General features: G+C 46.5%; 96 protein-coding genes, 1 tRNA gene, 10 pseudogenes and 1 riboswitch (1 of these 108 running past the window's edge). Of the genes and pseudogenes, 48 read left to right on the plus strand and 59 right to left on the minus strand.

What is annotated here, in order from left to right; translation table 11 throughout:
* A partial coding sequence (locus tag D791_RS08580) for a choice-of-anchor K domain-containing protein (RefSeq protein WP_036510342.1) occupies nucleotides 1-3,471 on the plus strand: 3,471 nt, incomplete at its 5' end.
* Between the two features lie 111 nt (nucleotides 3,472-3,582).
* Here D791_RS08580 and D791_RS08585 read toward each other — a convergent pair.
* From D791_RS08585 to D791_RS08600, 4 genes are all read right to left on the minus strand, one after another.
* Nucleotides 3,583-5,304, minus strand: a complete 1,722-nt coding sequence (locus tag D791_RS08585) for a proline--tRNA ligase (protein WP_036510344.1) — start codon at nucleotides 5,302-5,304, stop codon at nucleotides 3,583-3,585.
* A gap of 85 nt (nucleotides 5,305-5,389) precedes the next feature.
* Nucleotides 5,390-5,866: a 2-thiouracil desulfurase family protein gene (locus D791_RS08590; protein ID WP_036510347.1), complete on the minus strand. Its 477-nt coding sequence runs from the start codon at nucleotides 5,864-5,866 to the stop codon at nucleotides 5,390-5,392.
* A 99-nt stretch (nucleotides 5,867-5,965) separates the two neighbouring features.
* Nucleotides 5,966-6,592, minus strand: a complete 627-nt coding sequence (locus D791_RS08595; protein WP_036510350.1) for a response regulator transcription factor — start codon at nucleotides 6,590-6,592, stop codon at nucleotides 5,966-5,968.
* Nucleotides 6,576-8,105 carry a sensor histidine kinase gene (locus tag D791_RS08600; protein WP_036510353.1) on the minus strand — a complete coding sequence of 510 codons (1,530 nt, stop codon included), beginning with the start codon at nucleotides 8,103-8,105 and terminating at the stop codon, nucleotides 6,576-6,578. Before D791_RS08600 ends, D791_RS08595 begins: the two co-directional genes overlap by 17 nt.
* Before the next feature lie 122 nt (nucleotides 8,106-8,227).
* Here D791_RS08600 and D791_RS08605 point away from each other — a divergent pair.
* Nucleotides 8,228-9,869: pseudogene (locus D791_RS08605) on the plus strand (acyl-CoA synthetase).
* A gap of 50 nt (nucleotides 9,870-9,919) precedes the next feature.
* On the opposite strand, the gene gdhA reads toward D791_RS08605, so the two are convergent.
* Nucleotides 9,920-11,272: an NADP-specific glutamate dehydrogenase gene (gene gdhA, locus D791_RS08610; protein ID WP_036510357.1), complete on the minus strand. Its 1,353-nt coding sequence runs from the start codon at nucleotides 11,270-11,272 to the stop codon at nucleotides 9,920-9,922.
* 554 nt (nucleotides 11,273-11,826) lie between these two features.
* Between gdhA and nrdA the strand changes: the two genes are divergently transcribed.
* The 3 genes from nrdA (at nucleotide 11,827) to yfaE (ending at nucleotide 15,609) form a co-directional block, all read left to right on the plus strand.
* Nucleotides 11,827-14,091, plus strand: coding sequence for a class 1a ribonucleoside-diphosphate reductase subunit alpha (gene nrdA / locus D791_RS08615; RefSeq protein WP_036510360.1), 2,265 nt, complete (start codon nucleotides 11,827-11,829; stop codon nucleotides 14,089-14,091).
* A 112-nt stretch (nucleotides 14,092-14,203) separates the two neighbouring features.
* Complete coding sequence (gene nrdB, locus D791_RS08620; RefSeq protein WP_036510363.1) at nucleotides 14,204-15,334, plus strand: class Ia ribonucleoside-diphosphate reductase subunit beta; 1,131 nt, start codon at nucleotides 14,204-14,206, stop codon at nucleotides 15,332-15,334.
* 8 nt (nucleotides 15,335-15,342) lie between these two features.
* On the plus strand, nucleotides 15,343-15,609 hold the full coding sequence (gene yfaE / locus D791_RS08625) for a class I ribonucleotide reductase maintenance protein YfaE (protein WP_036510366.1): 267 nt from the start codon (nucleotides 15,343-15,345) through the stop codon (nucleotides 15,607-15,609).
* Between the two features lie 234 nt (nucleotides 15,610-15,843).
* Here the strand turns inward: yfaE and nth are convergent, their stop codons facing one another.
* The 12 genes and pseudogenes from nth to cysD all read right to left on the minus strand — a co-directional run bounded on the left by nth (nucleotide 15,844) and on the right by cysD (nucleotide 28,908).
* Nucleotides 15,844-16,482 (minus strand): endonuclease III, encoded by a 639-nt coding sequence (nth, locus tag D791_RS08630; protein WP_036510369.1) that lies wholly within the window; start codon nucleotides 16,480-16,482, stop codon nucleotides 15,844-15,846.
* Entirely contained in the window at nucleotides 16,483-17,454 is a 972-nt protein-coding gene (locus D791_RS08635; RefSeq protein WP_036510371.1) for a sensor domain-containing diguanylate cyclase, read from the minus strand.
* Nucleotides 17,451-18,461 carry a response regulator gene (locus D791_RS08640; RefSeq protein WP_036510374.1) on the minus strand — a complete coding sequence of 337 codons (1,011 nt, stop codon included), beginning with the start codon at nucleotides 18,459-18,461 and terminating at the stop codon, nucleotides 17,451-17,453. The genes D791_RS08635 and D791_RS08640 overlap by 4 nt, the downstream gene beginning before the upstream one ends.
* A 96-nt stretch (nucleotides 18,462-18,557) precedes the next feature.
* Nucleotides 18,558-20,828 (minus strand): mechanosensitive ion channel domain-containing protein, encoded by a 2,271-nt coding sequence (locus tag D791_RS08645; RefSeq protein ID WP_081763801.1) that lies wholly within the window; start codon nucleotides 20,826-20,828, stop codon nucleotides 18,558-18,560.
* Nucleotides 20,829-20,842: 14 nt separating this feature from the next.
* Nucleotides 20,843-21,549, minus strand: a pseudogene (locus D791_RS08650) (electron transport complex subunit E).
* On the minus strand, nucleotides 21,539-22,192 hold the full coding sequence (rsxG, locus tag D791_RS08655; protein ID WP_036510377.1) for an electron transport complex subunit RsxG: 654 nt from the start codon (nucleotides 22,190-22,192) through the stop codon (nucleotides 21,539-21,541). Before rsxG ends, D791_RS08650 begins: the two are co-directional and overlap by 11 nt.
* Nucleotides 22,192-23,249 (minus strand): annotated as a pseudogene (gene rsxD, locus D791_RS08660) (electron transport complex subunit RsxD). The gene rsxG and the pseudogene rsxD overlap by 1 nt, the downstream one beginning before the upstream one ends.
* Complete coding sequence (gene rsxC / locus D791_RS08665) at nucleotides 23,249-24,952, minus strand: electron transport complex subunit RsxC (protein ID WP_051514360.1); 1,704 nt, start codon at nucleotides 24,950-24,952, stop codon at nucleotides 23,249-23,251. The pseudogene rsxD and the gene rsxC overlap by 1 nt, the downstream one beginning before the upstream one ends.
* Nucleotides 24,949-25,548, minus strand: coding sequence for an electron transport complex subunit RsxB (gene rsxB / locus D791_RS08670; protein WP_036510379.1), 600 nt, complete (start codon nucleotides 25,546-25,548; stop codon nucleotides 24,949-24,951). The genes rsxC and rsxB overlap by 4 nt, the downstream gene beginning before the upstream one ends.
* 12 nt (nucleotides 25,549-25,560) lie before the next feature.
* A complete protein-coding gene (gene rsxA / locus D791_RS08675; protein WP_036510382.1) occupies nucleotides 25,561-26,142 on the minus strand; it encodes an electron transport complex subunit RsxA in 582 nt (193 codons plus the stop codon).
* A gap of 168 nt (nucleotides 26,143-26,310) precedes the next feature.
* Nucleotides 26,311-27,978, minus strand: a complete 1,668-nt coding sequence (cysN, locus tag D791_RS08680) for a sulfate adenylyltransferase subunit CysN (protein WP_036510386.1) — start codon at nucleotides 27,976-27,978, stop codon at nucleotides 26,311-26,313.
* A gap of 12 nt (nucleotides 27,979-27,990) precedes the next feature.
* On the minus strand, nucleotides 27,991-28,908 hold the full coding sequence (cysD, locus tag D791_RS08685; protein WP_036510389.1) for a sulfate adenylyltransferase subunit CysD: 918 nt from the start codon (nucleotides 28,906-28,908) through the stop codon (nucleotides 27,991-27,993).
* A 475-nt stretch (nucleotides 28,909-29,383) separates the two neighbouring features.
* Between cysD and D791_RS08690 the strand changes: the two genes are divergently transcribed.
* The 8 genes from D791_RS08690 to D791_RS08725 all read left to right on the plus strand — a co-directional run bounded on the left by D791_RS08690 (nucleotide 29,384) and on the right by D791_RS08725 (nucleotide 36,630).
* Nucleotides 29,384-31,042, plus strand: a complete 1,659-nt coding sequence (locus D791_RS08690) for a nitrite/sulfite reductase (protein WP_036510392.1) — start codon at nucleotides 29,384-29,386, stop codon at nucleotides 31,040-31,042.
* On the plus strand, nucleotides 31,026-31,511 hold the full coding sequence (locus D791_RS08695; protein WP_036510395.1) for a DUF934 domain-containing protein: 486 nt from the start codon (nucleotides 31,026-31,028) through the stop codon (nucleotides 31,509-31,511). Before D791_RS08690 ends, D791_RS08695 begins: the two co-directional genes overlap by 17 nt.
* 13 nt (nucleotides 31,512-31,524) lie before the next feature.
* On the plus strand, nucleotides 31,525-32,256 hold the full coding sequence (locus tag D791_RS08700; protein ID WP_036510398.1) for a phosphoadenylyl-sulfate reductase: 732 nt from the start codon (nucleotides 31,525-31,527) through the stop codon (nucleotides 32,254-32,256).
* A gap of 55 nt (nucleotides 32,257-32,311) precedes the next feature.
* Complete coding sequence (gene cysG / locus D791_RS08705; RefSeq protein WP_036510401.1) at nucleotides 32,312-33,721, plus strand: siroheme synthase CysG; 1,410 nt, start codon at nucleotides 32,312-32,314, stop codon at nucleotides 33,719-33,721.
* Nucleotides 33,722-33,729: 8 nt separating this feature from the next.
* Nucleotides 33,730-33,999: a GIY-YIG nuclease family protein gene (locus tag D791_RS08710; RefSeq protein ID WP_036510402.1), complete on the plus strand. Its 270-nt coding sequence runs from the start codon at nucleotides 33,730-33,732 to the stop codon at nucleotides 33,997-33,999.
* 203 nt (nucleotides 34,000-34,202) lie between these two features.
* On the plus strand, nucleotides 34,203-34,904 hold the full coding sequence (locus D791_RS08715; protein WP_237748575.1) for an MlaA family lipoprotein: 702 nt from the start codon (nucleotides 34,203-34,205) through the stop codon (nucleotides 34,902-34,904).
* Between the two features lie 158 nt (nucleotides 34,905-35,062).
* A complete protein-coding gene (locus D791_RS08720; RefSeq protein WP_157682285.1) occupies nucleotides 35,063-36,142 on the plus strand; it encodes a PP2C family protein-serine/threonine phosphatase in 1,080 nt (359 codons plus the stop codon).
* Nucleotides 36,143-36,144: 2 nt separating this feature from the next.
* The gene (locus D791_RS08725; RefSeq protein WP_036510406.1) at nucleotides 36,145-36,630 is read left to right on the plus strand and encodes an STAS domain-containing protein; all 486 of its coding nucleotides are present in this window, start codon (nucleotides 36,145-36,147) and stop codon (nucleotides 36,628-36,630) included.
* A gap of 83 nt (nucleotides 36,631-36,713) precedes the next feature.
* Here D791_RS08725 and D791_RS21725 read toward each other — a convergent pair whose 3' ends face one another.
* The 8 genes and pseudogenes from D791_RS21725 to D791_RS08755 form a co-directional block, all read right to left on the minus strand.
* Complete coding sequence (locus D791_RS21725; RefSeq protein ID WP_337588616.1) at nucleotides 36,714-37,574, minus strand: carboxyltransferase domain-containing protein; 861 nt, start codon at nucleotides 37,572-37,574, stop codon at nucleotides 36,714-36,716.
* 40 nt (nucleotides 37,575-37,614) lie between these two features.
* A complete protein-coding gene (locus D791_RS22020; RefSeq protein WP_420329343.1) occupies nucleotides 37,615-37,881 on the minus strand; it encodes a carboxyltransferase domain-containing protein in 267 nt (88 codons plus the stop codon).
* Between the two features lie 237 nt (nucleotides 37,882-38,118).
* A pseudogene (locus D791_RS21735) lies at nucleotides 38,119-40,301 on the minus strand (5-oxoprolinase/urea amidolyase family protein); the annotation flags it as partial.
* Between the two features lie 90 nt (nucleotides 40,302-40,391).
* Nucleotides 40,392-41,036 carry an urea amidolyase associated protein UAAP2 gene (locus D791_RS08735; protein ID WP_036510408.1) on the minus strand — a complete coding sequence of 215 codons (645 nt, stop codon included), beginning with the start codon at nucleotides 41,034-41,036 and terminating at the stop codon, nucleotides 40,392-40,394.
* Nucleotides 41,037-41,047: 11 nt separating this feature from the next.
* Nucleotides 41,048-41,767 carry an urea amidolyase associated protein UAAP1 gene (locus D791_RS08740; protein ID WP_036510411.1) on the minus strand — a complete coding sequence of 240 codons (720 nt, stop codon included), beginning with the start codon at nucleotides 41,765-41,767 and terminating at the stop codon, nucleotides 41,048-41,050.
* The gene (locus D791_RS08745) at nucleotides 41,760-42,563 is read right to left on the minus strand and encodes an ABC transporter ATP-binding protein (RefSeq protein ID WP_036510414.1); all 804 of its coding nucleotides are present in this window, start codon (nucleotides 42,561-42,563) and stop codon (nucleotides 41,760-41,762) included. The genes D791_RS08740 and D791_RS08745 overlap by 8 nt, the downstream gene beginning before the upstream one ends.
* Complete coding sequence (locus D791_RS08750) at nucleotides 42,563-43,381, minus strand: ABC transporter permease (protein WP_036510417.1); 819 nt, start codon at nucleotides 43,379-43,381, stop codon at nucleotides 42,563-42,565. Before D791_RS08750 ends, D791_RS08745 begins: the two co-directional genes overlap by 1 nt.
* 60 nt (nucleotides 43,382-43,441) lie before the next feature.
* Nucleotides 43,442-44,308 carry a putative urea ABC transporter substrate-binding protein gene (locus tag D791_RS08755; protein WP_337588619.1) on the minus strand — a complete coding sequence of 289 codons (867 nt, stop codon included), beginning with the start codon at nucleotides 44,306-44,308 and terminating at the stop codon, nucleotides 43,442-43,444.
* Nucleotides 44,309-44,547: 239 nt separating this feature from the next.
* Nucleotides 44,548-44,649: riboswitch (guanidine-I (ykkC/yxkD leader) on the minus strand.
* A gap of 425 nt (nucleotides 44,650-45,074) precedes the next feature.
* Between D791_RS08755 and dusA the strand changes: the two genes are divergently transcribed.
* From dusA to D791_RS08795, 8 genes and pseudogenes are all read left to right on the plus strand, one after another.
* Nucleotides 45,075-46,106: a tRNA dihydrouridine(20/20a) synthase DusA gene (gene dusA / locus D791_RS08760; protein ID WP_081763792.1), complete on the plus strand. Its 1,032-nt coding sequence runs from the start codon at nucleotides 45,075-45,077 to the stop codon at nucleotides 46,104-46,106.
* Nucleotides 46,107-46,122: 16 nt separating this feature from the next.
* Nucleotides 46,123-47,072: pseudogene (gene tal / locus D791_RS08765) on the plus strand (transaldolase).
* A 151-nt stretch (nucleotides 47,073-47,223) separates the two neighbouring features.
* Nucleotides 47,224-48,174, plus strand: coding sequence for a magnesium/cobalt transporter CorA (corA, locus tag D791_RS08770; RefSeq protein WP_036510420.1), 951 nt, complete (start codon nucleotides 47,224-47,226; stop codon nucleotides 48,172-48,174).
* 255 nt (nucleotides 48,175-48,429) lie between these two features.
* Nucleotides 48,430-49,440 (plus strand): thiosulfate ABC transporter substrate-binding protein CysP, encoded by a 1,011-nt coding sequence (cysP, locus tag D791_RS08775; RefSeq protein WP_036510423.1) that lies wholly within the window; start codon nucleotides 48,430-48,432, stop codon nucleotides 49,438-49,440.
* Between the two features lie 24 nt (nucleotides 49,441-49,464).
* Nucleotides 49,465-50,321, plus strand: a pseudogene (gene cysT / locus D791_RS08780) (sulfate/thiosulfate ABC transporter permease CysT).
* Between the two features lie 2 nt (nucleotides 50,322-50,323).
* Nucleotides 50,324-51,181: a sulfate/thiosulfate ABC transporter permease CysW gene (gene cysW, locus D791_RS08785; RefSeq protein WP_036510426.1), complete on the plus strand. Its 858-nt coding sequence runs from the start codon at nucleotides 50,324-50,326 to the stop codon at nucleotides 51,179-51,181.
* Nucleotides 51,178-52,327: pseudogene (locus D791_RS08790) on the plus strand (sulfate/molybdate ABC transporter ATP-binding protein). The gene cysW and the pseudogene D791_RS08790 overlap by 4 nt, the downstream one beginning before the upstream one ends.
* Nucleotides 52,328-52,553: 226 nt before the next feature.
* Complete coding sequence (locus tag D791_RS08795; protein WP_036510429.1) at nucleotides 52,554-54,212, plus strand: methyl-accepting chemotaxis protein; 1,659 nt, start codon at nucleotides 52,554-52,556, stop codon at nucleotides 54,210-54,212.
* A gap of 28 nt (nucleotides 54,213-54,240) precedes the next feature.
* Here D791_RS08795 and D791_RS08800 read toward each other — a convergent pair whose 3' ends face one another.
* Nucleotides 54,241-55,182: a DNA/RNA non-specific endonuclease gene (locus tag D791_RS08800; protein WP_081763793.1), complete on the minus strand. Its 942-nt coding sequence runs from the start codon at nucleotides 55,180-55,182 to the stop codon at nucleotides 54,241-54,243.
* Nucleotides 55,183-55,337: 155 nt separating this feature from the next.
* On the opposite strand from D791_RS08800, the gene D791_RS18890 reads away from it, so the two are divergent.
* Nucleotides 55,338-57,587: a bifunctional diguanylate cyclase/phosphodiesterase gene (locus D791_RS18890; RefSeq protein WP_051514362.1), complete on the plus strand. Its 2,250-nt coding sequence runs from the start codon at nucleotides 55,338-55,340 to the stop codon at nucleotides 57,585-57,587.
* An 8-nt stretch (nucleotides 57,588-57,595) separates the two neighbouring features.
* Here the strand turns inward: D791_RS18890 and D791_RS08810 are convergent, their stop codons facing one another.
* On the minus strand, nucleotides 57,596-58,681 hold the full coding sequence (locus tag D791_RS08810; protein WP_081763794.1) for a GGDEF domain-containing protein: 1,086 nt from the start codon (nucleotides 58,679-58,681) through the stop codon (nucleotides 57,596-57,598).
* Between the two features lie 235 nt (nucleotides 58,682-58,916).
* On the opposite strand from D791_RS08810, the gene D791_RS08815 reads away from it, so the two are divergent.
* Nucleotides 58,917-59,468 carry a phosphoribosyl-AMP cyclohydrolase gene (locus D791_RS08815; RefSeq protein WP_081763795.1) on the plus strand — a complete coding sequence of 184 codons (552 nt, stop codon included), beginning with the start codon at nucleotides 58,917-58,919 and terminating at the stop codon, nucleotides 59,466-59,468.
* Nucleotides 59,469-59,534: 66 nt separating this feature from the next.
* On the opposite strand, the gene D791_RS08820 is transcribed toward D791_RS08815, so the two are convergent.
* From D791_RS08820 to D791_RS08845, 6 genes are all read right to left on the minus strand, one after another.
* The gene (locus tag D791_RS08820; RefSeq protein WP_036510432.1) at nucleotides 59,535-60,218 is read right to left on the minus strand and encodes a response regulator transcription factor; all 684 of its coding nucleotides are present in this window, start codon (nucleotides 60,216-60,218) and stop codon (nucleotides 59,535-59,537) included.
* Nucleotides 60,219-60,221: 3 nt separating this feature from the next.
* On the minus strand, nucleotides 60,222-61,829 hold the full coding sequence (locus D791_RS08825; protein WP_036510435.1) for a sensor histidine kinase: 1,608 nt from the start codon (nucleotides 61,827-61,829) through the stop codon (nucleotides 60,222-60,224).
* A 224-nt stretch (nucleotides 61,830-62,053) separates the two neighbouring features.
* Nucleotides 62,054-63,010 (minus strand): Bug family tripartite tricarboxylate transporter substrate binding protein, encoded by a 957-nt coding sequence (locus D791_RS08830; RefSeq protein WP_036510438.1) that lies wholly within the window; start codon nucleotides 63,008-63,010, stop codon nucleotides 62,054-62,056.
* A 46-nt stretch (nucleotides 63,011-63,056) separates the two neighbouring features.
* Nucleotides 63,057-64,457, minus strand: a complete 1,401-nt coding sequence (locus D791_RS08835; protein WP_237748576.1) for a tripartite tricarboxylate transporter permease — start codon at nucleotides 64,455-64,457, stop codon at nucleotides 63,057-63,059.
* Between the two features lie 113 nt (nucleotides 64,458-64,570).
* Nucleotides 64,571-65,020 carry a hypothetical protein gene (locus D791_RS08840; protein WP_036510442.1) on the minus strand — a complete coding sequence of 150 codons (450 nt, stop codon included), beginning with the start codon at nucleotides 65,018-65,020 and terminating at the stop codon, nucleotides 64,571-64,573.
* Between the two features lie 291 nt (nucleotides 65,021-65,311).
* Nucleotides 65,312-66,745, minus strand: a complete 1,434-nt coding sequence (locus D791_RS08845; RefSeq protein WP_036510445.1) for an alanine/glycine:cation symporter family protein — start codon at nucleotides 66,743-66,745, stop codon at nucleotides 65,312-65,314.
* A gap of 183 nt (nucleotides 66,746-66,928) precedes the next feature.
* On the opposite strand from D791_RS08845, the gene D791_RS08850 reads away from it, so the two are divergent.
* Entirely contained in the window at nucleotides 66,929-67,993 is a 1,065-nt protein-coding gene (locus tag D791_RS08850) for a GlxA family transcriptional regulator (RefSeq protein ID WP_051514363.1), read from the plus strand.
* Here D791_RS08850 and D791_RS08855 read toward each other — a convergent pair.
* From D791_RS08855 to D791_RS20865, 6 genes are all read right to left on the minus strand, one after another.
* On the minus strand, nucleotides 67,990-69,195 hold the full coding sequence (locus tag D791_RS08855) for an FAD-dependent oxidoreductase (RefSeq protein ID WP_036510448.1): 1,206 nt from the start codon (nucleotides 69,193-69,195) through the stop codon (nucleotides 67,990-67,992). The genes D791_RS08850 and D791_RS08855 overlap by 4 nt on opposite strands.
* A 1-nt stretch (nucleotide 69,196) precedes the next feature.
* Complete coding sequence (locus D791_RS08860) at nucleotides 69,197-69,664, minus strand: RidA family protein (RefSeq protein ID WP_036510451.1); 468 nt, start codon at nucleotides 69,662-69,664, stop codon at nucleotides 69,197-69,199.
* A 33-nt stretch (nucleotides 69,665-69,697) separates the two neighbouring features.
* Nucleotides 69,698-70,384, minus strand: a complete 687-nt coding sequence (locus tag D791_RS08865; RefSeq protein ID WP_157682287.1) for a gamma-glutamyl-gamma-aminobutyrate hydrolase family protein — start codon at nucleotides 70,382-70,384, stop codon at nucleotides 69,698-69,700.
* A 208-nt stretch (nucleotides 70,385-70,592) separates the two neighbouring features.
* Nucleotides 70,593-71,210, minus strand: a complete 618-nt coding sequence (locus D791_RS08870) for a redoxin domain-containing protein (protein ID WP_081763797.1) — start codon at nucleotides 71,208-71,210, stop codon at nucleotides 70,593-70,595.
* Nucleotides 71,173-71,688, minus strand: a complete 516-nt coding sequence (locus D791_RS20860) for a pirin family protein (protein WP_237748577.1) — start codon at nucleotides 71,686-71,688, stop codon at nucleotides 71,173-71,175. The genes D791_RS08870 and D791_RS20860 overlap by 38 nt, the downstream gene beginning before the upstream one ends.
* Nucleotides 71,673-72,092, minus strand: a complete 420-nt coding sequence (locus D791_RS20865; RefSeq protein ID WP_237748578.1) for a pirin family protein — start codon at nucleotides 72,090-72,092, stop codon at nucleotides 71,673-71,675. Before D791_RS20865 ends, D791_RS20860 begins: the two co-directional genes overlap by 16 nt.
* A 183-nt stretch (nucleotides 72,093-72,275) precedes the next feature.
* On the opposite strand from D791_RS20865, the gene D791_RS08880 reads away from it, so the two are divergent.
* The 3 genes from D791_RS08880 (at nucleotide 72,276) to D791_RS08885 (ending at nucleotide 76,402) form a co-directional block, all read left to right on the plus strand.
* The gene (locus D791_RS08880; protein WP_051514365.1) at nucleotides 72,276-74,783 is read left to right on the plus strand and encodes a diguanylate cyclase domain-containing protein; all 2,508 of its coding nucleotides are present in this window, start codon (nucleotides 72,276-72,278) and stop codon (nucleotides 74,781-74,783) included.
* The gene (locus D791_RS18895) at nucleotides 74,729-75,532 is read left to right on the plus strand and encodes a putative bifunctional diguanylate cyclase/phosphodiesterase (protein WP_081763798.1); all 804 of its coding nucleotides are present in this window, start codon (nucleotides 74,729-74,731) and stop codon (nucleotides 75,530-75,532) included. The genes D791_RS08880 and D791_RS18895 overlap by 55 nt, the downstream gene beginning before the upstream one ends.
* Before the next feature lie 69 nt (nucleotides 75,533-75,601).
* Nucleotides 75,602-76,402 carry an enoyl-CoA hydratase gene (locus tag D791_RS08885; protein ID WP_036510457.1) on the plus strand — a complete coding sequence of 267 codons (801 nt, stop codon included), beginning with the start codon at nucleotides 75,602-75,604 and terminating at the stop codon, nucleotides 76,400-76,402.
* A gap of 58 nt (nucleotides 76,403-76,460) precedes the next feature.
* On the opposite strand, the gene D791_RS08890 is transcribed toward D791_RS08885, so the two are convergent.
* From D791_RS08890 to D791_RS08915, 6 genes and pseudogenes are all read right to left on the minus strand, one after another.
* Nucleotides 76,461-77,645 carry an MFS transporter gene (locus D791_RS08890; protein ID WP_036510460.1) on the minus strand — a complete coding sequence of 395 codons (1,185 nt, stop codon included), beginning with the start codon at nucleotides 77,643-77,645 and terminating at the stop codon, nucleotides 76,461-76,463.
* Nucleotides 77,642-78,330: pseudogene (locus D791_RS22025) on the minus strand (aspartate/glutamate racemase family protein). Before D791_RS22025 ends, D791_RS08890 begins: the two are co-directional and overlap by 4 nt.
* Before the next feature lie 4 nt (nucleotides 78,331-78,334).
* On the minus strand, nucleotides 78,335-79,624 hold the full coding sequence (locus D791_RS08900; protein ID WP_036510466.1) for a TRAP transporter large permease: 1,290 nt from the start codon (nucleotides 79,622-79,624) through the stop codon (nucleotides 78,335-78,337).
* Nucleotides 79,624-80,145 (minus strand): TRAP transporter small permease, encoded by a 522-nt coding sequence (locus D791_RS08905; RefSeq protein ID WP_036510469.1) that lies wholly within the window; start codon nucleotides 80,143-80,145, stop codon nucleotides 79,624-79,626. The genes D791_RS08900 and D791_RS08905 overlap by 1 nt, the downstream gene beginning before the upstream one ends.
* Nucleotides 80,146-80,168: 23 nt before the next feature.
* Nucleotides 80,169-81,167: a TRAP transporter substrate-binding protein gene (locus tag D791_RS08910; RefSeq protein ID WP_036510472.1), complete on the minus strand. Its 999-nt coding sequence runs from the start codon at nucleotides 81,165-81,167 to the stop codon at nucleotides 80,169-80,171.
* Between the two features lie 146 nt (nucleotides 81,168-81,313).
* Nucleotides 81,314-82,177, minus strand: a complete 864-nt coding sequence (locus D791_RS08915) for a MurR/RpiR family transcriptional regulator (RefSeq protein ID WP_036510475.1) — start codon at nucleotides 82,175-82,177, stop codon at nucleotides 81,314-81,316.
* 398 nt (nucleotides 82,178-82,575) lie between these two features.
* Between D791_RS08915 and codB the strand changes: the two are divergent.
* The 3 genes and pseudogenes from codB to codA all read left to right on the plus strand — a co-directional run bounded on the left by codB (nucleotide 82,576) and on the right by codA (nucleotide 86,298).
* Nucleotides 82,576-83,831, plus strand: a pseudogene (gene codB / locus D791_RS08920) (cytosine permease).
* Nucleotides 83,828-85,036, plus strand: coding sequence for a PucR family transcriptional regulator (locus D791_RS08925; RefSeq protein ID WP_036510478.1), 1,209 nt, complete (start codon nucleotides 83,828-83,830; stop codon nucleotides 85,034-85,036). Before codB ends, D791_RS08925 begins: the two are co-directional and overlap by 4 nt.
* Before the next feature lie 11 nt (nucleotides 85,037-85,047).
* On the plus strand, nucleotides 85,048-86,298 hold the full coding sequence (gene codA, locus D791_RS08930; protein ID WP_036510481.1) for a cytosine deaminase: 1,251 nt from the start codon (nucleotides 85,048-85,050) through the stop codon (nucleotides 86,296-86,298).
* Nucleotides 86,299-86,353: 55 nt separating this feature from the next.
* On the opposite strand, the gene D791_RS08935 is transcribed toward codA, so the two are convergent.
* Entirely contained in the window at nucleotides 86,354-87,238 is an 885-nt protein-coding gene (locus tag D791_RS08935) for a LysR family transcriptional regulator (protein WP_036510484.1), read from the minus strand.
* Nucleotides 87,239-87,363: 125 nt separating this feature from the next.
* Here D791_RS08935 and D791_RS08940 point away from each other — a divergent pair, with 125 nt between their 5' ends.
* Nucleotides 87,364-88,002 carry an NAD(P)-dependent oxidoreductase gene (locus D791_RS08940; protein WP_036510487.1) on the plus strand — a complete coding sequence of 213 codons (639 nt, stop codon included), beginning with the start codon at nucleotides 87,364-87,366 and terminating at the stop codon, nucleotides 88,000-88,002.
* A 60-nt stretch (nucleotides 88,003-88,062) separates the two neighbouring features.
* Here D791_RS08940 and D791_RS08945 read toward each other — a convergent pair whose 3' ends face one another.
* On the minus strand, nucleotides 88,063-88,245 hold the full coding sequence (locus D791_RS08945; RefSeq protein ID WP_036510490.1) for a DUF6435 family protein: 183 nt from the start codon (nucleotides 88,243-88,245) through the stop codon (nucleotides 88,063-88,065).
* A 173-nt stretch (nucleotides 88,246-88,418) separates the two neighbouring features.
* Here D791_RS08945 and D791_RS08950 point away from each other — a divergent pair, with 173 nt between their 5' ends.
* Together D791_RS08950 and D791_RS22030 are read left to right on the plus strand one after the other, a co-directional pair.
* Nucleotides 88,419-88,652 (plus strand): hypothetical protein, encoded by a 234-nt coding sequence (locus tag D791_RS08950; RefSeq protein ID WP_036510493.1) that lies wholly within the window; start codon nucleotides 88,419-88,421, stop codon nucleotides 88,650-88,652.
* A gap of 113 nt (nucleotides 88,653-88,765) precedes the next feature.
* Complete coding sequence (locus D791_RS22030; RefSeq protein ID WP_420329344.1) at nucleotides 88,766-88,900, plus strand: type II toxin-antitoxin system RelE family toxin; 135 nt, start codon at nucleotides 88,766-88,768, stop codon at nucleotides 88,898-88,900.
* 201 nt (nucleotides 88,901-89,101) lie between these two features.
* Here D791_RS22030 and D791_RS08960 read toward each other — a convergent pair.
* Nucleotides 89,102-89,177: transfer RNA gene (locus tag D791_RS08960), tRNA-Ala, on the minus strand.
* A 113-nt stretch (nucleotides 89,178-89,290) separates the two neighbouring features.
* A complete protein-coding gene (gene gltX / locus D791_RS08965) occupies nucleotides 89,291-90,781 on the minus strand; it encodes a glutamate--tRNA ligase (protein ID WP_036510496.1) in 1,491 nt (496 codons plus the stop codon).
* 578 nt (nucleotides 90,782-91,359) lie between these two features.
* On the opposite strand from gltX, the gene D791_RS18900 reads away from it, so the two are divergent.
* The gene (locus tag D791_RS18900; protein WP_051514367.1) at nucleotides 91,360-91,887 is read left to right on the plus strand and encodes a hypothetical protein; all 528 of its coding nucleotides are present in this window, start codon (nucleotides 91,360-91,362) and stop codon (nucleotides 91,885-91,887) included.
* A gap of 47 nt (nucleotides 91,888-91,934) precedes the next feature.
* Here the strand turns inward: D791_RS18900 and D791_RS08975 are convergent, their stop codons facing one another.
* The 8 genes from D791_RS08975 to gloB all read right to left on the minus strand — a co-directional run bounded on the left by D791_RS08975 (nucleotide 91,935) and on the right by gloB (nucleotide 98,401).
* Entirely contained in the window at nucleotides 91,935-92,402 is a 468-nt protein-coding gene (locus tag D791_RS08975) for a hypothetical protein (RefSeq protein ID WP_036510500.1), read from the minus strand.
* Between the two features lie 14 nt (nucleotides 92,403-92,416).
* Nucleotides 92,417-93,448, minus strand: coding sequence for an ABC transporter permease (locus D791_RS08980; RefSeq protein ID WP_036510503.1), 1,032 nt, complete (start codon nucleotides 93,446-93,448; stop codon nucleotides 92,417-92,419).
* A gap of 3 nt (nucleotides 93,449-93,451) precedes the next feature.
* Complete coding sequence (locus D791_RS08985; protein ID WP_036510505.1) at nucleotides 93,452-94,534, minus strand: microcin C ABC transporter permease YejB; 1,083 nt, start codon at nucleotides 94,532-94,534, stop codon at nucleotides 93,452-93,454.
* Nucleotides 94,534-95,373, minus strand: a complete 840-nt coding sequence (locus D791_RS21400) for an ABC transporter substrate-binding protein (RefSeq protein ID WP_272944823.1) — start codon at nucleotides 95,371-95,373, stop codon at nucleotides 94,534-94,536. The genes D791_RS08985 and D791_RS21400 overlap by 1 nt, the downstream gene beginning before the upstream one ends.
* The gene (locus D791_RS21405; protein WP_272944824.1) at nucleotides 95,370-96,335 is read right to left on the minus strand and encodes an extracellular solute-binding protein; all 966 of its coding nucleotides are present in this window, start codon (nucleotides 96,333-96,335) and stop codon (nucleotides 95,370-95,372) included. The genes D791_RS21400 and D791_RS21405 overlap by 4 nt, the downstream gene beginning before the upstream one ends.
* Nucleotides 96,336-96,341: 6 nt before the next feature.
* Nucleotides 96,342-97,178, minus strand: coding sequence for a transglycosylase SLT domain-containing protein (locus D791_RS08995; RefSeq protein WP_051514368.1), 837 nt, complete (start codon nucleotides 97,176-97,178; stop codon nucleotides 96,342-96,344).
* A gap of 212 nt (nucleotides 97,179-97,390) precedes the next feature.
* Nucleotides 97,391-97,564, minus strand: coding sequence for a hypothetical protein (locus D791_RS20020; RefSeq protein ID WP_157682293.1), 174 nt, complete (start codon nucleotides 97,562-97,564; stop codon nucleotides 97,391-97,393).
* Nucleotides 97,565-97,624: 60 nt separating this feature from the next.
* Entirely contained in the window at nucleotides 97,625-98,401 is a 777-nt protein-coding gene (gloB, locus tag D791_RS09000; RefSeq protein ID WP_036510508.1) for a hydroxyacylglutathione hydrolase, read from the minus strand.
* A gap of 126 nt (nucleotides 98,402-98,527) precedes the next feature.
* Here gloB and D791_RS09005 point away from each other — a divergent pair, with 126 nt between their 5' ends.
* Genes D791_RS09005 through nudC form a run of 4 tightly spaced genes read left to right on the plus strand, consistent with a single transcriptional unit; the run spans nucleotide 98,528 to nucleotide 101,120 of the window.
* Nucleotides 98,528-99,304 (plus strand): class I SAM-dependent methyltransferase, encoded by a 777-nt coding sequence (locus D791_RS09005; RefSeq protein WP_036510511.1) that lies wholly within the window; start codon nucleotides 98,528-98,530, stop codon nucleotides 99,302-99,304.
* Between the two features lie 40 nt (nucleotides 99,305-99,344).
* Nucleotides 99,345-99,800, plus strand: coding sequence for a ribonuclease HI (gene rnhA, locus D791_RS09010; protein WP_036510514.1), 456 nt, complete (start codon nucleotides 99,345-99,347; stop codon nucleotides 99,798-99,800).
* An 11-nt stretch (nucleotides 99,801-99,811) separates the two neighbouring features.
* Nucleotides 99,812-100,537 (plus strand): DNA polymerase III subunit epsilon, encoded by a 726-nt coding sequence (gene dnaQ, locus D791_RS09015; RefSeq protein ID WP_036510517.1) that lies wholly within the window; start codon nucleotides 99,812-99,814, stop codon nucleotides 100,535-100,537.
* The gene (gene nudC, locus D791_RS09020; RefSeq protein ID WP_157682294.1) at nucleotides 100,530-101,120 is read left to right on the plus strand and encodes an NAD(+) diphosphatase; all 591 of its coding nucleotides are present in this window, start codon (nucleotides 100,530-100,532) and stop codon (nucleotides 101,118-101,120) included. The genes dnaQ and nudC overlap by 8 nt, the downstream gene beginning before the upstream one ends.
* Here the strand turns inward: nudC and D791_RS09025 are convergent.
* A complete protein-coding gene (locus D791_RS09025; protein WP_089503620.1) occupies nucleotides 101,110-101,433 on the minus strand; it encodes an SCP2 sterol-binding domain-containing protein in 324 nt (107 codons plus the stop codon). The two genes, nudC and D791_RS09025, sit on opposite strands and share 11 nt — an antisense overlap.
* Nucleotides 101,434-101,530: 97 nt before the next feature.
* Between D791_RS09025 and sohB the strand changes: the two genes are divergently transcribed.
* From sohB to D791_RS09060, 8 genes are all read left to right on the plus strand, one after another.
* The gene (gene sohB / locus D791_RS09030) at nucleotides 101,531-102,598 is read left to right on the plus strand and encodes a protease SohB (protein WP_202806842.1); all 1,068 of its coding nucleotides are present in this window, start codon (nucleotides 101,531-101,533) and stop codon (nucleotides 102,596-102,598) included.
* A gap of 94 nt (nucleotides 102,599-102,692) precedes the next feature.
* Nucleotides 102,693-103,349 carry a TetR/AcrR family transcriptional regulator gene (locus D791_RS09035; protein WP_036510519.1) on the plus strand — a complete coding sequence of 219 codons (657 nt, stop codon included), beginning with the start codon at nucleotides 102,693-102,695 and terminating at the stop codon, nucleotides 103,347-103,349.
* Nucleotides 103,349-103,831 carry a L,D-transpeptidase gene (locus D791_RS09040; protein ID WP_036510522.1) on the plus strand — a complete coding sequence of 161 codons (483 nt, stop codon included), beginning with the start codon at nucleotides 103,349-103,351 and terminating at the stop codon, nucleotides 103,829-103,831. Before D791_RS09035 ends, D791_RS09040 begins: the two co-directional genes overlap by 1 nt.
* Before the next feature lie 24 nt (nucleotides 103,832-103,855).
* A complete protein-coding gene (gene nagZ / locus D791_RS09045; protein WP_081763802.1) occupies nucleotides 103,856-104,842 on the plus strand; it encodes a beta-N-acetylhexosaminidase in 987 nt (328 codons plus the stop codon).
* Nucleotides 104,843-104,890: 48 nt separating this feature from the next.
* On the plus strand, nucleotides 104,891-105,208 hold the full coding sequence (locus tag D791_RS18905) for a hypothetical protein (RefSeq protein ID WP_051514370.1): 318 nt from the start codon (nucleotides 104,891-104,893) through the stop codon (nucleotides 105,206-105,208).
* Entirely contained in the window at nucleotides 105,190-106,626 is a 1,437-nt protein-coding gene (cydD, locus tag D791_RS09050; RefSeq protein WP_051514371.1) for a thiol reductant ABC exporter subunit CydD, read from the plus strand. The genes D791_RS18905 and cydD overlap by 19 nt, the downstream gene beginning before the upstream one ends.
* The gene (cydC, locus tag D791_RS09055) at nucleotides 106,623-108,269 is read left to right on the plus strand and encodes a thiol reductant ABC exporter subunit CydC (protein WP_051514372.1); all 1,647 of its coding nucleotides are present in this window, start codon (nucleotides 106,623-106,625) and stop codon (nucleotides 108,267-108,269) included. The genes cydD and cydC overlap by 4 nt, the downstream gene beginning before the upstream one ends.
* A 15-nt stretch (nucleotides 108,270-108,284) precedes the next feature.
* Nucleotides 108,285-109,100, plus strand: coding sequence for an amidohydrolase (locus D791_RS09060; protein ID WP_036510527.1), 816 nt, complete (start codon nucleotides 108,285-108,287; stop codon nucleotides 109,098-109,100).
* 81 nt (nucleotides 109,101-109,181) lie between these two features.
* Here D791_RS09060 and mfd read toward each other — a convergent pair whose 3' ends face one another.
* On the minus strand, nucleotides 109,182-112,622 hold the full coding sequence (mfd, locus tag D791_RS09065; RefSeq protein ID WP_081763803.1) for a transcription-repair coupling factor: 3,441 nt from the start codon (nucleotides 112,620-112,622) through the stop codon (nucleotides 109,182-109,184).
* Nucleotides 112,623-112,868: 246 nt separating this feature from the next.
* Between mfd and D791_RS09070 the strand changes: the two genes are divergently transcribed.
* Entirely contained in the window at nucleotides 112,869-114,305 is a 1,437-nt protein-coding gene (locus tag D791_RS09070) for a glyceraldehyde-3-phosphate dehydrogenase (RefSeq protein ID WP_036510533.1), read from the plus strand.
* Between the two features lie 358 nt (nucleotides 114,306-114,663).
* A pseudogene (locus D791_RS09075) lies at nucleotides 114,664-115,343 on the plus strand (Na(+)-translocating NADH-quinone reductase subunit A) (it continues 660 nt past the right edge of the window).

Below are 115,343 nucleotides of genomic sequence, written 5' to 3' on the forward strand. Positions count from 1 at the left end.
GACGGTCCATTGGAAGTAGTTGCAAGCGCAACGGACAACAACGGCAACCCAATCACAGGCACAGACAGCGCTGAGTTGGATGCGATTGCAGCTGAAATAACAGTTGATACCACTGTCAACAATGAAACAGGTCTGATGGATATTGAAGGTACAACAATAGATGTGCCTGAAAACAGCACTGTCGAAATCACGATTACAGACAGTGTAGGGAATACCGTTACAACCCAAGCGAGTGTCAATGAGGACGGAAGCTATTCAGTTGAAAATGTTGATATTCGTGAGTTAGTCGATGGTGATTTAACGATTGATGCCAAAGCCATTGATAATAATGGTCAGGATGTCTTTGCTCAAACGAACGATGAACTGTTGTTAGTGGTAGAGCTTGCGATTGAGACATCGGGTTCACTCGAAGTCTTTGAAAAGTTCTTGTCTAATGGCTCAGCAGCAAATGACGGTGAACCGAAAGACAGTGGCAGTATTAGAATTACCACATCTCAAGGCATCCAGTCAGTCACCATTGCAGGTGTTGTGATTACCCTGGAAGCGCTGGAAGCGAGCAATGCATCGCCGATTAGCATCACCACACCAGAAGGTAACTTGGTTGAGATCGTTGGCTTTATACAAGTCAACGATAACGCTTACCAAGTTGATTACACGTTTGAGTTGTTAAACCCAGCGTCACATCCTGAACAAGGAACAGATGAGTTGGCCAAAGAGCCAATCAGTTTGTCAGTCACGGATCAACGTGGAAATGTTGAAAGTTCTGAGGTAGAGGTATCAATTGTTGACGATATTCCTGCAGCGGAAGATGTAAAAGAAAACATCGGTGTAGCCCTGACTGAAGCTGGAATTTCTGGTTTCAAAGCAGGCTTCTTGCTCGAAGAAACTACCGCTGTTAATGGAAGTGTATCAGGTGAGGTCCTTGATGCAGATGCATACGCGGATCGCTTAACTTGGGGTACGCCTGCAAATGGTTCCCAAGGTTCGAACTATGTATTCGAGGATAATGAAGACTTCCGTACAGGTGACACGATTTTCACTGACCAATTGATTGAGTTGGGAACCTTTACCCACAACAACTTCCCAATTCTGTCGTCGGGCTCGATCCTGACAAGCACCGTATTGGAAGTTAAATTTACGTTGGTGATTGATGGTGTTGAACAAGAGATTTCGGGTCAAGTGTTCCTTGAGCACGATGAAACACCGAATACAAACTCGGATCCGCAAGCACCTGAAAATGATGACATCATCAAGATCACGAATATTGATTTTGTTCAAACTTATGAAATCAATGATCGCATCTACGAGTTCCGAATTAAGGGCTTCTTAGATCAAGACGGTAATATTGTTGATGAAATTAGAACAACCGAACAGGCGTCTAACTCATTTAAACTCTTTGCCGAATTGGCTTCAACGTCTGATCTCCCTGTGTTTGAGGGGCAGGTTGACTACTTCTGGGGTGCCGATGGCGCCGCTGATGAAGATCCCGTGATTTGGAAGGATATTGATGCTGCATCCGGTGTGATTGAAACGGATCTTGGTATTTTGACTATCAATCCAGATGGCAGCTACAGCTATGAAGTCAAGACGGAGGCTCGCAATAAGCTGCAGTTAGGTGAAGTCTTAGTTGATCGATTCACATACGTGCTGAAGGATGCAGATGGTGATTTGGTTGAGTCCTCATTGGAGATTCATCTAAATGGTGTTTCTAACTTCATCACAATGCAGGTTACAGCGCCAACGGTACAAGAGAAATTCTTGCCGGAAGGATCAGCGGCTGGTGAAGGGTCAACTTCAGCCAGTGGCCAAGTAGTGATCACATCTGCAAATGCAATTACGTCAATCTTGATTGATGGAGCTTTGTTGAATCAAGAGCAGCTAAATAACCTTGCAGATACACCTTTTGTGTTGACCACAGCGGCTGGAAACACGGTGACACTGACAGGCTTTGAAGAGGGGGCATCAGGTATCTACAAGTTAAACTACGAGTTTGATTTGACATCACCTGAAGCACATTCTGCACAAGGTGCAGACGAACTCTCTAAAGGGTTGTTCGACATTACCGTAACCAGTGCGAGTGGTGCTGAAGCGACGACTCAGCTTAAAGCCAATATCATTGATGATGTTCCAGTTGCAGCTGAAACTGAAGTATCACTTGACGTGAATCTCGTGGAGGCAAAAATAGGCTCCTTTGAAGCTGGTTTTGAGTCTTTCGGCGCAGCGACAGGTACAAATGTCGATCAAGATACTTTCGTTGATAAGCTTGAATGGGGTACACCAACGTCTGGTTCGCAACGCTCTGGTTATACCTTTGTCGATAATGAGGAGTTGCGTGTTGAGACTGATATTGCACTTGATCAGTTGATTACATTGGGTGTCTTCACACACAACAACTTCCCAATCTCGTCGGGTTCAAGCAACTTTACGGGTACGGATTTGATTGTTCGCTTTAATCTTGTTATCGAGGGAGAGCTGCAGGCAGTCGAAGCGAGAATCGTTTTGGATCATAATGAGACGTCAAATACGAACTCGACGCCAACACATCCGGATAATGATGATATTGTCACCATTACGAATGTGGATGCTACACAGACGTTTATCGTTAATGGTCGTGAATACCAGTTCCAAGTGAAAGGGTTTATTGATCAAAATGGAAATGTGGTTGAGCAAATTCGTACGACTGAGACTCGTTCTAACTCGTTTGAACTTGTTGGACAGCTCGTCTCAACCTATGCGCTGCCGTCGATTGAGGGTCAAGTTGACTACAACTTCGGTGCCGATGGTGCTGCCGTTGCAGATGCTGTGAAATGGTCTGGTATCAATGCCGCATCTGGCACAATTGATGGAGTGTACGGTAGCCTGACTATCCAAGAGGATGGTTCGTATACCTACATTGCTAAACCTGATGTGCTATCGACACTGAAGCCAAATGAGTTAGTTCAAGACTCCTTCACTTACGTCTTAACAGATGCGGATGGAGATCAGGTTCAGTCTGTACTTACCATTAACCTGAATGGTAAAACAGCGCAAGCCGGTGAAGTGTTCAGAGGGGATGAAGGCGACAACACGATTGTGGGTGGCAGCGGCAATGACCTGATTATCGGTGGTCAAGGCAATGACATTCTCTTTGGTGGGGAAGGCGATGATGTCTTCAAGTGGGAACTCAATGATCAAGGAAGTGTGGGTGCCCCAGCAGTTGATGTTGTTAAAGACTTCTCAATAGGCAACAATGTGTTGGATTTGAAAGATCTATTGTCTGGAGAGTCTGAGTCAACCATCAATGACTTTATCTTGGCAGAGCAGGACGGTAATTCTACGGTTCTATTCATCAAGACAGATGGAGGCTTATTAGGTAATCCAGAGAATGCCGATCAGAAGATTGTCTTGGAGGGAGTGCAAATGAACGGTGAAAGTTCGGCTGAATTCCTGAATGACTTGATTAGTAAAGGTATGCTAAATATCGATAACTAAGCTAGAGCAATCCGGCTACTCGATGGATCGAGTAGCCGATGTCTGATCATGAAGTTGGCATAAAAAAAGAGGCTCTAAATAAGCCTCTTTTTTTGCTAAAGCGATATTAACTTATGCGTTGCGAATATTGTTAACAAGCAACTCAAAAATATTGCTGAGATTGATATCCTGAGATTCCGCATCCTGTCGCGCTTTATACTCAACCATACCATTTGTTAAGCCGCGGTCAGAAATAACCACACGATAGGGAATACCTATTAACTCCATATCCGCAAACTTAACACCGGGTCTTTCTTTGCGATCATCTAACAGTACATCAATGCCTGCCGTCGTCAATTGCGCATAAAGTGCATCCGCTTGCTGACGAACATCTTCAGATTTGTCGTAGTTTAATGGCACGAGGGCAACGGAGAAGGGGGCCAGTGCAACAGGCCAAATGATGCCTTTGTCGTCGTGGTTTTGCTCGATGGCTGAAGCAACGACACGTGTGACGCCGATACCATAACAGCCCATCTCCATGATAACGGATTTGCCGTTTTCATCTAGGACGGTCGCATTCATGGCTGCAGAATAACTATTACCGAGCTGGAAAACATGACCTACTTCGATACCACGTTTGATTTCAAGCTGTCCTGTGCCACAAGGGCTTGGGTCACCGGGTACAACATTGCGTAGATCTGCGACTTCAGGTGTAGGCAAGTCTCTGTCCCAATTGATACCAAAGTAATGTTTATCTTCAATATTTGCACCAGCACCAAAATCAGACATACGCTCTACCGTGCGGTCAATGATGCACGGAATAGGGAGGTTGATGGGGCCTAAAGAGCCTGGGCCTGCACCGAGTAGTGCACGAATCTCATCTTCTGTTGCAAAGCATAAAGGTGCAGCAACGAGCGGATGTTTTTCCGCTTTTATTTCATTGAGTTCATGATCACCGCGAACCAATAGCGCTACAAACTCAGCATCGGTTTGATCGCTGGCTTTGACGATCAGTGTTTTCACCGTTTTCTCAATGGGGAGATTAAACTGCTCGACCAGTTGCGCAATGGTTTTTGCCTTAGGTGTATCGACTAAATGCATGTCTTGCGTGGCTTCTGCGCGAGGGTAGCTTGGAGCCAGAGCTTCGGCTTTTTCAATGTTGGCGGCATAGGTTCCTGTATCGGAAAAGGCAATATCGTCTTCGCCCGATTCGGCAAGAACATGGAATTCATGAGATGAGTTTCCGCCAATAGATCCGTTGTCGGCTAAGACAGGTCTGAAATCCAGCCCCATACGCGTAAAAATACGCGTGTAAGTATCGTACATGAGCTGATAGGTGTCTTGAAGCGACTCTCTGTTTGAGTGAAACGAGTACGCATCTTTCATGATGAATTCGCGTGAGCGCATTACACCGAAACGGGGCCTGATTTCATCACGGAATTTTGTTTGAATTTGATAGAAGTTGGCAGGAAGTTGCTTATAACTTTTAATTTCACGGCGGATCATGTCCGTGATCACTTCCTCATGCGTTGGCCCTACGCAAAAATCACGGTTGTGGCGATCATTGACGCGCAACAGTTCTGGGCCATATTTTTCCCAACGTCCTGACTCCTGCCAGAGTTCGGCTGGTTGAATTGCCGGCATTAGCACTTCATGAGCACCCGATGCATCCATTTCCTCACGAACAATACGCTCTGCTTTGCGTAATGTACGAAGACCCATAGGGAGCCAAGTGTAAAGTCCAGAGGCAAGTTTACGTATCATGCCAGCTCTAAGCATGAGTTGATGGCTGATCACCTCTGCATCTGCAGGTGTTTCTTTTAGCGTTGAGATTAAGTATTGACTGGCACGCATAAGGCTGATGTTCCGTAGTTGACGAAAATAGCCACCATTTTAGGTGGCTATGCCAAGTGTAACAAGTATTGAGAGGGGATATTTGCTAAGCGGCGAAGCTTGCCTCTTCGACAAATTTAATTAACTCATCAATTTGGTGTTCATTAAAGACAGGGATGCCATTGCGAATGAGTTCATTCGCTGCAACGCCGGGTGACCTTATCAGAGTGTTAGAAAAGTTTCCGTCGTAAATTTCGTTATTGCCACAAGAAGGACTTTTTGATTTCATGAGTGCGCAGCATACGTGGTGCTTCTTGGCAATATCCAGCGTTGCTTCAGCCCCTGCTAAAAACTCAGGTGTTACATCGTCACCTTTATCCGTTGTAATCAGAATTGGAAATCTGGATTGGGTTTCTGCAGGAGGTCTTGGCGTTGGGAGACCTCCAAGCGTTTCGGGGCAGGCCATAACAAGCCTGCCTTCAGTTTGCCAAAGCCGTAACGTTGGATGTTGAAGAGGGCAGGTTTGGCCATCATAGCGAACTTTAGCGCCCAAAAGGCAGGCGCTTACAAGAATTTTTAACATATCGTAAACACTTTGGATGATTTATCGTTATTTTAGAGCGTGTATTTTACGATTTTTTGACACCTTTGACTAATCGGTTGCTTGCTAAGTTGATCAAAGTCAAGAAAGTAGAGATCCGTATTGTTTCAGCAAAGTGCTCATGTTCACCAGTTCTGGGAGATTCTCTGCATGCATTTTGCTCATAACTCTGGCCCTATGCACTTCAACTGTTTTGGGGCTGATTTTGAGAATCTCAGCAATTTCACGATTGGCATTGCCCGCCGTAACTAAGGACATGACCTCTTTTTCACGTCCACTTAGTTGATCATAGTGCTGAAAAATCTTTTGTTCTTCTTTGTATGAAGCAAAACGTTGCTGTGCTTCCGTGAGCCCTTTTTCGACAAGGCTTAATAGTAATTTGTCATCAAAAGGCTTTTCAATAAAGTCTAAAGCACCTGCTTTAATTGCGTTTACTGCCATGGGGATATCGCCATGGCCGCTAATTAAAATAATGGGCAGTGGAATGTGCTTTTCAGCGAGTATCTGTTGTAAGGCTAAGCCATTGGTTCCCGGCATGCGAACATCAAGCAATAAGCAACCCATGCTGAGGTCGTATTCATGTAGAAAACGATCAGCTGAATCATAGTGTTTAACGATATATCCGGCTGACTCAAGCAGCCAGCACATGGAGTCACGGAAATCTTGATCATCGTCGACTAAAAAAACCGTTTTATTGTTTTGGCTCATGTCGGGCCCTCGTAGGAAGTTTAAATAAGAAGTGACTGCCGGCAACGCCGTTAGGTTCTAACCAGAGTTGGCCTCCATGGCTTTCGATTAAGCTGCGAGCAATCGAAAGTCCCATGCCAAGCCCACTTGTTTTGCTCGTGGTAAACGGATCGAATAAAGTGCTTTGAAGGCCTGGATCAATCCCTCCCGCATTGTCAGAAACTTTGACTATTATGAAGTTTTTTTCAGTGAATGTGCAGAGTATGACATAACGCAATGCAATGTTCTTATGAGAGTAAGCTTCAATGGCATTTCGTACTAAATTCATAATGACCTGCTCAATTTGTACGCGGTCACCTTCAACCTTAGGTGCGCTTGCATCCAACTCAAAAATAAACTCAATTTTTTGATCAGTTGCCTCTTGTTTCAAAAACTCTGCCACCTCGTGACAGCAGTCGTTGATCGAAAAAAGGGTCCGCTGATAGTCTGTTCTTTGCACGAAACGACGAATACGTTTAATAATTTCAGCGGCGCGATGGGCTTGGCGCGAAATAAGCTTAAGCGCATGTTTAGCATGCTCAAGCTGAGTGATTTGTTGTTCCTCAATTTGTCTGAGCGTCCCGTTACTGTAATTTAAAATAGTAGCGAGCGGTTGATTGACCTCATGTGCAAGCTCAGTGGCCATCTCACCGACGGATAGTAGTCGTGACAAATGAGCCATTTCTGTTTGCTGTCGTTTTGCTTGCTCTTCCGCTTTCCTTTCAAGGGTGACGTCACGCCCAATCAGGGTATAGTACTCAACTTGAGTGCGATTGTTTCTGTCACGATGAGCAATGATCTCCCGTAACTCAGCCATGCATTGGCTGTCTTTTGGTAAGTCCAGTATTAGGGTGCCGTTCCAGTTGCCTGTGTTTGCAGCGCTTTCCAGTGCCGTTATCACCTGTGACTTGAAATAGTTAGGCTCAAAAAATAGCGATAAAGCAGGAAGGTGGCCTGTGTCCGCGTTGATTGATAAGGTGCGTTGTGCCGATTCATTTACATACGTGAGTTCAAGGCCTTGCTGGCTGCAAAATAGGATGATATCTGATGAAGCCTCAACGACGCGTGCAAGGCGTCTTGTGGCCTGTAAGGCCAACTCTCGCTCTGTTACATCTCTGGAAACGCAGATGACCTCGACGGGTTGATTGTCGTCGTCTTTGATGGTTCGACTGGTTGTCTCAAACCATACGTAATGCCCATCCTTATGGCGATAGCGATATACATTGGTGTATAGGCCGTCGCGGTATCTGACACTGTCCGCACGGTTTTTCAGGTTGTCAGCATCCTCGGGATGAAATAAAGCGTAGCCTGATGTGCCTATGATTTCATCTGCAGTGAATCCTAATAAGGGCTCAATTGCTGGATTAACATCAATAAAAACCCAATCCGGGGTTGCACTGTGGCGAGAAATTAAATCAGTCGACTGCTCTGCGAGTAATCGATAGCGGTCTGCTTCTTTGAGGAGTTCGTTATAGGTGTCTTGATTGGGGGTCATGCGAGCGTATCCTTATTGTTTTAAGCGCATGTCTCTATTTATAAGACTAACAGACGTCTTGTCAAATAAGGGAAAGTACGTATGATGAGAAAAGGATGTCAGGGATACTACCGGAGAATAAAATGTCCAATTCAAATCATAATCCTTATGTGTTAGGGCTTGAGCAAAACCAAGCCAACTATACACCATTAAGCCCTTTGAGTTTTATTGCAAGAGCTGCAGACGTGTATCCAAATCGGCTTGCTGTTGTGCATCATACCATACGCCGAACTTGGTCTGAGACGTATCAACGTTGTTGTCAGCTTGCCAGTGCATTACAGAAGAGAGGAATCGGTAAGGGAGATACCGTAGCGGTAATGGCACCTAACCTGCCAGAACTCTTTGAGGCGCATTTCGGTGTGCCAATGGTAGGGGCCGTACTGAATGCGTTAAATGTTCGTTTGGATGCAGAGGCCATTGCATTTATATTGCAGCATGGTGAAGCAAAGGTCGTGATTACCGACCGTGAATTCTCAGAAGTCATACAGCGTGCTGTACGAATGATTGCTCATAAGCCAATCGTCATTGATATTGATGATCTTTCATATGAAGGTGGAGAGCTGATCGGTGAAATGGACTATGAGGCCTTTATTGCTGACGGTGATACGTCATTTAACTGGGCGCTTCCTGAAAGCGAATGGGATGCCATTACGTTAAATTACACATCGGGTACGACAGGTGATCCTAAGGGAGTTGTATACCATCACCGTGGTGCGTATTTGAATGCAATCAGTAATGTGGTTTCGTGGGATATGGGAAGTCATCCGGTTTATTTGTGGACCTTGCCCATGTTTCATTGTAACGGTTGGTGTTTTCCATGGGCACTAGCTGCGACGGCTGGCATTAGCGTGTGTTTGCGTCATGTGAGAGCTGATGCGATATACGGCGCAATTAAGTCTGAGAAGGTCAACCATTTCTGTGGTGCGCCAATTGTGCTGAATATGTTAAACAATGCGCCAGACGAGATGAAAGAGGGAATTGCGCATCAAGTGAAAGTGATGACCGCAGGTGCCGCACCGCCAGCTTCGGTTATTGAAGGAATGGAAGCGATGGGCTTTAAGGTGACCCATGTTTACGGTCTGACAGAAACCTATGGACAGTGTTGTTTGTGCATGGCATGACGAGTGGGATGAAAAATCTGCAACGGATAAGGCTCGCTTGAAATCAAGGCAGGGCGTGAGAGCGCCAATGCTTGAGGCATTGATGGTGGCGAATCCTGAGACGCTTGAGCCTGTTGCTAAGGATGGTAAAACCCTCGGCGAAATTTTCATGAAAGGCAATTTGGTTATGAAGGGTTATCTTAAAAATCCTTCAACGACAGATAAGTCATTTGAAGGGGGGTGGTTTCACTCGGGTGACTTGGCTGTCTGGCATGAGGATGGCTATATCGAGATTAAGGATCGCTCAAAAGATATTATTATTTCAGGCGGTGAAAATATTTCCTCGATTGAAGTGGAGGATGTGTTATATCGTCATCCAGCGATTATGGAAGCGGCCGTTGTTGCGATGAACGATGAAAAGTGGGGAGAGGTGCCCTGTGCCTTTGTTGCACTCAAGCCATCGGCTTCAGTCGTGCCTACGGAAGAGGATGTGATTCAGTTTTGCCGTGAAAATATGGCAAGGTTTAAAGCGCCCAAAAAGGTTATTTTTTGTGACTTGCCAAAAACATCTACTGGAAAAATCCAGAAGTTTGTTCTTAGAGATCAGGCAAACCAGAAGGCTTAACTTGTTTGAGAGGTGTTCCACGAGCCATTCAAGGGCTCGTGGAGTGGCGGTTACATCAGGCCTTGCTCAATCATGGCGTCAGCGACTTTTCTGAAGCCTGCGATGTTAGCACCGAGCACTAGATTGTGTGGGTGATCGAATTCACGCGCGGCTGAAACACTTCGTTCATAAATGCCGGCCATAATCCCTTTCAAACGCTGATCAACGTCTTCAAATGTCCATTGCGTCATGCTTGCATTTTGAGCCATTTCGAGCTGGCTGGTTGCAACGCCACCTGCATTGGCGGCCTTGCCTGGGCCATAGCAAATGCGCGCTTGGATAAAGCGATCAACGGCCTCAGCGGTTGATGGCATGTTTGCGCCTTCACTAATACAGGTGACGCCATTCTCTAATAAACACAGCGCATCGGCTTCTGTGAGTTCATTTTGTGTCGCGCTTGGGAAGGCAGCGTGAGCCTTGTAGCGCCAAACGGCATGCCCATCTTTAGGATAATGTGAGGATGGCGTGTATTCAGCGTCAGGGTGGAATTCAAGATAGTGCTCTAGGGAGACGCGGCGTTGTTCTTTGAGCTCTTTTAATGCAGCAAGGTCAATTCCATTTTTATCATAGATTGTGCCTTGCGAATCTGAGCATGTAACAGGAAGAGCGCCCAATTCATAAAGTTTTTCAATGGTGTAAATGGCAACATTGCCCGCGCCTGACACTAGGCAGACTTTGTCCTTTAAGTGATCACCTTTATCAGACAGCATGTTTTGCGCGAAATACACAGCCCCATAGCCTGTGGCTTCTTTGCGTGCCAATGAGCCACCCCATTTTAAACCTTTGCCAGTCAGAACACCTTCGTAGCTGCCTGTCAGACGTTTGTATTGTCCGTACAGGTAACCTATCTCACGCGCACCCACACCTATGTCGCCTGCAGGGACATCGACCGTTGCGCCAATATGGCGATAGAGTTCCGTCATGAAGGCTTGGCAGAATCGCATGATTTCATTGTCCGAGCGGCCTTTAGGGTTGAAGTCGGATCCACCTTTACCACCCCCAATAGGGAGGCCTGTCAGTGCATTTTTGAAAATTTGTTCGAAACCTAAAAACTTGATGATGCCAGCGTTAACACTTGGGTGAAAACGAAGACCGCCTTTATAAGGACCAAGAGCTGAATTAAATTGAATGCGGTAGCCTTTATTAACTTGAACGCGTCCGGCATCATCATGCCATACGACTCTAAACATGATTTGGCGCTCAGGCTCAACAATGCGCTCGATGATGCCTTCTTCTCGATAGTGCTTATCTTTATCGAGAAGTGGGCGAATTGAGTCTAAGACTTCTTCAGCGGCTTGATAGAACTCTGTTTGAGCTGGGCTGCTTCTTTGTAGGCGCTGGAGAGTGTCGTGTACGTAAGGCATGGTAAGAAAATCCTAAAGAGTTGATGCACTAAATTAGTACTAATGATATCGTTTGTGCACTAATTTGGTAAATGTCTATTGGTATGATTTTGATGAAAAGGTGCGCATAAACAGGATTTTTCTATATTTATTATTTGTTTGTGGTGTTTTTTATCGTTTTTGACTTGTTCCAATAGAGTGCGCTATTGGTTATTTTTTGTTTTATTTTAGTGCGAAATATCTGTTTTTGCTCCTTGTGGTGTTGTTGCTATTCAATCCTCGCGTTTTGTAGCGTGCAGCTATGCTCAGTTTATGATGAAAAAAAATCACCTAAGAATTCTGGCTATCGACGCGTTCTTCAAAGCCGCATAAACGCTGGTTTTCCGTTCTTTTTTACCCCGTCTCTACACCCTAATTGCTGCTAAATCAAGAGTTGAAAAAATCTTCAAAACAACTATATTTGGTGTCGTGTTTGTCCAAGCACACAATATATAGTGTTTTTAGTTTAAAAAATGACCAGGTGTTGTTCGCGTCTGGTGGTCTACAGTAATGATCAAAAACGGAAGAGTACGACGATGCAAAAAAATCTGATGGTGACTAAGCGAAACGGGCGGCAGGAACCTATAGATCTTGAAAAAATACACCGTGTGATCATCTGGGCCGCTGAAGGTCTACAAAATGTATCTGTCTCTCAAGTTGAGTTAAGTGCTCATATTCAGTTCTATGAGGGCATAAAAACCTCTGATATTCACGAAACCTTAATCAAGTCGGCAGCCGATTTGATCTCTGAAGAAGCGCCTGACTATCAGTACCTGGCTGCGCGTTTGGCAATCTTTCATTTGAGGAAGCGTGCATTTGGTTCATTTGATGCACCGGATCTTTACACTCATGTGCGCTCAATGGTTGAACTGAATCGTTATGATACTCATTTATTAGAAGACTATTCTCAGGCTGAGTTCGATGAGTTAAACGACTATTTAGACCATGGTCGTGATATGAACTTCAGTTATGCTGCGGTTAAGCAGCTTGAAGGTAAGTATCTTGTTCAGAATCGTGTGACGGGACAAATTTACGAGAGCCCACAGATATTGTATATGCTCGTGTCTGCGTGTTTGTTTGCCTCCTATCCTAAAGAGACACGTTTAGACTACGTTAAGCGTTTTTATGATGCGACGTCTTTATTTAAATTATCACTGCCAACACCGATTATGGCGGGGGTTCGTACACCTACGCGTCAATTCAGCTCATGTGTCTTGATTGAGGCGGACGACAGCCTTGATTCAATAAATGCGACGGCGTCGGCGATTGTTAAGTATGTATCACAACGTGCTGGTATTGGTATTAATGCGGGTAGAATTCGTGCGATAGGCAGTCCTATTCGTGAAGGTGAGGCCTTCCATACGGGTTGCATACCCTTCTATAAGCACTTTCAGACAGCGGTTAAATCCTGTTCGCAAGGCGGGGTTAGAGGGGGAGCAGCAACGCTGTTTTACCCTTTATGGCACTTAGAAGTCGAGTCTTTGTTAGTTCTTAAGAATAACAGAGGTGTTGAAGAGAACCGTGTTCGTCACTTAGATTACGGTGTACAGATCAATAAGCTGATGTACCAGCGTTTGATTAAAGGGGAGTTTATTACTCTTTTTAGTCCGCATGAAGTGCCAGGTTTATACGATGCTTTCTTTGCGGATCAAGATGAGTTTGAGCGCCTGTACGTTAAGTATGAGCAGGATCCGTCCATTCGTAAGCAGTCGATAAAGGCTGTGGAACTGTTTGGGATATTAGCCGCTGAGCGTGCATCGACAGGGCGTATCTATATACAGAACGTAGACCATTGCAATACTCACAGTCCGTTCGACCCTGCGGTTGCTCCAGTGCGTCAGTCGAATTTATGCCTTGAGATTGCATTGCCGACTAAACCATTGAATGACATTAATGATCCTAATGGTGAGATAGCACTGTGTACCTTGTCCGCGTTTAACCTAGGTGCACTTGAAAACTTGAATGAGCTTGAGAATTTATCCGATTTGATCGTGCGGGCACTGGATAATCTTCTTGATTATCAGGATTACCCCATTTTGGCCGCTAGAAACGCCACGATGAACCGCAGAACCCTAGGAGTAGGAGTTACGAATTTTGCCTACTACCTTGCTAAAAATGGTGTTCGCTATTCGGATGGTTCTGCTAACGGTTTGGTACATCGTACGTTTGAGGCCATTCAATATCACTTATTAAAAGCGTCAAATCAGTTGGCAAAAGAAAAAGGGCCCTGTCCGAAATTTAACGAGACAACCTATGCAAAAGGCCTTTTGCCGATAGATACGTATAAGCGCGATGTTGACAGTTATTGCGAAGAGCCGCTGCATTATTTCTGGGAAACACTGCGTGAAGATATACGTGAGTTTGGCTTACGCAACTCGACGTTGACCGCATTGATGCCTTGCGAGACCTCATCGCAAATTACGAACTCAACAAATGGAATTGAGCCTCCAAGAGGATTTGTATCCGTTAAGTCGAGTAAAGATGGCATCATGAAGCAAGTTGTGCCGGAGTTTGTTGAGCTGAAGTCTCAATATGAGTTGTTGTGGAATATTCCAAATAACGAAGGCTACTTGCAACTCGTGGGTATTATGCAAAAGTTTGTGGATCAGGCAATTTCAGCCAATACCAACTATGACCCGACCCGTTTTCCGGGCGACAAAGTTCCAATGAAGCAATTGCTTAAGGATTTGTTGACGGCGTATAAGTATGGTTTAAAAACACTCTATTATCATAATACTCGAGATGGTGCCTCTGATCAGCAGGATGATGCTGGGTGTGAAGGCGGTGCTTGCAAGCTTTAAACTCAAACGCTTAGCCAGGCTCTAAAGCTCAGCTATTTCCGTAACTGTGGTGTCTAACGACTCCGCAGTTTTGTACTTTATTGGTGACCACTTTTTCAAGGTTATTCACTTTATGTCTTATTCTACTTTTAATCCTAGCGACCATGATGCGACGATGGAACCGATGTTTTTCGGGCGGAGTGTCAATGTTGCTCGTTACGACAAGCAAAAGTATTCAATATTTGAAAAGTTGATTGAAAAGCAACTTTCGTTCTTTTGGCGTCCAGAAGAGATTGATCTTACAAAAGACCGCAAAGACTTTAATGATATGCCAGATCATGAGCGTCATATCTTTTTAAGCAATTTAAAATATCAGACGCTATTGGACTCTGTTCAAGGTCGTTCTCCCAATATCGCATTTTTACCCGTAGTTTCTTTGCCTGAGCTGGAAACTTGGTTTGAAACTTGGGCGTTTAGTGAAACGATACACAGTCGCTCTTACACCCATATCATCCGCAACATCATCACTGAGCCTTCGGTTGTGTTTGATCAGATTGTGACAAACCCAGAAATTGTCAAACGTGCAGAGTCTGTTACGCGTTTGTATGATGAGTTCATTGAGTTAGTCACTGTGTACAGTTTGTATGGTCCTGGTAAAAAGTTGATCGGTGACAGAGAGCTGGATGCGTCCATGTACAATTTAAAGCGAAAGCTTTATCTGACGTTGGTGTCAGTCAATGTATTAGAAGCGATACGGTTTTATGTCAGCTTTGCGTGTTCTTTCGCATTTGCTGAACGGGCTATTATGGAAGGCAATGCAAAAATTATTCGTTTGATTGCTCGAGATGAAGCGCTTCATCTGACCGGTACTCAGCAAATGTTGAATATCTTAGCGTCTGGACGTGATGATCCTGATTTCAAGGCAATAGCACAAGAGTGCAAGCCTGAGGTGTATGAGATCTTTAAGGAAGCTGCGCAGCAGGAAAAAGACTGGGCCGTCTATTTGTTCAGCCAAGGTTCTATGATTGGTTTGAATGCTAGAATTCTGGGCGATTATGTCGAGTACATTACAAATGTTCGGATGAAAGCGTTGAATCTCGATGAAATTTTTCCTGCCAGACAAAACCCATTACCATGGATGAATGCATGGTTGGTGAGTGACAATGTCCAAGTAGCGCCTCAAGAGTCTGAAATCAGTTCATATTTGGTTGGGCAGATTGATAATGATGTCGAAACTGAAGACTTTGATGGATTCGATCTTTAGGAGATAGAATGTCTGGGATTCCACGTATAAAAGTGAATAATTATCATACTTTTTATTATCAGTATGAGTATTCCTTACTCGATGCGTTAGAGGCTCAGTCTATTCCTGCACCTTACAATTGTCGCGGTGGCTACTGTGGTTGTTGCAGGGTGCGTTTGTTGGATGGAGAGGTTGAGCAAGTTCAAGATGCGTTAGTTGATGTGGCTGAGGGTGAGGTGCTTGCCTGTTGTTCTCGTCCGCGCACTCACATAGAGATTGAAATTCCAGATTCTTGATATCTATGCACAAGTCCCCAGCCGTTGTTGGGGCTGTAAATCCTTTTTTGTTTTTGGGTTTGCAAATGACTGTCAAGAAGTATATTCTTGATTTTTAAAAATGTTTTCGCTGCATGTTTTTTTATCAATTCGCTGCACGCTTAGAAGCACGTGGCTTCCAGTGATTCATCCAATATAAATTCACAGCTTTATCCACAGATTGTGTGGGTAAGTCATGAAGCCTAGGCCGTTAGACTAGGCTTCTTCTGTTTTGTCTTTATATTCACATAAATCTTCAATAATACAAGCACCACATTTGGGTTTGCGTGCTACACATACATAGCGTCCGTGGAGGATGAGCCAGTGATGGGCATCTAATAAAAATTCTGTTGGTATGAATCGTACAAGTTTATTTTCAACCTCAAGAACATTTTTGCCCGGAGCTATGCGAGTGCGATTGGATACGCGAAAAATATGCGTATCGACCGCCATAGTGGGTTGCCCAAACGCAGTATTTAACACAACATTCGCGGTTTTGCGTCCAACACCGGGAAGTGCTTCTAATGCTTCACGGGTGGAGGGTACGGAGCTGTTATGGTGTTCAATCAGCTGTTGGCATGTTTTAAGAATGTTTTCTGCTTTGCTGTTGTATAAGCCAATGGTGCGAATATAGCTTTTTAGCTTTTCAAGCCCAAGGGCCAAAATGGACTCTGGCGTATTGGCAACAGGAAATAATTTGCGGGTTGCTTTATTGACGCCGACGTCGGTCGCTTGCGCAGATAAAATAACTGCAATTAGCAATTCAAAGGGTGTTGAGTATTCCAGCTCTGTCGTTGGATGCGGGTTTTGCTCGCGAAGGCGAGAAAAAATCTGGTGGCGTTTGCTAGCGTTCATTTAATCGTAATCGGCAAGGGTGACTTGATTGCGCCCGCGTTCTTTGGATCGGTAGAGCGCTTGATCTGCATCGTTAAGCCATTGATTGTAGTCTGTGTAGCCCTTGTCAGATACAGAAATACCAAGGCTAACCGTGACATAGAGATCAAGGTTGTCGACTTGGATAACTGTGTTTTCGATAGCTTCTCTGAGTCGCTCGGCGAAAATCTTTGCGTTACCTATAGGTGTATTGATCAGCAGAATAGCAAACTCTTCTCCACCATAGCGTCCAGCAAGATCTGTTGTGCGAGTAAACATGGTAATGCATTTAGATATTTTCCGAATGACTTCGTCGCCAACAAGGTGGCCATGCGTGTCATTCACTTTCTTAAAGTAATCAATATCCAGCATGACAAGCGAGCTTTTTTGTTGTGTTCGACAAAAACGTTCAAATTCACTTTTAATGCAGCTTTCAAGATAGCCGCGATTGCTAAGCCCTGTCAGCTGGTCTGTGATGCTTAAGCGGGACAGCTCTTGATTGGCATTGAGTAAACTTAAGCGGTTTGTAGCGGCATCGGTTACGTCGTAGATGATGATTGCAACGTGATCGACTTCTCCCTGAGCATTTTTGAGCGGAAGCAGTGTTGCATTCTGGTACATATGTCGAGCACTGCCCGTAATGGGCCGATAACTCTTGAACTTAAACAGCCATGGCCTTTCTTCCCAAGTTGTGAATGCACTGTTGTCTAGCATGATGACTGTCTGAATTTTTCGGCGCAGCCAGTCCTCAGGCAGGTCAGTAAACTTGGAGAATAAATGCGCATTTAGCATATGTTCTGCGCTAATCCCCGAATGGTTCACCATAAATGTGTTCCAAAGCCTGACAGTGAATGCTTTATCTAAAACAACTATGCCAACATCAAGGTGCTGAATCAGATTTAACTGCCACTCCAAAGAATTGTCTTGATTGAAGGTCGGTAGGCTGTGGATCATGTAAGTTGCTCCATGCGTTCAGAGAGTGATGACAGCGAGTCCTCAGTGAATAATACCAAAAGATCACAACTAATATTGGTGTTTTCAATCGTATACTCAATTTCGATAGACAGCGTATTTTTCCACTCGGCTGGATTTTGTTGAAGATTAGGGGCGTGGCAATGCAACCCTAGTATCTGAGGTGTTCCTTGGCTGAACTCAACATTTATTAATTGACCAAAGTTGCGGATAAAGGCGCCGACAAGCACATTACTGATATCCATGATAAGTTCACGCTCTGCTGCTTCATTAATGTCACCATCATATTTGAGCAATTGAGCAATTTGTGAAATATTGGACTCTTTAAACATGAGCAGGGCTTCGCCTGCTATGCTTTTGCCGATAAAACCTTGGCATACTGTGGTGATTGGGTCATAGCCACTGCTGGCTTGCAGTGCCATATCAACTTCAGCAATGCTTATTAATTGAACTTTAGGTACAGGCAAGTGCACAAATACATTTAAAAGCTTTGCTAATAAGCCTGCCGCTCGACCCATGGCAACGTTTGCTGTTTCACGTGCAAGGTCAAACATATCCTTAGGGATATCTTCGGCGGATGCAGAAAATTGAGTTGAGGTGGAGGTTCGGGCTTGGAGTTCATCCAGCAGTCCGTAAGCTTTTAACGACTCGCAAAGGATGTGTTCGTTGATGGGCTTATTGATAAAACCGATTGCCCCAAGTGACATGACGCGAATTTGTGCATCCTCTTGGATGTCACCTGATACAACGATAACCAAGCAGGGTAGATCATCACGACGGACACGCTCAAGAACCTGATAGCCATCCATAATCGGCATGTTGAGATCGAGGAACATAATATGCCCTTTACCTGCACGAATGGCTTCGAGTGCCTGAAGTCCATGTTCAGCTTGAGTAATCTCAACGTTCCAATGAGAAAGGGCACGAGCCATTTGCTTTCTAGCTAAGCGAGAATCATCGCAAATGACAACGGGTATTGATTGTGCCACGTAAAAAGCTCCGATTAAGATATTTTATTCTTCTAGATAATGAGAGTAACCAAAATTTAAGCGTCATGCAATTTGATTACCCACATTCAAAATCAGCTAGTTATCCGGTTCTTCATAATCACCACGAGCGTCTGTATTGGTGCGTGCTCTGTCAGCATCAATATCGCTGTTCAGGGAGCGCTGCTGTGTTGAAGGCATTTTCACAATATTAATAGGTGCTGGCGGTGCTGATCCATCTTTGTTTTGGCCAAAATAAACAGTGAGGTGCGGGAAGGGGATTTCCACGCCTGCAGCATCAAAATGTCGCTTAACTAGACGATTATAGGCCCGGCCAACGCCCCATTGTGAACCTGGTAATGTTTTGATTCGAACTCGTATGTTAACCGCATTATCACCAAACTCGGTAATACCCTGCACTTCAAGCTCACCCATGATAACGGCTTGCATCTCGGGATCGGTCATTAGCTCATCAAAGGCTTCTCGTAAGCGGACAACGACTTCGTCAGTATCTTCACGATAGGCAACGCCATATTCGCCCACGTGGTAGCCAAAACCTCTCATGTAGTTCGATACGCTCGTGATGGATGAAAAGGGGATGAGGTGATATGTACCAAAACGGTCTCGTAAACCGAGTGAGCGAATGGTCAGGTTTTCGGCGGTGCCTGTGATCCCATCTGCAGTAACAACATCGCCCGTATTAATGGCGTTTTCTAACTGGATAAAGACGCCAGTGATGACATCCTTAACTAGGGTTTGGGCGCCAAAGCCTATGGCTAAACCAATGACACCAGCACCTGCTATTAATGGCCCAATATTAATGCCGAGTTCGGCTAGGGTTATCATAGCGGTTAGAACCGTTAAGCTGATCATGACGGCGTTGCGAAAGAGCGTAAGCAGTGTTTTTTCTCGCGCACTGGGTTCGCCTGAGCCTGTGTTAGGGTTTAATCGATGTTCAACCCAGCTGGCAAACGCAATCCAAAGTAATTTAGAAACAATTAGAATTAACGCAACGCTGAGCAGCATGCTAACAAAACGCGTACCGCCTGTTGAGGCTAGCCACAGGTTCAGGTTGAACAACCCCCAAGCATCTAAAACCAAGGCCATTACAATCAGCATAATGACTAAGCGAATGATTTTCAGCGATGTCGGTATAAAACCATTTAAACGTGCCTCAAGTGCCGGAAATCGTAATTTTGTTTCTTCGGGAATCCGAATTTGTCTGGAAATAATTTGGGTTAACAATGCGGATATAAATAATCCAGCACCGACGGCAATCAATGTTTGCAAGCTGGCTTGTAACATAATAGGAAGTGCATCGTCTGGTCGGATAACCGTTACCAGCAAGAGACCTGCGAAATACGCAATTGAAATCACATGCCAACTGCGTGCCAGCATATTGAGTAATACGGTTGTAAATGCGAAGTCGGCTTCTTCTGCGCGAGCTCTAATCTGCGTTGATACACGTGCTTTATTTTGCATGATGATGACAAAGGCATAAGAGAAGGCTACTAGCATAATCAGCAAGCTGACGAAGCGCCCTAAAACAGGAGTTAAGTGAAAGTTGATAACCGGAACCAGCAGAAGCATACCATAGCCGATAAATCCGCTTAAACGGGCGATCCAAGTGTTCCAGTAAGCAGAGGTTTCAGCGCACATAGGTAAAAGGCGTAAACCATCAAATCTTGATGAAAACACCATCCTAACAATGGCTTTAAAGGCTTCAATTAAAAGAAACGCATTTAAAAATAATGACTGGGTTGAGTCCATGCCCCCGAGTTCACCAACAAGTAAAAGCGCTACTCCGTAACCCGCAACCCAAGCCACGCCAACTGCAAATAGATCCGCGATTGCGGCAAAAATGACTGCAAACAAACGCATTAATAGAGGGGCAAAAGCATGGCTTTGCGTTGTCCAGCCATCGGCCATTCTAAAGAGAGGGGTTAGAAGGCGACGAAGAATAAAAAAGGTTAACAGGGTTGCTAAAATAACATAGCCTAGATTCAAGACGCTTAGTGTGATCGTACTCCAATCAACCGATGAGCCTTCATCCGTTAAGCTATTGAGGGCGCCTACGCCTGATATAATTTGGCTGATCAGCTCTTCGGCAATAAATTGTGTTTGATTGGCTATTTGGCGTGCTAGCGAAACGTTGTCACTTGATGTATCGATGGCCGCCGCGTCTTCGTGCGGTGAGGCCAGTGTGCGTAAGTCTTGAATAAGCTGCGCCCTAAGCGCATCGTTTTCAAGTAAAGCCGCTAAGGCTTCATACGATTGGCTTTCTTGCGTTTCAGCGTTTACGGATGAAAAAGTAGCCAGTATCAGTGCGAAGAATAAAAAGCAACGACGTAGCCAGATATTGATATACAAAACACCCTCCAAGATCAGCCTGTTATTCGCACTCGCTTAGAACCGGCTGAAGTAGTTTCGAGACTTTGCGCCGTAATTGCGCGATTTTTTATATGCAAATCAATTTTATTCTTCAAAGCGATTAGTAAGCCAAGCCCGACAAATGCACCTGGCGGCAAGGCTGCAAAGAGGAAGCCGCGATACTCTTCAATTAGAGTTATTTGCCAGTTTCGTGCTATGTCACCGAAGATGAGATGCATGTTGCTAAAGAGTGTACCAAAAGCAATGGCTTCACGCATGGCCCCCAGTAAAATTAGTACAAGTGTGAAGCGACCCCCATCATTAATCCATCAACTGTAGAGTCAAGGATGGTATTTTTTGAGGCGAAGGCATCGGCTCGACCCATGATGGCGCAGTTGGTGACGATTAATGGTATGAAAATTCCCAAGATCAGATACAGCTCATAGGTAAAGGCTTGCATCAGCAGCTCGATTGCCGTTACAAAAGCGGCGATGATCATGACGAATATAGGTAAACGAACAGACTCAGGAACCTGATTACGAAAGGCTGAGACCGTTAAGTTGGAGCCAATCAGTACGACAATGCTTGCAATTCCTAAGCCAATTGCATTCACGACTGTCCCTGTAACGGCAAGTAAAGGGCATAGGCCTAAGAGTTGCACTAACGCTGGGTTGTTTGTCCAGAGTCCATCTTTAACAATTTTGTTCAAGTCAGTTGCCATTGCGAGTCTCGCTTAATTGGGTGTCTTGAGTAGGCAAGGATAAAAAATCGATACGTCGTTGTTCGAAGGTTTGTAGCGTGCGCGAAACCATACGAACAACGGCTCTTGGTGTGATGGTGGCTCCGGTAAATTGATCGAAATCACCGCCATCTTTTCGAACATTCCAGCGATAGGCTTCCTGAACTTGGTACTGCGCATCGTCAAAATCAAGAATCCAGTTCGATTTTGCCAGTTCGATTTTATCTCCAAGTCCGGGTGTTTCTTTGTGTGACAAAACACGAACACCTGCTGTGCGACCATCTTGCCAGATGCCGACCAGCATTTCGATATCACCACTGTAGCCATCCTGAGCAATGACTGGAATAATCACGGCCTTAACCTCTTGATCCTCAATGGCTCTAAAAACGATAACAGGATTGGAGGCACCTAACTCAGGTAAGTTCATTTCCCACGTATTTAAATGTAAATTTTCATCAACATGCCGTGGAATGATTTCGTACAAAGCGCGTGCTTGGTGCTCTTGGTGATTGGTCTCGATTCTATCCCGCGTTAACACGTGTGTGGTTGCAATCAGTCCAGCCGTTACCGCTGCAAAAATTGAGATGCCCAGAACGCTTTTGCGAATGCTATGGCGTAAATCCATTAGCGATGACCTCCGCGAGTGGGTGAAGAGTGTTTATGACCATAGCTACGTGGCTGAGTGTATTGATCGATAAAAGGCGCGGATAGATTCATTAATAATACAGCAAATGCCACTGCATCAGGGTAGTTGCCCCAAGTTCGAATGACATAAATTAAAATACCGAGCCAATGCCAAAGACGACTTTACCTTTATTGCTGGTTGCACCTGAGACCGGATCTGTGGCGATAAAAAAGGCTCCCATCATCGTTGCGCCTACACCAAGGTGCACAAAGGGATCTGCAAAGTTTGAGGGATCGCCACCGTAAAACAGGCTGGCTAGGATAAATAACGTTACGAGCATGGACAAGGGGGCGTGCCACGTCATAATTTTTCGATAAATAAGAAAAATTCCACCCATCAACCACGCAGCGCTGACGCCGTACCATGCAAACACACCCTGGTTGAGAACATCGGAGGAGCGCCAAATTTCTTCGGTCGTGAGGCTGCCTTTATGCTTTAACACTTCTAAAGGGGTTGCGCCAGTATACGCATCCAGTGCTAGTGCCTGAGACGAGTTAAAGATAATAGCAAGTGTTTGTGAGAGGCTAGGTAGCGCTTGCCAAGAATCACCTATTAGCACAAAAGGGGCATTCCATTGTGTCATTTCGACTGGAAATGAAATTAATAGCAGTGCGTATGCGACCATGGCAGGGTTAAACGGATTTTGTCCCAACCCACCATACAAGTGTTTGGCAATAACAATTGCACTGAACATCCCAACGGCTGTTATCCACCAAGGTGCCATGGGTGGGATGGCAAGCGCGAGCAGGAGCGCCGTTACCAATGCGCTGCCATCACTAAGAAAAAAGCGTAATGAACGTTGTCGTAAATATAAAGCACAGGCTTCAAAAATGAGTGCAAACGTACAGGCTAAAAAAATCTGTATTAAGCTTCCCCAACCAAAAAAGAACGTGAGCGCCAATATTGCTGGGAACGTTGCCAGCAATACGAGTCGCATGACGCGAGCGGTTGAGTTAGCTTTGGAGACATGGGGGGAGCTTAAATGGATCAGTGCCATTAGTTTTGCTCCCCGCCAGCGTCTATCCAGTCTTGTTGTGCCTCATTGGCTTTTTGTTCCAGCAGCAAAATGGTTGCTTCCAACTTATCTATTCCTTCTAAGCCTTTTTCTCGCGCATTTTTTAAGGCGTCATTCGCTTTTTTCAGTTTTGTTCGGGCAACGGATGCTGCTGTTTTAAGCTGCTTAAGTTGAGTCGCTTTTTCCTCATCAGTACTCACTTCTTTCGGTGCTGCCTCGGCAAGTTTACGTTCGGCTTGCTGTTTTGCCGCGGCCTCTGCTCGCTCTTTTCTTCGTAACTCTTTTTCGGCTGCTTCTCGTTCTAGGCGAGCTTGTCTGGCTTCAAAGCGAATGCGTGCATGGGAGGCTTTTTGTTGTTCAAATTCTTCAGTACGTATCTCAGATTTTGCAAAACGATAATGTTGAACCAATGGAATGTTGCTTGGGCAAACATAGGCGCAGGCGCCACATTCAATGCAGTCAAATAAATTGTGATGTTTGGCTTTCTCGAACTCACGCCCCTGAGCAAACCAGAAGAGCTGTTGGGGGAGAAGTGAGGCTGGGCAAACCTGCTCACACATGCCACAGCGTATACAGGGTTGTGCTGGTTGAGCGGGTGGCATTTCATCTTTAGTTGCCGCAATGATGCAATTGGTCGTCTTGATGACAGGTATGCGTTCATCATTAACGCTAATGCCCATCATCGGGCCACCCATTACAAGTCGAAATAGAGCCTTGCGGTTGACTTCAGCGGCCTCAAGCAGTGTCGTAAACGGTGTACCAATCAGGGCCTCATAATTTTGACGATGCCCGAGCGCATATCCCGTGAGAGTGACCACGCGCGAAATTAAAGGTTCGCCTTTAAAAACCGCTCGGTAAATTGCTGCAGTGGTGCCTACGTTCTGGCAGACAATACCTATGTCGGCCGGAATTGAGCCTGAAGGAACTTCAATTCCTGTGAGTAGTTGAATAAGTTGTTTTTCGCCACCGGATGGGTATTTCGTCGGTACAACGCAGATGTCGATATTTAATGTTGATGTGCGCAGGACGTGGTCAAGTGCTTTTATTGCTTGAGGCTTATTGTCTTCAATGCCGATCAGGATATGGCTTGGCTTGAGAAGGTGCGCAATAATTTCAATCCCTGCTAAAACCTCATCACTGCGTTCTCTCATCAGAGCATCGTCAGCGGTAATATACGGTTCGCACTCGGCCGCATTAATGATTAGAGTGTTGACGATGTGATCATCACCTAAATGCAGTTTTACATCGGTTGGAAATCCGGCTCCACCCAGTCCTGCAATGCCTAAGTCTCGAATGTGATTAATCAAATCCATTTTATTCATGGATTGATAGTCCAGAATCGGCGATAAGGCGGTCCATTCGTCCAAGCCATCGGTATCAATGACAATACAGTCTGACTCCAGACCCGAGGCGTGCGGGACGGGTTGAGGGCCGATGTAGGTGACGATGCCTGAGCTTGGCGCGTGGAGTGAACTGCTGATTCGTCCATTTGCTTCTGCGATTTTTTGGCCCTTGAGCACGCGCTCACCTATTGTTACACACGGAAGAGCGGCTTTTCCAATGTGTTGCTGTAAGGGCAAAATGAGCTGAGTCGGTATAGGGGCTAAGCGTATATCAGCGCCTAACGATTGTTTTTTATTTTCGGGTGGATGGATGCCACCATGAAAGCTGAAAATCCGGCTCATTGGCTTGCTCCCTGAAGAAGTTGACCGCGACCTCTGTCTGTCAGAATAAGGGATGGATCTGAGACCGGAGCTGGCCACTTCCAGTTGGCAGGTGTGACGGGTAAAGGAATCATATCAATGCAGTCGACAGGGCAAGGTTCTACACAGAGATCGCACCCTGTGCATTCACTGACAATCACCGTGTGCATTTGTTTGGCAGCACCCAAAATCGCATCGACAGGGCAGGCTTGAATGCACTTTGTGCAACCTATGCATTCATCTTCACGGATGTAGGCGACTGTTTTGGGCTTTTCTTCTCCATGCTCAGCATCGAGAGGAATGGCGTCTACATCCAGTAAGTCGGCCAAGGCATCAATGGTGCTTTGGCCGCCAGGTGGGCATTTGTTGATTGCATCTCCATCGGCAATGGCTTGTGCATAGGGCTTGCAGCCTGGGTAGCCGCATTGACCGCATTGTGTTTGAGGGAGTAGAGCATCGATTTGTTCGACAATTGGGTCGCCTTCCACACGGAAGCGAACTGCTGCAAAACCCAAAATAATGCCAAAAACGGAGGCTAAGACTAATAAAACCACTATTGCTATAAGTATAGAGCTCATCGTGTGTCTGCCTTAAAATTTGACCAAGCCAGTGAAGCCCATGAAAGCGAGGGACATTAGACCTGCGGTGACCATACCGATTGCCGCACCTCGGAAAGTGACAGGCACATCAGCAACCGCAATACGTTCGCGCATGGCAGAGAATAAAACCAAGGCAAGAGAAAAGCCGACGGCCGCTCCAAAGCCATATGCAATTGATTGAATGAAGTCGTTTTGCTTTTGAATGTTGAGCAGCGCAACGCCCAGAACGGCACAGTTGGTTGTAATGAGAGGCAAGAAAATACCGAGTAGCTTATGGAGTAAAGGGCTGGTTTTGTGGACAACCATTTCAGTAAATTGCACAACCACTGCGATGACGAGAATAAACGAAATTGTGCGTAAATAAACAAGATCAAAGGGCATTAGCAGGTATTGATACACTAGGTAACTGCAAACAGATGCTAAGGTCAGGACGAAGGTGGTTGCAAGTGACATGCCCATGGCTGTTTCAAGCTTATTTGAGACACCCATGAATGGACATAAGCCCAAGAATTGCACCAATACAAAGTTATTGACTAACACTGTGCTAATCAAGATAAGCAAAAAATCAGTCATAGTGGTTATCAGCTAATCCGAAAGTCGAGAAGTAAAGTGTGATGTTTGTATCAAATCAATAGTAACGTTTTACCAAGTCGATGCATTGATTTTACGCAGGCTTTATTGCGTTTGCTGGCAGATTATACCGTATCAAGGAGGCCAACTCATCCCTGATACGGATTTAAATCACACAATCAATTGTAAGATGTTCGTTACTTGAGTTTCTAACGGACTGTCCGAATCGAGTGTAAGAGTGGTGGCTTGATCAAGTGGTATGTCAATGTTGGTTAAAACAATGAAACCTGTTTCAAGCAGAGATGATGCCAGAAGTTTTATGGCCTCTGGGGAGGCAGGGTGTGTGTCTGCGTCCAGTAGATACACAAAGTGCCCGCGCTCAAAAAGCGCTTTTTCCAATGTGAAGAGTACACTCTGAGCGGCCTCTTTACTTTGGCTGTTCAGCTGAATCAGCTGAGCTGATTGTCCTAAACGCTGGCTCCACAACTCAGGCGTGAGTGTGCGCGTGTGCGTGAGGTTAAACTCAGGGTTTTCGTTGTCTGAAGAGAGAATCATACCTGCCGCAACAGTGCGATGAGTCAATCTGTCGACTAGAATAAAAGAGCCTGTTCCTTTGTGCTGACGATAATCGTCAGCTACTGTGCTTTGTTCAAGCTGAACTTCAACCTTGGCAATCTCATTGAGCTCAAGCCCTGCTGCAGGGGAGTGAACCATGGTGTTTACATTGATTTTATGATGTATGCGAGTCACTTTGCCCGTTTGGCGACGAGTTGCCAGTTTGACCTCATAGTCTTTCAGCGTATTAAGAGGTGTTTCATCCATCCAGACCAAGTGTGCACTAAACGCTTGACGCGCCTTAGGGGCGTTGTCTGCGAGGACTAATAAGTCGCCTCTGGAGATATCGATCTCATCTTCTAGAGTCAGGGTCACAGCCATGGGTGCAAAGGCCTCTGATAACTCGCCATCCCAAGTCACTATGGATTTGACTCGGCTGGTTTTGCCAGAGGGTAAAACAGCGAGTTCATCACCGACACGCACCACGCCTGAGGTTAGGGTTCCGCAGTAGCCACGGAAGTTCAGATTTGGGCGGTTGACATACTGGACAGGAAAACGCAACTCAGCAAAGTTTTGATCCTGTGCGATCTCAATGGACTCCAGTTGCGCCATCAATGGCTCACCTGTATACCAAGGCATGTGCTCTGACGGGTTGACCACGTTATCACCGTTTAACGCAGATATGGGGGCGAAGTGGATATCCGGCAGGTTTAGATCTTTGGCAAAAGCTAAATAATCCGCTTTGATTTCGTTGAAGCGTTCTTCGCTGTAATCCACTAAGTCCATTTTGTTAATGGCAACAATGGTGTGACGAATACCCAGCAACGAAACGATAAAGCTATGACGGCGCGTTTGCACTTGAACACCGTGGCGCGCATCAATCAAAATAATGGCGAGGTCGCAAGTGGATGCGCCAGTTGCCATGTTACGCGTGTATTGCTCGTGGCCAGGTGTGTCCGCAATAATGAACTTACGCTTAGACGTGGAGAAGTAACGGTAAGCAACGTCAATGGTGATGCCTTGCTCTCGCTCTGCTTGCAAACCGTCGACCAGTAGGGCTAAGTCGATGGCTTCGCCCGTGGTGCCTACTTTTTTGCTGTCGTGCGTAATGGCCGCCAGTTGATCTTCGTAGATCATTTTGGAGTCGTGAAGCAAGCGTCCTATTAGGGTTGACTTGCCATCGTCCACACTTCCGCAAGTGAGCAGTCTGAGCAGTTCTTTGTTTTCATGCTGATGAAGGTAGTGCTTGATATCGGTGGCAATTAAATCGCTTTGATGACTCATTTCATAATCCTCTTAGAAGTAGCCTTCCATTTTCTTTTGCTCCATTGACCCAGCGCCATCATGGTCAATTGCTCTGCCTTGACGCTCGGACGTTGTCGCTAGAAGCATTTCTTGAATGATTTCCTCCAGTGAGTCGGCTTCTGACTCAACGGCCCCGGTCAGTGGGTAGCAACCGAGTGTTCGGAAGCGCACGGATTTCATCATGGGCGTTTCATTTGGATTAAGTGGCATACGGTCATCGTCAACCATTATCAGCATGCCATCGCGGTCAACAACGGGTCGTACCGCCGAGTAGTACAAAGGAACGATGTCAATTTTTTCTAAGTAAATGTATTGCCAGATATCGAGTTCGGTCCAATTGGACAGAGGGAAGACGCGAATGCTCTCACCTTTATCAACGCGGGTATTAAAAATATTCCAAAGTTCGGGACGTTGGTTTTTGGGGTCCCAACGGTGGTTTTTGTCGCGAAATGAGAAGATTCTCTCTTTTGCACGTGATTTTTCTTCATCACGACGCGCTCCGCCAAAGGCTGCATCAAACTTGTACTGATTTAGTGCTTGTTTAAGGCTTTGAGTTTTCATAATGTCGGTGTGCTTTTTAGAGCCATGCACAAATGGGCTGATACCCATCTCAACACCTTCAGGGTTGATGTGAACAATTAAGTCCATACCGGCTTCTTTTGCCATTTTGTCGCGAAATTGAATCATCTCACGAAATTTCCACGTTGTGTCGACGTGCAGTAATGGAAAAGGTGGGTTGCCGGGGTAAAATGCTTTGCGTGCTAAATGAAGCATGACAGAAGAATCTTTACCGATGGAATAAAGCATGACAGGGTTGTCAAACTCAGCGGCCACTTCTCGGATGATGTGAATGCTCTCAGCCTCAAGTTGTTTGAGGTGAGTTAGTCGGTATTCAGGTAATGCTGGCATAGCAAGACTCTTCCCTTGGTTAAAAAACGGGTATTAGAAGTGTGCGATTATGGTGTAAGTTGGATAAAATAAAAAAGAATAAATAGATATTTTTATATATCTTTAAGTAATATCAAGTGCTTTGATATGCGCGTTGTTTGTATGTCAAGCCTTGTTCATCGCTGTATGATCGCAAAGGGTTTTGGTCGGTGAGGGTGGTTGGCGAGAGAGTGGGCTGTTGAACTGCTCGAGAGTTGGTCGCTAGCCATTAGCTACTATTTTATAAGACCTGCTGTTTTATAAGGCCTGCTGTTTTATAAGGCCTGCTGTTTTATAAGGCCTGCTGTTTTATAAGAGTTGGCTGCTAACTACTAAATGATCTAATAAAATTCATAATTATTATTTAAAGTTATATTGCTTTCAGAGTACACTGCGCAACTGTCTGCTCATTTGAAAGCCTGTCAATGAATACGGGTGTCAGAGGAAATGTGTAATCATGTATCAGTATAATCAGGTCGATCAACAGATCGTTCATGAACGCGTAGAACAGTTCAGGGATCAGACGCGCCGCTACTTGGCGGGCGAGTTATCGGCTGATGAGTTTTTAGCTTTGCGTTTAATGAATGGTCTTTATATACAGCGCCAAGCGCCGATGTTGCGAGTGGCGATTCCTTACGGATTAATGTCGGCTGAGCAAATGCGTATGCTGGCGCATATTGCTCGTAAGTACGATAAAGGTTACGGTCATTTTACGACACGCACCAATATTCAGTTTAATTGGCCCAAGCTTGAAGAAGTGCCCGATATCCTAGCAGAGTTGGCTACTGTGCAGATGCATGCCATTCAAACATCGGGTAATTGCATACGCAATACCACGACTGACCATTTTGCGGGCGTTGCCGAAAATGAGCTTGAAGATCCAAGACCTTGGTGTGAGATTATTCGTCAATGGTCAACCTTGCATCCCGAGTTTGCTTACCTGCCTCGTAAATTTAAGATTGCGGTCACTGGTTCAAAAGAAGACAGGGCAGCGAGTCAGGTGCATGACATTGGACTGCATTTGGTGCAGAACGCTGAGGGTGAAGTCGGTTTTGAAGTCTTAGTGGGCGGGGGGCTCGGTCGCACGCCTGTTATAGGAAAAGTGATACGCGAGTTCTTGCCAAAAGAAGATTTGTTATCCTATCTCGATGCGATCTTACGTGTGTACAACCTTAAAGGTCGTCGTGATAACAAATATAAAGCACGCATCAAAATTTTAGTTGAAGCATTAGGTATTGATACCTTCAGAGATCTTGTTGAAGCTGAATGGCAATACACTCGCGATACCGAATTAAAGTTAACGGCTGAGGAAATTGCACGCGTTAAAGGTTTCTTTACGCCTCATGCGTATGAACCAAGTGCAAAAGACGATGTTAGCTTAGATCAACAATTAGAGGCCGATGCAGATTTCCGAGTTTGGTTTGAACGTAATACTCGGGCACACAAGGTTGCTGGCTATCGCTGTGTTGTGGTGTCACTCAAGCCTTTGCTTGGCCCGCCAGGCGATATCACCGATTTACAAATGGATGTCGTTGCTGATTTGGCGGATCGTTACAGCTTTTCAGAAATCCGCTCAACGCATGATCAAAACTTAGTGTTAGCCGAAGTTCGCCAAGCGGATCTGTATGCTGTATGGAAGGTTTTGTCTGAGCATAATCTTGCCAGAGCAAACATTAATACCCTAACGGATATGATTGTGTGTCCAGGTTTTGATTTCTGCTCTTTGGCCAATGCTAAAACATTAAACATCTCTGATGCCATCAATGCTGAATTTGAAAATTTAGATTATTTGTATGATCTCGGTGATATTCAGTTAAATATGTCAGGCTGCATTAATGCCTGTGGTCATCATCATGTTGGACATATCGGTATTTTAGGTGTCGACAAAAAAGGTGAGGACTGGTACCAAATTACACTGGGTGGTTCTGGCCGTGAGGATGCATCCTTGGGTAAAGTACTGGGTAAATCGGTTGCTGCAGATGAAGTGCCCTCCGTCTTGCGCAAGATACTAGAGACATATATTGAACAGCGTACTGAAGAAGAGCGCTTTTTAGACACCGTTCGCCGTGTTGGTTTAACCCCTTTTAAGGAGAAAGTCTATGCCGCTGATCATTAATCGGGAAAGGGTTCAAGATTCTTGGGTGTTGGTGAGTCCTGAGGACGGAGCTGATTTTATTGAACAAGCATCGGGTCATGAGCTTCTATTGGTTCCATTTGAATACATTGAAGCGGCTGATGCTTTGAGTCCAAAGCAGTTGGGTGTACAGGTGACTGGGGATGTCGAGGTTGGGCAGATTGTACCTTGGCTTTCCAAGCTTTCTTTAATTGCCATTGAATTTCCTGTGTTTCGTGATGGACGTGGATTTAGTTTAGCGCGTCAACTGCGTCGAGTGGGTTATACGGGTGAGTTGCGTGCGGTCGGTGATGTTGGGCGAGACCGTTTGGGGTACCTTGAGCGTTGTGGGTTTAATGCTTTCTTGATAGCAGATGAGATCTACTCCGATGAGGCTTTGCATGCCTTCTCTGAAATCAGCGTTCATTATCAGGGGTGTGCGGATGACCCGCGCCCGATTTATCATCAATGAGATGGGGTGAAGTGTGACTGATAGCTTAACGCCAGAGTTACAAAGTAAAGTCGATTCGGTTGTCGCCCGTCTTCAAGAAGCAAGCTCGCTTTACGACGGCAGTCTTGTGCTGGCCAATAGTTTAGGTGCTGAAGATATGTTGCTGGCCGACCTCATTGATCGCCATGCATTATCGATACCTCAGTTTGTGCTAGACACAGGGCGTCTTCCAGAAGAGACCTTAACCTTGTTGGCGACGATGACCAAGCGTTACGTTGCGTCAAAAGTCGATGTTTTTTATCCTGATGCCGCCTCAGTAGAAGCCTATGTTCGTGAGTCTGGAATTAATGGTTTTTACGAGTCGCAAGCACTCCGCAAACAATGCTGCGCTGTGCGTAAGCTTGAGCCCCTAGCGCGGGCGCTTAAAGGACGTAAGGCGTGGATTACCGGTTTGCGTCGGGAACAGTCGGTTACCCGTGATGCAGTGGAGTTTTCGGAGTGGGATGCTGGAAATGGGCTTCAAAAGCTTAATCCGCTAGCTGATTGGAAAGAGTCCGAGGTATGGGCGTACTTGCGTTTCTTTGAGGTTCCCTACAATGAATTGCATGATCGTCATTACCCAAGTATCGGTTGTGCACCCTGTACCCGCGCAATCTCGGTAGGTGAGGACTTGCGTGCGGGGCGTTGGTGGTGGGAAAATCCAGAAAACAGAGAGTGTGGGTTGCATGCAGCCGCCTCCTCATTAATACCTCTAAAACCCAGATAAAATTTGTTATCAGCTCGTATTCGTGAGCTGATAACCTCGATCTAGGATCTTAATCATGGAATATCTACCTCTTTTCTTTGATCTCAAGGGTCGTCAAGTTTTGCTTGTCGGAGGGGGAGATGTTGCGTTGCGTAAAGCGCGATTGCTGATAAGAGCTGGTGCTCAAATTACGGTGGTATCTTTAGATGTCCATCCTGAATTGCAAGCTTTGCTAGAGGAATCGCACGGGCAAATCATTATTGGTGAGTATGTGTCGGGTTTGATTCTTGGCAAAACCCTGGTGCTCGCGGCAACCGATGACGAGCAGTTGAATGAGCAGGTATATCACGATGCGGTGGCGGCGAATGTGCCCGTTAATGTTGTTGATAATCCACCACTCTGTACATTTATTTTTCCAGCGATTGTCGATCGTTCACCGATTGTTATCGGGATTAGCTCAGGGGGGCAGTCTCCAGTATTGGCGCGCTTATTGCGCTCAAAACTAGAAAGTCAAATTCCGGTGAGCTTTAGTCGTTTAGGTCAGTTGGTTGGGCGTTTGCGTGACAAGGTCAAAGCACGTTTTAACTCCGTCAATGAGCGCCGTGTTTTTTGGGAAAAAGTGTTGAATGGTCAAGTGGCTGAGCGTGTGTTTGCAGGGCAGGATGCTGAGGCCGAAGCACTCTTGTTGGCACAAATTGAAGCGGGGAACCCTGACAGTCAAGTGGGTGAGGTTTACTTGGTGGGTGCAGGCCCAGGCGATCCAGAGCTTTTGACGTTTAAAGCATTGCGGCTCATGCAGCAGGCCGATATTGTCCTTTACGATCGCTTGGTGTCAGCTGAAGTGCTCGAAATGTGTCGCCGTGACGCCGACTTAATTTATGTAGGCAAGAAGCGAGATCACCATGCGGTGCCTCAGCAAGATATTAACAAGCTCCTGATTGAGCATGCCCGTGCCGGAAAGCGGGTTGTGCGCTTGAAGGGTGGAGATCCGTTTATCTTCGGTCGAGGCGGTGAAGAGTTAGAAGAGTTAAAAGCTGCAGGAATTCCTTTTCAAGTGGTGCCGGGGATTACGGCCGCAAGTGCGTGTTCAACCTATGGCGGTATACCCCTAACGCACCGAAACTATGCGCAATCGGTTAAGTTTGTGACAGGTCAATTAAAAAACCGAACAAGCGATCTGAATTTTGAAGAGTTGATTCAGCCAAATCAAACAATTGTTTTTTATATGGGGCTGCATACGCTAGACGTGTTGGTCAGTGGCTTGCTAAGTCATGGTAAGCCTGAAAACACTCCAATTGCGATTGTTTCTCAAGGGACTTCAGTCCAGCAAAAAGTGCTGACAGGGGTTCTGTCAAATATTGTTGAACGACAAAATCAAGCTCAGTTAGAAGCGCCCGCCATTATTATTGTTGGAGAAGTGGTGTCGCTCCAAGAAAAGCTTGCTTGGTTTGGCCAGCAAGCGCTTGTGGGGCCACAGGTTAACTAATCATTTAAATGTCTGATGCGAAGCCCATCTGGTACGTGTATTTGTTACGCTGCTCAGATAACTCACTCTACACTGGCATCACCACGGATCTGGAGCGTCGTCTTCAGGAGCATAACGCCTGTGATAAGCGCGGAGCCCGCTACACGCGCTCAAGACGACCGGTTCAGCTTGTGTATTTTGAACAGCAGGCCAACCGCAGTTTGGCATCCAAGCGTGAAAGTGCCTTAAAAAAACTATCGCGTTCGGGTAAGGAATGCTTAATGCTCAATACATCATGAGTTGATTAATACGCCGAGTCTAATCACTTTTCCGTTATTTTCGATTTTGCCCTTCTCAATGAGTCGCTTTAGCCTATTGGCTGTTAGGTAGTCCCTATGTTTTAAATAATTATAACTTGAGAATGCTTTATTCGCAGCGCATCAATGACTACAATAACGAAATTACGTCCATGTACGTCTGGCATAGTAAAGGATCCATAATGGTGTCAAATTTATCAAAAAAGCTGGCCGTCGCCAGTCTGGTTACGTTTGTGTCGATTGCTCCACTTCACGCACAAACCGAGAGTGATCCATGGGAAGGCTTCAATCGTGCAATGTTCTCATTTAATGAAACAATTGATCGTGCGGCGATAAAACCCTTAGCACAAGGGTACAAGTTTGTAACGCCTGAACTGGCTCAGACAGGTGTCAGCAACTTTTTTGATAACCTAAAAGGGCTGCGTACATTTGCCAACAATCTGTTGCAGGGCAAGGTTCATAATGCGTTTGAAGACGTAGCACGCTTTACGTTTAATACAACCTTTGGTTTGGCGGGTCTGATTGATGTCGCAACTCCTATGGGAATTGCGAAACACGATGAAGATTTTGGACAAACGCTAGGGTATTGGGGAATGCCATCAGGTCCTTATGTTGTATTGCCATTCTTTGGTCCTAGCTCAGTTAGAGATACAGTGGGAATGGTGCCTGATTGGTATCTAAATCCAATTGTTTATGTTGATGATCGTGCCACTCGTAATTCATTGCAAGCATTACGTCTAATTGACACTCGAGCGCGTTTACTTGAAGCTGAGCGTATGATTTCGGGTGATCGTTACTCGTTTATTCGTGACTCATATTTGCAACGTCGTGAGTTCCTTGTTCGTGATGGTGATGTTCGTGTCAGCTTTGACGAAACGGATTTTTAAACGCTAGCCATGTTCAAGCGTATTTCAAGCAGGGTGTTCATGAATCATAAAAACAGCAGGGGTTACTGATGTATGATTCGCCCTAGCCATACGGTGTTAGTGGTTTCATCGTCTGTCATTGTGATTGAGCGCTACAATCGCTATGTGAGCAGTGTGGTTTGCCTGACCTGAGTATGGTTGTGTGTGAGCACGTGGCAGACGCCGAAGCGATGTTGGAGCATAAGTCGTTCTCCTTGACGCTTCTGGATCTTGCGAATGGCGTGAGCTTAAGTTTTCTTGATTATGCCTCGTCGATTCTCAATCCTAAACCCGTTGTTGCTATCATTGGAGAGGGGAGTTCAACGACGATCATCAATGCTTTGCGCGCCGGGGCCGATGATGTGTTTGTGGTAGAGGATTTGGACCTCAGTCCGAAGCTGTTTATCTACTCGATGAAGCGTCAGTTGCGAAGAGCCTTGTACATAGAGGAGTCAAAGCGTTTAAAGGACTCGCTTGAACGCAGTTTAGATGAGCTCAGAGCAGATCATCATGCCGCTCAACATGTTCAACAAAACCTTTTACCTCCCCGTCATCAAACTATTAATGGTTTAGTGGTGGAATACACTTTAAAACCTTCCTTGTTGCTAAGTGGCGACTTTGTCGATGCGATAGAAATAAATGACCACTTAATTATTTTCTATTTGGCAGATGTTTCAGGTCATGGCGCGTCTTCGGCATTAGTGACAGTGTTATTGAAGAATTTAACGCATCGCTTATTAAGAAATTATAAGCGTCATTCGAGTTTTGATATTTTATCGCCCGTGTTAACGCTTGAACGTATCAATCGAGAAATGTTACTCACGGGTATGGGTAAGCATATGACCATGTTTGTCGGCTTATTAGACACGCAAACATCCAAGCTGACCTATGCAACGGGTGGTCATCATCCTATGCCAATCTTGAGCTGTAATGAAAGCAGTTCTTTTTTAAAAGGGCGCGGAATGCCTGTCGGATTGTTTGAAAAGCCTGAGTTTGAAGAGCACCAGTTGGATTTGCCGCAGGTGTTTAGTTTGACCCTGTTTTCAGATGGTGTTCTTGAGATCCTAAAAGGTAGCTCATTGAAAGAAAAAGAAAACTGGCTATTAAGTACGTTGCAGCCGGGATATATCGAGTCTTCTCAGTTGACAGAAATGATTGAGGAAGGCTTTGAGGATGTTCGACCTGATGATGTCGCAATTATGACTGTATCTAGAGCCTGATCATGAGTGATGGTGAGATTTTTTTTGCATGCCGTGATGGGCATTATGTTTTAAAGTTTGTGGGTGAGGTGCGTCTGACCCTTTGCTCTACGATTGATCAGCATTTGGCGTTTTGTCTCGCTAAAGAAGACATTAATGATACGCTGATCGATTTAACTGAAACCCATAACATCGACAGTACGTCCTTGGGGCTGATTGCGAAGCTGGCAATTAAGTGTTCCGAGCGAAACATGCCTAAACCAACAATCGTTTCAACGAATCCAGATATTACTCAGATTCTGCTTGCCATGGGCTTTGATAAAGTATTTGTGTTACTGGATGTGTTGCCCACCAGCGTTAGCGATCTAAAGCAGGTTCCGTTCGTTTTAGAGTCTGAAGACGAAGTTCGTTTACGAATTATTCAGGCGCACAAGGTTCTGATTGATCTTAATGAGGCGAATCGTGATGCCTTTAAGGGATTGGTTGAAACATTAGAAAAGTGCTCATAAGCACGACTAGAGACCTCGCTGTCTAGGTGCCTCACTGTGCTGTATATGGCCTAGTGGTGATAGTATCCCACTAGCCATATAAGCTATTGCATCACTACCAGTGCTTGTCCCGGTCGAACGCGCGCCCCGCTTTTTATGAGGACTTGCGTCACTTCGCCCGCTTCTTGTGCAAAAACAGGGATTTCCATTTTCATGGATTCCAAAATGACGAGTAACTGTCCTGGCTGAACCTTATCCCCAATATCGACCTTGATCTCCCAGACACTTCCCGACACAGGGCTGTCTGCGATGAGGCTGTCCTCTGGCCAAACCTGTTCCTCTTGAAGCGTTGTTGTTTCTTCTGAGTGAAAGTCAAACTGATTGGTCGCATGCCAATGCGAAAGCTCAGCTTCAAAGGCCGCTTCTCGTTGCTGATTAAAGCGTGCAATGGATTCGCTTTCAGATTCAATCCAAGTCTGATAGTCAGCTAAGCTAAATTCCTGCTCTTCAATTGTGAGCGGGTACTGGCCCTGAGGAAAATCTTGACGTATTTTGATCAATTCCTCAGCACTGACTTCATAAAAACGTATTTGATCAAAAAATCGCAATAGCCATGGGGATTGGAACTCAGGGGTTTTGCGATAGCGATTCCACATTTGCAAGGTGCGTCCGACAAACTGATAGCCACCTGGACCTTCCATGCCGTATATACAGAGGTAGGCTCCTCCAATACCAACGGAGTTTTCGGCTGTCCAAGTGCGTGCTGGGTTATACTTGGTTGTGACCAATCGATGGCGTGGGTCTATAGGTGTGGCAAGTGGCGCCCCTAGATAGACATCACCGAGTCCCATCACCAAATAGGAGGCTGAAAAAACGATGTCTTTAACGGCCTCTAATGAGGGGAGTCCATTGATCCGACGAATAAACTCCAGATTACTTGGACACCAAGGTGCGTTTTTTCGCACAGACTGGCTGTACTTATCAATTGCTAACTGGCAAGCATCATCATCCCAGGATAAGTAGATGAACGATGCGTGATGGCACTTTCAATTCGTTAAGATGACTTCGCAGCCGCTCTTCACCTCTTGTTAACTGCTCAACCAGTTGAGCTGCACTTATCACCTGTGGGTTATAGTGTATTTGCAGCGAGCGTACACCTGGAGTGAGCTCTCTGATCCCGTCTAAATGCTGGTCGTGGAGCCATTGCATGAGGGCGTGGACTTTAAAGCGTAAGCCGAGATCGAGGTGTTGCTCACCATACTCCACCAGCATGAAATGATCACCGGCAAGACGAATGATCGCTTCATCTTTTCGATGTTTGGCCGGGATCTTGGCAAAGATGGCTGTCTCTGGCAAGAAGGTTTGCACCTCTAGGCTGCTCGGTATTAAGTTAGAGATACTGGCTGTTTGGAGAGCTTCAAGACTGACGGCATCGGCTAAGGCAATGGGAATGAACCGGACCTTGTCTCCCGAGCGGAGCTGACCCAGTTTCCAAAGGTCGGCTGTAATGACGGTTGCAGGGCTGACAAACCCACCGAGGGAGGGGCCGTCTGGACCCAAAATGACGGGCATATCTCCTGTAAAGTCGACAGCACCAAAGGCATAGGCGTTATCATGAATATTTGAAGGGTGTAGGCCAGCTTCCCCTCCATCACGTCGTGCCCATTGTGGCTTAGGGCCGATTAAGCGAACACCTGTTCGGCTTGAGTTGTAATGCACCTCCATTCGTTTGCAAAGAAGGTTTGAATATCCTCTGGAGTGAAAAAATCAGGCGCGCCTTGTGGGCCATAAATGACACGAAGATCCCACCTAGACTGAATTTGAGGCTTAAGTGTTTTTGCTAATGAGGCAGGTGTTTCTATTGGTGTTACATCCGCGGATAGCGCAAGTACATCGCCCACTTGCAAAGCTCGACCATTGTGGCCGCCAAACTGGCCAAGAGTAAAGGTTGAGGCCGAGCCTAAATAGTCAGGGCACTGGATTCCGCCTCGTACACATAGATAGCATCTCGCACCCGTAGCAATACGTCCTATGTTAAGTGTATCTCCAGCTTCAAGATTGATGACTTCCCACAACGCCACGGATGTATCGTTATGTTTGACCTCAACCTCTGCCCCCGTAATGACGACTTGTGTGGGTGCTGAAAAAACCAAACTTGGACCTTGTAAGGTGATTTCTAGGCCGACTGCCGATTCTGGGTTGTTGAGAAGGCGGTTACCTAAACGAAATGAGTAGCTGTCAAAAGGGCCTGACGGTGGAATGCCGACGTGCCAGTACCCTTGACGTCCGGGAAAATCTTGTAAGGTGGTTTGTGTGCCTGCATGGAGCACATCGATTCTATGGCACTGGTGTGTAAAGTGATTCAAATACTGGGTGGTCACTTGGCCCGCTCGAAGTTGCGAGTCAGCAGTTAACGCGCGTAAATAGGCTAGATTGGTTTCACTGCCGTAAAGTTTAATCTCGTGCAATACATGATTGAGTTTGGCAAGTGCGGCTTCACGACTGGTATCATGGACGATCACTTTGGCCAGCATCGGATCAAAGTAGGGTGGAATTTCCATACCACTTTCAATCCAATGATCAATGCGTATTCCTTCACCCTCTGGGAAGAACACTTCAGATAAAAAGCCAGGGCAGGGTTTGAATTGTAAATATGGGTCTTCAGCATAGAGTCTGACTTGAACGGCATGACCGGATGCCTGGAGTTCTGAGGCTGCGTGCGTTAAATCGAAGGTGTCTCCACTGGCTTGGCGCAGCATCCATTCGACCAGATCAATACCGAACACGGCTTCTGTGACGCCATGTTCGACCTGTAGGCGCGTGTTCACCTCTAAAAAATAAAAATCCTGTGTGTCGGTGTCATAGATGAATTCAACAGTGCCCGCATTGCGGTACTGGACACTGGCCAATAAGGTTGCGGCGGTGTTGTGGAGTGCCTGTCGAGTCGCATCGGATAAATGGGGAGCAGGGCATTCTTCAACCACTTTTTGATTGCGACGTTGGCTTGAGCAATCACGTTCGCCAATCGCAATGGCGTTGCCTTTTCCATCACCAAAAACCTGGACTTCGATATGGCGAGCATGCTGGACAAACTTCTCCAAAAAAACACCATCATCCGAAAAGTTATTGGCACCAAGGCGTTTGACTTTATCAAAGGCGTCTCGTAGGGCTTCTTCGGAGTGACAGAGTTGCATGCCAATACCTCCTCCACCTGCAGTGGATTTAAGCATGATGGGGTAGCCAATACGGTTTGCTTCTGTACACGCATGGTTTACATCGCTTAACAGTTCCGAGCCAGGTAATAAGGGAACGCAGGCGGCTAAGGCTAGGCGTCGAGCTTCATGTTTCAGACCAAAGCGATGCATTTGCTCCGGTGTAGGGCCAATAAACACAATCCCCTCACGTTCGCATAAGGCCACAAACTCGGTATTTTCACTTAAAAAGCCGTAGCCCGGATGAATCGCCTGTGCGCCGGAGGCCTTACAGATTTGCAGAAGTTTGTCGGTGTTTAAATAGGTCGTAGCTGCGTTGCCGTCTCCCAGTGAGTAGGCCTCATCGGCTAAACTCACGTGTAAACTCTTGGCATCACATTCAGCATAAACGACAACCGAGGTGATATTAAGCTTTTTGAGTGTTCGGAGAATGCGCGTTGCGATGGCGCCACGGTTTGCAATAAGCACTTTAGAAAACATAGTCTATCCTGTGTGCGGGCCGTCCCGACAAACGTTTCTATCACAGTGGTCGTCCACTGGCGTTATAGGTGAGTCAATTGAACTCTGCGCTTACGACGCATCCCAGACCAAGAGTTCGATTGGCGTGGGGTTGTATCCATTACAAGGGTTGTTCAGTTGTGGGCAGTTTGATATGAGCACCAATACATCCATTTTTGCCGTCATTTCAACGTATTTTCCGGGAGCGGAAATACCGTCGGCAAAGGATAATCCGCCATCCGGTGTTACCGGTACATTCATGAAAAAATTGATATTATGGCCAATATCACGTTTGCTGAGTCCCAATTGCGGATGCTCGTTAATGGCAAGCATCCAACTGTCCCGACAGGCATGCATGCAGCGCTTTTCAAGGTCGTAGCGAACGCCGTTGCTTTCGGTCGCACAGGCTCCCCCCAGCGTATCGTGGCGGCCGCAGGTGTCAGCGACAATGACGAGCATTTCATGTTGCAAGTTGGACATTAAGCGGCTCCCTGTCGTGAGATAGAGTGCTTGCTGCGCTAGCAGCGTATCGCTCAGGCTGTAACGTTCAGAAGGATCGTTTGCATTGTAAAACAGCGTATCAGCGGCTTGATTTCCTTCCAAGTCGACTAAGCGCAGGGTTTGCCCTTCCTTGACTAAACCTAGGTAATAGTCACCCGAATCAATCGTTAGGCGTGTGACAGCTGTTTGGGGTTGACGTTGGCTTTCAGTGATCATGTGTTGTCTCCTTAGCGTCCCAAGTAATACAAGGCATTGTTTTCAAAACCCCGACGGTTTTCGGGACACGCGTTCAAGCATAGGTCATCGTCTTGCATTGCTTGTGCCATACCGAGCTCGATCAATATTGGACTGGCTGGATAGGTTTCAGCGTTATTGAGTGGGTGAGGGCAGGTGTGAAGAATTACGAGGCTATCCATTTCAAAGCGCAGCGTGACGTGAGCGGGTTGTGCATTGGGTTGTGTTACCCATGATAAGCGGCCATCTTCCTGTGTTATCACTTTGCTAAACAGGTTGAGGTTGGCAGGCATGTCGGCTTGGCTGAGTCCATATTTAGCCAATTCAACTAAAAAGGCATCCTGACCATTTTGGTGCCATTGATTTCGGTGGGATTGGTAGTCACGCTTCCCCCAGCGCTTGTCAATATCCACGGCCGTGCTGTTACCGCACAGGGTGTCATGCCAGCCAAAGGTGTCTTCTGTAACAGAGCAAAAGATACGCCCCATGTCCGAGTATAGACAGTGACCTTGCGTGAGTTTAAAGGTGTGTTGGCATTTTAAAGTGTCTGGTGCATTGTAGCGTTCCAGTAAGTTTTCTGGATTATAAAACAGCATGCCGACATTACCCGTGCCTTCCAGGTCGGTTAGGCGCATGGCCGTGCCTTTAGCCATACGCAAAGACCAGTGTCCGCCACCGGGAATTTGGGTTTTGTAGAGGGATTCTTTAATCATGCGTGGGTGTCTCCATTGATGGTTCGTCAGGGATGATGACTGGGCGCAGTTGGTTATCGATTTGCTCATAGAGCGACGTGTCAATTTTGCCAATGGGCAGATCGTAGGTAATGGTGGCACCATAGGCGCTTGGTGCTTGAGGATCGTGGCGTACCTTATCAAACACCCATAGACGCGTTCCTAAATAAAACCCTTCTTTTAGATCATGGGTCACCATGAAAACGGTTAGTTTGTAGGTGCGCCACAAATCTAAAACTAACTGGTGCATATCCGCGCGTATGCCGGGATCGAGAGCGCCAAAAGGTTCGTCTAATAGCAAAATTCTGGGTTTACCCAGTAAGGCTTGAGCAATGGCAAGGCGCTGGCGCATGCCTCCCGATAATTCATGCGGGTAGCGTGTTATGGCATGGCTTAGCCCAACCTGCTCAAGGATTTCGAGAGCTGCTGTGCGCGCGTCACGTTTGGCTTGACCGAACAAATATCCGCTAAATCCTTTGCGTGCAAACGCGCGTGCGGCCATCACATTTTCGAGAACCGTCATATGCGGAAAAACAGAGTAATGCTGAAAGACAATACCGCGATCTGAATCTGGCTCGGTGCGTATCGGTTGATTGTCGAGCAGTAAATCCCCCGTGCTTGGAGACTCGATGCCTAGGAGCATTTTTAAAAATGTACTTTTGCCACAACCCGAAGCCCCCACTAAGGTTACAAATTCACCTTCGTTCACGGAGATGTTAATGCGCTCCAACACCACTTGATCGTTATAACGCTTCCAAATGTTTTTTGCGGTAATCATCAATGGCCTCCTTTCACATGCCAAGGGAAGAGCTTGCGACTGAGCAGTGCCAATACTTGATCTAGGATAAAAGCAAGACAGGTAATCCAGGCGACATACGGAAGAATGACGTCCATCGACATGTAACGTCTGACAAGGAAAATGCGATATCCCAAGCCATCGGTTGATGCAATTGCCTCGGCGGCGATCAAAAAGAGCCAGCCAGCTCCCAAGGATAAGCGCACTGCATCCAGTAGTTTGGGCATCAGTTGGGGCAAGAGCACTCGAATTAACACTTGAGCGGTGTTGGCTCCGAGCGTTTGTGCTTTAATTAATTGCTCAATTGGGATTTCTTGAGTGCGGCGTTGGATGTCGCGTGCAATAAAAGGGGTGATGCCGATTGCAATCAGCGCCACTTTCGACAACTCCCCTAGGCCAAAGACAATGAATAAAATGGGTAGCAGTGCTAAGGGTGGGATTAAGGATAAGACAGTAATTAAAGGTGAAAACGTCGCGCCCATTAAAGGCAGGGCACCCGTGAGTAAGCCAATTAAAAGCCCAACGCTGGCCGCAATCAACATGCCGAGAAGTAAGCGTTGCAGGCTGCTCCAGGTATCCACCCAGAAAATATACTCTCCTGTGCGAACATTGGGCGTGAGTGCCATGCGTGACCACGCCTCGCCCATTTGGCTAAACGAAGGCAAGAGCTTGTCATTTGGATTGGCCTCTAAGCGCAGATCGGATGCGATCATATAGATCACCACACAGATCAACAGAGGTAATAGTCCCAAACAAAGTGCCGAAAACCGACTGGGCTTTATGTTCAATATGCGTTTCATAGTGTGTCCCGTCGGGTGCAGTGCACCCGTTAGTCAAAAGACAAAAAATAGAAGAGCAACTTACAATTCGTTGTCTGCAGCCAGCTGCATAACGCTTGGGTCGAAGCGTAATTGAACATAATCGGGGTTGCCGACAATGGCAGAGGGTGTTTGGATACCGATATACCCTGCGTCAGGAGCGCCATCACCCAATAATCCATGCGCAAAGGAAAACTCAGCCACCTTTTGCATGGTGTTGGGCAGGGTTTCACTTAATGCAAATTCAACGGCTTCTTGCGGGCTGTAAAACATCAGCGTGCTGGCGAGTTGTGCTTCATATCCGGCGAGGTCGGTGCCAGATGCCTCGGCCATCGCAGTACGAGCAGTAGTGGCTGTTTCAGCACCTTCTTGCATCATTGCAAGAGTTTCATACCAAGCGCCGACTAAGGCTTTACCCAGTTCAGGGTGCTGGTTGAGGGTGTCGGTGTTCACGACCAATAGGTCAATGATTTCACCCGGAATCTTTGACGAGTCAAAGACAAGGTTCATTGAGTCTTGGCTAAGGATTTCATTGAGTAAGGGGTTCCAAGTGGCAATGGCTGTAACAGAAGGGGTGGTTGAGATGGCGACCATATCCGCATCTGAGGTGTTCACAACACGGATATCACGCTCGGTGAGTCCCACTGTTTCAAGGCCACGGGCCAACATGTAATGGGATACGCTTAATTCGACCAGGTTCACGGATTGGCCTTTAATCCCTTCTAAGCTATCCACACCTTTTAACACAATGCCATCATTTCCATTCGAAAAATCACCAATAATCAGTGCTGTCGAATCAACGCCACCTGCTGCAGGAATGGTTAATGCATCCATATTGGTCATGGTGCAGGCGTCAAATTCGCCGACGGTGTATTGATTGATGGACTCGATGTAATCGTTAATTTGCACGACATCAATGGTGATACCGTATTTGTCGGCCCATTTGCTGACGATGCTTCATCAGCCGCGTAGCCCCATGGCATCCAACCAACATAAATGGACCAGCAGATTTTAAAATGATCACGTGCCATGGCAGGCGACGACATCACTAAAATCGCGAGAGAAAAAAGAACTAAGCTATAAAAACGCTTCATAGGACACCTCACAGTTGTCACATTGGATGGAGTACTCTCGCATTATCGCCGATCATCTCCCGGGCTTTTGTCCCGCCGTGTGACCTTCACTGTGAAGGTTGAGTGCTCTCGGACCAGTCATTGCAAGGTGCAATCGGAACCCTAGCGCTCTATTAAGGTAAATTGTGTGCTTTTCAGCATTACCGAGAATACTGTCAAGTTTACTCAATAGGCTTAGCAAACATGATGCCAACTTTATAATTCTTTTTAAATCATGGGATTAATGTTCTATGAATTAGAGTCTTGTGCTTTCAGTGCACCAAAATAGTCAGAGTGTGTTAGACAATGGGGCAAAAAGAAGGGGGTGTTAATCTATCGAGGTGTTTTCTGACTTCAGTTTTGCCGTCTGGTTGTCTGCCAAAGGTGCTGGATTCGCGTTATACTAGCGCCTTGCCTTTAAGTTCACTGATCATGTCGCGATTATACATTTCTCGCTTGCACTTTCTGTTGAGTCACTTCCTTTTGGATTTAATGGATAGGCTGCATCAAGTCTTGAGCCCGTGAGGCATGTGCAATTAATTTATGATTGGAAATAACCGAAAATGATTCAGACACCAAACCCTCTAAATGCAGTTGAATTGGCTGCTACAGTGGATAAGGGGATAACACTCAAAAACCATCGCTTCTCCGTTGCCCCCATGATGGACTGGACTGATAAACATTGTCGGTATTTACACCGTCTTATTTCAAAGCATACGGTTCTTTACACGGAAATGGTGACAACAGGGGCTTTGATTCACGGAGATACCAAGCGTTTCTTGGCCTATAACCCTGAAGAGCATCCTGTCGTGCTGCAACTCGGTGGTGGTGATCCGAGTGAGTTGGCCCTCTGCGCTAAAATGGCTGAAGATTATGGATACGATGAAGTTAACTTAAATGTTGGTTGTCCGAGTGATCGTGTTCAAAATAATATGATTGGCGCGTGTTTAATGGGGCATCCAGATCGTGTTGCAGACTGCATCGATCAAATGCAACAAGCGGTTGATATTCCAGTGACCATCAAGCATCGTTTGGGGATTGATGAGCTTGATAGTCAAGAATACTTGCTTGAATTTGTCAGAAAAGTACGCGACACAGGCTGCAAAACCTTTATCATTCATGCTCGTAAGGCAATTTTGCAAGGACTCAGCCCCAAAGAAAATCGTGACATTCCTCCACTTCAATATGAAAGAGTGTACGATGTGAAGCAGGCATTCCCCGATCTGGATGTTTGGATTAATGGCGGTATTCGAACCCTTGACGAAACGCAGCAGCATCTTCAACACGTGGATGGTGTCATGGTGGGACGTGAAGCCTATCAAAACCCATTTCTCTTGAGTGAAGTCGATGCATTGCTTTACTCTGATTCATCATCCATTAAAAGTCGCTTGGATATTGCGCATGCGTTTGAGCCCTATGTTGCGGAACAGTTGGCGAAAGGGATACCTCTTTATGCCGTGGTTAAGCACATGTTAGGGCTGTTTCATGGGCAGCGAGGTGGAAAGCAGTTCAGACGACACATTAGTGAAAACGGACATAAACAGGGTGCAGGGCTTGATGTTTACAGGCAAGCGCTTGAATTAGTCTCCTCTTAGCTTGGGATAGGTATTAATGAACCAATTAGAACAACTCAAACTCATGACCACCGTTGTAGCGGATACAGGCGATATCGATGCAATACGTCAGTTTTGCCCCGTTGATGCGACGACCAACCCATCCTTAATGCTGAAAGCAGCACAAGATCCCAAATATCAATATTTGTTGGACGAGTCACGTTCGTGGGCGCTTCAACAGGGTGGGGATAGCCAAACGCTTTTGGATAATATGAGCGATTATCTGGGGGTAAAGCTTGGCGCTGAAATCACGTCAATAGTGCCAGGGCGTATTTCAACCGAAGTGGATGCGCGTTTATCTTTTAATACGCAGGCCACCCTTGAGCGGGCCAAGCGTATTATGAGCCTGTATGAGGAGCAAGGGATTACGCGTGATCGAGTGTTGATTAAAATCGCATCGACATGGGAGGGTATTCAAGCAGCAAAGCAACTTGAAAAAGAGGGAATTCAATGCAACCTCACGTTGCTTTTTGGTTTTAGTCAGGCAAAAGCCTGTGCTGACGCAGGTGCTTTTTTGATTTCGCCGTTCGTTGGTCGGATACTCGACTGGTATAAAAAGACCCAGCCCGAGCAAGACTTCACGGGGGCAAATGATCCGGTGTGCAGTCCGTCTCACGTATCTACGCGTTCTATAAGCAGCATGGCTATTCCACGATTGTCATGGGCGCAAGCTTTCGAAACATTCATGAAATCCAGTTGCTCGCGGGTTGTGATCGCTTGACCATTAGTCCCGCGCTGATGCAAGAGTTAGCCAACACTGATGCAACACTGGAGCGTCAATTGCATCCGCATCAAACAACGCAAGAGGACCCGTCGGGTGAGCTGAGTCAAGAGATCTTCCGCTGGGAGATGAATGAAGACGCCATGGCGACTGAAAAGCTAGCGGAAGGCATTCGCAATTTTGCAGCCGATCAGCGTAAGCTTGAAACACTCTTAAGCCAAGGTTGATGTGTAAAGAGAGTGGGGCAGGCGCTCCACTCAAAGAAGACTTTTTAGGTAAGTGAATAGTGTATAGCCTTTATTTCAAATACATGGGGCTCTAGTCACACATTCGTCATCTCTGTCTGTATAATCTCACTTATTTACCTGAGGCAAAGGCATGATCCGTAGTTACACGCTTCAAAATGAGCGCCTTATTGAGCAGGCATCAAAAACAGATGCTGAGGTAGATTTAAAGCAAGCCAGTTGGATTGATTTGCATGACTCATCCGATGAGGAGCGCAGTTTAGTTGATCAGCTTCACCCAAACAGCCTCCCCGAAGCCGATGAAGTTGAAGAAATCGAGGCCAGTGCGCGTTACTTTCTTGAAGGCCAAGATTTGCATGTGCATTCACTTTTTTTATATCAATCTGAAGGCCGTCATAAAACTGCAACCGTCGCATTTACACTTAAACCCGATGTTTTGTTGAGCGTTAGGGATGTGGATTTAGCCGACTTTCGGCTCTTACGGTTACGCTCCCGTCGTGGTTGGGTTGAAGCGGCATCACCTCTGCACATTATGACCGCTATTTTTCAGTTAAAAGTGGATAATTTGGCGGATCAGCTAGAAGACCTTTTGGGACAGCTTGATGATGTCAGCAGCCACATTTTGGAAAATCGAGATGAAGAGCTTGGCAGCCAAATGGATAAGTTGGCGAAGTTAGAAGACAGTAACGGTAAAATCCGCCTGTGTCTAATGGATACCCAGCGTTCTGTATCCTTTTTGTTGCGCAACATTCGTCAAAATGAAGAAGCTCAGGGAGAGTGTCGCCAGATCCTGCGCGATCTTGATACCCTCATGGCCCATGCCGCGTTTATCTTTGAAAAAATTGATTTTTTGATGAATACCTCGCAGGGCTTTATCAATATCCAGCAAGCTAAAATCATTAAAATCTTCTCGATTGCGGCTGTTGTCTTCCTTCCTCCAACCATGATCGCCAGTATCTACGGTATGAACTTTGAGTTTATGCCTGAGTTGGCGTGGACCTATGGTTATCCCTTTGCACTGGGAATGATGTTTTTATCGGGTATTACCCCTTATATGTTCTTCCGCTACAAAGGGTGGCTCTAAAGAAAAAGGGCATCTGTCTGTTTCCTCGCAACAACCAGTTGAGCTTTTTCGCAGTAGGTCAGTTCTAAGTCCGACAGTCTGCTAGACACGGCTTCTGCTTCATTCATATAGAGAGTGAAGCAGATAGATATTCAAGTTTTCTGTATATTCCAAAATAATATATTAAAATTTGTTGTTATAACTATTGTCTTGATATAATCTCCTCACACATAAAATCACTATAGATTATTTATTCTGTAAATAGATGGAGCTCATATGAAGCTAGTTAAACACGCCAAATCGGTTGCACTTGCTCTGGCCATAGGTCTGAGCTCTAGTCACTCCTTTGCTGCGGATCAAACCCTCCTGAACTCGTCTTACGATATCGCAAGAGAGCTATTTGCCAGCTATAACGAACATTTCGCGAGTGTTTGGAAGGAAAAAACAGGTAAGACGGTTGAAGTACGTCAATCACATGGTGGGTCTTCACGTCAGGCTCAGGCCATTATTGAAGGCTTACGTGCAGATGTTGTGACCTATAACCAAGTCACCGACGTGGATATTCTGCATACACGTGGAAAGTTGATTCCTGCAGATTGGCGTGACCAGTTACCGAATGCAAGCTCACCCTATTACTCAACCATGGCGTATCTGGTGCGTAAGGGGAATCCAAAGGGCGTCAGTAACTGGGATGACTTGGCGCGTGATGATGTCAGCAGCGTTTTCCCTAATCCCAAAACCTCAGGGAATGGTCGTTATACCTACTTAGCGGCCTATGGTTATGCGCAAAAAGCCTTTGAAGGTGATGAAGCGAAAGCAGACGAGTTTGTAAAAACCTTCTTATCACGTGTGGCTGTGTTTGATACAGGCGGTCGTGGAGCGACAACAACCTTTGTCGAGCGTGGCATTGGCGATGTCCTGATCACGTTTGAATCAGAAGTGAACAACATTATAGCTGAATTCCCGGATCATGGTTTTGAAGTGGTTGTGCCTAAAGTGAGCTTCTTAGCTGAGTTCCCTGTTGCTGTCGTAGAGCGCCATGCTACACGAAACGGTAACCTTGAATTGGCTAAAGCCTATTTAGATGAGTTGTACTCCGAAGATGCTCAACGTCTATTGGCTGGATTTAATTACCGCGTTCATAACGAAGTGGTTCAAGCCGAGTTTGCTGATCAGTTCCCAGCAGTAGAACTGCTGACAATTGAAGAAATTGCCGGTAGCTGGGACGACGCGATGAGCATCCACTTTGCCAATGGCGCAAAGCTTGATCAATTACAACGTCGTTAATTTTCGGAACAGGATAGTATAGGTATGTCACTGGCAATTGCCTCGTCATTGCCTCAGAGCCCCGGTAAGCGCGTCTTACCGGGTTTCGCTTTGAGCATGGGGATTTCGTTGTTGTTTATCAGTTTAGTGCTGCTATTGCCTATCACTGGGTTAATCGTGCAGACGGCTGGAATGACTTGGCAGGAATACTGGTTTGTTGTTAGTGATCCTCGAGTGGTCGCCTCGTATAAAGTTACTTTGTGGGCGGCACTTATTGCATCCTTATTTAACGGTGTTGTCGGTCTCTTATTGGCATGGGTCTTGGTTCGATACGAGTTCCCCGGAAAACGTATCGTGGATGCTCTAATGGATTTGCCGTTCGCGCTGCCTACAGCGGTTGCTGGGATTACACTATCGGCATTGTTTGCTCAAAATGGTTGGTATGGCTCAATGCTGGCCGAATTAGGCATCCAAGTAGCCTACACGCCAGTAGGGATTATTGTGGCCATGTCCTTTACCAGCTTGCCATTTGTGGTTCGGACGGTACAACCTGTACTTGAAGATTTGGCACCTGAGGATGAAGAAGCGGGTATCACCATGGGTGGAACGGACTGGACGGTGTTTCGCCGAATTATTTTCCCATCTCTGTGGCCGGGTCTATTAACAGGCATAGCACTTTCGTTTACGCGTAGCTTGGTGAGTTCGGTGCGATTATTTTTATCGCAGGCAATATGCCGTACATCAGTGAAGTGACAAGCCTAATGATATTTGTACGTTTACAAGAATATGACTATGCCGGAGCCAGTGCGATTGCATCGGTGGTGTTAATGGCATCATTGGTTCTGTTGTTTTTAATTAATATATGGCAAGCGCATTATTTGCGTCGAATTCATGGTCGATAAGTATGCAAACACGAGCAAGTTTACGCGTCGGTGATCAACCTTGGGTTAAATGGAGTCTGATTAGTCTGGCTCTTTTTATTGTGGGTACTTTGCTCATCGTCCCCTTAGTGGCCATTTTTGTACAAGCCTTCGGTGATGGTGTTCAAGGGTTCCTGGCCAATATAACGGATACCTACACCCTTCATGCCATTAGTCTCACGTTGTTGGTTGCGGCTCTGACGATTCCCCTTAACTTAGTATTTGGGGTGTTCTTGGCATGGCTCGTCACACGGTTCGAGTTTCCAGGGCGTAAGTTGCTAATCACGTTAATTGATATCCCGTTTGCGGTATCTCCGGTGGTGGCTGGCTTGCTCTATTTGTTGTTGTATGGATCCAATGGTTGGTTGGGCAGTTGGTTGATGGACCATGATGTGCAATTGATGTTCTCCTGGCCGGGCATTTTGATGGTGACTGTGTTTGTGACCTGTCCATTTGTGGCAAGAGAGCTAATCCCCTTAATGCAGCAGCAGGGTAAAGAGGAAGAGGAGGCGGGTGTTACCTTGGGCGCGAGCGGTTGGCAGTTGTTCAGGCGAGTGACTCTGCCGAATATTCAGTGGGCACTTATTTATGGTGTTGTGTTAACCAACGCGAGAGCAATGGGTGAGTTTGGTGCTGTTTCGGTCGTGTCTGGAAATATCCGTGGTGAGACCAATACACTGCCATTGCATGTTGAATTGCTGTATCAAGATTACAATGCAGTGGGTGCCTTTACGAGCGCATCATTACTGGCGGGCATAGCCTTAATTACGTTGTTTGTGAAATCATTTGTCGAGTGGCGTCAAGCGCGTCAACGCAGAGTGCTGGATGAGGTGAGTGAATGAGTATTCGTGTTGAAAATATCAGCAAGCGCTTTGGACAGTTTCAAGCGTTGCAACCCTTGACGCTGGAGATTCCTGACGGCGAGCTCGTTGGTTTGTTAGGCCCGTCTGGATCAGGCAAGACAACCTTGTTGCGAATTATCGCAGGGCTTGAAACCGCGGATACGGGGCGCATCCTTTTTCATGGGCAAGATGTAACAAACGTACATGTTCGTGATCGTCGTGTGGGCTTTGTGTTTCAGCACTATGCTTTGTTTCGCCATATGACCGTCGCTCAAAATGTGGCGTTTGGTTTGGAAGTTCTACCTAAAGCGGAGCGTCCAAGTAATACTGAAATTTACAAACGTGTCGCTAACTTGCTGGAAATGGTGCAACTAGGACACTTAGCAAAACGCTATCCATCGCAACTCTCCGGTGGGCAAAAGCAACGTGTGGCGTTGGCGAGAGCTTGGCAATGCAACCACAAGTCTTATTGTTGGATGAACCCTTTGGGGCATTGGATGCAAAGGTGCGCAAGGATTTAAGACGTTGGCTGCGAAGCTTGCATGATGAATTACACTTCACCAGCGTATTTGTTACGCATGACCAAGAAGAAGCTTTGGAGCTTTCCGACAAGGTTGTGGTGATGAGTGCTGGCAAGATTGAGCAGGTTGATAGTCCTCAAGAGCTATACTCGCGCCCAGAAAGTCGTTTTGTGTTTGACTTTTTAGGTCACATCAATGTGCTGGATGCGCAAGTGAAGGGCACACGTCTACAACAAGGCGATGCATGGGTTGAGTTGCCTAAGCCTATCACAGTGCCTGTGGCTCAACTCTATTTACGTCCTCATGAAGTTCATCTGCAACAGGTACCCGTGGCCCATGCAAACCTGCCTTTAACAATTAATGCTGTGAGTTTAATCGGAGCCGAAGTCCGTTTAGAGTTGCAACCTGATGGTTGGCAGGCGGATGAGCCTGGGAAATCGGAATTAGCCACGCGCAATACAATGCATGGCAGCCGATGAGAGGGGATCGTTGCTACGCTGTCCCAGACATTGGGCACTTGTTTATGGAAGGCGTAACAGAGCCAGAGACCTTAACTTGGGCATCAACTTTGATTCAGGATCCGAACTTCCCAAAGCGTAGCGCGCATCTGGCTGAGGTCAGTTAAGGCATCTTAAAAAGGTGCGCGAAAGGCAGAGGTTAAGTGTAGATTAGCATTAAGCCGTGTTTAAAAAGATGAACCTGCAGGTTAAAATGAATATTAGGGAATTCCTATAATAGGAAAGTTATCAACACAGATAATGTGTCTCGGTGGATTGTAGTCGGTGCTGAGCGTTCAACCTTATCAGTGGTTCTTTAAAACATTTAATTCATTTTACCTGTAGGTGTGATCGATGTTCTTTAACGTACATTCTGTAAAAAATCAGATGCGTTTGCTCGTCTTAGTGTTTTTAGTTGTCGTGTTAGCGTTGCTTTCCTTTGCACTTTACGGGTTTAAATACAAAGCGTTTCAATTTGAAGATAACTACAATCGTCGAATGGTCCCCTTATATGAAGTGGAACGGATTGGCGGTTTAATGGAGCAAATTCGTACTGAGTTGCTCTTGTCGATTCAGCACAATCCAACGGGACAATTTGCGTCTATGCACGATCATGCAACCTCGTTGCATACGGGGCGCGTTAAAGCCAGCATTGCCGAAATTGATCGTCTTTGGTCGCATTTTATGTCGGTCTATCACGGCACAGAAGCAACGCAATTGGCAAATCAGTTTCAAACAGCCTATCAACAATACTTAACGGATGCCGTTCAGCCAACGGTTGGTTTTTTAGAATCTGGCGAATATGTTAAAGCTAACTTACATATTTTGCGCTCGGTTAACCCGCTCTATGCCCAAGCGGATAAAGCGAGAGATGCACTCAGTGATCGAAAACTTCGCGGTGCCCAAGAGGCCAAAGAAAATTTAGATCAATTGTCGTCAAGGTTGACTACGCAGTTGATCGTTCTGAGTTTAACAGGATTACTTATTGCACTTTTTGTGGCTTGGAGGGTTATCTCTCGCTTCAAAAAAGGAGTGGCAGACTTGGATTCAATCGCCGACTGCTTAGCCAATGGGGATTTCAGAGATCATCCGTCCTCACACCAGTCGGCCTCTGATGAGTTTGGTGAAATGATCCGGCGCTTTATTGCAACACGAACCAAATTGAGTCAAATGGCACGTCAAATCGGTGAAGCTGGCTTGTCACTTGCGGAGTTAGCCGATCATGGTTCTGTGGTTGCAGAGCAAGCCAGTCGCGGTATTCAAAAGCAACGCATGGAAACAGATATGGTCGCGACTGCAATGTGCGAAATGAATGCTACTGTTCATGACGTCGCTAAAAATGCAGCAAACGCAGCGGCGAGTGCCAATGAAGCAGACCGGAAAGCGAAAGAGGGGCGTGCTGTTGTCACTGAAACGGCGCAGGGAATGGAGCAACTTGCTCAAGAAGTAGAGTCCGCAGCTCTGGTTATTAATGACTTGTCTGAAGATGCTCGCAAGATAGGCTCTGTTGTTGATGTGATTCGAGATATCGCAGAACAAACTAACTTACTGGCTTTAAATGCAGCGATAGAGGCGGCGCGTGCGGGTGAGCAAGGTCGAGGTTTTGCTGTGGTGGCGGATGAGGTTCGCTCGCTGGCGAGTCGTACACAAGACTCCACGAGGGAGATTCAATCGATGGTGTCGCACCTACAAGAAGCGGCTCTGAGATCGACACAGGTTATGAGGAGCGGTGAAACGAAAGCGCAAGAAGGTGTTGTGCACTCCACTAAGGCGAGAGAAGCACTTGATGAAATTATGTCAGCTATCGATGCAATTAACGATATGAATACGCAAATTGCAAGTGCGGCTGAGGAGCAAAGCGCTGTTGCCGATGAAATGAACGAAAATCTAAATCGGATAAATACAGCCGCTGATGAAACGTCTCAGGCGTCTGAATTAACAGCACAGTCCAGTCGACAGATAGCCGAGTACGCTGACAAGCTTAAATCAATCGTAAATCAGCTGAAATTCTAGGGACACGTACAAGGCGCTATTCGATCCGTTAGTCTGAATAGCGCCCGCGCTGGTTTTTAACCTTATCCAACTGCCAAGGCTCGGGTTGTATGGTGGTTTCCACTCGCTCCTGAAGGTCCTCGGGAAGTCTATGTAAGAAGTTCAGTCCGGTCTTGTCTTCGATTTCCCGCACAGTGACCAAAAATTGATCCAAGGGCTCATTGCCTTTAACGTTTTGAGGGACGATAAAGGCTAATACGCTCAATGGGCGCTCAGTGGTGGCAGGCGCTATGAATATTTTGTAAAACGCATCTGGAATTTCAACCCAGCTACTATTCAGTCGTTCCACATCAGGGCCGAGCAAAAAGCCTGAAAAAATCGGACCCGTTATGACCCAGATATTTTGTTTAATTGGAATAAAGTGGTCCATGGCGGCCGCTTCAATTCGTTGCCAAACTTGGCGATTTAACTCAGGGGTCTGTGGGCTAATATTGGTCATCAGAAAACTCTTGAGTTGCGCTTCTCGCCCATGAACGCGTGCCATTGCATAGTTGGGCGCTAAGTGACCTCTGTCGTAGCCGCTCCCCGTATAGTCTTGGTGTGCAACACGAATGATTGTCCGCCAGTCTGTCGAAAAGGTTGAAGGTCTTGGTCCTATGCTGCCTAAAGTGCCTTCATTTAACTGATAGGTAACCCATAAAGGATTCATCCTTGCATCTGAATAGCCCACCATGAATCCGGGATTGCGTAAGACGCGATGCCATGTATGGACCTGTAAGCTGTTCTGAGGGATGGGTAGCCCCGCATAGGCATACTGTTCACGTATTTGGCGCTCAATAAAGTAGGCGGTTGATGCGAACATCAGGATGCAAACGAGCAACCAGGTTGGCAGCTTTAAACCTGATTTAATTAAGGCTTTTGTGGCTTTTGTGGCTTTATGGCCGTTCCTTTTTTTAGAACGGCGGCGAGTCGGACGGAGGGATTTAAACATTGTTACCAATCGTTAAGGTTCACTAAAACGCCGGATAATACGCATCTGAGAATAGCTAAACAATAGTTGAATGCCGCTTTGCACAGGTTAAATGTTGATTTTGAGCAGCCTGTCCTATACTGATTTCTTAAACAGCATGATGAGAATGCAAGCAAATGGAATCAGATAGCAATGATCGGTTGTTAAGTCAGCGCTACAAGTTAGAGCGCCTGATCAGCCGTATTTCATCGAAAATTGTCATGAGTTCTGACACTAATCTTGATGAAAACATTGAGTGTTGTTTACGCTGGCTGGCAGAATTTACTCAAAGTGATCGCAGTTACTTATTTCAAATACGAGAAGAGGTCTTTGCCGATAACACTCATGAGTGGTGTATGCCCGGTATTACGGCGCAAAAGTCGGAGTTACAAGGGCTAGAGCTGAGGGAGGATCTGCATTTTGTTCGCCAGATGCGAGCACAACAAGAAGTTAATTATTCGGATGTTCCTGCGTTACCGGATGCCTATCAGATCGAAAAAGAAATCTTAATGAGTCAAGGTATTCTATCCTTACTGACGGTGCCGATGGTATCCAACCGTTCATTTGTTGGGTTTATTGGCATAGATGCTGTGGTAACAAAACGGACTTGGTCGCAAGATGAAGTGTATCTTCTCAAGTTATGTGGGGAAATGTTTACACATGCCCTTGAGCACAAGCGATCTGCAGAGATAATTAAATCCAGTGAAGCACGTTTGCGTTGTATTTTTGAAAAAATACCCACGATTGCTGTGCAAGGCTATGATCATCAACGTCGAGTGTTTCTATGGAATAAAGCCAGTGAGTTACTCTATGGTTATTCACACGATGAAGCCGTAGGGCGTCGTTTAGAGGAACTCATTATTCCTGTTGAAGCAAGAGAGGCGGTTATTGAAGAAATCACGCGCTGGCTTGATCAGGATCAGGAAATACCCTCGGGTGAGTTAACCTTATTGCACAAAGATGGCTCTCCTCTTCGCGTGTTTTCAAGTCATGTGATGCATACCACTGTAACGGGTGAAAGAGAGCTGTATTGTGTTGATGTTGATTTAATGCCCTTAAAAAATGCGCAATTAGAATTGGAAAGGTTGGCACATTTTGATCCACTGACAGGCTTGCCAAACCGTATTTTGTTATCGGATCGTTTGGCGCAAATGATGACAAGTTCTCGACGCACACACCAGATTCTTGCGGTTGCATATCTCGATCTAGATGGATTTACGCTAATTAACGATCAGTACGGACACTCTGTAGGCGATCGGATGCTGCAGTATTTGGCCGAGAAAATGAAGGAGATGCTGCGGGAAGACGATACGTTAGCAAGAATTGGTGGTGATGAATTTGTCGCGGTATTAGGTGGCATGAGCGAAATCCAGGATTGTGAGCCAGTACTCAGGCGTTTGCTTGCAGCTGCCTCCGAAACTGTTCGAGTGAATGAGCATCAACTGAGCGTATCTGCCAGTATTGGCGTTACTTTTTATCCACTCGACGATGTGGCACCTGATCAGTTACTGCGTCATGCGGATCAGGCGATGTATCTTGCTAAGCAAGCCGGGAAGGATCGTTACCAATTGTTTGATATTCAGCTTGAAGCGGCCATTCGCCAGAAACAAGAGACACTTAAAGCGATTAGCAAGGGCTTGAAGTCAGGTCAGTTCGTTCTGTATTACCAGCCAAAAATCAATATGCAGACATTAGCATTCGAGGGTGCCGAAGCCTTGATTCGTTGGCAGCACCCTCAAGATGGCTTGCTGACGCCTTATGCCTTTCTACCAGTCACACAGGGACATCAATTAGAGCTTGAGATAGGTGAGTGGGTTTTAAATACAGCCTTGCAACAAATGCAGGTGTGGAGCTTGAATGGGTTTGATTGCCCACTCAGCATTAATATAGCGGCACAGCAAATACAGTTCCCAGGCTTTGTTGATCAGTTGAAGTTGGCCTTAAAAAAATACCCACATGTACCGCCACAGCATGTGCAATTAGAAATATTAGAAACCAGCGCGCTGGAGGACATTGCGTCTGTTACACCTATTCTTTCCCAATGTCGGGATTTGGGGGTAAGTCTTGCACTGGATGATTTTGGTACAGGCTACTCTTCTTTAACCTACTTGAAACGTTTACCTATCGATTGCTTGAAAATTGATCAAGGTTTTGTTCGTGATATTATTGGTGATGCTGATGATCTTTCGATTATTCAGGGTGTGTTGGGGTTAGCGAAGGCGTTCAATCTGCACGTGATCGCCGAAGGAGTTGAAACCTCCGCTCATTGTCGTCAGTTATTGGCGTTAGGGTGTCTATCGGGTCAAGGCTATGGCATTGCTCGACCTATGCCTGCATGCGAACTGCCAGGTTGGGTCTGTAACGTCTTACCGACCTTGTGCTTCTGAGCTCTATTCTACGCAACCTCATAGCGATCACGCCCCGCATCTTTTGCCGAATAAAGAGCCTCATCGGCTCGACGAATTAAGTCAGATTGATTTTCGTGTGGTTTTAATACCGCAATCCCAATGCTGGTTGTGAATCCTACCTTTTCTCCGCTGGGGACAGCAACACTGGTTTGGCGGCAGCTTTCGCCAATGGCTGTAGCAACCTGAATGGCCGCTTCTTTATCCATACCCGGGAGAATCATAAGAAACTCTTCTCCACCAAAACGGCCTGCAAGATCCAGTTTTTTTCGCGTATGTTTTCGAAGGATGCTAGCAAATTGCTTCAAGACAATATCACCTGCAGCATGACCATAGGTGTCGTTAAAACCTTTGAACTTGTCCAAGTCAAATAATAACACGGCGAGAGGAAGCGAGTTTTCGCGGCATGTTTCCATATCACTATCGAGTTGTTCAAGTATCAGGCGACGGTTCGCTAAACCCGTCAGTGCATCACGCGTTGCCTGGCGATGTAAGACAAGCAGCATATTGAGTTGATTAACAGTAGCCCACGCCGCGACTATCGCTAATACCAGTAATAACCAGACATTATTGATCGAGTTAACATCACCCAAAACGCCGCGTGTTAATTGAGTCACCAGTTCGGCGCTAGTGAGTAGCAGGGTTAATCCAAGGACTTCAATAATGACCAACGGAAAGATCGCCATCATGCTGATAATCATAAATGGAAAAAATTGATAACCCGCAACACTTTGATCGTATCCATGAATGAGGAGCAGAGCAGAGCTAAAGGCATGAAAAGCAGTGAGTCCTGTAAACAGCAGCAAGAGTCGTAAGAGGGCTAGGCGACGACTATAAGGACGAGTTTGCCAGAAAAAAATTCCTAAAAAGAATAGACTGCTGATCATACGGGCAATTGCAATCGGCCACTGAACATTTGCTGGCAATAACCATTGATCCACAAGTATCCATGCGCTTTGCAAAATAGCTAATAGAAGCGCAATAATTCGTACTCGTCTGAAAATATAATACGAGCGCGTGTGTTGAAAGTAACGTGTGTGGCTGCCAGCTGAGAACAACTCTTGCAACGGATACATGAATGACTCCTTATTCCGCTCATAAAGGCAGACTTTTTTGACTGAGTATAAAGTAAACAGTCAAAACATACTGATTTTTTAGTTTCAAAACCATAATCTACATCAGTGAAAGCCATTTATTTAATCGAATATTCATCTTTTTTTAATCTTCTTTGCAGTGTTGTTTTGATGAACAGTCACTAATATAAAGTCACAGGTTAACAACAATACTTTTCATAGCTCAAGGAGTTGCATCATGATGCGCAAAAATATTCTTTTGATCGGATTCACCACAGCATTGGTATCTGGTTTTGCGTTAGCGGCACCCGTCCATAACACCAACATTACTGAGGAAGAGGTACGACAAGCGCAGGATGCTTGGGGAGCGGCTCTCATTCAAATTAGCCAAGACTACACTGAAGGAGGGTTAGAAAAAGCCAAAGCAACTGCTGAGGCTGTACTGAATCAGGCATACGGCTATCAGCAGGGTCCCGTGCTGTTTAAGCCGACCCTTGCCAGTGGTGAAACAACCTTTAGAATTACCCATGACGGAGCCTTATCCTACTTTGTAGGTGATAACCCTGATTTTGATGACAGTGGCTTTGCCTTGAAAGGTTGGGAAAAATACAGCTTTGAAAATGCTGCTGTGTACATTAATGGCGATCTTGCATTGACCATGGGGCATGTACATATGACAAATTCCGCCGGTGAAACCACCACCGTTGATAAAACCTGGGGCTTTAAAAAAGATGAGCAGGGTGACGTGCGTATTGTTTTGCACCACTCTTCGTTACCCTATAGCCAGTAATCTGGTACTAGCTAACACGATTTAAAACAAACAGCCTAACGTTTCCTCGATCCTTAACTAGGATCGTTAGGCTGCAGTTCGATCACTGAGTAAATAGCCGAGTCCTCTTCGTGTTCTAATGAGCTTCAGCTCAAAATCGGCGTCTATCTTTCGGCGCAGCCTTGCCATGTAAACATCGACTATATTTGTCATGGGGTCTTCAAGTACACCCCAAACATGACTCAAAATTCGCTCTCGACTTAATACACGTCCAGGATTTCGCAGGAGCATTTCCATTATGCGTAATTCTTTTGCGGTTAATTCAATGAGTTGTCCTGCACGTGTGAGTTCTAAGTGGTCAAGATTTAAGCTCAGGTCTGCATAACTCAATCGGTTTTCAGCTTTCGAAAAATGATCCCGTTGTGATAGGGCTTCGATGCGGGCCAAGAGCTCTTCAAAATGAAAGGGCTTGCCGAGATAGTCATCTGCACCACCTCGAAGTCCTGACACGCGATCTTCAACCTCCGATAAGGCTGACAACATCAATATCTTACAGGGAAGTTTAAGATGACGTATGTCTCGGCACACTTGAAGTCCATCTCCATCTTCAAGTAAGCGATCAAGTAAAATCAGGTCGGGCTGATGGGTGCGTACGTAGCTGAGAGTGTCGCTGACTCGGCTGACAATATCAGTTGCGTAGCCTTCAGCTTGCAGGGCTCTGTTTAAAAAATCAGCCAATTTTTGATCATCTTCAACGATCAGTATTTTCACGTTTTATTCGCTCTCTAAGTCAAACAGTGGGAGATAAATGTCGGCGCGGGTGCCTTGAGGCTCATTGGCCGTAAAGACCAAGCATCCATCGTGGGCATCTAAAATATTTTTGGCCAAAGAGAGGCCTAGGCCTAGGCCATCCGGTCGAAGAGCTTGTGCTTTTTTGCCCCGATAATGTCGATTAAATACTGCGTGCCTCTCATCTTCCTCAATCCCTATGCCACGATCCATGACGGAGAATAACACTCTATTTTCTTGAACCTCACAAGCGACTCCTAAATACAGAGTTCCGCCTTGATAGTGAAGGGCGTTTTCTATTAGGACTTTAAACACCAAATCAAGTTTCGCATGGTCAACGAATAAATGTAGCTTAGAATCGATTTGTGGATTGAGTCCCACAGGTGCTTGAACATCAAGTATCACTTGATGATGGCTGGCGAGCAGTAAGCCTTGGCGTTTTAGGTGCTCATAGGTGTCCAAAATAGATGAAGGGGAGAGTTGCACGGACACCAGCGCATGTTGGCCTTTGCTTAACATGATGAGGTCGTCGATACGGGTTGACAGTGATTGACAGCACTCCACAATTCGACTGAACGTGGCGTGTTGTTGTGACTCAGTTAAGGGGTGCATTCTGAGTGCGAGTTCTGCTTCACCCATCATAATGGTCGTCGGTGTTCTGAGTTCGTGGCTTACCTCAGCGATAAAGTTCTTTTGGCGTATTTCTGCATCATGCAGTTGATTGACGACATGTTGGAGTCGTGCGGTGCGTTCTTGTACTTTTTCTTCAGTCGCATCTTGCAGGCGTTGCTGCTGATCACGAGCATTTTTCAAATTGTTGGCCATTAAGTTAAAACCTTGGGCAAGCTCCGCAAACTCTTTGGCACCTGTTTCGGGAATTGTGTTTGAGAAATCACCGCTACTCAAGCGTTGAACACCCTTCAGAAGGTGAGAGAGCGGGCGGGTAAAATGCCGAGTTAAGAAAAGACTTAAGCCAATAAACAACACCAAGCTGATTAGGGTTAAGCTCGCCAGTAAGCCATAAAGAAGGCGTGTCATTTTTGCCGCATCGAGTTCGGCCTGCTGCGTTTTGGCTTTGTGTAAGTCAATTAAGTCATGCACTAGGCTTGCGATATCGGACCCTTGGAATTTATCAAAGAGGGAGATGAGTGTTTGCCAACGCTGAGCATCTGTTTCCAGTTGAATGATTTCACGTGTTTGTAAGGCATGCTTGAGTGCATTCATATTGGTCCATAAAAAGTCGATCTGCTGACTGACTTGCTGGGCAAATGCGGGATCAGAATTGTATTGAGAGCGAGCAAAGAGTGATGTGTTGAGGTTGTCGACATTCTGTAGTTGAGTACTCATCCGATCAAATAGCTCATCACGTAATTGCGTGTCGCGCTTTTCCGTAATGATGAAATCGGCTAACCAAACTTTAAGCCGTTTTGCATCGGCACGAAAATGAACAATCTCGGTGAGCATCAATTGCGCGGATCGGCTGCGTTCGTAATGAAAGCTATTCTGTTGGAAGGCCCAAAACGTGCCCAGTGCTTGAAGCAAAATCAAAACGAAAAAAATACTCAAGGAAATAACGAGTCGTTGTCGATACATCAAGTAGCCTACCTACTTTGCGAGCTGAAGAGGAGTACTTTACGGAATTGGTGCTTTGGGAGCAAACTCGATGAGGCGTCGTAAAAACAGTAGACGATGAGACCCTGTTGCTAAACGGAACGCATGGGTTTTAAAAAAGACAGGCGGCGGTGATCAGTAGGACGCATCACCTCACCCAAGAGAATTAGATGGCTTGGGTGAGGTGTGCATTCTATGGCGCTGTATTAAGAGCTTAGACCACCAAGCTCTTCGATAATGGCTTTAAATCCTTCAACCTGATTGCTCAGGTTCTCATGGACTTCATCACCATCCATATACACGACGGGCATCAAAATACGCTCTTCAGTGATTTCGATAAAGCGTGGATCTTGAGTTGCAAGCTTAAGAACTTCGGCCAAACGCTCTACTTGATTCTCAGGAGTATTCTTCGGAACCATCACCACACGTATTTCACCTGGATCTATCTCGTATCCAAGCTCACGCAGTGTTGGTGCATCAGGGAAAGCGACTAAACGATCATCCGCTAAGCTCGCCAGAACAGGCATTTCACCTGTTTTAGCATAACCCGAATGGGTGCCGCCGCTGTACGCAAAGTCAACATCGCCAGAGAGAATCAAAGGCGCCATGCCTGCACCACCGGAGGTCGGAACGATGCGTAAATCCAATCCTTCTTTTTTCGCAATATAATCGATTAAGAGACGATCAAAGGGGAGTTGCGAAGCATAGCTTGTGCCTGGGTTGGCTTTTGCGTACTCAAGAAACTCCGCCCAGTTACTATACGGCTTGTCTGCACCAGTGACGATTGCAGATTGTCCTAACGTGACGCCTGCAACATAGGTAAAGCTATCGACATCAAAGTTGGTCGGTGTTGCCAATGGGCCGAAGGTCACTGACATTGAGGTGCCAAATACAAAGGTATGGCCTTGATCGCGGCTATTAACCAATTGTTGCAGCGCAACGGCACCGCCTGCACCTGGACGATTAATGACGTTGACTGGCTGTCCTAAGTGTTCACTCATCACATTTGCCAGCACGCGTCCCTGAATGTCAGTACTCCCACCTGCACCCCAGCCAATCACCATGCTTAAGGGCTTAGATGGAAAGTTATCTGCCAAGACTGAACTGCTTACAGCAAGTGCGCCCGTAATCAATGCGGTTTTCAGAAGGCTCTGTAATTTCATTGTGTTCCCCTCAGTTTATAGTATTTTGCTGAATTGAGTCTAAGGCTCAATCTGCATTCGGAAGTGATTTCTTCCGTTGTTGTATGCCTGTCCAGGCAAATCGAACCAGTAAGATGATCGTTAGCACGACAAAAAAGGCCGCAATGGGTCTGTCGAGCAAAATGCCAACATCGCTACCGGATAAAATAATGGATTGGCGTAGATTTAACTCCAACATGGGTGTAACGATAAATGCGACTAAAAACGTCACAAACGAGTAGTCAAACTTTTTCAAGAAGAAGCCAAGAATGGAAAAACCAAACACCACTAATAAGCCAAAGGTGCCATAGCCTTGTACTTGAATACCGGCAAGGCATAAAAAGATGACGATAGGGATGACTATATGTGATGGGATATTGGTGATTTTTGCAAAAATTCGCAGACCATACCAGCCAATTGCCAGCATCAATAAGCTCGCCACAATCATTCCTGAGAAGAGGGAAAAGAGCATTTCGGGCTGTTCACGCAGCATTAAAGGCCCTACGGTAATGCCATGAATCATGAACGCGCCGACGAGAAGCGCCGCAGATACACTGCCGGGAATGCCTAAGCCAAATAACGGAATATAGCTTGCTGGAATAACAGCATTGTCAGCGGATTCTGAGGCCGCGATGCCTCTAGGATCACCTTTACCAAAGGTATCTGGATTTTTGGCGGAACGCTTGGCGGCACCATACGACATAAACGAGCCCACAGATGGGCCGAGCCCTGGGAGTGCACCAACAAACGCTCCGATTGCTGTACCTTTAAAAATGGTGGGCAGGGTGGTTTTAAATTCCGACCATTTTAAGTCGTCATTTTGATTCTCGGTAAGATTGATGGCCGATTGGCCTTTATTGCGTCGATATTCATCCAGTTGAACAAACATCTCGGATAAGGCCAGTGTGCCAATGACCAGTGGTAAAATAGGGACACCTTCCATCAACTCCATATAACCGAAGGTTAGGCGCATGGCTCCAGTTTCAGGATCCATTCCCACGGTTCCGAGCACGATCCCCAATCCACCTGCCGCCATGCCCTTTAAGAAAGAGCCGCCCGCCATACCTGCAATAAAGACTAGGGCGAAAATGAGAATGGCCGCCAGTTCATAGGGGCCAAATTTTAGCGCAACGGACGCAAAGGGAATCGCAACTGCAATCAACAACAAAGTCGCCAGTAGGTCACCGATGACCGATGCTAAGAGACCAATTTTTAATGCTGTTCGGGGGCGTCCATCTCGTGCCATCGGGTAGCCATCCAAGCAGGTTGCTGCAGAAGAGCTTTCACCTGGGGTGTTAAGAAGAATGGCGGATACGGCGCTACCAGCTGCAGTGCCTTTGGATAAACCAATTAAAAATGAAATGGCGGCATAAGGTGACATGTAAAAGGTTAAGGGAATCGCAATGGCGATTGCGACCGCACGATTCAACCTGGGATAACCCCGACAATGTAACCGAGTAAAACTCCACCCAGTATAACGGTGATGGACTCCCAGCTGAGCGCCGTTGCAAACGCACTGTAAAAAACACTGAATTCGGGCATTTACACGACTCCTATGCGCATGAGGTACACCGTCAAAATGTATAGGCCTGCGGTGGGTGTAAGGGTGCAGATAAGGTAAATGGGCCAGCGCTGCTCACCTAGAATGAACAGCAAACCACCAATAAGCAGGGGAGCAATCCAAGTCAGAGGAAGATAAATTGCGAGAATGATAAAGAGTAAGACATAGAGGAATGGCCAGACTTGGTGCCAGATCTCGTTAAAATTAACACTGGATATCAGTGACTCTTTTGAGCTCACCAAAGCAATACTAGATAAAATCACGAGGCTGCTAGCGCTTAAGAGCATGATCCAAGCGCCAATTGTCGCGACAAGCTGAGGGGGTAAGCCGAACGAAAAGCCGCCACCGCCGAAGGTGGGGATAATCCAAACCAGAAGTGTCACAGAAAATGCAACGACCGCTAATCCAGACCAGAAATTGATTCTGAGCATGGTAATGTTCCCAACTAAATTAAATCATGGGCACTGAGCGTCTCTTAGTGATCCGCCCTGTTATTGTTATTCTTTTATTTCAACATAAAATGAACAGGGATGTAACTTAACGACTAGGTGATGCTTGATGTGACCTGTATTCATTAAAGCATCAACTAGCGCCAAGTTGCTTATCCCTCTGTATTTTTTAAAACGTGAATTCAATTACCTACCTGAAAAACAAGGTGCAGATGAATAATTGAATTTTTTAATCTAAGCGGCTTTTGAAGCCACTTAATGGTTCAGGCTTTGCTATTTTCGGATACTTTGTTCAGACCAAGCTGTTGCATCTATGTCTAGATCTGAAAACATCTCTGGATTTAGCACGGGTCTTTGTATACCTCGGCTCAACTGTCCTTGATAATCCCTTAGAATACGAAGGCAGGTTGGGAGAAGCATCATAATTGCAACAAGGTTCACGACAGCTAGAACTCCCATCATCGGATCGGAGAAGAAGAAAACAGCCGTCGCTCCCGGCGCAATTGCACCTAAGAAAACGACGGCAACAATGACAATGCGTAAAGCCAGCGTTGCCATCGGATGTTGGGTCATAACCGCTATGGCATTTTCACCCAAATAGTAGTTATAAATGATAGAGCTAAATGCAAACAGCAGGATCATGAGTGACAAGAGATATTGCGTCCAATCACCTAGATGATAAGCAAGGGATTGTTGTGTCAAGACAACACCATCGATACCGTTAGCTCCCGGGCTGTAAATGTTCCCGAGTAAGATAACAAAGGCTGTGCATGAGCAAATGACCAGCGTATCAATAAATACGGAGAAAGACTGTGTAATTCCTTGACTAATAGGATGACGAACATCTGCAGCTGCAGCAACATTAGGGGCCGAGCCTAAACCTGCTTCGTTGGAAAATAAGCCTCGACGAATACCTTGTGCTATCGCGGCCCCCATGCCACCACTGACAGCTTCTTCAAAACCAAAGGCATTAGCAAAAATGCTGGCAAGTACGCTTGGAATTTCAGTGATGTTGAGCAGAATAATCACGACGGCCATCAGGATATAAATCATTGCCATGAGTGGCACAACCACTTCAGACACTCTGGCAATACGACGAATCCCGCCAAAGACAATGGCAGCGGTCACAATCGCTAGGAGCACTCCCGTTATATAACGGTTGATTCCCAAGCTGCTTTCAACAGATCCTGCAACGGTATTTCCTTGAAATGCATTGAACCCCAACCCAAATGCCGCAAGTAAACAGACCGCATAGACAACGGCTAACCATTTATATTGAGCCCCTAATCCATGAATAATTGTGTTTGCAGGGCCGCCTCTGAAGGTTCCATCCGGCTGTTTTCGTTTAAAAAGTTGAGCAAGTGAGCATTCGACTAAACTCGTTGCCATGCCGATAAATGCAATCGCCCACATCCAAAACACAGCACCGGGTCCACCAAGCGTGATGGCGACCGCAACCCCTGCGATATTACCACCCCCTACACGCCCACCAACGGAGAGCATCAATGCGGCTCTCGCGGAGACATTATTTGGGTCTGCTGATTCATTCTTAGGTGATAAAACAGCGAACATCCGCTTAAAGTATCTGAATTGTACACAGCCTGTCATAAGCGTTATGAAGGCGCCAAAAATAACAAGAAGTGGAATTAATGACCATCCCCAGGTCAAATCATCCAGAACGCAAAAAAAATTTTCGACAAAGGTCATTATTCATTTCTCCGTTTTTAATCCGAGATTTTTCGCCCGGGCAATTGGCAGTTACGAAATCATCTCGTGTTGTTATTGTTTTATTTCCTAGCGTCAGAGTAATAAGGCTCAGAGGTAGATACTTGTATATTTCAGCCAATATGTTTATTTTTAAGACTTGCTTGTTAATTGGATATTTAAACAATGAGTTCCAGTCCTATTGAAGACACGCCCGAAGCCTATATCGCTTGGTTGGATGAAGTTTGGTCTCGTCAATTGAATCAAAAAAAGGATCAGGGCCTTGTTGTTGGCATCTTGCTGTGGCCTGATTTTCCACTCATGTCCTTGACGGGAATTATTGAAAGTTTGCGTCATGCCGGTGATTTTGGTGATCAATCCAGGCAAATCGAAGGTCGATGGGAAATTCTGGGGAATCCGAATGTGCCAATAAAGGCCAGTTGCGGTTTAGAGTTTAAACCCACTTGCCATTACACCCATCCGGCAGAGTTTGATTACATTTTTGTCATAGGTGGTTTGCTGAGCCAATTGAGCAAAGCACCCTTAAGACACCGTCAATATATTCGCCTTGCTCGCCAGTCAGCCTGTACGCTGGTGGGGGTATGTACAGGCAGTTTCATCCTAGTGGAAGAGGGGTATTTAGATACTGTAAAGGCCTGTATACACCCTTATCATCAACGTGACTTTGAGCAGCGCTTCCCGAAGTTCTTGTATACGACACATAAAGATTTCAGCATAGATGATGGTGTAATTACGGTTCCGGGTGGTACCTCTATTCTTGCCCTTATGTCGCATATCATCTCAACGCATTATGGTGCTGATCGTTCAGCTAAGGTCTCTCATCAAATCTCTTTGCCGGAAAGACGTGGCGTCAGTCATTTTGAGCGATCCGCGATTATTCGCCATATGGAAGTCAAGGATCCAAGAATTCAAAAAGCCATCGCGATCATTGAACATGCCCAAGAGACACCTTTAAGTGTCTCGGAGCTTGCTAAGCAGCTGGGTATGAGTGAACGCCATTTTTCGAGGTTATTTTCGGCTGAGGTTGGTGTCTCGCCGAGAGAATACCTGCTTAAAATGCGTTTGAAGCTGGCGGTATGGTTGCTACAGCATACGTCTAAACCGATCACCTCCGTGGCCTATGATGCGGGGTTCTCAAGCGTTGCGCACTTATCAACGTTGTGTAGCAAACGCTTTGGAATCACCCCATCAGAAATACGTAAAGGTGGCTCCATATCAAGAGTTGATTAGGGAGCGACCTGCTCCGCAGCGCCCAGAGATAGGGTCCAGCCTAAGGTGCCGTGCCCTAGATTCAGATACAAACCCGCCAGACTTCCTCTTCTAATAATCGGTTGAGAGGAGGGGGTGACGTAACGGGCACCCGACCAAACACGCTTAGGTGGCCCTTGGTCTTCACCGAAAAAATGTGGGAAGGCGGCTTGTGCTGTTTGCATCAGTGTCTCAAAGCGATGGGACATAAACTGAAATCTGTGTTGACCAATGTCCGCCAGACCCGCAACGCGTAACTCCTTGCCTAAGGGTGCAAATACCAGTTTGCGTTTAACATCCGTAATAGAGGTCTGCATCGCCTGCGGGTGTGCATCGGCGGTAAATGAATAGCCTTGCACAGGCCACATATCTCCGAGTGAGCGATCTTTGCTAGGGAGTAGGTCACAGGATTGTCCCGTAGTGATCACTAATGTATCGCACTCAAGGGGAGCTGAGTCTCTAAAGCTCACGCCTGTCGCCCGGTCTTTAGTGTGATTAATACGTTGTACTTTCTGATTGAACTGTGTTTTTAAACCGTATTCATGTTGGAGTGACTCTACCAGCTTTTGACAAAATACATCTGGGCGTCCAGCCGCATCTCCTGGGCTGTAAACGACGGAGGCAATCGGGTCTGGATAATGCGCCAGTGCAGGTTCAATCACGGTGGCCTCCTCTCGTGTTAAGACTGACAGTTGAAAACCTTGTTGTCTTTTTTGCTCCAGTATTTTTGCGTGTTTTTGGCAACTTTCCAGCGTTGGATAGAGCAGCATTTTGCCATTTATCTCGTAATCAAACTCAATTGGGTGCTTTTCAAGCAGCTCCAATAACAGTGCGTGGCTTCGTAGGGCTATGCGAGATAGCGTTAAGGTATTGTTTGAAAAACGAGCGGACGTTGAGTTGATCAAAAAGCGCAAACCCCAGGCTAAAAAATCAGGATCGGCCTGCAGTGTACAGCGGTATGCTGGATCTCTTTTCAGTAAAATGCCAGGCAGTTGAGCCAGTAGAGAGGGTGATGCGAGCGCGTCACAGTACGCATAACTAAGCTGTGCGCCATTCTGATGGCTTGACCCCATGGCGGGAGCGGGTTTTTCATCCAGCAGGGTGACAGCAAAGCCTGCTTTACATAGCATATAGGCGGATGCGACACCTGCCACGCCTGCGCCGATAACAATGGCTTTTTTCATGTTATTGATCATCATCTACGATTAGTGTTAGCTCAATTTCAACCGGAACGCCACGAGGTAAGGAGCTGACACCGATTGCAATGCGCGCATGTTCCCAGCGGTCAGGGAAAATGTCTCGTAAAAGCTCGGATGCTCCATCAATCACTTTACCGTGTTGGGTAAAGTCAGGCGTTGCTGCGACATACCCTGCCAAACGAACAAACTGTTTGATTTTAGTGATATCACCGACAAGCGTTTCGACTTGTGCTAACGCATTTAAAATGGCGATACGCGCATTCTTCTGTCCTTCCTCAATGCTGACACTGTCTCCGACAAGACCGACGGTCATGACAGCATCGTTAATCAGAGGGACTTGGCCTGAAACGACCACTTGATTACCCACACGAATGGCACCCAGAAAAGGCCCAGGTGAGGGTGGTGCAATTGGCAAGGTGATGCCTAAATTCGTCATACGTTCATATGTATTCATAGAGTCTCTCCGCGGTTTTTGACGGTGTTCGGTTTATCTAAGTGATGATTGAGCAGCGGCTTGGACAAACCCCCGCAGCAGGTTTTTATCAAATTCAGATAACTGAAATTCAGGGTGCCACTGCACGCCAATGCATAAACTGTCTAAGTGCCCTTCAATGGCTTCGACGACACCATCAGGCGATAAAGCGGTAACATCAAAGTTGCCTGAGCCAACCAATGATTGACGGTGAAAACTGTTTACCCAAGCGGTCTCTGAGTCATGTTGTGCTCGTAGCCATGAGTCATGACGCAACTGCACTTCATGTGCAAGACGGTTCGGTTGTGAAAAGGGTAGGTGCAGGCTTTGAACTTCGGCATCTTGAATATCGTCAATCTTGGCACCGAGGAACTCACCGATGATTTGCATGCCGTGACAAATACCCAAAACAGGAATGCCATGATCAAATGCAGCGGCAAGCAGCTTTTTTTCAAAATCAGTACGTATCGATGATGAGCCATTTCCTGGCGCCGATCCCGAAAATAGAATTCCGTCCGATTGATGAATCAGGTGTGGAATTAAGTCTTCAATAAAAGGGGCCAATAAGGGCAAAGCACCCGCTTGAAACAGTGCTTGTGCATAGTTGGCATTACAGTGATAGATGTGTTCATTTGCCGTTACGTTTAGGTCTTGAATCAACAAGATGGTTGGAGCTTTTTTATCTGTAGTCAATTCGTTCATAAGGATCACGCTATAGGTATGGGTAACGATCAAGACGTTACCCCTTTAGAGATAGCCGTAGAGTATCGTGTGTATAGGGATATTGATTATATAAATGAGACGGATTTTTCAAATTTAAGACATCGTGGTTGGGATGGTCTAATACAGGCTTTGCATATGTGTTGGGGGCATATAAGCAACAGGTTTGCGAAGGATTCGATGTTTTATCTCACCCCTTTAATGCAGCCCACCACATACGCGCCTTAATTCCCCAGCGACTGGTCAACCCCACTTCTGAAAATGCAATTTCACCCTGTGAATCTAATACAAACAGAGTTGGTAATACGCTCACTCCTAAGCGCTGAGCGAGTTCGCCACTTGGGTCATTAATGACGGGAAGCTCTACGAGATTATTTGCCGTTAAAAAGGCCTTTACGTCGTTATCGGACCCAGATTGCATAGCTAGGGTTATCACGGGATAGTCTTGAGTCAGAAGATGGATCGTCGGCAGTTCTATCCGGCAAATACGGCACCAGTCTGCCCAAACCACGACTAACAAGGGTTGGCCAGCATAGTCTCCAAGAGCAATATTCCCTCCACTAAGAAGCTGAGACTCTGGAAGTGGAAAATAACCAGAATCAACGCTAGGTGCTTGATACGCTCGGACACCCGCTATCAGCAGGATAAACAGAAGGGCTTCGACACTCCAGCGATAGCGTCTTGGCAGTTGGGCATAACGGTTAAACAAACGCTTCATCAATACGGGCTTTTCGTCATTTAATAGGAGAGGGGTATAATACGGTTTAACGTTAGTCGACAGTAGGGTAGGGAATGAACTCGTCTTCATCTCCCGGCACTTTTGCAAAACGCCCTTGCTGCCAGTCTTGCTTGGCTTGTTCAATGCGTTCTTTGCGGCTGGAGACGAAGTTCCATTCCATATACCGTTTGCCAATTCCTTGCCCGCCAATCAAGGCTATGCGAGTTGCTGAGCTGGCCGTAATTAAAATATCCTGATGTTGGGTCAAAACTGCCATTTGATGTGCTTTGATCGGTGTTTCGGATAGACAAACTTCTCCGCTAGCAACATAAAGACCGCGCTCATCCGCGTAGGGTAATCTTAGTGTTTGGCCTTCGGCTAGGTCGGCTTCGATGTAAAGTGTTTCAAAGAATGTTTTCACAGGTGAAGAGACACCATAGGCAGAACCTACCAGAACACGTACCTTGACACCCTCAAGGTTAAGTGCCGGGATATCAGGCGAGGGGTAGTGATAAAAAGCGGGATCAATTTCTTCATCGGCATCCGGCAAGGCTAGCCAAAGTTGCAAGCATGAAGCGAGTGCGGCACAGCGTTGACTTCATTACGCTCGCGTTCGGAATGCACAATGCCTTTTCCGGCGACCATCAGGTTGATATCACCGGGGCGGATGGGTTGATGGCTGCCTAGAGAGTCGCGATGCAATATCTCACCTTCAAATAAATAGGTAACCGTCGCTAGATTGATGTGTGGATGAGGGCGTACATTAACCCCTTTACCTGGTGGAAAATGCGCCAAGCCCATTTCATCAAAAAACACCCAAGGGCCGACTGAGCGACGTTCACGAACGGGTAAGCAACGACGAACGGAAAATCCACCTAGATCTTTAGGCCGTGGATCAATGATTAGATCAATGGCATCACAGCCTTGATTGGTTGTGCATTCAGCTTCAGAGAAGGAATCGTTTGTGCTCATAGCAAGGCTTCTTTACTCAAATGAAAAGGTTAGATTCATTCAGACTAGGTCATTGGCGATAGGATCTCAAGCAAAGTGCGGTGAGAGCACTAGCGAATTTACCTTTCCACGCCTATATTGAGAACTCAAAGACCGATATAATCCGCTGTATTTCCTATTTTTTTGCTTAAGAGTAATACTAGAATGCAAATAGGAATCCGAGGCAAACTCGTCCTGTTGTTTGTGGTGATGAAGGTCATTCCTTTACTGTTGTTGGGCTGGTTGGCTTGGACGCAGGCGGATAATCTTGGACGACATTTGACTGTTGGCGTTGAACAATTACTCGGAACTGCGACTCGATCAGTGAATGAAGTGGGCCGCGTGGCCATCGCCGATGCTGTAGAGGCCTTAGATGCGCGGGCTAAAGAGGATATAGAGCGTCAAACCACGGATGTTGCAAAAGCCATTGCCGCCTTTTTGTATGAACGAGACAGTGATATACGGATGGCGGCGGCATTGCCTGTTGACGCGGCTATTTATGAGCAGTTTGTCAACAGCCGGACACGCCATTTAGTTCGCCATGGTCAATGGCAGCTTTCGGAGGATCAACGTGAATGGGTACCCCAAGACATACAGGCATTAGAGGCGCCGACTGTAGACTGGGGTAGTGATGACAATGCGCGAGCCTTTAATTACGTGCCACCTTTTTCGTTTAATCGAGTCAACACGCCTCTTTATTTGGAAATGACCTTTATTGATCTTCAGGGACAAGAACAGGTCAAGATAACGACATCAAATAGAATGAGTGCCCAACGCCATAATGTCTCTGATCCAGCCAATACTTATATCAAAGCCGAAGGGTATTTTGCCGAGCTTAAACGACTAGCACCGGGTGAAGTGTATGTTTCCGAGGTCATCGGCGCGTATGTTGGCACGTCAGTAATCGGCCCTTATACGCCGGAACGCTCAGCAAAAGCGGGGATCGAATTTGCACCTCACGAAAGTGCGTACTCAGGAAAGGAAAATCCCGTTGGAAAGCGTTTTGAAGGGTTAGTGCGCTGGGCAACCCCCGTGATGAACGATGGCAGGATTATTGGTTGGGTCACTTTGGCGTTGAATCACGATCATATTATGGCCTTTACCGACTTTATTGTGCCGACCCCTGAGCGCTATACCGATATTACAGATGCCGCATCGGGTAACTACGCCTTTATATGGGATCATAAAGCACGCAGTATTGCCCACCCTCGACATCATTCCATTGTAGGATACGACCCTGAAACAGGGCAGAGAGTGCCGGCTTGGCTTGAAGAGGGTCACTATGAAGCATGGCAAGCCAGTGGTCTGAGCTATGATGCGTTTATTGATCAGCTCCCGCCATTTTTATTACAAAGTCATAATAAACGGCCTTCACTGGCGCAGGTACGTATTGGACAGGTTGGATTGGACTGTCGTTATCTGAATTTTGCTCCACAGTGTGTCGGTTGGCACAATTTGACTGAACAAGGAGGCTCTGGTTCCTTTGTAATTCTATGGAGTGGGTTATGGAAGTTGACCACGGCGGCGGCAATCCCCTATTACACGGGACAATATGCAAAGACACCGAGAGGTTTTGGTTTTGTCACCATTGGTGCGAATGTTGATGAGTTTCATAAGCCCGCCAATGACTCAAAAGAGCGACTTGATCGGATTGTCATGCATGCCGATGGACAGATGCGGGAGCTCAGCGATGCGACACTCATCGCGATTGATAAAAATCTTAACCAAACCGCGAGAAGTTTAACATTCTCCACGCTGGTCATGATTCTATTGGTGGTGCTGATCGCCATCTGGATGGCATCCTATATGTCAGGGCGCATCCGTCGGATGGTGAAAGGTATCTCGCAGTTTCGCCAAGGAAAACGATCTTTTCGCTTCAAGGAGGTGAGTCGAGATGAACTCGGGGAACTTGCGAGCTCATTTAATGACATGGCCGATACCGTGAGCAGTCATCTTGTACATCTTGAAGATGAGGTGACACAGCGTCGTCAAACAGAGGCAGAACTACTGGCCATTCAGGAAAACCTTGAGTATCTCGTCGCTGAGCGTACTCAAGAATTGACTGACGCCAATGTGCGTATGAGAAATGAAATTCTTGAGCGACGCTCCGCGCAGGAGCGAGCACATTTTCTAGCGTGCCATGATTCACTTACCGGACTTGCCAATCGTTTCGAATTTAATGATCGACTCCAGGATGCGGTCAAACTGTCAATTAGACAGAACCATTTCTGTGCGCTGTTATTTTTTGATTTGGACAAGTTTAAGTCAGTGAATGATCATTATGGGCATGGTGTCGGTGACGAGCTTCTGATTGCGGTCGCCGATATGTTGCGTGAGGTTGTTCGTGATACCGACACGATTGCCCGATTAGGTGGCGATGAGTTTGCTATTATTTTAAATGATCTCACCGAGCCAGAAAGCGCAGCGTTGGCAGCCCAAAAAGTGATCGACTTATTAAGCCAGCCGCTGCAGGTCGCAGGACATTTCATTCAGACAGGCACCAGCATAGGTATTACAACTTACCCGGGCGACACGCAAGATCCTGATGAGTTATTGTTGCATGCTGATCTGGCGATGTACCAAGCAAGAGTGAAGGCGGCAATGGTTATCATTTCTTTATGCAGACGATGCATGATGCAGTCAAACTGCGCAGGCAACGAGAAACGGAATTAAAGCGTGCCTTAGATGAAAAACAATTCATTGTTTACTATCAACCTCGGCACTTCTGTGATCGGGAAGGAATTTATGGGGTGGAGGCTTTAGCGCGTTGGCTGCACCCAGAGGAAGGTCTTCTATTGCCGAATCAGTTCTTGGAGATCGCAAGTCGTTCGGGTCTTCTGCCCGCGATTGATGAGTTCGTTATGATGACGGCCTGTATGCAGGCCAAAGAGTGGTTGGATCAGGGGCTTAAATTTGGCCGCATTGCCGTGAATGTATCTCCAACGGAAATCGCCCATCCGAATTTCGTGTCGCGGGTTCTAGGCGTACTGTCGTCCAGTGGACTCCCTCCCATCTGTCTCGAATTAGAGATTACCGAAAGGGCAATACTCACGAATAGTGATGTAGCCATCGCAAACTTGTTAGAGTTGCGTAAGGAGGGAATTATTATTGCAATCGATGACTTTGGAACCGATTACTCATCGCTTAAGCGCTTGATAGATTGTCCGATTGATGTGATTAAAATTGATCAATACTTTGTCAGTAATATGGAAGATGGGAAGTCGGTCGCGGTGATTAAGGCGATTGTTGCAATGGCAAAGTCAATCGAGTTAGAAATTGTAGCCGAAGGAATCGAGCTGCCCAAGCAGATGATGGATTTGCGTGGGATGGGATGTGAGGTGATGCAAGGTTTTTATTTGGCGAAACCCATGCCGCCAGAGGAGCTGCTTGAGCATATTCGACTGAATACACCAGAAAATTAACCTGTGCACTTATTTGTTTTGGGGCGGGTTAAGCGTTTTTTCAATGCAAGATAAAAATAAGGAAGCGATATGTTATCCAACTCAAATGATACCCCTGCACAGTTACTTCGCGAAGACCATAAAGGTGTGGCTTGGTTAACACTGAATCGCCCAAAGGCCAGAAACAGCCTGTCGAGTGAGCTAATTGATTTACTGCAAACGGAGTTAAACCAAATCGCAGAAACGCCCTCTATTCGAGTGGTGGTGATTTCGGCCAATGGCCCGGCATTTTGTGCAGGGCATGATTTAAAAGAGGTGACGTGCTCCGATCAAGCGTTTCATGAGGTGTTGTTTGCCCGTTGCAGTGAGTTAATGTTGAGTATACGACAGATGCCTCAACCCGTGATTGCATCGGTGCAGAGTTTGGCAACGGCCGCCGGCTGTCAGCTGGTGGCGACCTGTGATCTGGCGGTTGCAGCACGCTCTGCCCGTTTTGCCACCCCCGGTGTTCATATTGGACTTTTTTGCTCAACCCCCATGGTTGCCTTAACACGTAATGTCAGCCCAAAACAAGCCATGCAATTGCTGTTGACGGGGGATCCGATTGATGCCGATACCGCCTTGGCGTATGGCTTAGTGAGCCAGGTTGTGGATGACGAAAAACTACATGACGAAACCCTCGCGCTCGCGTTGAAAATAGCGTCAAAATCCGGCCAAACGCTGCGTATAGGCAAAGAGGCATTTTATCAACAGCTGCATCTTAACGAAGCCGATGCCTACCGATATGCCAGTGATGTTATGGTGAAAAATTTACAAATTGTCGATGCAAAAGAAGGAATTGCCGCATTCGTTGAAAAGCGTCCCCCCATTTGGGAGCAGGATAAAGAGTGAGTGTGATCGGTGAGTTTGCTGCGTTGGCAAACTCATCGTTTGGATGTACCTTTAAAGGCTAATTTACCGCATGACCAAATCTTAAGAGGCCAATGGCGAAGAGCATCATACTGGCCATTAGCAGCGCAAACCCCCATGTTCCGGCTAGATCAAACACTAAACCAAATACTAGAGGGGCGATGACTCCGCCTAGATTCGTTACCAGCATGGTGTAGCCGATGGCAGTGCCCGTATACGAAGGAGGTGCTAGGGCAAGGGTTAAGGTGATGTGTAGGCCCGTCGCCGAACAGGTTGAAAAACCAAGCAAGAGGGCGGCGATGGGAGCGAGTGCCCAGAGTTGCAGTTCGGCTTGCAGGATTAACAGCAGAGCTCCGAAGAAGGCTACCGCACAGATCCATTGTAGCGTCTTGGCTGGATTTTTGCCGAACATGTGATCATTCATGACGCCCCAAAAGAGACGCCCGATCAATGTACCAAGTTGTAATAGCCCCATGCATAACGTGATTAACGATGCACTTAATGTCGCTGACTGTCTGAGCACTTCAGCTAAAAAGGCCCAAAGCGTGAATTGACCGCCATTTGTGAGTCCTGATGCCAAATTTGCGCGACTTAGATGCGGGGTTTTTAGCACATTTCGAATAGGCTGAGACGAGAGACCTTGAGAGAGAGCAGGAGACCTGCCCTCATTTTTAGGTAAAAACAGCCAAAATAAACTGCCAAGACAGGCAGCGATGATCGCAATCAATATCACGCCGAGTTGCCAGCCGTAGACAATCCCTAAGCCAGCAAGTCCAGTGCCGATAGCGCCACCGACGGGCACTCCTGTTTGCTTTAAGCCAATGAGAGTGCCGCGCCAATCCGGTGAGAACCAGAGAGAAATAGCGCGGCCTGCGGCTGGGTTAATCATCCCATAGCCTGCACCACAAATGGCCATGCCGATACAGAGTTGGAGATAGCTTTGCCCCAGCCCAACCCCCAGCATGCCAAGTGCCATTCCCCAAGCCGAAAGTGTCAACGCATGCCGGGTTCCGATTTTATCCGTTAACATTCCGGCTGGAAAAGAGGCGGCCGCCAATGTAGCAGAATAGGCACTGGCAAGTCCCCCGACCTGCAGTGCTGAAAGGCCCAATTCACTCATCAGTTGAGGGCCTGAGGCCAGTACGCCCAGAACACAAAGAGCGCCAAGTGCCTGAGCGGCAAAAATAAGTGAAAAATGAAGCTTTTGCTGTGTTGGTATTTTCATGCCCTTAGATTCAATGCATCCACTTTAGACGATGGGTGAGCCATGAGTGCGACTCGAAGAGTTGCAATGGCGGCGGTTGTGCCATCAATCACGGGTACACTAACATTCGGCTGAAGTCGTGCAGCCAGACCCGCTAAGGGGCCGCCGCCCAGTACGATGCTATGCACCTTATCCTTCTGTGCAGATAAACAGCAGAGTGCTAAAAGCTCATCGGCAAGCGCCTCTTGGATGGCGCCTGGATCCTCCCAGTGAGCATCCTCAACCATGTGCATGGCGACGAGGTTGCCACCGTAACCATAGCTTTCGGCTGTTTTGCGCAGCGCAGAGGCCATGGTCGGAGAGAATGAGACAATCGACATACGTGTTCCAATGACGGAGGCCATGGCGTAGGCGGATTGAGCGATACCGACGACAGGTACACCGCATTGTTTGCGCACCGCAGCCAATCCGGTATCGCCAAAGGACGCGAGAATAATGCCATCGATTGGCGTGCTCCAGTTAGCAAGGTTTGTGTAACGGCTTTTTCGGCCACGAGTGCATCCTCGGGAGTGACGATTAACTCAGGCGCACCTTCTGCACAGATCGTCGTGATTGACTCATGAGGTAGGAGTGCAGCTTGTGCTGCGGCGTCTATTCGAGCCGTAACAGAGGGGGATGAGTTTGGATTAATAATTAATAATTTCATAGTATTAGCCTAATAAAACCGAGGGTAACCAAAGCGAAATAGCGGGAAAAACATTGATCAACAAGAGTGCAATCAGCATTGCGCCAATAAACCACATTAGAGGTGGGATAATTTGCATAATGGTGATGCGTGCAATCGAGCAGGTGATTAACACTACGGAGGCAACCGGGGGCGTTTGCTGACCGATACCGAGATTGATGGTTACAATTAAACCGAAGTGGACGCGATCAATGCCCAGTTGGTCGGCCAGCGGTAAAAAGATTGGCACCAGCATTAATATGGCCGGCGTACCATGAACGATGGTTCCGGCAAGCAAGAAAAATACGTTAATGGCCAATAGAATAACCCAGTAGTTATCCGAAATCCCGAGGATCGCCATTGCGATGTCTTGTGGGATGCGCTGATTGGTCAAGTACCAACCCAAGAGTGTTGAGGTTGCCACGATGAACATGAGCATAGCGCTGCGTTTACCGGAAATACGCAGGGTATCAAGGAAGTTTTCCCAAGTGAGTGTCCGATAAAACAGTGAGGCCATTAAAATTGCCCAAAGAGCTGCCACGGCACCGGCTTCAGTGGCGGTAAAAATGCCGCCTAAAATACCGAATAGGATCAAAATAGGCAGGGTTAGGGGTAAGGCTGCATCTTTACCTGTGTCGAGTACGCGTGAGAAATTAAATTTACCTTCCGTAGGGTATCCTTTCCAAACGGCGAGCCCATAGGCCGTCATCACCAACAAAAAGCAGACCAAAAAGCCCGGTAATATCCCAGCCGCAAAGAGTTCCGCAATGGATGCATTGGCGACATAGGCATAGAGAATTAAGTTGAGTGAAGGGGGAACGATAATCGCCATGGTCGCAGACGTCGAGGTGACGGCCGCCGCAAATGCAGCCGAGTAGCCGCGTTTTTTCATTTGCGGAATCATCACGGACCCGATAGCTGCAGCATCGGATGTTGCCGTCCCTGAAATTTCTGAGAAAAATAAAGAGGTTAAAATGTTGACGTGTGCAAGGCCACCACGAATATGGCCCACCAAAGAGGATGCAAAAGCGATGAGCTTTTCGGCGATTTTGCCTTGGTTCATCACCTCTCCTGCGATCATGAATAACAACGCTGCCACGAGCAGGTAATTATTGGCCCCGCCAAAGGGGATTAGTCCCATAATCATGGGCATGACCGCCGGATCAAGAAAGATCATTAGCATCGCCGTGATGCCCAACACATACGCAATGGGGATGCCGATGGTGAGCAACACCACTAAAAGAATTAAGATTAAATAGCCCGGTTCAATTAACATCAGCCGTCTCCTTCAGGCAGTAAATCGTTTGGGTTGATGCGCCCTAGCAACAGTCCAAAAAAACGCACGGTGCAAATCATTAAGACGAGCGCGCCGCCGACGGGAACGGCTCCCCGAAATAAAATCACAGGCAAGTCGACGGATATCAGCATACGTCCAGAAAAGCTTAAGGCCGCTTTGCCGCCATACCACAAAAGGGCGAGTGCAAAGCTCGCCATCAGGAGTTGGTTGATGCAGGCAAGCACGCGTTGTAACTGAGCAGGTAAGCTACGAGCGACGCCATCAAAGCCCAGATGCTCGTTTGTACGTGTGAGGTAGGCCGCACCGATAAACGTCAGCATTGCTAAAATATGGGCGGGAAGCTCCTCGCCCCAAGACACGGATGCATTTAACACAAACCGTGAAAAAACAGCGTAGTTGAGTAAGATCAACAGGACGGCGGCCACGGTGATCGTAAAAACATCCAGAGCGCGACACATCCAGCGATCAAGCCAGAGAATACTTTTACCCAGGGTTTCCATGGGCACCTCCTGTTAATTAGGGTTTAGTTGAGGCCAAGAACTTCGCGGGTGACCTGAATCATGTCAGCGCCGATGGCATCAACAAACAGAGGGCTGTCATACAAGGGTAAGGCAGCGGCCTGGAAGGCTTCAAAATCCACCTCATTAATGGCAATTTTTTCAGCTAACTCCTCCAAAACACGTGCGTCGGTTTCTTCACCCCAAGTAAAAGTCCAGGGTGCGGTTTCCGCTGCGATGCGTAAAACAGTGTCCCGAATTTCGTGTGTCTGAGCATTTAACCAAGGCTGGCCAAACAGCATAAACGTGGGTAGGTAGACGTGGTTGGATAGCGAAAGGTATTTTTGCACCTCATAGAGTCGAGCACTTTCGACGATTTGAGCGGGGTTTTCTTGTCCGTCAATGACGCCTTGATCTAGACCTGAGTAAACCTCACCAAAGGAGAGAGGTGTCGCATTGGCACCCAGCGTATTGAACATAGCAACCCGCTGCCGACTGGTCGGAGTGCGAATTTTTAGGCCATTTAAATCGGCAGGTGTGACCACTGGGCGTACTGAATTGGTGATGACCCGAAAGCCGTTATCCCATAAGGCTGAGAGCACAATTCCTTTGCCAGAAAAGCCTTCAGACAACATGTCAAATGCGGGAGAGGCGGCAAACTCTTGGACTTTATCTCTGTTTTCAAACAGGTAAGGCAGGTCAAACACCGCTGTACGGGGGTTGACTTGTACCACGGCTGATGCGGATAACGAAGCATGGTGTGTGCCAAAGCCCATGCCTTGTAGCACATCCTCTTCTGATCCTAGTGTATTGCCCATGAAAATTTGTACGTCGATTTTGTCCGGCAACTCGGCTTCGACTCTGTTTTTGAACTCCATTAAGAACGTATGAGCAAAGCTACCATCCGGTAGAGATGAATTTATTTGCAGAACAACGGGTCTTGCCAATGCAGTGACCGGAAGAAGTGCGCCCAGTGCTAAGACTAGGGCTGCTTTACGCAGGGTAGTTTTCGTCAATAAAGACATAGCAGTACCTCATTAAGTTGATTAGCCGATTAGGCGATTCTTATTGAGGGGCAATTTGTTTTTTGTGATAATTATTTTTCATTAGAAGATATCACAAAAAATATTTTTCACAACAGATCGAACGAAATTTTTTAAAAAAATAAACATTAAATTTCGTCGAGTGTGTCGTGTAGCGCTTCAATGCTCAGTAAGCGGCGGCGTCCGGCGGGGCCTGATAGCTCCAGAAGTCGTGTGGACACTAGATGGCAGAGGGCCAGTACAGCCGCGTGATTGAACAAGGGGCCAGGCGCCGTGGTTTGCACCCGCAGTGTCCAAGTAGGATTAAAGGGCAGGGACGTGTTGTCTTGGCTGAGTGCGGGGGTGTCGGTAATGACAAGACTTGATGCTTCGCTGTTAGCAAGCTCGCGAAAAATATTTTCCAGCTGCTTGATGGGACGACGCAGTGAAAAAACTAAAACAAGATCATGTTTATCGATGCTGCAAAGGCTTTCGGCCAATGTTTGGCCCGCTTGAGGTAAGAGGGTGATATTTGGCAGGATTTGGCCCATTTGAGCCCCTAAATACACCGCAAATGCATGCGCGGTTCGAAATCCAATAATCCAAACACGATTTGCTTTTAGCATTGCCGAAGCAATATTGTCTATTTCAGCCAGTGTAATGCCTGCAAACGAATTTTCAGTATTAATCCGGCTTTGTTCAATATGGGCCGCAAGTGCTGATTCCGGTCCTTGCTTTGAGACGAGATTTTGAAACACGGCTGCACCACTTTGTTGAGTCAGCCTTGCCGCTTGTCGTGCCTCATCAAAACTGGAATAGCCCAAGCGTCTGACGAAACGAGTAACCGTCGCATTTGAGACGTTTGCCAACTGAGAGAGTTCTGTAGCGGAATAGCTGGCAATTTCGCCAGGAAAAGACAATAAGGTGTCGGCTAAACGCCGCTCGCTTGGATGAAGATCAGGTAGGGCCGATCGAATGCGAGAAAGAAACGTTGGCGCTTGAGTCGAAGGCATACCGTATCCAGAAAAATCAATTTGATGAAATTATATTTTCATGGGCGTTGTAGGTCAAAAAAGATTTGTTCTATTTGGCGTGATTCCAATATTTAGCACCCTAAATGGGGCCATTGAAGCGCTAAATTCACACAGAATTGATGCACACTACCCAGCTTACGGGCTATTTTAAGGCACCGCTATCCGCACTTCGCTATATACAGTATGCCTCACTGTGCAAAATGCACACTCAGTGCAATTAAGCGGTGTTCAATCAGCACATGAGTCTATGAGCGTCCTCTTTTTTGAAACGTCTGGCATATCCATTGCAGTTACTGTCTGAGTGCTTAGATGATTGAGTGGTTTGCTTATCCGATAGGCGCTGGGATGTTTATCCAAAATTAACTGGGGATAGGATTATGAACGAAACAGATTATCCACTAAGTGAAGTACCCGCCGATGCGCGTAAAGGCTTAGTATCGACGTCATTAGTATTGCTAGGTTTTACGTTTTTTACCGCCACCATGTGGGCGGGTGGGTCTTTGGGAACGGCGTTTAGCTTTTCTGAGCTGCTTTTTGTGATTTTAATCGGCAATTTGTTACTTGGCACTTATGCGGCCGCTTTAGCCTATATTGCCTGTAAGAGTGGTCTAAACTCAGTATTGATGGGGCGTTTTTGCTTTGGAGAAAAGGGCAGCAAACTGTCCGATTTTATTTTAGGTTTCACGCAGATAGGTTGGTATGCTTGGGGAACCGCCACCTTATCGATCGTATTGATTAAAACAACAGGGCTACCAGAGGCGCTGGAAATTCCCTTAATGATTTTATTTGGTTTTGCGTTTTGTGCCACCGCTATGATTGGATATAAAGGTCTGGATTGGCTTTCACGCTTCGCTGTGCCAGCATGATGGTGTTTATTTTGATCAGTCTTTACAAAGGATTGATTGATGTGGGGGGCCTTAGTGTACTGGCAGGCCAATCGGGAAGCGGCAGTATGAGTTTTGCTGCAGCGGTGACCGTGATTATTGGTACCTTCGTTAGCGGCGCGACACAAGCCACGAACTGGAGTCGTTTTGCCGCCAGTCCAAAGATTGCAGTCATTGCTACATTGGCGGCCTTCTTTATCGGTAACGGTTTGATGGTGTTCACGGGCGCGCTTGGCGCGCTTATCTATCAGCAGGCAGACATTGTTGATGTCATGTTGGCGCAAGGCTTTGTTGTACTGGCAGTCTTGATGCTCTTTCTCAATATTTGGACGACACAAGACAATACGATTTATAACTTTGCTGTTGCAGGCTGCAATCTATTGAGAACGGATCGTCGTCGTTTGGTAACCGTGAGCGGTGCTGCTATAGGCACAGTGCTAGCCGTGGGTGGAATGTACAATTTTCTAATTCCCTTTTTGATTCTACTCGGCACGTTTATTCCGCCAATCGGTGGGGTGATCATGGCCGATTATTGGCTTCATCATAAAGGAAAATACCCCTTACTCAGTAGCGTGACGCTGCCTGATTTCAATTGGCATGGTTTAGCCGCGTATGCCATTGGCTCAGGAATGGCTTACTATTCACCAATACTTCCACCCGTTGTCGGTGTTGTCGGAGCTGCAGTAGCTTACACTTTACTGCTTAAGGTTTCGGTTCCACAGGTTAAAATGAGATCGGTTGAACAATGACAATACGCTGTGCCGATATACCTAAACTACCTGGGCTCGAGAGCATTCGCTTTCGAGCTGGGTTACAGGGGGCTTCACGCATTGTGCGTTGGCCTTATATTGCTGAGAATGAATCAATTTCTCCTTGGATTAAAGGCGGAGAGTTGGTTTTTGTGACGGGAATTAATCTATTGCGTTCCGAGTCGAGCCTTTGTGCTTTGTTGCATGAATGTATTGATCATCAGGTTGCGGGATTGGTGATTCTAACGGGTGATGAATATATCAAGACAATACCCAAATCTCTGTTGAACTTAGCGAACCAAATGAATTTTCCGGTTTTCGAACAGCCTTACGCATTGAAAATGGTGACAGTGACCGAGGTGATCAGTAATGCGATCGTGCAAGACAATTTGATCGGTCAATCGATACATATGTTCCTTACCCGATTAATGAATGGCTATGCCGATGCGCCGGAATTGATTCACTTACGCTCGCAAGAATTGGGACTAAGCCAGTTAAACTGTTTTTCGGCCATAGCGCTGTCTACAAGTGTGTGCCAAGAAGACGATGCTGCGCTTTCACGTTTGCAACAACCGCATTTGCTTGAGCAGTTGATTAGCGATCTTTTGCAGCGTCGCGATAATCCTTGGCCTGTGCTGGTGTGTGAGTCTGATTTTATTTTACTTTGGCCCTGTGAAAGTGCAGGAGCTGAGCGCTTAGATGAAGCGGAACAAATTTTAGTGCGTCTTAAACACAGCTTACCTCATAGTCGTATTTTTATGGGGTTAAGTAGCGTTCATAAGGAGTTAACTCAGTTTGGGGCCGCTGTTGAGCAAGCACGGCAAGCGCTGCGTTTTGCCCAACAGCATCCAGAACGATCCATTTTTTTACACGAACAGTTGGGTGTCTGCCGTTTGTTTGCCGCGATTCCACAACGTCATTTATTGGCTGACTTTTGCCAAGAAAACCTGCGTGAGTTGTGTTTTGCGCGCGACCCTAATTCGCAAAAACTCAAAGCCACACTCAGTGCATTTTTGAATCATGCTGGGCATTTGCAAGAGACGGCGGAAGCGCTCGGCATCCATCGAAACACCCTCAACAATCGCATAAAGCAGATTGAGCGCTTAACCCATTGTTCACTCGCGGATGCTTTTCAGCGGCTTAACTTACAAAATGCATTATTAATCGAACAAATGTTATTTCAAAATCATACGATTACAGATTAGGTAGGTAGTTTATGGACATTATTAATGCCCGATTACGTCACTCGAATGAGTTGCATCACTTAACCATTCGTGACGGTCGTTTTAGTCAGATTCACGTGCAGTCAGGTGTTAAGGCCCTTGAAGAGGGGCAGATTGATGCTCAAGGCTATTTAATCTGCGCCCCTTTTATCGAACCTCATATTCATTTGGATGCAGCCTTGACCGCAGGTGAGCCCGATTGGAATCACAGTGGTACCTTATTTGAAGGCATTGAACGTTGGGCACAGCGTAAACCGTTATTAAGCGAAGCAGATCTACGAAGTCGTGTGCTGAAAACCGTGCAAATGCTGGTGGAGCGGGGCGTTCAACACATACGTACCCATGTGGATACAACCGATCCCAGCTTGTTGGGGTTGCATACCTTGTGTGCGTTGCGCGATGAATTACGCGATTGCATTGATATTCAGGTGGTCGCTTTCCCTCAGGAAGGCATACATTCCTTTCCTAAAGGTGAAGCGCTTCTGGAAGCTGCTATTGAGGCAGGGGCTGATGTTGTAGGGGGGATTCCTCATTTTGAGTACACACGTGAACTAGGTGAGGCATCGGTTAAAACGCTCGTAAAATTAGCGATCAAGTACGATAAGTTGATTGATGTACACTGTGACGAAATAGATGACCCAGGATCACGCTTTCTAGAGGTGTTAGCAGCGGAGGCATTGTTTAATGACATAGGAGAGCGCGTGACGGCGAGTCATACGACCGCGATGCATTCATATGATAACGCCTATTGCTCGAAATTATTTCGTTTATTAAAACGCTCGAATATTAATTTTGTATCTTGTCCGACAGAGAGTATTCATTTGCAGGGGCGCTTTGATACTTTTCCAAAGCGAAGAGGGGTCACACGCGTCAAGGAGCTTACGGCGGCTGGCATGAATGTGTGTTTTGGGCAGGATTCAATATTCGATCCTTGGTATTCCTTAGGCAATGGCAGCTTATTGCGTACTCTCGACTTTGGTTTGCATATCTGTCAAATGATGGGCTATAAGGACTTTCAAACTTCACTGAATTTTATAACTGACAATGCCGCTAGAACCTTAAATCTAGGGGAGGAGTATGGTATTGCCGTTGGAAAACCAGCCAGTTTTATTCTCCTGCAAGGTGAAGATGATTACTCAGTGCTACGACAGCAAAGTGATGTGCTGCTGTCTGTGCGTAAGGGGAAAATCTTAATGCAAAGAGAACCATCACGAGTGATAACAACATTAGACCTGCCCGCTTAGGCATGTATAAGGAATCTAGCCTTCTGTGTACCTGCTAAGAGCCCTGAAGCCAAGGTTAAATTAAGTCTTGGCTCCAGCGTTCGGCTAAAAAATCAATAAATTGCCGAACCAGTGGCGTTTGATAACTGCGCGATAAGTAAACGGCCCAAATAACGCTGCTGGGTAAATGGTAGCGAGACAAAATAGGCATTAGCGCACCCCTTTTCAAGAGAGGGTTGGCTAAGTCACGAGGAAGGCGCAAGACGCCTTTATGGTGAAGCGCGGCGCGACATAAAATGCCCATATCATTGGCCCGAAGATTGCCTTTTACGGTGATGTTGATGGGTTGATTGTCATAGAAAAACGTCCATTTATTACCGCTCGTATGAACTAAGCAATTGTGTTGTAACAGGTCATTTGGGTGGTTGATCGGAGGGTGCTGTTCAAGATACGTCGGCGTTGCTGCGACAACCATGCCCACTTGCATGAGCCTGCGTGCAATGAGATTTTCATCGGGTTGATTGACGAAGCGCAATGCGATATCGACTCGGTCATCAACAAGCTGTGCGAGTTGATCCGACGCAAGAATATCAATCATGACCTGAGGGTGTGCATCCACAAAGTGCTCGACTGCATCCAGTAATAGGTTTTGTGACAGACCAATCGGTGCTGAGATACGAATCGAGCCGCTTAGGGATTGAGCGCCTTCGAGCGCCTGCATTTCCAGGGCAACGGTCTGATTTAAAATTTGTTCGCATTGACTTAATGCTATCTCACCTGCTGCCGTAAGGCTGACTTTGCGTGTAGTTCGATGCAGTAAGCGTTGTTTTAGCCAATCCTCAATTTCTTGCACATGACGCGAAACCTGCAAGCGACTTAGGTTTAAGTTTTCAGCTGCATGCGTAAAGCTTGCAGTATTTGCGACCTCAACAAAGCTGCGCATGGCAGTTAAGCGATCCATAGGGCTTTCCTAGATTGTTTCAAAATTCGATATAATCTACATCATTTTTTGTTATTTATCGCCATAAGTTGAACAACTAAACTGGCTTCATTCAATAAACGTCTCATACAGAGCAGGAGAGAAAAATGAAAGTTGCAGTATTAGGTGCATCGGGTTGGATCGGTAGTCATATCCTTGCGGAAGCGAAAGCACGAGGCCATGAAGTGGTTGCCCTTGTGCGTGATCCTTCGAAGGTGGCAGAAGAAGGCGTTGAAGTGCGTCAATTTGATGTGTTAGATGAAAGCGCTGATCTTGCTGCGGCGCTTGATGGAGTTGATGCGCTGATTTCAGCTCTGGGCGGTAGAGCCGCAGGGAACCATGAGTTGGTTGTCAAAACAGCGCATTCTTTACTGAATGGTTTGCCAGCAGCAGGAGTTACACGCTTGCTGTGGGTTGGTGGCGCTGGATCTTTAGAGGTGGAACCTGGTGTCGCACTCATTACACTTCCTGACTTTCCAGATGAGTATAAGGCTGAAGCTCAGGTAATGGTTGAGGCATTGGAGGTTTTCCGCAATTACGAAGGTGATGTGAACTGGACATTTGTCAGCCCAGCGGCTGATATTTTCCCCGGTGATAAAAAGGGTGAGTATCGAATTGGTGGCGACAGTTTAGTCAGTGATTCGGAGGGGAACAGTCGTATTTCTGTTGCAGACTATGCTGTTGCGATGATTGATGAACTGGAAAAAGCAGCGCATCCAAGCCAGCGTATTGGTGTTGCGTATTAAGTAAGCATCGCTTAAACGAACGATCACGCCAGAGCCAATTGTGTTGGACTGGCGTGATGGTTACGCTTCTTTTTTTGCGAGTTCGAGTTCTTTGAACAAGGCATTGGCCTGTTCAGACAGCTCCGAGTAACCACGAATGTCGCCATTGCGTTGTGCGAGCATTGCCTGTCCCAGCTTTTCTTCATAAGCCTTTTGAAGCTTTTTTAACTTACCCGTATCTGAACGTTTGAATAAATTGAACATAGCCACCTCTGTGTATGAGTTACTGTATCTTACGGATAGGGCTACGTTTGGTTCACTTGTTTTAGGGGGAGGGCAATGATGCTTGAGCCGTTCAAACATTCGACTCTCCGATTGATCGCATTAAAACGTTATGATGCTATAATGTCGTAAGTGTCAGTAGAGGAGTGAATCAAATGGCATTATTATCCAAGAGATCAACTGTTTACTTTGATCCAGTAATACACCAAGCACTGAAGCTGCGAGCAGCATCAACTGAAAGCTCTGTATCCCAGATTATTGATGAAGCAGTTCGTTTATTAATGACAGAGGATCAACAGGATTTGGCTGCGATTGCTGAGCGAGTTGAAGAGCCTGAGATTAGCTATGAGGCGCTGATTAATGAGTTGAAAGCGCATGGAAAAATATGAAATTGTTTTCAAAGCATCGGTAGCAAAAGATTTTCGAAGCATACCCAAAAGTGATGTTGAGAAGATAATCTCCAAGATAGATACATTAAGCCTGAACTAGAGGGGAAGGTTGCATTAAGCTATCTGGCGACAATAAGTATCGAGTTCGCCAAGGTATGTATCGAATTATTTATGAAATACGAGACATGCAGCTAGTCGTAAGTGTTATTAAAGTAGGGCATCGTTCGAGTGTGTATAAAGGTAAGTAATTAGGTGGGATTACACCCTCTGGAAGGATAGCTGTTAGTGTGAGGTGCACAGACTGCTGGGCAGCTATAATGAACGAGTGACGAACAAGATGCTTTTAGGTGTGGACTCTTATTCAGTTTCGACACTTTTTCGACAACTTTAAGAAATCCTGAATTTTAGGCATAAAAAAACCTTCTAAATGAAGGTTTTAATAAAATTCTTGGTGGAGTCTAGGGGGATCGAACCCCTGACCTCAACGCTGCCAGCGTTGCGCTCTCCCAGCTGAGCTAAGACCCCATGTCTCTAGGACGGTGCAAATAATAAGGCGGCATGGAGGTGGTGTCAACACTTTTTATTAATTTTTTATGCTAAAAATCAAATTGTTAAGTGTTAACACCGAATATGCGCCGTTAAATCGTCTGCGTTAAGTCTGCAAACTCTTTTTCCCAGCGCTTCGCTTCCTTCTTCGAAGGGCCGCCAACTGCATCTAGCGCAAAACGAACGCGAGCTCGGCTCATGTCTGGCCCTAAGATTTGCATGGCATCAACAACCGAAACACTTTGTGCAGTGCCAGAAATGGCGACGAACAACGGGAATAAAAAGTCGCGGATTTTAATGCCCATGCCATCTGCAAGTGTCTTGAGTCCTTGGAACAAGGTGTCTTTATTCCATTCGCTTTGGCGATCCAGGTACCAGGACGCAAATTGTAAGATCTTTTTAATTTGCTCTTCGTTCAGCGATTTATGCTCAAAGGATGCCGGTGTGATATTGAGCATCCCTGATAAGAAAAAGGAGGCCAGAGGGGCAACGTCTGAAAACTTCTCAACACGCGGTTGGATTAACGGAATGATTTGCTTGAGATAGGTGGGGTTTAACGCCCATTTCATCATCTCGGCAGCAAAGGCGTCGGTGTCGAGCTCCTCGCGAATCCACATCCCATTGAGCCAGCTGAGTTTAACCTGATCAAATACAGGGCCACCAAGCGAGACTCGGGATAAATCAAAATGTTCGAACATCTCTGCACGAGAGAACTTTTCGCGCTCATCAGGCATCGACCAGCCCATACGGCCGAGGTAGTTCAGAAGCGCTTCTGGTAAGTAGCCCATGCGCTGATAATAGAGAATGCTGGTTGGGTTCTTGCGTTTCGACAGTTTTGACTTATCTGGGTTGCGCAGTAGCGGCATATGGCAAAGTTGCGGCATATCCCAACCAAAGTATTGATACAGCAGCTTGTGCTTAGGTGCTGAGTTGATCCATTCCTCACCTCGAATAACGTGAGTAATCTTCATTAAATGGTCGTCAACCACATTTGCCAGATGGTAGGTGGGCATACCATCGGATTTTAGCAAAATTTGAGCATCGACCTGGCCCCAATCCATTTCAATTGGGCCGCGTAATAAATCATCTATAACGCAGATGCCTTCTTCTGGCACACACATTCTTACAACATATGGCATGCCCTGAGCCATACGTGATTCAACTTCTTCAGCAGGTAGAGCAAGATCACTTTGCTTTAAGGCGGTGTGTTTGCCATCAGCCTTACGTAGTTCTCGGAGCTCGTCAAGTTCTTCAGAAGTGCGGAAGCATAAAAACGCATGACCTTCTTCAACCAAGCGCATGGCGAAGTCTTTGTACATGTGTTTACGTTCACTCTGACGGTAAGGACCGTGTGGACCACCGATATCTGGGCCTTCATCCCACTCTAATCCGAGCCAGCGTAATGAGTCCAAAATGGCTTGTTCAGATTCGGGGGTGCTCCGAGTTTGATCGGTATCTTCTATACGAAGGATAAACTCACCACCATGCTGGCGAGCAAATGCAAGATTAAAGAGTGCAATGTATGCGGTTCCAACATGTGGATCTCCCGTTGGAGAGGGCGCGACTCGGGTACGAACTGTCATGGGTGCCTTACTCAAAAAATTAGGTCATTAAAATGGAATTATAACGTGTTTAGCTAGGGGTGAGCTATGTTTGTTCATCTTCTCTCGCTGACGCATAAATGCACCAATATGGTTCGTTTGTGTAAGGTTGTGAAATATATTGGTGCGATTATGGGTGTGTTTTAATGAGGGCTGATTGAGTCTAAAAATACTATATTATTGATTTTAAATGGTTTTTAAAAGTTGGCATCTTGATTGCTTTATATAAAGTAAGTGTGAAACGATCTAAACCTAGTTTAAATTTGTTTCATAACGTTTTTCGCACTCGAGGGGCACTGCGAGACCGCCGCATTCAATGAATGCGGCGTTTTTTTTTGTGTTTTCTCAGGTATCTAGCGTTACTTCAGTGATTTAAGCATAGGCTTGAATGCACACTCAATATTCATTTAGACGAAACGATAGTTTGGCATTTTTCTAGGGCATGCTGGATCGTTTTTGCCCTATTATGATGCATTGTTTAGGGTTGGGTGTGTATTTGATAAGTTCAGCTGAGCTTCATCCTCCGATAGTAAACTTAGAAAAAAATGGAGGATGCTACTATGCGTAAATATTTGATAGCGGCGATGCTTGTTGCCGTGCCGAGTCTGCCTATGTCAGCACAAGCAAACTCATCGGCGGTGAATCAAATCCTTGATGGATTGGTGGAGTATCGCTTGGCCGAGCAGCGACGCCAGTCACATGTTGACTTGCCCAGTGCCTTGACGCCGAGAGAGCGTGATAGGCTTTTAAGTGTTTTGTTAAATGATTACATGAGTGATAGAGAGCGGTCCGAGCATCGTCATAGCAATCGTCATAACAAATATCGTGATTTGCCGCCGGGGTTGCAGCGCAAGATGGCGCGTTCTGAACGTCTACCAAGAGGTTGGCAGCGGAAGTTGGTTAGAGGTGAGGTGATGCCTCAGGAGTTATATCGCTATGCAACGCCTTTACCAGCAAATTATCGGACACGAGCAAGAATTGATGGTCGTAACACGGAGTTGGTATTGCTAGGTGATAAAGTGGTGCGTCTAGTTGAGGGGCGAGGCACCATTGTTGATGTCATTGATATCGCCAGTGTTTTATTGTAAGTCCAATAAGCCTCTAAGTTTAGAGGCTTATTTTGTCATCACGTCTGCTAAGAACTCACTTCGTTGCACGAGATAATGTTGCGAATCTTTTTGAACCAAACCGAATGGTATCCTTGGACTTTGCATTGGTAGGTTGCACCAAATTTGAGCCTGCCTTGCAGAGTAGATGAGTTACGTTTGAGTCTTAGTAAGGAGTTTTGATTGAGAAAAATGCCTTCGGACGTATAAATTTCGTAACGATCTTCCACTGATGCGTCAGCAATTCGGTCTCTTCCTTCCATCACAAACGTGACTTGGCTGCGGCTAATGTTCCAGATGAGTGAGGGGGCAAAGCTGTACAGGATAATGGCGGCAATGACCGCGTATGTGATGCGTCGAGTGCGTTGGCTAACCCGTTTGGCAAATTGTGAGTCAATAAAACGAATTTTACTGAGCAGTAGGTTGGCAAGAACACTGACGCCCTTAAATTTGAGTTTAAGAATTTTCAAAAAAGTTGAATCAGATTTACTTTCCATAACGAAACACTCCATTAATGTTGATCGGAAAAGCCTTTGCGAGGATTAAAGGCATCTCGAACGGCTTCTCCGATAAAGATCAGTAAGGTTAGCATGATTGATAGGCTAAAGAATGCGGTTAACCCTAACCAGGGCGCGTGAAGATTTTCTTTACCCTGTGCGATCAGTTCCCCAAGGCTAGGCGAGCCGGGGGGCATACCAAAGCCTAAAAAGTCTAAGGCGGTGAGCGTGACAATGGAGCCGTTAAATATAAACGGCATAAAAGTCAGTGTAGCAACCATTGCGTTGGGCAATACGTGTCGAAACATGATAAGGCGATTGCTGAGTCCAAGAGCTCTTGCAGCACGCACATATTCCAGGTTACGACCGCGCAGAAACTCTGCACGCACAACATCCACCAGACTCATCCAAGAGAAAAGCAGCATAATGCCGAGCAGCCACCAAAAATTCGGTTCAACGATGCTGGCTAAGATGATCAATAAGAAGAGAACGGGTAATCCTGACCAAATCTCGATGAAACGCTGAAATAGTAAGTCAACTTTTCCGCCATAATAGCCTTGCACGGCGCCCGCCGCGACACCGATAACAGAGCTTGCCAGCGTCAAAACCAGGGCAAACAGGACGGAGATTCTGAAGCCGTAGATGACTCTTGCCAGCACATCTCGGCCTTGGTCATCTGTGCCTAACCAGTTTTGCAGGCTCGGGGGGGAGGGGGCCGGTGAGGGTAGGTCGTAATTGATTGTTTTGTAGTTGTAGCGTAGCAAGGGCCAAATCATCCAGCCGTTGGCGTCTGCAATAAGATCTTGAATAAATGGGTCGCGGTAGTCGGTGGCGATGTCGAACTCTCCGCCAAACTCAAGCTCTGAATAGTCTTTAAAGACAGGAAAGTAAAGCGAGCTATTGAAGCCTACGACAATCGGTTTATTGTTGGCGATCAGTTCCGCGCAAAGAGAAAGTGAAAATAAGACCAAAAATATCCAAAAAGACCAGTAGCCACGACGGTTTTTTCGAAAAGTAGCGAGCCTGCGCTGCATGATAGGAGTCATGATTTAGTTTTCCCTACTCGAAAAATCAATCCGAGGATCAACAAGTGTGTAGGTGATATCGCTGATAAGTTTTAAAAGTAATCCTACAAGCGTAAAGATATAGAGTGTGCCAAAAATGACAGGATAGTCTCTGCGAATAACGGCTTCATATCCGAGTAGGCCTAAACCATCGAGTGAGAAAATCACCTCAATCAACATCGATCCAGTGAAGAATATTCCAATTAGCGCCGCAGGCATGCCCGCAATAATGAGCAGCATCGCGTTTCTGAACACATGGTTATAGAGCACTTTGTTTTCAGTCAAGCCCTTAGCGCGTGCTGTTAGAACGTACTGTTTATGTATTTCATCTAAAAAAGCGTTCTTGGTCAGCATGGTTAGCGTGGCAAAGCTTGAAATCACCGAGGCTAAAACGGGCAGGGTGATATGCCAGAAGTAGTCTCCGATCTTTTGGAGCAGTGTCATTTCATCGAAGTTAGGAGAGGTTAAACCGCGTAGGGGAAACCATTCTAAGTAAGTGCCGCCAGCGAATAGAACAATCAGGAGGATTGCAAAAAGAAAGTTGGGTATAGCGTAACCAATAATAACCGCTGTGCTTGACCACATATCAAACGCAGTGCCGTCTTTAACCGCTTTGCGTATTCCTAAAGGAATGGAGATCAAATAGGTCAGCAGCGTGGTCCAGAGGCCTAAGGAGATTGAAACAGGCATTTTTTCGACAATTAACTCAATAACGGTTTTGTTGCTGTAAAAGCTGCTGCCAAAATCAAATCGCAAATAGTTAACCAGCATTTGAAAAAAACGCTCATGGGCGGGTTTGTCAAAGCCATACATACGTTCAATTTCAGCGATCAAAGACGGATCGAGTCCTTGGCCGCCGCGATAGCCGGATGTATCAGAGGCTGCGATGTCGGTTCTTGCAGAACTGCCAATACGATCACCGGCATCCACTCCGATGCCTTGAAGTTGTGCAATGGTTTGCTCAACAGGGCCTCCGGGTGCAAGCTGTATTATCAAGAAGTTAAGCAGGAGAATCCCAAACAGTGTTGGAATAATCAGTAACAGTCGACGAAGAATATAAGCGCCCATTAAGGTTCAACCCACCAAGTATCGAAGCCCAGCGCATACTTAGGACGGACTTCTGGAATGCCAAATTTGTTCCAATACGCGACGCGGTAAGCATTAATGTGATACTGCGGAATCACATAGTGATTCCACTGCAAAACGCGATCCAGTGCCCGGGCTCTCAAAACCAGTGATTCACGATCCGGTGCTTGGATAAGTTGTTCAACCAAATGATCAACGGCGGGGTTTTTAATGCCAATTAAATTGCGACTTCCTGGACGATCGGCGCTCTCGGAATGCCAAAACTCCCGTTGCTCATTACCAGGAGAGTTAGATTGACCAAGGCTACTAACGACCATGTCAAAATCATAGTCCCTTAGGCGGTTAATGTACTGGGAAATATCGACAACTCGAATAGTAACGGTGATGCCCATGCGTTCAAGGTTGCGAATGAATGGATTCACAATACGCTCAAACTCACGTTGAATAAGCAGAATTTCAAAGCGAAACGGCTCGCCTTGAGCGTTGCGCAAAACGCCTTTATCGAGCGTCCAACCCGCGTCGGCCAGAAGATGAAGGCCTTTGCGTATTTGGAGTCTCATTTGCCCATCGCCTTCCGTTTGTGGAGCTTGATACACCTGTTCAAATACTTCGGGCGGAACGAGATCGCGTATTGGCTCAAGGATTTCAAGCTCTTCCGGTGTGGGTAGCTCTGTGGCCGCCATTTCTGAATTTGAGAAGAAACTGTGGCTACGGCGATAGGCTCCATAAAATATGGCGCGGTTTGTCCATTCAAAGTCAAACGCGTGAGCGAGTGCGTAGCGAACTCTAGGATCACTGAACTGAGCGCGACGAGTGTTCATAATGAAGCTTGCATGCCGGTAGGGTTTTCGTGCTTTATTTCTTCGCGAATAATTCGACCCTGATCAAAGGCTGCACCTGTGTAGCCAGTCGCCCAGTTTTTTGCAGCATGTTCTTGTCGAAAGTCGTAACGGCCTGCTCTAAAGGCTTCTAAGGCAATAGTTGCATCGCGATAGTATTCGAAGCTCCATAGATCAAAATTGTTGCGTCCCTTGTTTACGGGTAAATTAACGCCCCAATAATCGGGATTTCGACGATAGGTAATCGAGCGGCCAGGGTCATAGCTATGAATTAAATAGGGACCTGATCCAATCGGAATATCTAGGCTTGGCTCAGTAAAGTCACGATTTTCCCAGTAGTGTTTAGGCAGGATGGGGACTTCGCCGACAATTAAAGGGAGTTCACGGTTTTGGGTGTCGGCAAATTCGAATCGTACCGAGCGTTTATCAAGCGCAATGATATTGGTAATGTCAGCATAGTAAGCTCTGAAAAAAGGGCTCCCTTGCTCTCTTAGCAGTTTAAAGGTGTAAACAACGTCTTCTGCCGTAACGGGTACACCATCGCTAAATTGGGCTTCTTCACGAATATCAAACTCTATCCAGCGTCGATCTTCCGGCAAGCGTATATGCTTTGCGAGCAGGCCGTATTCCGAAAAGGGTTCATCCTGGGCCTTTGTTGTTAAACCGTCGTAAATGAGGCCAATGCCATCCGCGGGTGTGCCTTTGACGATAAATGGATTAAAACTGTCAAAGCTCCCCATTGATGACTGAACAACTCGACCGCCCTTTGGGGCATTGGGATTTGTATAGTCAAAATGCGTAAAGTCCGCGGGGTATTTAAGATCACCATGCATGGCGATGCCGTGGACAGATTCGACTTGTGGAAGGGATTCACTGTAGGCTGGCAAACCCATTAAAAAACAAATTAAAAGACATCCAACTAAGCGGTAAAGCGAATTTAACATTATAGACTAACTCGACCCAGACTGAATTGACTTTGACGCTAGAGTAGATGATGTTGAAGGAATCAGCAATGTTTGTCCCACTCGAATTTGCGTATTTTTCAGCTTGTTAGCATCGACAATATTTTTTACGGATGTGCTGTGGCGGTGAGCAATACCCCCAAGCGTGTCGCCGGATTTAACCGTATAACTCGCGTAATCGATCCGATCTTCGATAGGGAGTTCGTCTAAAGCGGTTTGTAAAAGTTCGGCTTGAGTGGTTGGAATTAAAACCCGATGGGGGCCGTCTGGAGGGGTGGCGCCTTGGCTTAAACCTGCATTTAATTGCTCCAGTTCCTGAAGGTCAACCTCAGCTAACTCAGCCGCTTGTTGTAAGCCAATTGGGCTGTCCACAATCACTTCAGTGAAGTAAGGTTCGGCAGGAATCTCGGATAAGTTTTGCCCTAGATCGTCCGCGTCACGTATCGCACGCGCTGTCGCGAGTAGTCTCGGAATGTAGCGCATTGTTTCAGCGGGAAGGTCTAAAGACCAAAAATCCGTTGGAAGGTTTTTCATTTCGTTTTGTTTGATCGCGCGTGCAACACGGCCTTCGCCAGCATTATATGCAGCAAGTGTCAGTAACCAGTCACCATCAAAAAGGTTATTTAAATAGTTTAAATAATTTAATGCTGCATCGGTGGATTCGATAATGTCACGTCGACCGTCATACCAGCGCGTGTTTTTGAGGCCAAAATTGCGCGCTGTTGTTGGCATAAACTGCCAGTGACCGGCTGCATTTGAAGGTGAGGTTGCTTGAGGGTTGTAGCCACTTTCGATCATCGGGATTAGCGCCACTTCGGCTGGCATTCCGCGTCCGATCACTTGTTCAAAAATGTAGTAGTAGTAAGGTTGGGCTTGTTCGCTGATCTGGCTAAGGTGGTTTGGATTACGAGTGAGCCAGTCAAGATGGTCTGTAAATTCGGCGATATTAAGATCGAGGTCTAGACGTAGGTTATCACGCGTTTGGCCCCAAGCATCATCAGTGTGTTCAGTTTCGTTATTGCTACTGCCTTTAAACCCTATGTATCTTCATCGCCTAAGGGTGGGTGGGTGGCCATACGTAGCTGGTGTAGCTGCAGGCTTCTGGCATCGATGCGCGTTTTATAATCAACATACTCAGTGGGTTTGGTTGGCGTACAACCACTTAAGAGGAGCACTACAGGAATGCCCAGAATCCAGTCATATTTTCTCATATCCTAACCCAAAGCTTAACGTTAACTTAACGACCTATCATACCAGCTTTATGTTTAGGGTTAAAAGTTGTTTTTCCATTCCCTTAGAGCGGCAAGTACTTCAACAGGAGAATTTAAGACTTTATCTTGGTGTCGAGTTGCCGCATGAACCACACTTGGGTGTAGTGTGCGCATAAAAGGGTTAATTGCTTTTTCCAAGCCGATTTTAGACGGCAGTGTTGGAATCGATGCGTCTCTTAAGGTAATGCATTTTTCGAGCACCATTTTGATGTCTGTATTATCAGGCTCGACCGAGAGGGCAAAGGCCAGATTGGCAAGCGTGTACTCATGCGTGCAGTAAACACCAGTGTCATCGGGTAGAGTGGCGAAGTAGTTCAGTGCTTTGTGCATTTGTTCTGCTGTGCCCTCAAATAAACGACCGCAGCCTGCCATAAACAGCGTGTCACCGCAGAGTAAAATTTGAGCAGAAGGGGAGTAGTAGCTGATATGATCAAGCGTGTGTGCGGGCACTTCTTTAATTTCAAAGTCGGTATCTAGGAGATACACTAGGTCACCTTCGTGGAGCGGTTGCGTGATACCATCAAAGGGGGATTTGGCAGGTCCATACACAGGACATTCATAGGTCTCATGTAAAACTTTTACCCCTCCTGTGTGGTCATTATGATGATGTGTTAGAAAAATGGCTGTTAAGGTTTTTTTCTGTTCAGAAAGCCATGTTTCGGCAGCTTCGGCACTGCCTGGATCAACAAGGATGCAACTATTATCAGAGGCGTCTTCGCTGTAAAGGGCCCAAATATAATTGTCATTAAATGCAGGAATGGGGGTGATACGTAGCATGCTAATCTCCAGAGAGTCAGGCCGGGAGCCGCTGTTTAAACAGAATTACTGATGTGCAGTGTACTAGGCTAAGATTATTTTAAATACCCATAGTAATCAATTTTATAGATCGTTAAGGAGGCAACCATGGAAATGAAAAATGTCACTCAGCCTCATGAAACTATCTCGAATTTATGTGCTTGGTTTAAAAGCCCTTTGGGTCAAGAGATTGTGGAGTGTGAGAAGGCCCTGGTTGATGAGTTGATTCCTTGGTTGTTTGGCTATCATCTTGTGCAAATAGGTTTCGATGCGTCGACTTGTTTGTTTAAATCGAGTCCCGTATCCAATAAAATCATGGCCGTGCCTTCACTTAAGCTGGGTGTGCCGCAAAATAGTGTGATTGCTCAGCCGCATGAGTTGCCATTCTTAACCAACGAAATTGATGTTGTGATTTTGCACCATACCCTTGATTTTGCTGAGCAGCCTCATCAGGTTTTAAGAGAAGCCGCAAGGATATTAAGACCTGGGGGGCATTTAATTATTATTGGTTTTAACCCAGCCAGTTTCTGGGGAATTTGTCGAAGAATTCGTCGATCAAAATCAGTGCCTTGGAGTGCGAGAGGGTTGAGTCATTGGCGTTTGCAAGATTGGTTAAGTCTGTTGGAGTTAACCGAAATCAAAGCCAAAAGTGGGTATAATCATCCGCCATTGCCGTCGGCGCGTTGGCGAAGGCGTTTATCTTTTCTAGAGTCGATTATCCGCAAAGCGCCCACACATAATGGTGTTGTATTAACGGTTCTGGCACGAAAGGATGTGGTGGGGATGACCCCTCTAAAACCTGCTTGGAAGCGCCGTGCGCTGATTACCTTTCCGGTGGCGGAGCCGACAACACGAGAGTTGTCTGGTAATCGGTCGATGAATTAATCTGAGTGGAAGTGTTTGTTTTTCATAATTAGGAGTTTGAGTGACAAGTCATTCTAAAGTTGTTGAGATCTATACCGACGGTGCTTGCAAAGGCAATCCAGGTCCTGGTGGTTGGGGAGCTTTGTTGCGTTATGCAGGAAAAGAAAAGGAGCTGTACGGTGGGGCAACGAACACGACGAATAATCGTATGGAAATGATGGCAGCCGTTGAAGCGTTGGGTCTCCTGAAGCGCCCCTGTAAGGTCATTCTTACGACGGATTCAGAGTATCTGCGTAAGGGGGTGACGGAGTGGTTAAAAGGCTGGAAAAAAAATGGTTGGAAAACCGCTTCAAAACAACCTGTGAAGAATGCAGATTTATGGCAGGCATTAGATGAGGTGATTCAGCAGCATGAGATCGATTGGCGCTGGGTTAAAGGGCATAGCGGCCATGCTGAAAATGAACGAGCGGATCAGTTAGCCAATCGTGGTGTTGAAGAGTTCGGGCAGTCAAGTTAAAAGGTAGTCAAATGCGTCAAGTTATTCTGGATACTGAAACGACCGGTATAGACCCTGCGCAAGGGCACAATATTATTGAAATAGGTTGTGTAGAGCTGGTTAAGCGTCGTCTAACCCATAATCACTATCATCAATATATACGTCCGGATCGAGAGGTTGAGGCTGAAGCGATTGCCGTGCATGGAATTAAGAATGAATTCCTTGCGGATAAGCCCTCTTTTAAACTCATTGCAGATGAGTTTATAGAGTACGTTCGCGGGGCTGAGCTGATTATTCACAATGCAGCGTTCGATATTGGCTTTTTGGACACAGAGTTGGCCCGCAATGGCTATGATTTTAAAATCCAAGATATCTGCCCCAAAATCACCGATACATTGCTGGTGGCTCGGAAAAAATTCCCAGGTCAGAAAAATAGCTTAGATGCGTTGTGTCGGCGCTATGGAATTGAGCATTTTGATCGAGAGTTGCACGGCGCACTGTTAGACTCGAAGATCTTGGCCGAAGTCTATCTCATGCTGACGGGTGGGCAAACGGCTTTGCAGTTGGGCAGTGATTTGGATAATTCGGATGAGGTTGGCGCTGTCATTAAGCCTGTGGTTCAAGGTGCAGCGTTGCCCGTTATCCAGTCAACACCAGACGAAATCGAAGCCCATGAAAAAATGTTAGCCTTGTTGGATAAAAAATCAGGTGGGATTTGTCTTTGGAAGCAATTGGAGGGAGTTAATGCAGATGGATGACGTACGAACGGCTTTATCAAATGCGGCCACAGAAGAAGAGTTTTCAGTCATTTCGCGCCAAGTACAGCTGGAGCGTTGGAATCGAAACGCGTCCTTCTGTTCTTTATGTTCAGCTGTCTTGCAGCCTCACGCAGACGAAGAAATAGCGAAAGTATGCTCTGGTTGTGGTCATGTGCATTACCCGCCCATTTCGCCCTGCATTATTGTGTTAGTCACGCGAGGCGAATATTGTCTTTTAGCACATGCTGCAAAGTTTAATGCAAAGCGCTACAGCACCTTGGCAGGCTTTATTGAGCCCGGCGAGACGGCTGAACAGGCTGTAGTGCGAGAAGTGAAAGAGGAGGTCGGTGTTAATGTCTGCAATATTCGGTATATGGGCAGTCAATCTTGGCCTTTCCCACATTCGCTGATGTTGGGATTTTTTGCCGATTATGAGTCGGGAGAAATAGTCCCTGATGGCGTTGAAATACTCGAAGCCGATTGGTTTCATCGCAATGCCTTGCCGGACATTCCTGCACCCGTGTCAATATCCAGACGTTTAATTGACACGTTCGTTGCAGGGAAAACGTCCTTTAGCGATTAAACAGTTTTCCAAGTCGAGTGGCTAGCATCACGTTGCCTTCCGCTCTGAGTTGGCCTTTCATAAACGCACTCATGCCGTCTTGCTCACCGCTAATGACGCGAAGAAAGGTTTCTTCGTTGGTAATTATCGTAATATCAGGGTCTTCATGCTGGCCAAGGTGACTGGTGCAGGATTGGTCTTTAATCGCCAAGTAAAACGCCTCGGCATCATCAAAGTTAAACTGAAAAACGGCATTTAAGTCAGACGCTTGCTCGGGTTGAAATTTCTGAGGCAGCTTTATCCGAACCTTTTCAAGTGTAATATTCTGAGTCATTTGTAACATCCTGCGATCCAAAAACAATCCAATATGGTACATTACCCCGCCGGGAAAACGAACCCGTGCATATTGATACGTAAAAGCGGAGAGCAGCGTGATAGATTTCCTGACAGAGTATGGTTTGTTTTTAGCCAAAACCTTAACCTTGGTATTAGCGCTGGTGCTGATTGTCGCAGGCATTGCGGCGGTTGCGTCTAGGCGTAAACAGCTCCAACACGAAGGGCATATTGAAGTTCGAAGCCTGAATGAAAAGTATGAAGACATGCTTCATGCGATGGAAGATGCAGTTCTTGATGAGTTGGTTATCAAGCAAAAAATTAAGGCTGAGCGAAAAAAAGAAAAAGCTGAGCTCAAAGAGCGAAAAAAGGCAGCCAAGTTAGGTGAGTTGGATGAAGACGAGGGCAAAAAAGTATTTGTTCTTGATTTTGATGGTGATATTGCGGCATCCGATGTCGATAAGCTGCGTGAAGAAATTACGGCCATTCTGTGCATTGCTCGTCCTGAAGATGAGGTGGTGTTGCGTTTAGAAAGTGCAGGCGGGATGGTGCATGCCTATGGTTTAGCATCTTCGCAGTTAGAAAGGTTGCGTAGAAAAAATATCCCATTGACCATCTGTGTTGATAAAGTGGCAGCCAGTGGTGGCTATATGATGGCTTGTATTGCGAATAAACTCCTTGCCGCTCCTTTTGCGGTGGTTGGCTCCATCGGGGTTGTCGCTCAGTTGCCCAATTTTCATCGACTTTTGCAAAAGAATGAAATTGATTACGAAATTCTAACCGCTGGAGAATACAAGCGAACGCTGACCATGTTTGGTGAAAATACAGATAAAGGTCGCGAAAAGTTTGTAGAAGAGTTAGAAGAGACGCATACCTTATTTAAAGACTTTGTTGTTGAGTATCGCCCAGAGTTGGATATGTCGGTGGTTGCAACAGGTGAAATTTGGTATGGGTGTCAAGCGGTTAAGCAAAAGTTGGTGGATGATCTGATGACCAGTGATGAGTACTTAGTAGAACAGGCACAGGAAGCCGATGTCTATGAAGTTCGTTACGAAGAGAAAAAGGGTCTGCAGGATCGTATAGGTGAGATGGCCGTCAATTCGTCAGATTCTCTGATGATGCGTTGGTGGCAGCGGCTCAATAATAGACATTTTTTTACACGTTAATCACCACGGCTGACAAAGAGTTGATAATCAGTATAATAGCCTTATACATAGTTTCAAACGCTGGTTCATGGAATGGATACACAGGAGATAGTTTATGAAACGTCGTTCTGATACGGCATTGAAAATCATATTGGCAGCGGAAGCCCTCTTTGCAGAGCAGGGCTTTACTGAGACTACGATGCGTCAGATTACAGCGGCTGCAGATGTAAATTTAGCAGCCGTTAATTATCATTTTCGGTCGAAACAGGGCTTGGTTAATGCCGTGTGTGAACGTTTGATGGAGCCGCTGTGTCAAGAAATAGAGTCGGCCCTAGATGATCGTTTGGCCAGCTCAAATCGCATTGATCTTGGTGATTTGATCGAAATACTGATGCGCGCCTTGTTGAATATTAGCCAAATTAATACGCATTCGCTGGCTGTGTTTATGCGGATGCTTGAATTGGCCTACATGAAAAATCAAGAAGAGTTGCGTGAGTTTTTTAAGCTGGAATATTCTCATCGTCTTGAAGCGTTTCTTCGGTATTTACGCATAGATTCTGCACCGATGGAGGATAGCGAGTTTTTCTGGCGCTTGCACTTTATGTTAGGTTCGGTGGTCTTTACGCTGTCTAACTATCATATGTTACTGACGTTAGAAAAAGAAAGTCTCAAAAACAACGCTGAAATTGAGCGTGTTTTGCATCGTTTGGTGCCCGTTTTAACAGCGGGTATGCAAGCACGGCCTGAAACTGAGCTTTTTTCACGTGTATAATGACGCATATTGAAATATCGATCCCTGCCCAAACCTTGACGTTGAAAACACAGGATGGTGTTCAGCAGTATCCCGTTTCTACAGCACTGCGTGGTGTTGGGCAGCAGATGAATACAGGCTGTACGCCTAGAGGTCGGCATTATATACGTGCAAAAATAGGTGCCGAGTTACCGCTAAATGCGGTGCTGGTGGGTCGACGCCCTACGGGTGAGATCTATTCTCCTGCCTTAGCAGCAGAGTTTCCAAACAGAGATTGGATTCTAACGCGGATTCTATGGCTGTGCGGTTTAGAAAAAGGTCTTAATCGTTTGGGGTCGGTTGATACTCAGCGCCGTTACATATACATCCATGGCACACCGGACTCTGAACCTATGGGAGTTCCACGTTCGCATGGCTGTATCCGCATGCGAAATGAAGATTTAGTCGACGTGTTTGAAAAAATTCAGGTGGGTTGCCTGGTTGATATTATCGCGAATGAGTAAAAAAGAATGGCGTTAGGAACACTTATGCTTGATCTGGTCGGAACAGAGTTGTCGGCCAAAGAAGCGTCTTTACTACAAAACCCGCGTGTGGGTGGCTTGATCCTTTTCAGTCGTAATTATGTGAATCCAGATCAGCTTAAGCAACTTATTGCGTCTATAAGAGCGGTTGCACCGAATATTATTATTGCCGTTGATCAAGAAGGGGGGAGGGTTCAGCGGTTCAAAGAAGGCTTTACGCGTTTGCCCGCCATGTCTGCCCTCGGAAAACTCTATGACACATCTCCCGATGAGGCGATTCATGCGGCCCATGAGCTGGGCTGGCTGATGGCGCTAGAGTTAAGAGCGTTTGACGTAGATATCAGTTTTGCCCCCGTATTGGATTTAGACTGGCAACAAAGTTCTGTTATTGGTGATCGTGCTTTTTCGAGTTCAGCTGAGCGGGTCGCATTGCTAAGCGGTGCGTTTTTAAAGGGTATGCACGAAGCTGGCATGGCCGCTACAGGTAAGCATTTCCCAGGTCATGGCTGGGTCCAAGCCGATTCGCATTTAGAGCTTCCCTATGACGAGCGTTTGGAGTCTGCTATTCGTCAAGATGACTTACAGCCTTTCGCGCGTTTGATTGAGGAGGGGCTGGATGCAATCATGCCGGCACATGTGGTGTACAGCCAAGTGGATACGGCTCCGGCAGGCTTTTCCAGCTATTGGCTTAAGGACGTTTTACGCCAGGAGCTGGGCTTTGATGGGGTCATTTTTAGTGATGACCTCACGATGGAGGGCGCCAGTATCGCGGGTGATTATGCATTGCGTTGCCAGAAAGCCTTGGCGGCGGGATGTGATATGGTATTGGTCTGTAACCAGCCGGAGGCTGCCTTGCAGGTTTTAGAGTATCTAGGCACTTTACCTGAGTTGGATAATCCGCGTATCGCTAAAATGCGCGGCAATCCCTGTGTAAATCGGGACTCCCTTCGAGAGGATGCCGCCAGAGCCATTGCTGCCAAGCTTTGTCAGTAACAGCCAGTCACATTAATTTTGCTCGTTGAGTTTCTACGGTACTGAGATATGCAGCCCTTATCACGCGAAGTTGCGCGAGAAAAGTCCAAGTGGCTAAAAAGCCTCTTGGGTGAGGACAAAATCTGGTTGAAGCTGAGTGTGCTGGCTGGTTTAGTCGCTGGACTCATGCTGATTTTGCAAGCACATTTACTCGCACGTGCAGTTGATGCAACTCTGTTCCATGATGCGAGTGTCATGGATCTTACACCGCTTTTGATCGGTGTTTTTGCAGCATTGTTGATTCGAGGCGTCATGGTGATGCTGCGAGAGTGGGGGGGCAGAAAGCGTCGTCTGGCGTTAGGACGCGCTTGCGTGTTGCGTTATTAAGTCGGCTTGCCGAATTGGGACCGTCCTATACACGTAATCAGCGTGCTGGTGAAATCAGTAGTCTTGTCATTGAGCAGACAGAAGCCTTGGATGCTTTTATCGCCCGCTACCTTCCACAAATGTCCCTAGCGGCGTTGCTGCCTCTGGTTATTCTCGCATTTGTGTTTCCAATTAATTGGGTTGCAGGGTTGGTGTTTCTGTGTACAGCACCTTTAATTCCCTTGGCCATGGCGCTGGTTGGTATGAAAGCAGCTGATGCCAATCGTCGAAATTTCAAAGCCTTAGCGCTCTTAAGTTCGTATTTCTTAGATGTTGTTCAGGGGTTGATAACCCTAAAGCTTTTTTCGAAAAGCCGTGAGCAAACGCATATCATCGGTAAAAATGCTGAAGAGTTTCGTATTCGAACGATGCAGGTACTGCGGCTTGCTTTTTTATCATCGGCCGTTTTAGAGTTTTTTGCATCTGTCTCAATTGCTATTTTGGCTGTCTATCTCGGTTTCAGTTTTTTGGGATTGATCGAGGTGGGTTCTTGGTCGGGAGGGGTGACCCTTTACCATGCCTTGTTTATATTGATTTTAGCGCCTGAATTCTACCTTCCATTGAAAGAATTGGGCACGCACTATCATGCAAAACAAGAGGCGATTGCGGCAGCCGAGCGTTTAATGGATATTTTCGATGAGCTGGATCGAGCCGAGACAGGCGGTGATCAAGAGCCGCCTACCGGAGCGCCGACAGTTCATTTATCCAATATTGGTTTTAGCTACGCAGCACATTTGCCCCCTGTATTGCGAAATCTTAACTTAACGCTGAACTCAGGTGAGTGTGTGGCGCTGGTGGGTCCTAGTGGTGTTGGTAAATCAAGCTTGCTGAGTGTGTTGGCAGGTTTTGACCGTCCTCAGGAGGGGGCAGTCTTGATTGAGGGGATTCCATTATCAGCACTTAAGCGTTCATCTTGGATGAAACGAATCGCCTTGGTCAGTCAGCATACGACCTTATTTCCTGGCAGTATTCGTGACAATTTGCTCATGGCGCGTCCTGATGCTACTGATGCACAGTTGGATAGGGCCTGTGAGCAAGCGGCATTGACAGACGTGATTGTGCAGCTTCCAAAAGGGTTGGATACTCCTGTTGGTGAAGCGGGTCTTGGGTTTTCGGGTGGACAGATACAGCGTCTTTCGTTGGCAAGAGCGTTTTTAAAAGATGCGCCGATTGTATTGTTGGATGAGCCGACGGCGAGCCTTGATGCAGAAAATGAGCAGAAAGTATTGGAGAGCCTAACGCTTCTATGCAAAGGCAGAACAACTTTGTTGGTCACACACCGTCCCGCTTCGATGGCCATTGCAGATCGAGTCTATCGTTTAGTTGACGGCCGCTGCGAAGCGGTCGGCGATGTGAAGATGGCTAAGGGGGAAATATGAAGTCTTTGTTACCCTTTGTTCGCCTAATGAAGTCTCACTTAGGCTGGGTGGTGCTAGGCAGTACCTTGGGGTTATTGACGCTGTTATCCAGCATAGGTCTCTTGGCGCTGTCGGGTTGGTTTATTGCCGCTGCAGCATTAGCGGGCGTCTCTCTGGCAAGTGCGCAGGCGTTTAATTATTTAACCCCGGGAGCAGGCGTTCGTGCCTTTGCAATGGTTCGAACCGTCGGGCGATATTTCGAACGAATTGCGACGCATGAAGCAACATTTCGGTTGTTGGCTCAATTGCGGGTTTGGTTCTATCAGCACTTAGAGCCGCTGAATCCTGCGCGATTGAAACACTATCGCTCCTCAGATTTGTTAAACCGCATTATTTCGGATATCAATTCGCTCGATAATTTGTATTTGAGAGTGATATCGCCGACGTTGATTGCCGTGATCACATCTATCTTGGTTGCAGGTTTTCTGGCGTGGGTGTCACCGATGCTAGGATTGTTGTTGCTAATCTGTTTGTGCGTAGCCGGGTTTTTGATTCCGTGGCTGGGCTACCGTTTGGCGTCGGGCGTGGGTGAAGCTCAGGTTTCCGCTACCTCTCAGTTACGTCAACGCGCCATTACCTATGTTCAGGGAATGAGTGAGTTGCATGTCTACTCGGCGCTTGATTCTGAACACGCGAAGTTTGTTCAGGAGCAAAAGACGTTAACGGATGCACAATTGCGGATGAGTTTAATTTCGGGTTTGACCTCTGGAATGATGGCTTGGGTGGCAGGGATAGCGACGCTCTTGGCGTTGATCGTAGCCGTCAATATGGTGCAAGCCGAAGTGTTAGCACCAGCATGGTTAGCGTTAATTATGTTTTGCGTATTAGCCAGCTTTGAAGCTGTGGCTCCTTTACCGGTTGCGTATCAGTTTTTAGGTAAAACCCGTGCATCGGCTGCTAACTTGCTTGAAATTGCTGAGCAAACCTCTGATATTCACTTTCCTGATGGGTCTGTAGAAGTTGTTCACCCTGGAGTCGTTTCGTTTAAACGCGTTAACTTTGCCTATGCCGAGCGCAGGGTGCTTGACGACTTTAATATGAATGTTGAAGCCGGAGAGCGAGTGGCAATTATGGGGCATACGGGCAGTGGAAAAAGCTCGTTAATCAATATATTGGCACGCTTTTGGGAGGTTCAGGCCGGTGAGGTTGAGGTTGGCGGTGTTAATCTTCGTGCCTACCCTGAGTCACAGTTGCGGGATCAGTTCTCCGTCTTGTCCCAGCCTGTGCAATTGTTTGCGGGCAGTGTTCGCGATAACTTGCGGTTATCAGGTGAGGATGTGAGCGATGAGGACATGTTAGATGTTCTGGAGCGCTTGGGGTTACTGGATATGCTAGGCTCAGAGGGTTTGCAGCGTGAAGTCGGAGAAGGGGGCAGTAAATTGTCAGGAGGGCAGCGTAAGCGGTTAGGAATCGCGAGAGCCTTGCTGCGCAATGCGCCTATTCTGATTTTGGATGAGCCCACTGAAGGGTTGGATGAGGCAACTGAAAAGCAAGTGTTGGAGGTTGTTTTGACCTATCGCCCCACACAAACACTCCTGATGATCACGCATCACGACCTGTTTTTAGATAGATTTGATCAAGTTGTGCGAATTGGACCTCAGTGAGTTAGGAGAACAGCAATGTCATTAGACGCCTCAAATGATCTACGTGTGACCCTCGTTCAGTGTGATTTACGCTGGGAAGATCCAGCTACCAATTGCGCACATATTGATAGGCTGTTGGGCGACTTAGGAGGTGAGCAGACGGATTTGATCGTTTTGCCTGAAATGTTTGCCACAGGTTTTACCATGAATTCACAGCAAATGGCGGAGGATTGGGGGAGCAGCCCTGTCGTGGATTGGATGGTGTTGCAGGCAAAAAAACGTAGGTGTGTTGTCACTGGAAGTGTCGCAATTAAAGACAAGGGGGAGTGCTATAACCGTTTGGTTTGGGCGCTGCCCTCCGGTGATGTGCAGGTGTACGATAAGCGCCACCTTTTTAGAATGGCGGGCGAGCATCTGCGCTATGCGATGGGGCAGGAAAGGGTCATTGTTGAAATTAAAGGCTTCAAGGTACTCTTGAGTGTTTGTTATGACTTACGTTTCCCTGTTTGGATGAGACAGCAGCCGGACGCAGAGGCCACAACGGAGTATGATGCGATCGTCTGTGTTGCCAATTGGCCTGCGCCTCGACGCACGCCTTGGCGAGTGTTGTTGCGAGCGCGTGCCGTTGAAAACCTGGCCTATGTTGTAGGTGTGAATCGGGTGGGAGAAGACGCGAAAGGCAACCAATACTCAGGCGACTCTCTGTGTGTTGATTTTAAAGGGGATCTCGTGTGCGATTACCCAGAAAATACTGCGTTTATTGAAACCTGTACTTTGTCTTACAGTGCCTTAACGTCCTTTCGTGAAGCCTTTCCTGCTTGGCAGGATGCCGATCAATTCTCGCTCAATTAAAGGCTAAGAAGCGTGTTCAGCATCACACTATCGATTGCTGAACACGTCGTTTTTAACGTCTGCCTCAATTCCTGTCAGGAGTCAGGTGCTTAAATGCTCAATGAGTGCCTCTAGGTGCTTAAAGCGCTCCTCCACAGAGTTCATTGGTAATGTGAAACGCAGACCTGATGAACCGTCTAATTTAAAGACCTTGGGTTGACGTTGAATCATGCTGATTAACTTCATTGGCTCAACCTTGGGCTCCGCGTCAAATTCAATCTTGCCACCTTTTGCGCTTGCTTCAAGTTTTATGATGCCCAGTTTTTCGGCATGTAATTTGAGTTCAGTTTGACGAATCAGGTGCTTAGTGGGTTCTGGGAGAAGTCCAAAACGGTCGATCATTTCGACTTGTATTTCACGAAGCTGATTCGCGTCTTTAGCGTTTGAAATTCGCTTGTAAAGCATCAAGCGGTTATGCACATCAGGCAAGTAGTCATCGGGAATAATGGCGGATAGGTTCAGGTTGACTTCACAGCCGTATCGAAGTGGTTTATCCATGTTTGGTGTTTTGCCCTCACGGATCATTTGCACCGCTTGCTCAAGCATTTCCATATACAGACCAAAGCCTATTGTTTGCATTTGACCGCTTTGTTCTTCCCCAAGCAGCTCCCCTGCGCCTCTGATTTCAAGATCATGTGTTGCAAGGGTAAAGCCTGCACCTAACGTAGAGGCTTCACTGATGGCTTCTAAGCGCTTTTTGGCATCTTCTGTCATATTGCGTGGGTCTGGCGTCATCAAATAAGCATACGCTTGGTGATGCGAGCGACCGACGCGTCCTCGAAGTTGATGCAATTGTGCTAAGCCAAACTTATCGGCTCGCTCGATGATAATGGTATTGGCATTAGGAATGTCGATACCCGTTTCAATGATGGTGGTGCACACCAGCAAGTTAAACCGTTTGTGATAAAAATCACTCATCACTTGCTCAAGTTCACGCTCACGCATTTGACCATGCCCAATGGCCACTCGCGCCTCTGGAACCATTGCATCCAGTTCAGCGGCCACTTTTTCAATTGTCTTCACTTCGTTGTGCAGATAGTAAACCTGTCCACCTCTAAGCAGTTCACGCAAAATAGCTTCTTTCAGAAGTGCTGGATCTGATTGGCGGACAAATGTTTTAACAGAGAGGCGGCGTGCAGGCGGCGTTGCAATGATTGACAGATCACGCATGCCTGACATCGCCATATTGAGTGTTCTTGGAATGGGCGTTGCTGTGAGTGTCAGAATGTCGACTTCTGCACGCAATGCCTTTATTTTCTCTTTTTGTTGAACACCAAAGCGGTGCTCTTCATCGATGATGAGTAGGCCTAGATTTTTAAAATGTAAGCTCCCCTGAATTAGCTTATGAGTGCCAATCAGGATATCGACTTGCCCCTCGGCTAATTGTTTAGCGATCAAAGTTTGCTGTTTCGCGCTGCGAAAGCGTGAAATCAATTCGATATTAACTGGCCAGTCGGCAAAGCGATCACAGAAATTATCGTAGTGCTGCTGTGCCAAGAGGGTAGTGGGTACTAAAACCGCAACTTGTTTGCCAGATTGAGCCGCAATGAATGCAGCGCGCATAGCCACTTCTGTTTTTCCGAAACCGACGTCGCCACACACCAAACGATCCATTGGTTTGGCGGCGCGCATGTCTCGAATAACGGCCTCAATCGCATTGAACTGATCCGGTGTTTCCTCAAAAGGGAAGGTGGCCGCAAAGCGAGCATAATCCTTTTCTGGAAACTCGAACGAAAAGCCTTCACGCGCGTCTCGTCGTGCGTAAATATCCAGTAGTTCCGCTGCCGTGTCTCGAACCTTTTCTGCGGCTTTTTGACGAGCCTTGCTCCACTGCTCAGTGCCCAAGCGGTGCAGAGGAGCGACGTCATCACTGGCGCCTGTGTAGCGGCTAATCAGTTGCAGTGAGGAGACGGGGACATAGAGCTTCGCTTCATTGGCATATTCTAGCGTTAGAAACTCGTTGATTTGACCCTCAACTGAAATGCTTTGAAGCCCCCGATAGCGTCCGACACCGTGATCGATATGCACAACAGGAGCACCCTCAGTCAACTCAGACAGGTGGCGTATCGCCTGGTCGGATTGATCTTTTTCACGTTGGCGACGGCGTCGCTGAAAAATTTGACGGCCAAAAAGCTGGGTTTCGGTGACTAAATGCAGGACGTTTGGGATTGAAATGCCACGATCAAGCGGAAAAACCGTGAGTCCTAAGGGAGCAGGAGCGGCACAAAATGCATCCCAAGATTCAAATTCCTTGGCCTTCAGTTGGCTGCGGCGCAACAGCTCCGATAGAGCTTCTCTTCGGCCAGCCGATTCCGCGCACAAGAGAATTGGGGTTGAATCCCGCTGTATTAATTCAATGAGCTTTTCAAGGGGGGACTCGCTGCCATGCACAGAGGTTAAGTCAACTGGTGCAATACAAGGCAAGTTGTCGCGCCCGGGTTTAAGGGTTTCCGCCGCTTCTTGAATGCGAATACGTGGGTAGTTATTTAGCGTACTAAACAAATCATCCGGTAGTAAATACAGCTCTTGCGGAGAGTGGAGTGGACGACGAGTGTCGTAAGCACGCTCCTCATAGCGCACATCAATTTCGCGTTTGAAATTCTGAGCGGCTTCAAATACACCGGTTTCTTCAACAATCAGAGTCGTTGCGGGCAGGTAGTTAAACAGCGTTGCCAGGGTGTCGAAGAATAAGGGTAAATAGTATTCGATGCCTGCAGGTGTTACACCATCCGATACATCTCTATATACAGGGCAAAGGTTAAAGTCTACATCAAATCGTTCGCGCCAACGTTGCTTAAACTGACGTATTGAATCGGTATTAAATGGAAACTCTTTTGCTGGTAGTAATCGGATGCGGTCTATGTGCTCGATGGAACGTTGCGAGTCGGGTTCAAAGGTTCGAAGGGTATCTATGTCATCATCTAATAATTCGATGCGGAAGGGGGTGTCGCTGCCCATGGGAAAAATATCAATAATAGCACCACGAACCGCAAACTCACCGTGTTCGTATACGGTATTGACCGCCTGATAGCCTGCTGCAATGAGTTGGTGACGAAGTCGTTCAGGGTCCAGTTGCTGTTTTTTTTCAAGGTGGAGACTGTGGCCGGTAATGAAGTTTTCAGGCGCAATACGTTGCATTAGGGTGGAAATGGGGACGATCAAAATGCCCCGTTTTAAGCTGGGTAGGCGATAAAGCGTTTCGATTCTCTGAGAAATAATGTCTTGATGGGGTGAAAAATTATCGTAGGGAAGTGTTTCCCAATCAGGAAAGAATAAAATATTTTCAGATGTGCCAGAAAAAAATTCCGTTTCTTGACGAATACGAAGGGCCATCTCATTATCGCGGCAGATCATCAGAATAGGCCCCTGAGTGTGCCTAGACGAGAGTTGTTGCAGGAGCAGTCCTGTGCTGCTGCCACAGACTTGTCCAAGCCGCTTTAAATCGCCTGCTTTGTGAGGCAAGGGATGAGAAAAGGTTGCCAGCAAAATCGATCTCCTTAAAAAGAGTAAAACTAAACTTGCCGGTTCGAATGTTACTTCGCAGCCAACCAAGGCAAGATTAAAAGATCTAAAATATAAAAGTACGTAAATAATCTACATTGGATTCATTAATACGCTAATCTTGCGACTTGTTCGGACGAAAGTCTATCCATCTTCGTTTGATCCGAAGGAAAGAAATGAGGATAATGCGCGCACGCAAATTGAGCCTTTACAATTTCGGAGTGAACTGTGAGCCAAGAACTGATTTTAGCGGACTGGAATGCGCGTGAGTCTATTACAGAGGCAATGATCCCCCTGATCGGCCGTCTGTATCGTGAACGCAATGTAGAAATATCTGTTTACGGTCGTGTGATCGTTAAACGCTCTGTCATTGACATCATCAAGGCGCACCGCTTTGTACGTCAGGTAGAGGGTGAAGAGTTATCCGTTGTTGATACCTTCCCTGTGCTTGAGATCGTAAGTGAACTGGATGTTCACAATGCCCATATAGACATTGCTAAGTTAGCCATTAAGTTCCGTGCTGATGCGCAAGGGCGTGATCTGAAACAGTTTGTATCAGACGAGCTTGCAGTGACAACGGGCCCTGCAGATGACCGTAATCCAACAGATGTTGTTCTGTATGGTTTTGGTCGCATAGGTCGTATTTTGACACGTCAGTTGGTAGATCGTGCAGGTGTTGGTCATAGCTTAAGGTTGCGTGCGATTGTTGTGCGCAAAGGTAAAGCGGATAACGATCTCGAAAAGCGTGCAAGCCTGTTGCGTCGTGACTCTGTTCATGGCTCTTTCAAAGGGACAATTCAGGTTGATGAAGAGAACCAAGCTATTGTTGCGAATGGTGTCTCTATCAAGGTCATTTTTGCAGATAAGCCAGAAGACATTGATTACACAGCCTACGGCATCGACAATGCATTAGTGATCGATAACACGGGTATGTTCCGTGATGCCGAAGCTATGTCACGTCATTTGCAGGCAAAAGGGGCGGCTAAGGTTCTTTTGACTGCGCCTGGCAAAAACATGAAAAACGTTGTGATGGGTGTTAACCACAATGATATAGCGCCAGAAGATACGATTCTGTCTGCTGCATCTTGTACAACCAATGCCATTGTTCCTGTTTTAAAATCGCTTCAGGATAAATATGGTATTGAGAATGGCCATGTTGAAACGGTCCATTCCTACACCAATGATCAAAACTTAATTGATAACTACCACAAGGGTAGTCGCCGTGGTCGTGCTGCTGCGCTTAATATGGTTTTGACTGAAACCGGTGCTGCAAAAGCCGTTTCGAAAGCCCTGCCAGAGCTTGAAGGTAAGCTGACCGGAAATGCTATTCGTGTTCCTACACCGAACGTGTCGATGGCAATTCTTAACTTGAACTTGAAGTCTGAAACCAACCGTGATGAGTTGAATGACTATCTGCGCTACATTGCGTTGCATTCAAACTTGCAAAAGCAAGTGGATTACAGCAATTCACCAGAAGCGGTTTCAACTGATTTTGTTGGTTCGCGTGCAGCAGGTGTTGTCGATGCGCTGGCTACAATCGCCGAAGGCAACCGTTGTGTTCTTTACGTTTGGTACGATAACGAGTACGGTTACAGCTGTCAGGTTATTCGTATGGCACAGCATATTTGCCAGTGCACATTGAAAACCTTCCCAGTTGAAGCTTAGTCGTTTTTTGTTTTAATTTAAGAGTCGGCGTAGAATAGGGATGCTTTTATATCACCCTGTTTTACGTCGGCTTTTTGCGCTATATCCTGCCTAAATATTATAGTTTCCATCTAGTTATAATTTTATTCCAAACTCTTCTATGTCTTTGTCTTCATTTAACACTTAAGAAGGGTTTATCCATCTAAGTGTTTGGTAGAAAAACGACACGTCTCTCAGGTATAATGAAAAAGTTTTTAGGTGGGTTTTTTGTTTTTTCTGTAAATGCGAATCACTCTTGTTTTAAAACAGGTTTTTGTGCATTTGCGCGATCAGATAATAATAAAAATCCTAAAATTTTTAGTTAGATTGGGTGAGGCGAATGATCAAGATCAAAAAGGGTCTGGATCTACCAATTACGGGTGAACCAGAGCAGGTGATTCACGACGCTGCGAAGGTGCGTTCTGTTGCCTTGATTGGCTATGATTATGTGGGGTTAAAACCCACCATGGCTGTCAAAGTAGGCGATCGTGTTAAGCTCGGACAGGTGATCTTTACCGATAAAAAAACAGAGGGTGTTCAGTACACTTCTCCCGGTGCTGGTGTTGTTAAAGAAATTAATCGTGGTGATCGTCGCGTACTGCAATCGGTTGTGATAGAGCTGGATGAGCAAGAAGAATCAGTAGAATTCGCTCGTTATGAAGCATCGCAATTAGGTTCACTTTCGCGTGAGCAGGTCCAGGATAATTTAATCAAATCTGGCTTGTGGACGGCGTTCAGAACACGCCTTATAGCAAAGTACCGCAGTTGGGCTCCGTTCCCAATTCTATTTTTGTCACAGCAATTGATACCAACCCCTTGGCTGCAAGCCCAGAAGTTGTTTTGGCTGGTCAGGAAGCTTTGTTTCAGCAAGGTCTTGAATTGCTGACAAAATTGACTGACGGAAAAGTTTACCTTTGTAAGGCTGCGGGTTCGACTATCACAGGCACTGCAAACGTTGTGACTGAAGAGTTCAGTGGGCCTCACCCAGCCGGTAATGCAGGAACCCACATACACTTCCTT

Source organism: Nitrincola nitratireducens, from assembly GCF_000585235.1.
In the GTDB taxonomy this organism is placed as follows: Bacteria; Pseudomonadota; Gammaproteobacteria; order Pseudomonadales; family Balneatricaceae; genus Nitrincola; species Nitrincola alkalisediminis.

What these genes read in the sequence shown, in the direction of transcription:
- D791_RS08585 (WP_036510344.1), bottom strand. Translation starts at nt 5,304, where the DNA reads ATGCGTGCCAGTCAATACTTAATCTCAACGCTAAAAGAAACACCTGCA.
- D791_RS08590 (WP_036510347.1), bottom strand. Translation starts at nt 5,866, where the DNA reads ATGTTAAAAATTCTTGTAAGCGCCTGCCTTTTGGGCGCTAAAGTTCGC.
- D791_RS08595 (WP_036510350.1), bottom strand. Translation starts at nt 6,592, where the DNA reads ATGAGCCAAAACAATAAAACGGTTTTTTTAGTCGACGATGATCAAGAT.
- D791_RS08600 (WP_036510353.1), bottom strand. Translation starts at nt 8,105, where the DNA reads ATGACCCCCAATCAAGACACCTATAACGAACTCCTCAAAGAAGCAGAC.
- gdhA (WP_036510357.1), bottom strand. Translation starts at nt 11,272, where the DNA reads ATGCCTTACGTACACGACACTCTCCAGCGCCTACAAAGAAGCAGCCCA.
- nrdA (WP_036510360.1), top strand. Translation starts at nt 11,827, where the DNA reads ATGCAAAAAAATCTGATGGTGACTAAGCGAAACGGGCGGCAGGAACCT.
- nrdB (WP_036510363.1), top strand. Translation starts at nt 14,204, where the DNA reads ATGTCTTATTCTACTTTTAATCCTAGCGACCATGATGCGACGATGGAA.
- yfaE (WP_036510366.1), top strand. Translation starts at nt 15,343, where the DNA reads ATGTCTGGGATTCCACGTATAAAAGTGAATAATTATCATACTTTTTAT.
- nth (WP_036510369.1), bottom strand. Translation starts at nt 16,482, where the DNA reads ATGAACGCTAGCAAACGCCACCAGATTTTTTCTCGCCTTCGCGAGCAA.
- D791_RS08635 (WP_036510371.1), bottom strand. Translation starts at nt 17,454, where the DNA reads ATGATCCACAGCCTACCGACCTTCAATCAAGACAATTCTTTGGAGTGG.
- rsxG (WP_036510377.1), bottom strand. Translation starts at nt 22,192, where the DNA reads ATGGATTTACGCCATAGCATTCGCAAAAGCGTTCTGGGCATCTCAATT.
- rsxC (WP_051514360.1), bottom strand. Translation starts at nt 24,952, where the DNA reads ATGAGCCGGATTTTCAGCTTTCATGGTGGCATCCATCCACCCGAAAAT.
- rsxB (WP_036510379.1), bottom strand. Translation starts at nt 25,548, where the DNA reads ATGAGCTCTATACTTATAGCAATAGTGGTTTTATTAGTCTTAGCCTCC.
- rsxA (WP_036510382.1), bottom strand. Translation starts at nt 26,142, where the DNA reads ATGACTGATTTTTTGCTTATCTTGATTAGCACAGTGTTAGTCAATAAC.
- cysN (WP_036510386.1), bottom strand. Translation starts at nt 27,978, where the DNA reads ATGAGTCATCAAAGCGATTTAATTGCCACCGATATCAAGCACTACCTT.
- cysD (WP_036510389.1), bottom strand. Translation starts at nt 28,908, where the DNA reads ATGCCAGCATTACCTGAATACCGACTAACTCACCTCAAACAACTTGAG.
- D791_RS08690 (WP_036510392.1), top strand. Translation starts at nt 29,384, where the DNA reads ATGTATCAGTATAATCAGGTCGATCAACAGATCGTTCATGAACGCGTA.
- D791_RS08695 (WP_036510395.1), top strand. Translation starts at nt 31,026, where the DNA reads ATGCCGCTGATCATTAATCGGGAAAGGGTTCAAGATTCTTGGGTGTTG.
- cysG (WP_036510401.1), top strand. Translation starts at nt 32,312, where the DNA reads ATGGAATATCTACCTCTTTTCTTTGATCTCAAGGGTCGTCAAGTTTTG.
- D791_RS08710 (WP_036510402.1), top strand. Translation starts at nt 33,730, where the DNA reads ATGTCTGATGCGAAGCCCATCTGGTACGTGTATTTGTTACGCTGCTCA.
- D791_RS08725 (WP_036510406.1), top strand. Translation starts at nt 36,145, where the DNA reads ATGAGTGATGGTGAGATTTTTTTTGCATGCCGTGATGGGCATTATGTT.
- D791_RS22020 (WP_420329343.1), bottom strand. Translation starts at nt 37,881, where the DNA reads ATGCTGGTGGAGTATGGTGAGCAACACCTCGATCTCGGCTTACGCTTT.
- D791_RS08735 (WP_036510408.1), bottom strand. Translation starts at nt 41,036, where the DNA reads ATGATCACTGAAAGCCAACGTCAACCCCAAACAGCTGTCACACGCCTA.
- D791_RS08740 (WP_036510411.1), bottom strand. Translation starts at nt 41,767, where the DNA reads ATGATTAAAGAATCCCTCTACAAAACCCAAATTCCCGGTGGCGGACAC.
- D791_RS08745 (WP_036510414.1), bottom strand. Translation starts at nt 42,563, where the DNA reads ATGATTACCGCAAAAAACATTTGGAAGCGTTATAACGATCAAGTGGTG.
- D791_RS08750 (WP_036510417.1), bottom strand. Translation starts at nt 43,381, where the DNA reads ATGAAACGCATATTGAACATAAAGCCCAGTCGGTTTTCGGCACTTTGT.
- dusA (WP_081763792.1), top strand. Translation starts at nt 45,075, where the DNA reads ATGATTCAGACACCAAACCCTCTAAATGCAGTTGAATTGGCTGCTACA.
- corA (WP_036510420.1), top strand. Translation starts at nt 47,224, where the DNA reads ATGATCCGTAGTTACACGCTTCAAAATGAGCGCCTTATTGAGCAGGCA.
- cysP (WP_036510423.1), top strand. Translation starts at nt 48,430, where the DNA reads ATGAAGCTAGTTAAACACGCCAAATCGGTTGCACTTGCTCTGGCCATA.
- cysW (WP_036510426.1), top strand. Translation starts at nt 50,324, where the DNA reads ATGCAAACACGAGCAAGTTTACGCGTCGGTGATCAACCTTGGGTTAAA.
- D791_RS08795 (WP_036510429.1), top strand. Translation starts at nt 52,554, where the DNA reads ATGTTCTTTAACGTACATTCTGTAAAAAATCAGATGCGTTTGCTCGTC.
- D791_RS08800 (WP_081763793.1), bottom strand. Translation starts at nt 55,182, where the DNA reads ATGTTTAAATCCCTCCGTCCGACTCGCCGCCGTTCTAAAAAAAGGAAC.
- D791_RS18890 (WP_051514362.1), top strand. Translation starts at nt 55,338, where the DNA reads ATGGAATCAGATAGCAATGATCGGTTGTTAAGTCAGCGCTACAAGTTA.
- D791_RS08810 (WP_081763794.1), bottom strand. Translation starts at nt 58,681, where the DNA reads ATGTATCCGTTGCAAGAGTTGTTCTCAGCTGGCAGCCACACACGTTAC.
- D791_RS08815 (WP_081763795.1), top strand. Translation starts at nt 58,917, where the DNA reads ATGATGCGCAAAAATATTCTTTTGATCGGATTCACCACAGCATTGGTA.
- D791_RS08825 (WP_036510435.1), bottom strand. Translation starts at nt 61,829, where the DNA reads ATGTATCGACAACGACTCGTTATTTCCTTGAGTATTTTTTTCGTTTTG.
- D791_RS08830 (WP_036510438.1), bottom strand. Translation starts at nt 63,010, where the DNA reads ATGAAATTACAGAGCCTTCTGAAAACCGCATTGATTACGGGCGCACTT.
- D791_RS08840 (WP_036510442.1), bottom strand. Translation starts at nt 65,020, where the DNA reads ATGCTCAGAATCAATTTCTGGTCTGGATTAGCGGTCGTTGCATTTTCT.
- D791_RS08845 (WP_036510445.1), bottom strand. Translation starts at nt 66,745, where the DNA reads ATGACCTTTGTCGAAAATTTTTTTTGCGTTCTGGATGATTTGACCTGG.
- D791_RS08850 (WP_051514363.1), top strand. Translation starts at nt 66,929, where the DNA reads ATGAGTTCCAGTCCTATTGAAGACACGCCCGAAGCCTATATCGCTTGG.
- D791_RS08855 (WP_036510448.1), bottom strand. Translation starts at nt 69,195, where the DNA reads ATGAAAAAAGCCATTGTTATCGGCGCAGGCGTGGCAGGTGTCGCATCC.
- D791_RS08860 (WP_036510451.1), bottom strand. Translation starts at nt 69,664, where the DNA reads ATGAATACATATGAACGTATGACGAATTTAGGCATCACCTTGCCAATT.
- D791_RS08865 (WP_157682287.1), bottom strand. Translation starts at nt 70,384, where the DNA reads ATGAACGAATTGACTACAGATAAAAAAGCTCCAACCATCTTGTTGATT.
- D791_RS08870 (WP_081763797.1), bottom strand. Translation starts at nt 71,210, where the DNA reads ATGAAGACGAGTTCATTCCCTACCCTACTGTCGACTAACGTTAAACCG.
- D791_RS20865 (WP_237748578.1), bottom strand. Translation starts at nt 72,092, where the DNA reads ATGAGCACAAACGATTCCTTCTCTGAAGCTGAATGCACAACCAATCAA.
- D791_RS08880 (WP_051514365.1), top strand. Translation starts at nt 72,276, where the DNA reads ATGCAAATAGGAATCCGAGGCAAACTCGTCCTGTTGTTTGTGGTGATG.
- D791_RS18895 (WP_081763798.1), top strand. Translation starts at nt 74,729, where the DNA reads ATGCAGACGATGCATGATGCAGTCAAACTGCGCAGGCAACGAGAAACG.
- D791_RS08885 (WP_036510457.1), top strand. Translation starts at nt 75,602, where the DNA reads ATGTTATCCAACTCAAATGATACCCCTGCACAGTTACTTCGCGAAGAC.
- D791_RS08890 (WP_036510460.1), bottom strand. Translation starts at nt 77,645, where the DNA reads ATGAAAATACCAACACAGCAAAAGCTTCATTTTTCACTTATTTTTGCC.
- D791_RS08900 (WP_036510466.1), bottom strand. Translation starts at nt 79,624, where the DNA reads ATGTTAATTGAACCGGGCTATTTAATCTTAATTCTTTTAGTGGTGTTG.
- D791_RS08905 (WP_036510469.1), bottom strand. Translation starts at nt 80,145, where the DNA reads ATGGAAACCCTGGGTAAAAGTATTCTCTGGCTTGATCGCTGGATGTGT.
- D791_RS08910 (WP_036510472.1), bottom strand. Translation starts at nt 81,167, where the DNA reads ATGTCTTTATTGACGAAAACTACCCTGCGTAAAGCAGCCCTAGTCTTA.
- D791_RS08915 (WP_036510475.1), bottom strand. Translation starts at nt 82,177, where the DNA reads ATGCCTTCGACTCAAGCGCCAACGTTTCTTTCTCGCATTCGATCGGCC.
- D791_RS08925 (WP_036510478.1), top strand. Translation starts at nt 83,828, where the DNA reads ATGACAATACGCTGTGCCGATATACCTAAACTACCTGGGCTCGAGAGC.
- codA (WP_036510481.1), top strand. Translation starts at nt 85,048, where the DNA reads ATGGACATTATTAATGCCCGATTACGTCACTCGAATGAGTTGCATCAC.
- D791_RS08935 (WP_036510484.1), bottom strand. Translation starts at nt 87,238, where the DNA reads ATGGATCGCTTAACTGCCATGCGCAGCTTTGTTGAGGTCGCAAATACT.
- D791_RS08940 (WP_036510487.1), top strand. Translation starts at nt 87,364, where the DNA reads ATGAAAGTTGCAGTATTAGGTGCATCGGGTTGGATCGGTAGTCATATC.
- D791_RS08945 (WP_036510490.1), bottom strand. Translation starts at nt 88,245, where the DNA reads ATGTTCAATTTATTCAAACGTTCAGATACGGGTAAGTTAAAAAAGCTT.
- D791_RS08950 (WP_036510493.1), top strand. Translation starts at nt 88,419, where the DNA reads ATGGCATTATTATCCAAGAGATCAACTGTTTACTTTGATCCAGTAATA.
- gltX (WP_036510496.1), bottom strand. Translation starts at nt 90,781, where the DNA reads ATGACAGTTCGTACCCGAGTCGCGCCCTCTCCAACGGGAGATCCACAT.
- D791_RS18900 (WP_051514367.1), top strand. Translation starts at nt 91,360, where the DNA reads ATGCGTAAATATTTGATAGCGGCGATGCTTGTTGCCGTGCCGAGTCTG.
- D791_RS08975 (WP_036510500.1), bottom strand. Translation starts at nt 92,402, where the DNA reads ATGGAAAGTAAATCTGATTCAACTTTTTTGAAAATTCTTAAACTCAAA.
- D791_RS08980 (WP_036510503.1), bottom strand. Translation starts at nt 93,448, where the DNA reads ATGACTCCTATCATGCAGCGCAGGCTCGCTACTTTTCGAAAAAACCGT.
- D791_RS08985 (WP_036510505.1), bottom strand. Translation starts at nt 94,534, where the DNA reads ATGGGCGCTTATATTCTTCGTCGACTGTTACTGATTATTCCAACACTG.
- D791_RS21400 (WP_272944823.1), bottom strand. Translation starts at nt 95,373, where the DNA reads ATGAACACTCGTCGCGCTCAGTTCAGTGATCCTAGAGTTCGCTACGCA.
- D791_RS21405 (WP_272944824.1), bottom strand. Translation starts at nt 96,335, where the DNA reads ATGTTAAATTCGCTTTACCGCTTAGTTGGATGTCTTTTAATTTGTTTT.
- D791_RS08995 (WP_051514368.1), bottom strand. Translation starts at nt 97,178, where the DNA reads ATGCCAGCCGAAGTGGCGCTAATCCCGATGATCGAAAGTGGCTACAAC.
- D791_RS20020 (WP_157682293.1), bottom strand. Translation starts at nt 97,564, where the DNA reads ATGAGAAAATATGACTGGATTCTGGGCATTCCTGTAGTGCTCCTCTTA.
- gloB (WP_036510508.1), bottom strand. Translation starts at nt 98,401, where the DNA reads ATGCTACGTATCACCCCCATTCCTGCATTTAATGACAATTATATTTGG.
- D791_RS09005 (WP_036510511.1), top strand. Translation starts at nt 98,528, where the DNA reads ATGGAAATGAAAAATGTCACTCAGCCTCATGAAACTATCTCGAATTTA.
- dnaQ (WP_036510517.1), top strand. Translation starts at nt 99,812, where the DNA reads ATGCGTCAAGTTATTCTGGATACTGAAACGACCGGTATAGACCCTGCG.
- nudC (WP_157682294.1), top strand. Translation starts at nt 100,530, where the DNA reads ATGGATGACGTACGAACGGCTTTATCAAATGCGGCCACAGAAGAAGAG.
- D791_RS09025 (WP_089503620.1), bottom strand. Translation starts at nt 101,433, where the DNA reads ATGACTCAGAATATTACACTTGAAAAGGTTCGGATAAAGCTGCCTCAG.
- D791_RS09035 (WP_036510519.1), top strand. Translation starts at nt 102,693, where the DNA reads ATGAAACGTCGTTCTGATACGGCATTGAAAATCATATTGGCAGCGGAA.
- D791_RS09040 (WP_036510522.1), top strand. Translation starts at nt 103,349, where the DNA reads ATGACGCATATTGAAATATCGATCCCTGCCCAAACCTTGACGTTGAAA.
- nagZ (WP_081763802.1), top strand. Translation starts at nt 103,856, where the DNA reads ATGCTTGATCTGGTCGGAACAGAGTTGTCGGCCAAAGAAGCGTCTTTA.
- D791_RS18905 (WP_051514370.1), top strand. Translation starts at nt 104,891, where the DNA reads ATGCAGCCCTTATCACGCGAAGTTGCGCGAGAAAAGTCCAAGTGGCTA.
- cydC (WP_051514372.1), top strand. Translation starts at nt 106,623, where the DNA reads ATGAAGTCTTTGTTACCCTTTGTTCGCCTAATGAAGTCTCACTTAGGC.
- D791_RS09060 (WP_036510527.1), top strand. Translation starts at nt 108,285, where the DNA reads ATGTCATTAGACGCCTCAAATGATCTACGTGTGACCCTCGTTCAGTGT.